Source organism: Novosphingobium sp. BL-S-21 (assembly GCF_055521655.1).
This window is the reverse complement of record NZ_CM145496.1, coordinates 284254-398250: the sequence shown is the minus strand read 5'-3', so window position 1 is coordinate 398250 and position 113997 is coordinate 284254. Positions and strand designations below refer to the sequence as shown.

Here is a 113997-nt window from a genome sequence, read left to right as displayed (position 1 = left end):
CGGCAATGCCCATCCGATCCGCGCGCCCGACCTGGCTGGCCGGATCGACGACAATCTCGATGCCGAGCCCGTTCGAGCGGTAGAGGCGTCCCGCCTGTGTCACGCCCACATATTGGCCGGGGTCGGCAAGCGGGGCGCCGAGACTGTCGAGATCGCTCCAACTTCCGGTAGCGAGCGGCAGGGCCTTGTCGAGGAAACGGCGGCCCTGTGCGATCACCGCGGCGCCGCGAACCGGGTCGTAGTCCTTTCCCTGGGCCTGCGCAGCGTCGAGCGCGTCCGTCCCATAGAGCGCGTCATAGAGGCTGCCCCAGCGCGCATTGGCAGCATTGAGCAGGAAGCGCGCGTTGAGCACCGGGACGACAAGCTGCGGTCCGGCCATCGTCGCGATTTCAGGATCGACGCCGCGCGTGCCAATGGAAAACGCGTCCGGTTCCGGCACCAGGTAGCCGATTTCCCGCAGGAAATCCTGGTACTCGGCCTGATCGATGGGCTTTCCCGCGCGCTGGAGATGCCAGGCGTCGATGCTCGCCTGCAAGGCGTCGCGCTGCCTGAGCAGAGCCTTGTTGCGCGGTGCCAGGTCTGCGAGCAGCGCGGCAAATCCGGGCCAGAAGGCGGCGGCGTCCTGCCCGATCGGTGGCAGCACCCGGTCCTCCACGAAACGCGCCAGTGCGGCGTCGACCCGAAGGCCCGAGCGATCAACTCTGTCCGTCATTTTTCCTCGCATTCCCTGCACGCAGACCCATTCGGGCGGGCGGCGACCGTGACATCTGTTCAAGACTGTCCTGGGGAGGATCGGCCATTCTATGCCTCATCGCAAATGCCTTGGCAATCGCGAACGCGGTTTCGCAAGGAAGCTCCGTTACGGTCCCAAAGTGGTACCACGTCGGATCAGCTTACACCTTGCGTCGGAAAGACTTACATAGAAGATTGCTGTCGACGCCGCCCATCGCGGGAACCTCGGGTTGGCCCGGATGTTGCTTCGAATGCGCTGAAGTTCCTGCCGATCGGCACAGGGCAGGACTGGAAGGACTGGAATGCTTCGCAAGATCAGCCGCCTCTTCGTGATCAAGACCCGCTGGGAAGCGTTCATGATCATCTATGCCCTCGCGCTGGGCGCGGTGGAGCGTGGAAGCGTCTACCTCACGCGATTTCCGGGATGGGGCGGCAAGTTGCTGTTCCTGGCCTGCACGGGCGCCGTCTTCATGGCCGGCGCCAAGATACTCGACTGCCTGAAGTTCGAACAGGCGCAGGAACGCGCCGCCGAAAAGACCGAAATCGCATCCGAAACCGATCAGAATTCCATGGCGAGAATCGACGCCGCCTGAGCGCTGTCGTTGTTCGAACAGCCATCCGACCGAAGCCGCGCAGCAGGCGGTTTCGCGGCGATTCTCTTTGATGGGTGAAGGTGGGGTGTTTCTGTTGCAAGGTACACCCCGAACCCCTGGAATCCCTTCTGTTGCCCGGTGGGTCCAACCGCGCTTTAGCTTTGTAACGTCAGGCCGTTAGGCCCTAGAATTACGCGGCGAGAGCGAGTGCTTCGTTGTCGTTGGCACTTGTGAGTTTTGAGCCTTGAACGGGTTACTCAGCCCGAATGAAAACACCGCTTTTCAACACACGTCGATCCTAGTTCGGCCCCGTCATCACCCCTGCGACAACAGGGTTGCCCTGCCGAAAGGCAGGACGGGTGATGGTGGAGCCGCCGGGTACCGCCCCCGGGTCCGCTGTGCCTATTGTACGGCGCAGTTTATCATCATAGCCAACCGAAGCTGGCGAGACCCCATATAGGGCGCCGTACGAAAATGAAAAGGGGGCGGGTTCACCCCTCCCCCTCTTCGTGGAACGTCGCTGTGGAACACGCTCTTTCGCGAATTTCCCCAGCCAATCAGCCTTTCTTCAAGGCGTCGCGGATTTCCGCAAGCAGCTGAACTTCGGTCGGGCCGGTCGGCGCGGCCGGTTCTTCCTTCTTGGGCAGAAGGCGATTGGCCTGCCGCACGATCAGGAAAATCACGAAGGCGAGAATCAGGAAGTTGATGATCGCCGTGAGGAAGGCACCGTAGCCGAACATGGCCACGCCTGCCGCTTTGAGGCCGGCGTACGTCATCGGGCCGGTATAGTCTGCCGGGACGGTGCCCAGCACGACGAACTTGTTGCTGAAGTCGATACCGCCGGTGATGAGGCCGATGAATGGCATGATCACGTCGTCAGTCAGCGAGGCAACGATCTTGCCGAATGCGGCGCCGATGATGACACCGACGGCAAGGTCGAGCACGTTGCCGCGCGCAATGAAAGTCTTGAATTCCTGAAGCATGGGTCGGTTTCCCCTCGATCCTGTGCAGGCCATGGCTGGCCCTGGAGACCTGCCACATCGAAGTTTAGCTAACAATCGGTTGCGGTAAGAAGTTGCATGACGCGACTGTCCTTGAACCGGAACCGCCGCCTGCTATCTATCTGAGCAAGAGACCGTCCATTCAGAACGAGGCGGGGCCGAACGGTCCCGTCGATCAGGAGGATCACGCATGACCCTGTCGAACCTGGCCCGCAAGAGCCGCGCCGTGCTTGCCCTTGCGGCGGCTCTGTCGCTGGCCGCCTGCGGCTTCAACTCGGTTCCGACCAAGCAGGAAGCCGCCAAGGCGAAGTGGGCCGATGTGCAGGCCGCCTTCCAGGAACGCGCCAACCTCGTGCCGAACCTCGCCGCCGTCGCCAAGGGCGCCGCGACGCAGGAAAAGGAGATCCTCACGGGCGTGGTCGAGGCGCGTGCCAAGGCAACCAGCGTGCAGGTCAATGCCGAGGATCTGAATGATCCCGCGAAGATGCAGCAGTTCCAGGCTGCCCAGTCGCAGTTCGGCCAGAGCCTGTCGCGCCTGCTGGTCAGCGTCGAGCAGTATCCCGATCTCAAGTCGATCGTGAACTACCAGATGCTCCAGACCCAGATCGAAGGTCAGGAAAACCGCATTCGCATCTCGGTGCGCGACTACAATGCCGCGGTCCAGGACTACAACACCGAAGTCCGCACGTTCCCGACCATGATCGGCGCCAAGCTGCGCGGTGCAGATCCGCTCGTGCCCTACCAGGCCGCAACGCCGGGCGCGGACGTCGCGCCGAGCCTCGAAGGCAAGATCTGATATCGTGATCCGCGTGAAGGCCGTCCTTGCGGCCATCCTTCTGGCGTTCGGCGCGCTGCTTGCCCAGCAGGTGGCCGCCGCGCCCAGTTTCCCCAAGCTGACCGGGCGCGTGGTCGATGACGCCAAGGTCATCCCGGACGATGTCAAAGCCCGGCTCACGCAAAAGCTGGAGGCGCTGGAGAAGAATTCAGGCCGCCAGCTGGTGGTCGTCACCCTTCCCAGCCTTCAGGGCTACGAGATCTCGGACTACGGCTATCAGCTCGGCCGCGCCTGGGGCATCGGCCAAAAGGGCAAGGACAGCGGCGCGCTGCTGATCGTCGCGCCCAATGAGCGCAAGGTGCGGATCGAGGTCGGCTATGGCCTGGAACCGATCGTTACCGACGGCCTTTCCTTCCTCATCATCAACAACGACATCATCCCGCATTTCAAGCAGGACGATTATCCCGGCGGCATCGAAGCCGGCGCCGACGCTCTGGTCAAGCAGCTGACGCTGCCGCCCGAGGAAGCGCAGAAAGTCGCGGCCGAGGCCGATGCCGCGCGCAAGGATAGCGGCGGCGGATTCCCGATCGGCACGATCGTGTTCATCGTCATCATCGTCTTCTTCGTCGTCCTGCCGATGGTCAACGAGGCGCGCGGCGGCGGTCGGCGCCGGGGCGGCTTCGGCGGCCCGATCATCTGGATGCCCGGCGGTTTCGGCAACGACGATGACGACGATCGCTGGGGCGGCGGTGGCGGATGGGGCGGCGGCGGCGGCTTCGGAGGTGGCGGAGGTTTCTCGGGCGGCGGCGGCAGCTTCGGCGGCGGCGGCGCGAGCGGCAGCTGGTAGGGGGACGAGACAATGGCATTACCCATCTACCTCTCCGACGAGGACCATGCGCGGATCAGCGCCGCCGTGGGCGAAGCGGAAATGCACAGCGCCGGCGAAATCGTCACCGTCCTGGCAGACCGTTCGGACGGCTATACTGACGTGGCCCTTGCATGGTCGGCGATCGTGGCGTTTCTCGCCCTGGCCGCGCTGGTAATCGCTCCGGAATTCTACATGGGCCTCTACGAGCGGCTGCTGGCCGACTGGGGGCACGAATGGACCCCGCGCATGATCGTCGGCCTGGCTGCCGGTGTGGCTGCGATCAAGTTCGGCGCCATGCTGCTGCTGCAGCTCTGGCCGCCGCTCAAGTTCTGGCTAGTGCCTCCGCAGATCAAGACCATGCGCGTCCATGCCCATGCGGTTCGCGCTTTCCGCATCGGCGCGGAGCAGCGGACGACGGGGCGAACCGGCGTCCTCATCTACCTCTCCATGCGCGAGCACCGGGCCGAAATCGTGGCCGACCGCGCCATTGCCGCGAAAGTGGATCCCGAGGTCTGGGGCCAGGCCATGGCGGCCATGCTCGCCCATGTCGGCGATGGGCGGATCTGCGACGGCATGATCGTCGCCGTCGGCAAAGTCGGCGCGATTCTTTCCGAACATTTCCCTCGCGCCGATGACGACGTGAACGAACTTCCCGACAGGCTAATCGAAATATGACTGATATCTCCACGCTGCCCCTGCCCCCGGACGCCGATGCGGCGGATGAGATCATGTGGCAGGGCAGGTTCATCACCGCCCGCAAGCGCGGCCGCTGGGAATATGTCAGCCGCGCCAGGGGCATCCGCGCCGCGGTGATCCTGGCCGTCGATCCGCATGACCATGTCATCCTGGTGGATCAATACCGCGTGCCGCTGGGCAAGCGCTGCATTGAATTGCCGGCGGGGCTGGTCGGCGATCACGACGAGAGCGCCGATGAAGATGCCAGCGTAGCTGCTGCCCGCGAGCTGGAAGAAGAAACCGGCTATCACGCAGGCCGCATGGAAAATCTGGGCGAGTTCTTTTCCTCCCCCGGCATGGTCAGCGAAAGCTTCACGCTGTTCCGCGCGCACGATCTGGTGAAAGTAGGCGAAGGCGGCGGCGTCGATAGCGAAGACATCGTGGTCCGCCGCGTGCCGCTCGCCGGGATCGAGCAGGCCATCGCAGACTGGCGCGCGCAAGGCTACGCCATGGACGTGAAGCTCCTCATGCTGCTGGGCGCGCGGCTGTTGGGCTGATCGTGAAAACACGGTTCGGCGTCTGTCAACGCAAGGCGCGCTACGCCAGCGAGGCGGCGGCGCTGGAAGTGGCGCAAAAGGCCGATGTCGTTCTGCGGCCCTATCGCTGCCCGCTCTGCCGGCAATATCACCTGACCAGCCGAACCAAGGGAATGCGGGTTCCGCGTTTCCTGCTGGAGCGGGCGGAAGGGGGCAAGGGGGCCTAGCAACCCGCCCCCGATTGGCGGCCCCGCCCTTCTCGCCTCCCGATCCTCGCCCTCATGACCGGAAAAGTTCCGTCACGGCAAGCGATGGGATCAAGGTGAAAGTTCAGGCCGGGGCCGCTTTGGGCATAACGGAATTCAGAGCGTGGTGAAGATCGCTCCAAAGTCCTTGCCGCCGTTTCCGGCCTCGACGAACGCCTCGTAGATCCTGGTGGCGTGCTCACCCATCGGCACGGCGGCGCCGGAGGTTTCGGCTCCCGCCATCGCCAGACGCAGGTCCTTGAGCATGAGCGCCGAGGCGAAACCGCCCGCGTAGCCGTTGTCCGCAGGGCTCGTCGCGCCAACGCCGGGCATTGGCGTATAGTCGTTAAGCGACCAGCAGTAGCCGGTGGCCTTGGAGCTGATCTCGTAGAATGTCTGGGGATCGAGCCCCGCTTTTTCGGCCAGGGCCAGCGCCTCGCAGGTGCCGATCATATGGATCGCCAGCAGCATGTTGTTGCACATCTTGGCGACCTGGCCTGCGCCCGTTTCACCGGCATGGATAACCGCCTTGGCCATCGGTTCCAGCACGGCGCGGGCGCGCTCGAAGGCTGTTTCGCTGCCGCCGACCATGAACGTGAGAGTGCCGCCATTGGCCGCCGCGATCCCTCCCGAGACCGGCGCATCGACCATTTCATACCCGGCCGCCTGCGCCAGTTCCACGACTTCGCGCGCAGTGGCGAGGTCGATGGTCGAGCAGTCGAGGAAAAGCGCGCCCTTGGGAGCGTTTCCGAACACTTCGGCGGTGTAGACCGATCGGACGATCGCACCGTTGGGGAGCATGGTCACGACCGCTTCCGCGTCCGCGACGGCTTCGGAAACCGTCGCTGAAATCGAACAGCCCTGTTCCGCCGCCTTGCCGGTGGCTTCCGGCGAAAGGTCGAAGGCGGTCACGGCATGCCCAGCCTTCACGAGGTTCGCGGCCATGCCGCCGCCCATGTTGCCCAGACCGATGAAGGCGATTTTCATGACGTTCTCTCCCAAGTTTGAGACCGCTGGCCATCCGTTACCATCGGCCGGGCACCCAAGCGCCTCGCTGCATTCTTGCGCGGCTGGGCCAGCGGTCCCCGGTCACGCCGGGACGACATCCGACCCGCCACGGCGGCCTTAGCGGCCTTTCCAGACGCCGGGGCGCTTCTCGACGAAAGCGGCCATGCCCTCGGCCTTGTCCTCGGTGGCGGTGAGCACCTGGAACAGGCGGCGCTCCATGATGAGGCCGGTGTCGAGCGTGGTCTCGAAAGCGAGGTTGACCATTTCCTTGTTCATCATGGCGGCCAGCGGCGGCATCCCGGCAATCGCTTCGGCGGCCTTCAGCGCTTCGCCGAGGAGTTGGTCCTGCGGCACCACGCGGCTGACCAACCCCGAACGCTCGGCCTCCGCGGCATCCATCATGCGGCCGGTCAGGCACATGTCCATGGCCTTGGACTTGCCGACCGCACGGGCCAGACGCTGCGAACCGCCCATGCCGGGCGCCACGCCCAGCTTGATCTCTGGCTGGCCGAATTTCGCGTTTTCAGAGGCGATGATGAAGTCCGCCATCATGGCCAGTTCACAGCCGCCGCCAAGTGCGAAGCCGTTGACAGCAGCGATCCACGGCTTGCGGGTGGTCTTGACGATCTGCGCGGTCCAACCGGCGAAGAAGTCTTCCGAGTAGAACTCGGCGCCGGGCTTTTCGACCATCTCCTTGATGTCAGCGCCTGCAGCGAAGGCCTTTTCACCCGAGCCGGTGATGACGGCGCAGCCCTGGCTCTTGTCCGCCTCGAAGGCGGCGAAGGCCGTTATCAACTCGCCCAGTACCGATGAATTCAGGGCATTGAGCGCCTGCGGACGGTTGAGCGTGATGAGAGTGACGTTGCCCCTCGTTTCGACCAGGATCGTTTCGTAGCTCATCGGAAGTCCCTTCAGGTATTCGCTTCGATATCGGCGATCAGCGCGGCAAGATGGGCCGGGCTGGCATGTTCGTGCGCCTCGTCACGCGAGGTCGGCGTGTTGTCGTAAGGGATCGGCTCGTCGAACTGGTCCGCAGCCAGATCCCAGAACCGGCCGTCCACCCGGTTGTAGAAGTGAGTGCCGCCCTTGGTCGCGGTCTTGAAGATGTCCCCGCCGAAGTAGTGCTGCACGGCCAGCGCCGTCACCGCGCACTGATTGCGCGCGGGGTTAGCGGGATCGAATGGATCGGGGATGGAAGCGGCGGACCAGGATTTCTTGACGACGTGGTAGAGTTCAATCGGCGTCGGGAACGTCAAATCGGCCTCCACTCGTCTTCGGGGGCGAGCGGCGCGAAAATCGCGTCCAGCATATCCTCGGTCACGTCTTCGGGCGTCGACGGGTTCCACTTCGGCGCGTGGTCCTTGTCCACGATCACGGCGCGCACCCCTTCGGCGAAGTCGGGCAGGACCAGCACGTGACTGCCGATGCGGTACTCCATCGCCATGTTCTGCGCGAAATTGTCGAGGGTCAGCGAGGTGGCGAGCTGGCGCAGCGCGATCTTGCAGGCCTGCGGGCTCTTGGTGCGCAGCGTGGCGAGTTCCCGTGCGGCCCATTCGCTGTCGTCGCTTTCCAGCGAAGCGAGCACCTGCTCCAGCGTGTCGAAGGCGAAATGCTTGCGGATCTGCGCGGCGTGGGCGGCGATCCTGGGCTCGGGCGCCTTGTCGGAAAGCGCGCCGAGCACACCACCGATCTCATGGCCCGCGGCGATGCGGCGCTTGGCTTCGGGAAGCGCCTCGCTGGGCAGGTAGTGCGTCGCAAGGCCCGCCCAGAGGCATTCCGCGCCATCCAGCCGCGCGCCGGTCAGCGCCAGGAACTGGCCGAGCCTGCCGTCCAGCCGCGAGAGGTACCAGCCGCCGCCGACATCGGGGAAAAGGCCGATCCCGGTCTCGGGCATGGCGAAACGGGTGTGCTCCGTCGCCACCCGGAAGGGCGCGGGCTGCGAAATGCCGACGCCGCCGCCCATGGTCACGCCGTCCATGAATGCGACGACCGGCTTGTCGTAAATGAAGAGCTGGTGGTTGAGCTGGTATTCGGCACGGAAGAAGCGACGCCCCTCTATCCCGTGGTCTTCAAGGGCCGACCGGCGCAGCAGGTTGATGTCTCCGCCCGAGCAGAAGCCTCGACCCTCGCTGTGCTCGATCATGATCGCCTTCACCTCGGCATCGTCCGCCCAGGCCGCTAGCGCGTGGCTCATCAATTCGCTCATGCCCAGAGTGAGCGCGTGAATCGCCTTGGGCCGGTTGAGCGAGATGATCCCGGCCACACCATCGCGCCGGGTGAGGATTTCGGCGTCCAAACCACCAGCAGGCACGGCATCGGCAGGGAGGGTATCTCCAGACAGCGAATCGGTAGTCATGTCCTCGTGCCCCTTACTTGAGCAGGTCGCGGCCGATGATCATCCGCATGACCTCGTTGGTGCCTTCGAGGATACGATGGACGCGAAGGTCGCGCCAGAACCGCTCGATGGGATAGTCGCGAAGATAACCGTATCCACCGAAGAGTTGCAGGGCGCGGTCGACGACCGAGGAGCCGGTGTCGCTGGCCATCATCTTGGCCATGGCGGCAAAGCGGGTCTTGTCGGGCGCGCCGGCGGTGACCTTGGCGGCGGCAAGATAGAGCAGCGCGCGGGCTGCCTCCAGTTCGGCGGCCATGTCGGCAAGCCGGAACTGGGTGTTCTGGAATTCGGCAATGGGCTGGTCGAACTGCTTGCGGTCCTTCACATATTGAACCGCCTCATCGAGGCAGCGCTGCGCGCCGCCCAGCGAACAGGCACCGATGTTGAGGCGCCCGCCATCGAGACCGGCCATGGCGAACTTGAAGCCGTCCCCCTCGGCGCCGACGCGGTTTTCGGCCGGGATGCGGGCATCTTCGAAGATCACCTGCGCAGTGGGCGAGGCATTCCAGCCGAGCTTCTTCTCCGGCGCGCCGAAGGAGACACCGGGCGTGTCCTTGTCCACGACGAAGCACGAAATCCCGCGCGACTTGTGATCGCCCGTACGTGCCATCACGACGTAGACGTCGTTGTAGCCCCCGCCGGAAATGAACTGCTTGGTGCCGTTGAGAACGTAGTGATCGCCTCCGGCATCCTGGACCAGCCGCGCGGTCGTCTTCAACGCGGCCGCGTCGGAGCCGGAGCCCGGTTCTGTCAGGCAGTAAGAGCCGATCTTCTCCATGGAGCAGAGGTCAGGAAGATAGCGATCCTTGAGCTGCTGGTCGCCGAACCTGTCGATCATCCAGGCGACCATGTTGTGGATCGAGATATAGGCGCTGGTTGCCGGGCAGCCGTAGGACATGGCCTCCATGATGAGCGCCGCGTCCAAGCGGCCGAGGCCGATGCCGCCGCTTTCCTCGGACACGTAGATCGCCCCGAAGCCAAGCTCGCCCGCCGCTTTCCAGACATCGACCGGATAGTGGTGCTTCTCGTCCCACTCGGCAGCATAGGGCGTGATGCGGTCGGCAGTGAACTTGCGTGCGGTCTCCTGGATCGCAAGCTGGTCCTCGGTCAGCCCAAACTGTTCGGTCATCTCTGTTCTGTTCCTGGCAGGTGCGGTGGGGTGCTTCTAGGGGCACTTTGCATAAGTGAGCGTACCGGGCATCGCGTCCGGTCCGGTGTCCTTGCGGACAAGAGTCTTGCCGCCGTCGGGCGAGCGCAGGGCCACGTCAAGGTTCCAGCTCTGCCCTTCGCCGGTGAAGGCGAATTCGCCCTCCAGAGCCGTCGCGGAGCCGGACTTGATAGTGCCGAGCTTGGCCACTGATTCGTAGAACTTCAACGTATCGGCGTCGACCGTCAGCAGGCCTTTGGCATCACCCCTGGTGCTGGTGCAATCGGCATCGACGAGACCCCAGCGGCCCTGCAGGGCGGCGGGTATCGCCGAAGGCACCGCAGCCGGCTCCGATGAGGCAGAGCCGCCACCCGAGGATGGCGCCGTGGCACCGGGCGCCGGCTCCGGAAGCGTGGTCGCGGTTTCCTCGGCCGTGGGCTTGGCCGGCTCTTTCGAGCAGGCGGCGAGACCGAGGGCAAGCAGCGAGACGGTCAGGGCCGGGGCCAGTGCATTGCCGATCTTCATCATCGAGCGACCTTCCTTTTCTGCGGACGTTCCCGAGGAAACACCTGCAGTCCCTACCCTGTTCCGCGCTCCGGTCCCTGCCAATCGTCAGGCCATGGTCGGGATGATGAAGGCGCTGTCGCCCGCACCGCCATCCGGCCAGCGCTGGGTCACCGTCTTCACCTTGGTCCAGAAGCGGACGCCTTCCATGCCGTACTGGTTGTGATCGCCGAAGGCCGAGCGCTTCCAGCCGCCGAAGCTGTGGTAGCTGACCGGCACCGGGATCGGCACGTTCACGCCGACCATGCCCACTTGCACGCGCTGGACGAATTCACGCGCGGCGTGGCCGTTGCGGGTGAAGATGGCGACGCCGTTGCCGTACTGGTGCCTGGAGGGCAGCTCCACCGCTTCCTCGAAGCTCTTGGCGCGGACGATCTGCAGCACCGGGCCGAAGATCTCTTCCTTGTAGGCGCTCATCTCGGTGGTGACATGGTCGAACAGCGACGGGCCGACGAAGAAGCCTTCCTCATAGCCCTGCAGCGAGAAGCCGCGACCGTCCACCACCAGTTCGGCGCCTTCGTCGACCCCGGTCTGGATCCAGTTCTCGATCTTCTGCTTGTGGACGGCGGTGACGACCGGGCCGTACTGCGCTTCGGGATCGTTGGACACGCCGACCTTGAGCTTGTCGATCGCGGCGACCAACTTCTCGCGGAGCAGATCTGCGGTTTCGTCACCCACCGGAACGGCCACCGGCAGCGCCATGCAGCGTTCGCCCGCCGAACCATAGGCGGCGCCCATGATGTCGTTCACGGCCTGGTCCATGTCCGCGTCGGGCATGACGATGGCGTGGTTCTTCGCGCCGCCCATCGCCTGCACGCGCTTGCCGGCGGCAACGCCGCGCTCATAGACATAGTGAGCGATGTCGGACGAGCCGACGAAGCTGACAGCGGCAATGCCGGGATGATCGAGGATCGCGTCGACCATTTCCTTGTCGCCATGGACCACCTGCAGAACGCCCTCGGGCGCGCCGGCTTCCAGGAACAGTTCGGCAAGGCGGTTGGGAACCGAGGGATCGCGCTCGGAGGGCTTGAGGATGAAGGTATTGCCCACCGCGACGGCCGGAGCGAACATCCACATCGGGATCATCGCCGGGAAGTTGAACGGGGTGATGCCCGCCCCGACGCCGAGCGGCTGGCGCATCGAATAGACGTCGATCCCCGGGCCGGCGCCCTGGGTATATTCGCCCTTCAGCATATGCGGGATGCCGCAGCAGAACTCGACGACCTCAAGCCCGCGCTGGATGTCGCCCTTGGCGTCGTCCACGACCTTGCCATGCTCGGAGGCCAGCATTTCTGCCAGCGCCTGCATATTCTGTTCGATCAGTTCCTTGAACTTGAACAGCACGCGGGCGCGGCGCTGCGGGTTGGTGGCGGCCCACTTGACCTGCGCTTCCTGCGCGGTGGCCACGGCACGGTCGAGCAGGGCCTTGTCGCCAAGCGGGACCTGGGCCTGAACCTGGCCGGTGCTGGGGTTGAAGACGTCACCCATGCGGGCGGCCGATCCGCCGCTTCCGCCGACAACGACGTGGTCAATCAGGCGCATTCCTCATCCTTTCGCATTGTCTTCGACGGCACTCACGGTGCGCTTTCCACGTTAGGTGGTCCCGGTCCGATTTGCAGGCAAGCTGAAAATACGCCATCGATAACTGCACATTTGCAGCCCCGAGGACCATTTCCCGCAGTGACGATACCTTGACGATACCTTTTGGGACGATGCCCTCGATCGACTGGAGCGACTACCAGGCCTTTCTCGCCATCGCCCGGGCGGGACAGCTCGCGGGTGCCGCCCGCACGCTGGGCGTGGATCCCACGACGGTCGGCCGCCGGTTGCGCCGGCTCGAAGCCTCGCTGGGCACTGCCCTGTTCGAACAGACCCGCAGCGGCCAGGAACTGACCGAGGCGGGAGAAGCGCTGCTGTCCTCGGTGGAAGCCATGGCCAGCGCCGCCGGACGCATCGCGGAACAGGCCGGCGGGAACGACGGGCTTTACGGCACCTTGCGGATCAGCACGTCCGAGGGCTTCGGGTGCTGGTTCCTGGCCCGCCACTTGCCACGCTTCCAGGCCGCGCATCCGCGGCTCGCCATCGACCTCGTCGCCTCCAGCGGCTTTCTCAGTCCCACCCGGCGCGAGGCGGATGTCGCTATCATGCTGTCGCGCCCGCGCACCGGGCCGCTGGTGGCGCACAAGCTGTCGGACTACACGCTCGCGCTTTACGGCACGCACGATTACCTCGCGGCCCACGGTACGCCCTCGCGGCCGGCTGACCTGCTGGATGGCCATGCGCTGGTCGGTTATATCCCGGACCTCATCTACTCCCCCGAACTGCGCTATCTCGACGAAATCCAGCCCGGCCTGAAGGCGGCGATCCGCTCCCCCAGCATCACCGCGCAGCAAAGCTTGGTGGCCAGCGGTGCCGGACTGGGCGTGCTGCCCTGCTTCATGGCCGAATCCGATCCCCGCCTGGTGGCCGTGCTGCCGGAAAAGCGCATCCTGCGCAGCTTCTGGTTCGTCACGCATCAGGACATCCGCAAGTTGCCGCGGGTCGTGGCATTTCGCCAGTGGCTTGACGAAACCGCCCTGCGCATGGAGGGGATACTGAAGCCCTGACTTGCCCAAGGCTCCAACCGACAGGATGAACGACCCAGTGACGACAACGACCATCGATCCGGCCGAATTCCGCAAGGTGCTGGGCAGCTATCCCACCGGCGTCTGTGTGATCACCGCGCTCGACGAGGACCGGCCCACCGGCATGGTGGTCGGCTCCTTCACTTCGGTTTCGCTCGATCCGCCGCTGGTGGGCTTCTTCCCCGATCGGAAGAGCACTTCCTGGCCGCTGATCGAGAAGGCCGGGCACTTCTGCGTCAATGTCCTGGCCAGCGACCAGGCCGACGTGTGCCGCGCCGTCACGGCCAAGGGCGACCAGAAGTTCGTGGGCGTGGACTACATCGTTTCCGACCACAACCTGCCGATCATCGCCGATTCGATCGCCGCCATCGAATGCCGGCTCTATTCGGTGACCGAGGCGGGCGACCATTGGTTCGTGCTGGGCGAAGTCCTGCGCATGGAAGCCGTGCGGGAAGACGATCCCATGCTGTTCCACAAGGGCCGCTACGGCGGTTTCGCGGAGCGGATGTAAACGCACCCGAATCCGCCGAGGCGAATTCGGCGCGCTCGGCTTGACTTGACCCGCCCCTGTTGTTCACCCGTTCAGCACAGCAGGATGCTTGCGGGAGAGAATGCATGACACGTTCGCTTGAAGGCAAAGTCGCCGTCGTCACCGGCGGCGGCTCGGGGATCGGACGCGGCATTGCCCGGCGGCTGGCCGAAGACAAGGCGGCCATCGCGGTATGGGACCTCAATCCCGAAGGCGCGGCGGAAACCGTGCGGATGATCGAGGACGAAGGCGGCAAGGCACTGGCCCTCACCGCCGACTGCGCCGACAAGGCGGCGATCCAGGCTGCGGCGCAGGAAACCCGCAGCAAGCTGGGTCCGATCACCATTCTCGTCAACAATGCCGGCATCGCGCCTTTCACCCCGTTCATGGACATCGGCGAGGACGAGTTCGACAAGGTGATCCGCATCAATCTCAAGGGCCCGTGGCTGGTCACCAAGGAGATCGTGCCGGACATGCTGGCAGCCCAGTGGGGGCGGATCATCAACATCACTTCCTCGTCCACGCAGTCCGGCTCCTTTGCGCAAAGCCACTACGTTTCCTCGAAAGGTGGCCTGCTCGGCATGACCAAGGCCCTTGCCATGGAGCTTGGCGGCACGGGCATCACGGCCAACATGATCCCGCCCGGATCGATCGACACACCCATGCTGCGCCAGGCGCCTATCGATGCCGAGACTTACGGCAAGACCCTGCCGGTGAAGCGCCTGGGGCAAGTGGCGGACATTGCCGCCGCCGCCGCGTTCCTCGCCTCCGAAGAAGCGAGCTACATGACCGGGCAGACCATCAGCACCAATGGCGGGCGCTACATGGGTTCCGCCTGATAAGGATCGTGCGGGGCGATTGGAGCAGTGCAGGACGGCGGCGAAGACGCTAGCTTCCGTGTCATGACACAGGACTTCAGCATCGAGATCGGTACGACGACCCCTTGCCAGGCCACCCTGGCAGGGGGTCAACGCAGCGGCACGGGCACGCCGCTCGTCCTGGTGCATGGCTTCGGCGGCTCCCGGCACGACTGGGAGCCCGTCACGGCCGCCCTCCCCGATGACCTGCCGCTGATCGCCTACGACCAGCGCGGTTTCGGTGATTCCCATGGTGAAGCCGGAGCGCCCTTTTCGCACTCGGACGATCTGCTTGCCCTGCTGGATGCGCTCGAACTGGAACGGGCCGATCTGTGCGGCCTGTCGCTGGGGGGCGGCACCGTGCTCAACTTTGCCCTGAACCATCCCGAGCGGGTGCGCCGACTGGTGCTGGTGAGCCCGCTCATGGTCGGCTGGTCGTGGAGCGCCGACTGGATCGAACGCTGGAAGGCCATCGGGCGCGCCGCGCGAGGGGGCGAAATGGCAGCGGCGCGCGACCTCTGGTTGCAGCATCCGCTGTTCGACACGGCCCGCGACGGCCCGAACGCCGCGCGGCTGCGCGCGGGGATCGCCGCGTTCCACGGGCGCCAGTGGGTGCAGGACGACCAGAAACCCGAAATGCCCGATGTAGACCGGCTTTCCGCGCTGGCCCTGCCCACGCTCCTCCTGACCGGCAGCCGCGACACCGAGGATTTCCGCCTGATGGCCGAGTTGATCGATGCCGCCGGGAGGGACGTGACCCGGATCGAGCACCCCGGCGCCGGCCATTTGCTCAATCTCGAATTGCCGCAGCAGATCGCCCGTGAAATCGCGGGCTTCATCGGGAGAGGCTAGCCGCCCTCCCGCTTCCCCCAATCGCCATTGGTCCGGTTACCAGGAGACCCCGCATGAAGCTCGCTTTCGCCATGCCGCATATGCTGGAACTGAAGGCGACGATGCAGCCCTGGGAGACGGCCGTGACCGGCGCCGACCAGACGGCGCTGGCCAAATGGGCGGAAAAGCTGGGGTTCGAGATGATCGCCGTGCCCGAGCATCACGCGATTCCGCGGGATCATGTCGCCCTGTCCGGCGCTTTCTATTTCAGTGCCTTCACCGCGATGAGCCACTTCGCCGGCGCGACCGAGCGGCTGAGGGTCAATTCCTGCATCGCCATCCTGCCCGCCCAGCACCCGATCGTGACGGCCAAGGCGCTCGCGACCATGGACTGGCTTTCCTCCGGGAGGGTCACGGTTACTTTTGCAGTCGGCTGGCTGGAGGAGGAGTTCGCGCTGCTCGGAATTCCGTTCCACGAGCGCGGAGCGATGGCGGACGAATATATCCAGGCCATCATCGCCCTCTGGACTCAGGAAAACCCTGAATTCGAGGGCAAGTACGTGTCCTTCCGCGATCTGGCCTTCGAGCCCAAGCCGGTGCAGAAACCGCATATCCCGGTGTGGTTCGGCGGCGATGCCGATGCCGTATTGCGGCGTACCGCGCGCCATGCGCAAGGCTGGTGGCCCTTCCTCACCAAGCCGGAGACGATCCCCGAGCGACTGGATTTCATCCGCTCCCAGCCGGACTACAACGGCCGCCTGGAAGACGTATTCTACGGTATCTCCACCGCCCGCGTGGGCGAGGGTCACAAGGTCCTGGACGATCCCCGCGCCCGGCCCGGCCAGTCGAAGGACGAGCTGATCGCGCGGCTGGGCGAACTCTCCCGGCTGGGCGTGACCTGGAGTTCGGTTCCGATCCCTCCGCTCTCCGGTATCGAAGCCTACCGTGACTACACCCAGTGGATCGCCGAGGAGATCATGCCCGCGGTGCGATAGGAGTTCCGATGGTTTCGGGTGGTGCGGCCTGACGACCGCACCACCCGTTTACCGGATCCGACTGGACCGATCGGAACGTCCCGATCAGAACTTGCCGGAGAACGAAGCGCCGATCACGCGGGGTTCGTTGAACACGGCGGCCATGTAGTTCTCGATCACACCCTTGAGGTTCTTCTCATTGGTGATGTTGCGCGCGAAGGCCGCGATTTCGTACTGGCCGCCTGCGGCCGAGTAACCGATCTTGAGGCCGCCTTCGAAATCGCCCTTCGAGTAGAACTCCTTGGTCTTGTAGAGCACAAAGTTGGTGTAGCCCTGCCACATCCAGTCGGTGGCCGCGAACAGCGAGCCGCCATTGCCCAACGGCACGTCATAGCGCGCGGTGACATTGGCGGTGTACTTCGGCGCATTCGGCAGCGGATTGCCGTCGATCTGCGCAAAAGTGCCGCGCGCATTGGTGATCGTCGGGTCCTCGACCGTGCAGACGACGACGCCGTTGAGCGCGCAGACCTGGGCGTAGACGTTCTTGTCCTTGATCTCGGTGTGGAGCAGGCTGAGCCCGGCCGTCAGCGAGAGGTTGGGGATCGGACGTGCCTCCAGTTCCGCTTCCATGCCGTAGGCCTCGGCCTTGTCGGCATTGAACAGGACGCCGTTGCCGTCGCTGTCGTTACCGTTCAGCTGGATGTCCTTCACCCGGTAGGCAAAGCCCGAAAGGTTGAAGCGCACCCGGTTGTTCAGCAGGCTGGTCTTGATGCCGGCCTCGCCCGAAAGGATCGTTTCCGAATCCGCCGTGGTGAAGTCCGAGTTGAACACCGCCGAACGGCCCTGGATGGTCGGACCGCGGAAACCACGCGCGACGCGCGCGTAGACGTTGACGTCCGGGTTGACCTGGTAGTTCACGCTGACATCCCAGCTCGGCTCCTCGCCCGAGAGACGCACGTAGCGACGCCCCCGGTAAGTCACCGCGCCGGCCGCCGTGTCCGCGGTCTTGAGCAGACGCGTCTTCTTCGTGTCCTTGGTATAGCGCCCGCCGGCGGTGACCGTCAGACCCTCGGCCAGCTCGTAGCTCGCCTGGCCGAACACGGCCCAGCTGGTGTTCTGGTTGCGCAGGCGCACCCAGTTGTTGGGGTTGTTGGCCGGCGGCGTCAGGAAGTAGGCGCGCTGATAGAACTCGGTGATGTCGCGCTGGTCGAACCACATGCCGCCCACCTGCCACTTGAAGCGGGTGTCGCCATTGCTGGACAAGCGCAGTTCCTGGCTCAGCTGGTCGAGATCGCGCACGTTGCCCTGCGACTGGCCATAGCCGTTGGCCACGCCGTTCACCGGATAGTCCGCCGCCGCGCCGCCGTCGGTATCGCCGCGGCTATAGCCCGAAGTCGATTCCCAGGCGCTGATGGAGGTCAGCGTGACCGGGCCGAAGTCCATGGCGATGCGGCTGGAGGCGCCATAGGTATCGTAGGCCTGCGGATTGTTGTGCGCCTCGTCCAGGGCGATCTTGTCGCGCGGTTCCTGGCTTACGTCGTTCGAACCCTTGGTAAACGCGGCGCGGTGGAAGATCGTGGACGTGCCCTCGTATTTGCGGGCATGGAAGCTCGTCAGCATCGAGAAGCCCGAGCCGGTGGGCGCCAGCAGCAACTGGATGCGGGCGTCGCGCTCCTCGAAGCCGCCCATCGCATCCTTCTTGGGCGAGACGGTGCCATCGGCGCTGGGGCCGCTGTAGGTGTTGTCGATCCAGTCGTCACGGCGCTGGTAGAGCCCGGAAACGCGGACGGCCAGGACGTCCTGGATGATCGGTCCGCCAACGCCGGCGTCCACGTTCACCGAGTTGTATTCGCCGTAGCTGGCGCTGGCGCGGCCGGTCCAGCGGTCGGTCGTGGGCTTGATCGTGTCGATCTTGATGATGCCGGCCGTCGTGTTGCGGCCGAACAGCGAGCCTTGCGGGCCGCGCAGAACTTCCACCTGGTCCATGTCGTAGACCGGGTTGGACTTCAGCACGACGTGCTCCAGCACGACATCGTCCTGGATGATCGACACCGGCTGCGATGCGCCGAGATAGAAGTCGATATTGCCGAGACCGCGAATGTAGAAACGGGGGAAGATGCGGCCCGTGGTCGTTTCCGCGTAGAGGCCGGGTACGCGGCCCGACAGCGCAAGAATATCGTCGCCCGCAGCCTGGAAGCTGCGCAGCTGGTCACCGCCGACAACGCCCACCGAGATCGGCACCTGCTGGAGGTTCTCGGTGCGTCGCTCCGCCGTGACGACGATATCGCCAAGCCCTTCGCTGGGGGGCGCCGCGTCCTGGGCGAAAGCATGGGCGGAAATACAAATGGCACCCAGACCACAGGTCAGATGCAGAGCCTTTTTGGCGATGACTTTCGTGGACACGTCGCATTCCCTATTGGTTGAAAAACCGGCCGGGCGAGTACTTGTCCGCAATGACAGTCTTGTTACCGATTTTTGGGGGATATGTTGGCGGCAACGCAAATCCGCTCCAAATCAACTTTTTCCACATCGGATTTTCAACGGTTTGCGACATTTGCGCAACGCCCGCGCCCCCGCGATCAATCCCCTCCCCTGCTTGACGCAGACCCATGCGGCGCGGAATTTCGGCGCCTAAAAGGGAGAGGCTCCGGACATGAATTTACCCAGGCCCCGGCCCCGGCTGGATCAGGAAAACACCGCGTTCTGGACCGGCGGCGGCGAAGGCAGGCTCAACATCGTCCATTGCGGGGACTGCGGAAAATTCACCCATCCCCCGCGCCTGCTGTGCCGCCACTGCCAGTCGGAAAACGTCGCCCCGCAGGCCGTGCCCGGCACCGGCACGATCGACAGTTTCACGATCAATCACCAGCCCTGGGCCAAGGGGCTGGAAGTGCCCTACGTGATCGCCCGCGTGAAGCTGGACGGGGCGCCGGGGGTCTATCTGACCACCAATATCGTCGGCTGCCCGGTGGAAGCCGTGGACTTCGAGGACCGCGTCCGCGTCGTTTTCGAGGAACAGGACGGCGTCTTCTATCCCCTCTTCGAGAAAGCGGACTGATGCCCAGCAAGGAAGCCTATATTACCGGCGTCGGCCAGTCCGAAGTCGGGGTGCGCTTGCCGCGCCATCCGCTATTGCTGACCGTGGACGCCGTGCGCGAGGCGCTCGACGATGCCGGCCTCACGCTCGACCAGATCGACGGGGTCTTCACGTATCCCGGCAAGATGGCCGGCTATACCGCCTTTTCCCCGATCGCCAGCGAGGACCTGATCGAGGTTCTGGGCATCAAGTCGAAATGGCACATGGGTGCGATGGAGCAGCCGGCCCAACTCTCGGCCATCGGCGTGGCGGCCATGGCGGTGAAGCAGGGTCTGTGCCGCCATGTCATCTGTTTCCGCACGGTCTACGAAGCGGGCGGCATGGCCGATCCGGCCCAGTACATGGCGGGCGCGAAGCAGGACACCGTCAGCGGCAGTTCCCAGTGGACCAGCCCCTTTTGGGCCACTTCGGCCGCCTGCTGGACGGCGCAATATGCGGCACGGCACATGCACCGCTACGGCCTGACGCGCGAACAGCTTGGCCAGATCGCCATCAACGGATCGAGAAACGCCATGGCGAACCCGCGCGCGCGCGCGATCACCAAGGAAGAACTGACGCTCGAAAAGTACATGGCCGCGCGCATGGTGACCACGCCGCTCTGCCTTTACGATTGCGACCGGTTTTCCGACGCCTCGACCGTGGTGATCGTTTCGGCCGAAGACGCGCTGGACGAAGTCTCCGCCAAGCCGATCCGCATCGCCGCCATGTCAGGCTCTGTCGATCGCTATTCCTGGGATCAGGTGGAGGAGTTCGCCGCTTACGAGACCGGCGCCGACCTCTGGAAGCGGACGGACTACACCACTGCCGACGTCGACACGGTGCAGTTCTACGACGGCTTCGCCTTCCTGCCGATCACCTGGCTCGAAGGCCTAGGCTTCTGCGAAAAGGGCGAAGGCGGCCGCTTCATCGAGGGCGGGACGCGGATCGCGCGCGACGGGGAATTACCGCTGAACACGTTCGGAGGCCAGCTCGGCGCCGGACGCCTGCATGGCTTCGGTTTCGCGCATGAGGCCGTGACCCAGCTGCGCGGCAAAGGCGGCGAGAGACAGATCGCCGGCGACCCGAAAGTGGCCGTCGCCACCTCCGGCGGCGGTCCGATGGCTGCGGCGCTGCTGCTGACGCGGGAATGATCGGCGGTTCCGGCCTCGCGAGAGGTCGGAACCGTTTGCTCGTGGGAGTCAGCCTGCCGAAGCGAGGGCAGGCTTCTGCTCTTCGGCCGTGCCCCGCCGGCGCTGCCGCTTGAGCCCGATCAGCGGACGCAGCGGCCCTATCTCGCGCCCGATCAGGTAGAACAGCCAGGAACCCCCGGCCACTGCCGCACAGAGCGTGAGGAATTCCGCCAGGGCGCCAAGGCCCATGTCGCGAATGCCATAGCTGACGAAAACCATCACGGTCTGATGGGCGATGTAGATCGGGAAGACCGCCTCCACCAAAGTCGCACGCCAGCGGTTATCGAAGTTCCAGAAGCGATCGGCGATACCGAAGAGCGCGATCACCGTTCCCCAGCACTGGACGGACTTGGCGAAGGACAACGGCTCCTGCCAGGCCGCGGGCGTCGGCACATTGCCGGGATAGAGCAGCGTGTCGCCGATCACCCAGGCATAGCCGGCGATGCCGAGCGCAAGGGCGAGCTTCCACTGGCGGGCAATGGCCTCGCGGATGGGGTCCGAACCGCGCAGCAGGAATCCAAACAGGAACATGCCGAAATAGTGCAGGTGCGCGCCGCGGTCCTGGAGGAAATTATGGATGTCGGTCCAGCCGTAAGGAAGCATGCGGATCGCGAAGATCAGCCCGATTCCCAGCGGCAGCAAGGCCGGTCCCGAGAGCAGACGCTCGGCACCCCGGCGCAGTGCCGCGCGCCAGCTTCCGGGCAGGAGCATCAGTCCGGCGCAGAGCACCAGCGTGTAAGCCAGCAGATAGATCACGAACCACATGTGCATCGTGGCCGGGAGGATCTCGTATCCCACTTTATGGAACCGGAAGGCATCGTAAAGCAGGAAGTAACCATATCCATGGTCGTACCCGCTATTGACCAGCCCCATGTAGGGCTGGGGCGGCACCACCACGGTCAGGCCGAAAAGCAGAGGGATTCCAAGGCGCAGGATGCGGCTCTTGAGGAAGGCCCGATTGTCGCCGTCTTTCTTGAGAAGCGCGGCGCTGGCATAGCCGGAAATCGCAAAGAGCAGCGCCAGACGCCAGGCGCTGAGGCCGAGCAGCGGAATTTCCGCCCAGCTCACCACACCGCGCGTGGGCGTCTGATAACCCCACGGCGTGAACGAAAAACCGACATGGTAGAAGATCAGCAGAACGAACGCGCCGATGCGCAGCCAATCCATTCCATAGTGGCGTTGCGACGGGGCGAGCTTCATCTTTCTCCGGTGGGGTGGGCGGTTCCGCCAGCTGCGGAAGCACGGCCCACTTAGGGATTTCGCGCCTTTTCTGCAATGACACGGTTGTAACAGGTCGTCGCAGGCACATCTCCGGATCGGATCGGACTGTGCTTGGAAGCGCATGCGCGGGGCGACATGATGTTGAAATGCCACCGCCGCGCCTTACCATGGACGATGTCGCCCGCCTTGCCGGCGTATCCCGAAAAACCGTCAGCCGCCTCGTCAATGGCAGCGCATCCGTAGGCCCTGCTACCCGCGCGCGCATCCTGGCCGCGATGAAGGAGCTGGGCTTCGACCACCGCCTGTTTCCGCTACCCGGTAACGCCGCCGACCCTGCCATGGCCACACTCGCGCTGTTCCACGACGGCAGCGACCCCGCCCTCGCCGCTATCGTGGAAACGGCGATAATGGAGTTTCTGGGCGACGATGACCCGGTCATGACGCCCTGGCTCCTGCGCGAACAGCCGCTTGCGGGCCTGAAGGCCTTTCTTGAACGCCGCCGCCCCCAGGGCGCCATCTTCCTTCCTCCGCTCTCGGCTCGGGAGGATCTTGCCCACGCATGTGCCGATGCAGGGGCAGGCTGTGCGCGCCTCGGCCATCCCGGTCTTGCCTGCGACGATCGCACCGCCATGGCGCAGCTCGTCCACTGGCTCTCAGCCGAAGGACACCGCCGGATCGGTCTCGTTTCGAACAGCGACAATTCGCTATCCGGGCGCCTGCGCGAACAGGGGTTTCTCGAGGCTATCGCGGATCGCCGCCTGACCGGACCCCTGCTGGTGGTGGCGGGAGACGGCTCGTGCGAATCCGGCCGTGCCGCGGCGCACCTCCTGTTCGACGTCAGCCCCCGGCCCAGCGCGATCATCGCCGCCACTGACGAAATGGCTGCCGGCGTCCTTCAGGCCGCGGTGCAAGCCGGTCTGGCAGTGCCGCAGGACCTTTCCGTCGCCGGTTTCGAGGACATGCCCATCGCCGCCAGAACCGCACCTGCCCTCACCTCGATGCGCATTCCCTGGGACGAAATCGCGCGGGAGGCCGTAAGCAGGCTGACCGGCAATGACACGGATCGCCATACCTTCGCGGCCGATCTGGTCGTGCGCGAATCGGTTCGCGGCGTCGATGCAGACCATGCTCTCACCCTTGCCCGTCCTCTCGCCTGACCCCGTCCCGCCTCACGGGAGGCGCCAAGCCGTTCGGCATGGTTAGCAATGCTTTTACACTAAGGGATTAAACGGGTTACGGGCTCCCGTCCGGGACATGCCTTCCGCCGAGGATCGGTTCTCTTGAAGCACGCGATCGTTTCATCCCTGTTGGACCCTGTCCAGCCGCAGACCCGGCCCTCCACGCCTGTCGCGAACCAGGAGGCACAGCTCTATGCCCAGGCTGCCGCGCTCACCGAAATGGGCGCCTGGTCCTGCGACCTCTCGACGCAGGCCCTGACCTGGACCGAAGGCGTGTTCAACATCTTCGGCGCCCCGGCCGACCGACCGATGGACCGGCGCGAGACTCTGGATTTCTACACCGAGGAATCGCGTGCCTTGCTCGCGCAGCTTCGCGCCAAGGCGATCGAGGAAGGTTCGGGCTTCACCATGGACGCCCAGATCCTGCGCGGTGACGGCGAAGTCCGCTGGATGCGAATAACCGCTGCCACGCGCGTCGAACGCGGCCGGGCGACCACCCTCTACGGCATGAAGCAGGACATAACCGAAGAGCGCCTGCGCTGGGAACGCCTGCGCCATCTGGCCGAGAACGATGCCCTCACCGGCCTTTCCAACCGCGCCTGCTTTCACGCCGAATTTCTCGATCGGCCTGCGGGAAGCGAAGGTCTTTGCGAGATCGGCGCGCTTGTGCTGTTCGACCTCAACGGCTTCAAGACGGTCAACGACGCCTGGGGCCATGCAGCCGGCGACGCCTGCCTGAGCGACTTTGCGCGCCGCCTTCGCCGCACATTCCCCGAAGCGCGCCTGATTGCCCGGATCGGCGGCGACGAGTTCGCCATGATCCTCGACCGCAGCGCTTCGTCCGCCGCGCTGGAAAGCTCCGTGCGCCACCGATTGCCAGCACTGATGTCGCCGGTGGTCTGGCAGGGCCATTCCCTGCCGCTCGGCGCGAGTGCGGGAATGGCCGCGCCCGCCCTCGCAGGCGTGGTCGATCCGGAGGCGCTGTTCCACCAGGCCGATGCCGCGCTCTATGCCGCGAAACGGCGCGGCGGCAACCAGCTCTGCACAGCCGGAACCTGACCGCCTCCGCGCGAAAGGCCGAGCGGAGCCACCTGCCCTATTGCCCTTCCGGTTCCACCCATGTCGTGCGGGTGACGCGCGGCGAGAGATATTTCGTCGCCGTCCAGCCGCCATCGACGACGATCGACTGGCCATTGATCATCTCGCTCCCCGGCAGGCAGAGAAACGCGATCACCGAAGCGATATCCTCGGGCTGGGCGAGCCGCGGATAAGGCGTGGTCTCCACATTGCTGCGCTTGAACGTCTCGTCCTCGAAACGGTGGCGGACCATGTCGGTCATCGTCACGCCCGGCGCCACGCAGTTGGAGCGGATGCCGCGCGGCCCATATTCACAGGCCATGTGCTCGGTGAGCGACTTCAGGCCGCCCTTCGCCGCGGAATAGGCGCCCCCGCGCCTTCCGCCGATATGGGCGAACGTACTGGTGACATTGACCACGCTGGCCCCTTCGGAAAGGTGCGGCATGACATCGCGGCAGAGCCGGAACGGGGCAACCAACATGATATCGAGGAAACCGTCGAGCGCTTCGTCGTCAGTCTCGTCGAGCGGCTTGGGACTGCCCACGCCCGCGTTGTTGACCAGGGCATCGATCCGCCCGAACCGCTCCAGCGCGGCAGCAACCACGGCTTTCGGCGCGGCCGGATCGGTCAGATCGGCGCTGATCGCCAGGACGTGATCGGGATTGCCGATCTCCGCCTCCAAGGTCGCCAGCTTGTCCCTGCTTCGCCCGACGCCGACCACGGCAAAGCCCTCGCGGTGGAGAATTTTCGCGGTCTCCAGCCCGATGCCACTGCCTGCCCCGGTGATGATCGCCGTCTTCATCGCATGCTCCCGTCCATCGTCTTCCGCTTTCGGCTAGGCGTTTTCGGCGGGCCGGATAAGCCCGGCCGGGCGAAGGCGATGCTTGATCGTCGCTGCGATAAGCGGGGCTGCTCGTCTTGGCCGGTTCCGGGGCAGGGTCTAGCGTCAGCGCCATCATGAGCACGAACCAGAACGATAAAGCAGCCCTGGCCGGCATCCGCGTCATCGACATGAGCCGCGTCTTTGCCGCCCCCATCGGCGCCCAGATCCTGGGCGACCTTGGCGCCGACGTCATCAAGATCGAGCGCCCGGGCGTCGGTGACGATGGCCGGGGCTACGGTTTCTCGTGGGTGCCCGGCAAGGACGGGATCGAAACGCGTCACTCCAGCTTCTTCACCGTGTCCAACCGCAACAAGCGCTCGATCACGCTCAATCATTCCAAAGCGGAAGGCCAGGTGATCCTGCGCGAGTTGGTCAAGACCGCCGACGTGCTGATCGAAAACTATAAAGTCGGCGATCTCAAGCGCTTCGGCCTCGATTACGAGACTTTGCGAGAGATCAACCCCGGCCTGATCTACTGCTCCGTCACCGGCTTCGGCCAGACCGGACCCATGGCCGCGCGGCCGGGATATGACGGCTTGTTCCAGGCAACCGGCGGCATGATGGCCGTCACCGGCATTCCCGAAGGCCAGCCCGGCAGCGGACCGCTCAAGACCGGCCCCAGCCTTGTCGACTTCGTGACCGGGCACAATACCGCCCTCGCCGTCCTCGGCGCGCTGCAATATCGCAATCGCACCGGAGAGGGGCAATTCATCGACATCGCCCTGCTCGACAGTTCGGTCGCGATGGTCAGCCACATCATGCAGGACTACCTGATCAGCGGGCAGGCTCCGCCCCGCCTGGGCAATGGCGGCAATGGCGGCGGCCCCGCAGACCTGATGCGCTGCGCGGACGGCATCATCTACCTCACCGCCGGCACCGACGAGCACTACCGCCGCCTGACCGTGCTGATGGAGCAGCCCGAACTGTTCACCGATCCACGCTTCGACAGCAACCTCAAGCGCGGCAAGACCAACCGGGCGGAACTGATGGACATCATCAACACCTGGGCCAAGGCTTTCACCGTCACCGAAATGCAGGACATGCTCGACGGCGTGGGCATCCCGGCGGCTCGCTACAACGAGCTGGCCGATGTCTGGGAGGACGAGCAGGTCAAGCACCGGAACCTGCGTGCCACGACGCCGCACGCCCATGCCGAAAGCGGCACGGTGGACCTTATCGCCAGTCCGCTGGCGATGATGTCCGCCAGCCCGGCGACCATCCGCCTCGCCCCGCCGATGCTGGGCGAGCACAATGCCGAAGTGCTCGCCGAACTGGGCTATAGCGAACAACGAATAGCCGAGTTGGAGACCAGCGGGATCATCTGACCTGGCCGCACTGGCTGCCCTTCCCTGGCAGCCTTTGTCGATTCCCCCACCGCCTTTCAGCCGCCGGTTCCACTTCGGGGTCCGGCGGCCTTCGAGACTGCTAGCGCCCCTGGAAGGACGGTTGGCGCTTTTCGGAAAACGCCGTCACCCCTTCCACGAAGTCTTCGGTGCGCGAGGCATCGCGCTGGCCGAGGCGCTCGTTGGTGAGTGCCTGCTCCAGCGTGCAATCGGTGGCGGCCCAGGCCACCTGCTTGATCCGTCGCAGTGACCAGGGCCCGCGCGCCAGTTCCCCGGCCAGCGCCATGGCGGCTTCATCGAGGTCTTCGTCCGGCACCACGCGGTTGACGAGGCCCCATTCCAGCGCCTTCTCCGCAGGGAGCCGCTCTCCCAGCAGCATCATCTCCATGGCGCGCACCCGGCCGACCGCGCGGGCCAGCAACCAGGACGATCCCCCGTCCGGCACCAGCCCGACATGACGGAATGCCTGGAGGAAGAACCCGCTCATTCCGCAGAGGATGAGGTCGCCCGCCATCGCCAGCCCCGCGCCGACGCCCGCCGCCGCGCCGCGCACGGCGGTGACGACCGGCTGCTCCATGTCGCGCATGGCGATGATGACGGGGTTGAAGTGCCGGTCCAGCAAAGTACCCACGTCGCGGCGCGGGTTATCCAGCATATCTTGCGCATCGCCCAGGTTCGCGCCCGAGCAGAAGGCCTTGCCTTCGCCCGTCAGCAGCACGGCCCGCGCCTCGAACGCCGCACGCGAAACGGCATCGAAAAGCTCCTCGCCCATTTGCGCCGATCCGGCATTGCGCGTGGCGGGATCGTTCATCGATATCCGCGCCACGCCGTTTTCCAGGCTGTAGAGGATTTTCTCGTAAGTCATGTCAGGCATCGCTCCGTGCGTCGCGCCGGCTCAGGCCAGCATCTTTCCGAGGCGGGCATTCACGATTTCCTCGGCTTCGGCAACGATCCTATCGATCAGGTCCTTGCACGTCGGCAGGTCGTGGATGAGCCCCTGCACCATTCCCGCCCAGAAGATGCCCTTGGTGAGATCGCCGGACTGGAGCAGTTCCCGGCCCACGGCCCCTGCCACCAGGTGCTTGATGTCGTCGAAGGTCGATTCGGGGCGGGCGGAGATATCGACCACCTCGTCGGAAACGCCATTCTTGCCGACGCGGGCCGTGTTCTTGAACTTGCGGAAGATCAGGTTCGTCCCCCGCTCGTCGTTCTCGATATATTTAGCCTTCACGTTGTCATGGATCGGCGCTTCCTGCGTCGCGCAGAAGCGCGTGCCCATGTTGATGCCCTCGGCGCCCAGCGCCAGAGCGGCAACCAGCCCGCGCCCGTCACCGAAGCCGCCGCTGGCCAGCATCGGGATCTTCACTTTGTCGGCCGCTGAAGGAATCAGGATCAGCCCCGGAATGTCGTCCTCTCCGGGGTGGCCGGCGCATTCGAAACCGTCGATCGATATGATGTCGCAGCCGTGCCGCTCGGCGGACAGGGCATGGCGCACGGCCGTGCACTTGTGGAGCACGGTGATGCCATGCGGCTTCACCATTTCCCAGATCTCGCGCACCTGCTGAGTGCCGGCCGTCTCGACGATCTTGACCCCGCCGTCGATCGCGGCCTGCGCATAGGCCTTGTAATCGGGCGGGAGCAGGGTCGGAAACACCGTGATGTTCACGGCGAACGGCTTGTCGGTCATCGAACGGCAGCGCTCTATCTCTTCCCGCAGCGCCTTGGGGCTGGGCTGGGTCAGCGCGGTGAGCGTGCCCAGGCCGCCGGCGTTGGACACGGCGCTGGCCAGCTCGGCCAGGCCCACGCCCTGCATGCCGCCTTGCACGATCGGATGTTCGATGCCGAGCATCTCGGTGACGCGGGTCTTGAACGCCATTGCTTGCAAACTCCCAGAAACTTCCCTTGCAGTGGTCCTAGGGGGGATCGGCGCGCTTGAGGACACCGAACGCGCCGCCCGCCCCGCAATTCGCGCGGGCGATGCAAAGGCCGTTCCGGATATTGAAAGCCGCCGCGTGATACCCAGATTCCAAAGGCAAACATTTCAAGGAGTTTGGACAAGTGAACGGTTTCAAGACGGCCATGCTGCTGGCGGCGCTCACGGCGCTGTTCATGGGGCTGGGCTACATCTTCGGCGGCAGCGGCGGTGCGATGATCGCGCTGGTCGTCGCGGCGGGGATGAACCTGTTCACGTTCTGGAACGCCGACAGCATCGTCCTGCGCATGCACAATGCCCGCGAAGTGGACGAGCGCAGCGCGCCGGAATTCTACACCCTCGTGGCCGAACTCGCCCGCCGCGCGCGCCTTCCCATGCCGCGCGTCTACCTGGTCGAAAGTTCCAACCCCAATGCCTTCGCCACCGGCCGCGACCCGGAGCACGCCGCCGTCGCGGCGACGACCGGCCTTCTGAACATGCTGGACCGCGAGGAAGTGGCGGCAGTCATGGCGCATGAGCTGGGCCATGTCAGGAACCGCGACACCCTGATCATGACGATGGTGGCGACGATTGCCGGCGCGATCTCGATGATCGCCAACTTCGGCCTGTTCTTCGGGGGCCATCTTGGCGGGGGCGAAAACCGACCTAATCCCATTGCCGCCATCGCGGCCGTGTTCATGGCCCCCTTCGCCGCGATGATCGTGCAGATGGCGATCAGCCGCACCCGCGAATTCGGCGCGGACAAGGCCGGCGCCGAGATCAGCGGCAACCCGCGCGCGCTCGCATCCGCCCTCGCCAAGATCGCGGGCCCGGCGCAGGCGGTTCCCAGCGTGGCTTCGGAGCGCAATCCGGCGGCGGCGCAGCTCTACATCGTGCCCACTTCGGTTTCGGACCTGTTCTCTACCCATCCCGCCACTGAAAAGCGCATCGCGGCGCTGATGGCCATGGAAAGCGCGCCGGCCCGCCGCGCGGCATCCGCGCTCGACCCGGCCCGAAGGTAAGCGACCGACGCGGAGGCCCCTGCCCGCGCCGTTCAAATAGCGCGCCCACGATAGAGCGCGCCATTGCCTGCCCCGCCGACGGTTGTACATTCGTTCAACACGAATGAAGAACAAGCCGAGAGGTGTCGGAGTGCTGAAATCTGTCGACGGCGGACTGCGGTCCGTCCCCTATCCGATCGAGGATCCGGAACGGATTCCGGTCAAGCGCTACTACGATGCCGAATTCTACCAGGCCGAGCTGGACCACCTCTGGCCGCATGTCTGGCAGATGGCCTGCCGGGAAGAGCAGATCCCCGAAATCGGCGACTGGATCGAGTACGAGAACGTCGGCAAGTCCGTCGTCATCGTGCGGACCGCCAGCGGCGTGAAAGCCTTCCACAACGCCTGCCGCCACCGCGGCGTGCCCTTTGCCGGCGGCACCGGCCATGCGCACGGCAATTGCAAGAAGTCGGGCTTCGTCTGCCCGTTCCACGGCTGGCGCTGGAACATGGATGGCGAATCCACCCAGGTCTACGGCAAGCACATGTTCTCGGAGCGGCAGCTTCAGGAGGACGACATCAACCTGGTCCCCTGCCGTGCGGAGACTTTCATCGGCTGCGTCTGGATCAACCATGACGACGACGCGCCTTCCGTGCGCGACTCTTTCGGCCCCCTGGCACCCAATCTGGAAGCCCGCGGCCTGGACAAGATGCGCGCGGAATGGTGCTACGGAGCGGAGCTGCCGGCGAACTGGAAGGTGGCGATGGAAGCCTTCATGGAAGGCTACCATGTGATGCAGACGCATCCGCAGCTCCAGCATGCGGCGCCGATGATGTACGATTCGATGTATCGCAGCCCGCGCGGCCCGGTGCCGATCATGGCCGAACCGCACTTGTCCTATCGCGAGAACCAGGAACTTCAGGTCAAGTCCATGGCTCTGCTCAGCGAAGGCATGGCGGGGATGGTCCACGAAAAGGAAGTGGAAATTGCGCGCGGTCTCATCGGCATCGAAGAAGGCCTGCCGGAAGACCAGAACATGGCGATGTTCCACTGGCTGGGCATCGTCATGCACCAGATTTCCGCGCAGTTGCAGGCCCGTGGAGAGCCGGTGCCCGACCTTTGCACGGTGGCACAGACCCATCCGGTCAAAGCGGTGGAGTTCCTCTTCCCGCATTACTTCCTGCTGCCCTATTTCACCTCGATGTCCGCCTATCGGATCCGCCCAACGGGGCCGGAAAGCTGCTTCTTCGAGATATGGTCGCTGACATATGTCTCCGAGGACGACGACATGGAAACGGTGATGGAGCCCACGGTGCTGCCTTACAACAGCCCCGATTTCCCACCGATTCCGCGGCAGGACTATTCGAACATCCCGATCCAGCAGAAGGGGCTTCATGCCAGCGGCTTCGAGTTCATGCGCCTGTCGCACGAAGTCGAAGGGCTGATCAGCAACTACGAACGGATCATCGACGGCTACCTCAAGGGCGTGCCGCAGGAGCAGCTTGCCAAGGCCATCCACAAGCTGGGCGGCAATTTCGACGGCCCGATCGAAGACCTCGGGTTCTGATCCAGGACCCGCCTTGCCGGACCATCCGGCACGGCGGGCTTTCGGACGTCACTTTGCCGTCTTGGTGCGAAGGCCCGAAGGAATAGGCAGGACTTCCACTTTGCCCGTGGCGACATCGTAGAGGGCGGGCACCACCTTCAGTTCGCCGGACTGGACTTTCGCCTCGATCACGGGCGAGGAATTGATCAGGGTTGCAGCCTGGATCACGGCGTTCTGACGGGTGACGACGCCGGGATCCTGGCTTTGGCTGAGATAGAGCGCGGGCAGGATCGCCGGGAACAGCGCGCTGATCTGGCCGGGGACCTCGGGGTTCTCCATGGCAGCTTTCACCGCCCCGCAGTTCGAATGGCCCATGACCACCACGGCCTTGATGCCGAGCACCGCCACGCCGTATTCCAGGCTGGCGATGATTTCCGGCGTGGTGATATTGCCGGCGATGCGGGTGACGAACAGGCGGCCAATCGGCTCATCGAACACCATCTCCACTGGCACGCGCGAATCGGCACAGGACAGGACGCCGACGATCGGCCACTGCCCTTCCGCCGCGCGGGCCTTGATGATGGCCAGATCCCTGGTGTGGGCCGTGGGCGCTCCCGCAATGAAGCGGGCATTGCCGTCCATGATTTCCTTGAGAGCCTGGTCCGGCGTGACTTGCTCGCCGCCGCCCCCAGGTGCGGCGGACGAGGCGGCCATGGCCGGCGGCGCGGCGGCCAGGCTCAGGGTTCCGACTGCGCTGGCGGCGGCCAGGGCTCCCAGCATCTCCCGGCGCGAGGTCTTGCAGCAGGCGGCTTCGGCGTCAGGCACGGGAAGGCTAGAGGACATCGCGGTCTCCAGTGTGATCCGACTGGAACCTAACATGGCCGCCCCGCCGCGGTGCTTGTTGAAATCGAACGAATTCGGTTCGTTCGGTTTCCGCCTGCTCAGTCTGCCGCAGTTTGGCCGGCCGGGATCTGGTCCAGGCTCTGATCGGCCGGTGTCTGACCCGTAAGCGCCTGCTCAGTCAGGGCGCCGACCAGGGCCTTGACCTTCTTCTGGCGCCACTGCGGCAATGGTGCCACCAACCAGTACCCCCTGCGGCACGGGGTCGTCGTCTGGATCACGTCCCGGTCGTTCTCGCTGATGAGACCGCGCGCGAGCAAGCCGGGAACCCGCGCCCGGCCGAGGCCCGATCGCGCGGCGGCAATGGCCTGACCCGCATCGCTCACCGCAATCGGCGGCTTGGCCTCCTCATTGTCCTGATCGTCCTCGGTGCCCGGTGCAGGGTCGCCCGGCCAGCCGATCCAGTCGCCCTGGCCCACTTCGACCCATTCCGCCGCGCCCAGTGCCGCGCCTTCCAACTCGCCCGGCCCATCGGTCCAGCGCACCGCCAGGTCGAGATTGGCTTCGGTGAAATCGGTCAGTTCGCCGTCGACGATGACATAGCGGACCTGCGGATTATCGGCCCGGAACGCGGCAAGGCGGGGGGCCAGCCAGGCGGCGAAAAATTCGCGCGGTGCGGCGATGGTGTAGACGTGGCTAGACTGGCCCGCCTGCATGGCCTGCACGGCATCCTCGAAATGAAGGAACCCGGTGCGCAGCGCGGCAAGCCCTGCGCCGGCTTCGTCGGTCAGTTCCAGTCCCTTGCTGGTGCGGCGAAACAGCACCACGCCCAGCAGGTCTTCGAGTGCGCGGATCTGCTGGCCGACCGCGGCCGGCGTCACGGCCAGCTCGTCGGCGGCGCGGGTGAACGAAAGGTGGCGTGCCGCTGCATCGAAGACGCGCAGGGCATTGAGGGGCAGGTGCGTGCGCTTCATGGGAGTTCCCTATGCGCTGGTTTTCGCACGGGCAATGAAGAACTGCCGCAACGCCCCCGGCGCTGCGCATCGCCCCCCCGAAAGCCCGTTCCGTCAGCGCGCCGTGGCGGGCGCGGCCAGCGGGAAAAAGGGGATCGCCGCCTCTATCTCAGTGCCGTCGTCGCGCAGGAAGGTGTAGTTGCCTTCCATCGAGCCCTGTGGCGTTGGCAGAGGACAACCGGAGACGTAATCGTGGCTTCGGCCCGGCGCGATGACGGGCTGTTCGCCCACCACGCCTTCGCCATCGACCATGCTGACATCGCCATGACCGTCCGTGATGCGCCAGTGCCGGGTCATGAGCTGGAGCGTCTCATCCGAATCGTTCTCGATGCGAATGTGATAGACCCAGAACCACTTACCCGCCTCGATGCGCGACTGCTCGGGCAGGAAGTTGACGGCGACCCGCACGGTCACCCCATCGGTCATCGCCGTATGTTGGAAGAATTCCTTCATAACATCCGCCAGCCTAACGATGATTTGACGGAACGACAACTGCGCAGCGCGAACCTTGCGCGAGGCATTCGGCTGATGACATGGCGGACAGCCAGATGAAGCGCCGCCCCGGCGGGCAGCGGCGCTTCACGACGAATCAGAGACCGGCCTTGGTCAGCGCCTGGTCGAGATCCTCGATCAGGTCGTCGGCATCCTCCAGCCCGACATTGATGCGCAGCATGCCTTCAGTGACACCCATGGCCTCGCGTCCTTCGGGACCGACGCCGTGGTGCGTGGTCGAGGCCGGGTGGCACATCAGCGAGCGCGAGTCGCCGATATTGTTGGAAATGTCGATCAGTTCGAGCGCGTCCAGCAAGGTATGCGCCTGTTCGCGGCCGCCATCGAGGACGAAGCTGAAGATCGGCCCGCAGGCATCCATCTGCTTCTGCGCAAGAGCCTGCTGCGGGTGGCTGTCGAGCCAGGGATGCAGGATCTTCGGCACGCGGCCGGCGACGAACTGGCCGACCTTGAGGGCGTTCTCGCTCTGCTTCTTGGCGCGCAGATCCAGCGTCTCCAGGCCCTTCAGCACGACCCAGGCGTTGAAGGGCGAAAGGTTCGGCCCGGTGTTGCGCTGGAACGGCAGGAGCTTGTCGTTGATGAATTCTTCGGTGCCGCAGACGGCGCCGGCCAGGACGCGCCCCTGCCCGTCCATCAGCTTGGTCGCCGAATAGGCCACCACGTCGACGCCGAACTCCATCGGCCGCTGCAGGACCGGCGAGCAGAAGGCGTTGTCGACCACGGTGGTGATCCCGTGTGCCTTGGCGATGGCGCAGATGCCTTCGATGTCGGCGATGTCCATGGTCGGATTCGCAGGCGATTCGAAGAAGAACACCTTGGTATTGGGCCGAATCGCCGCTTCCCAGGCCGCCGTGTCGGTGGCGTCAATCACCGTCACCTCGATACCGAAGCGCGGCAGCAGGCTGTCGCCCAGCCAGCGGCACGAACCGAAGGCGGCGCGGGCGGACACCATGTGGTCGCCGGCCGAAAGCTGACAGAGCAGCGCCGTGGTCATGGCCGCCATGCCCGAGGCCTGGGTACGGCAGGCTTCCGCCCCCTCCAGCAGAGCGATGCGCTCTTCCAGCATCTGCACCGTCGGGTTCTGGAGCCGCGAATACGTCATGCCGTCGTCTTCGCCCATGAAGCGGGCGGCCACGGTGGCGGCATCGTCGTAGCTGTAGCCGGAAGTGAGGAACAGCGCTTCGCTGGTCTCCCCCATTTCCGAGCGCCAGGTGCCTCCGCGAATCGCGCGGGTGGCCGGGCGCCAATTGCGGGTCTTCGAGCGGTCCTGTCCGGTAGTGCGTTTCATGGGCCAAGCCTCTAGGATCGCCAAAGGGCCAGCGCAAGCGGCCAGTGCAACCTTAGGCGCGCCGCGGCTTCGGTGGAGCAAGTTTCAGTCAGCCTTGCAGTCCCCTTACTTCGCCCTTATTCCGCCGGTCCGATGCCGAACGCTTCGCGCAATGAGAGAGATCCGATCGGCTGGAGCCTGATCGTGACGGGCCTGTTCCTGGCCCTCGCCCTGTTCCGGCTTGCGGAACCGAACCGCTATTACTTCGACGAGATCCACTACGTCCCGGCTGCGCTCAAGCTGCTGGAACTGATCCCGGCCAATGGCGAGCATCCCATGTTCGCCAAGGAAGTGATCGCCGGCTTCATCTCGATCATCGGCGACCGGCCGATCGCCTGGCGCATCGGCCCGCTGCTGTTCGGCGTGTTCGGCCTGTTCGCCTTCGCGCGCTTCGTCTGGCACTTGTCCGGACGCCGCCGGGCCACGATCACCGCGGCCGTGCTGCTGGCCACCAATTTCATGTGGTTCGTCCAGAGCCGTATCTCCATGCTCGACATGGTCGAGGCCTCGCTGTGCATGATCGCCCTCTGGCAGTTCGCGGCCGCCCTTCATGCGCCGACGAGCGGCGCGGCGCGGGGACGACTGGCAGCGGCAGGCGTAGCGCTCGGGCTTTCGCTCGGGGCCAAGTGGAGCAGCGCTCCGGCGCTGATGGTGCCCGGGCTGTGGTTCCTGGCGCTGCGCGTGCGGGAGAGCGGCTGGAAATTCGTCGGCCGCAAGGGCGCGGGACCCATCCCGGGCATCTCGCTGGCGGAAGCCGCGTTCTGGCTCGGGCTGCTGCCCCTGATGGTCTATTGGGCGACGTACCTTCCGGCGATGTTCTATAGCAGCCGCCCGCTCTCGCCCTGGGGCTTCATCGAGCAGCACCGCCATATGATCGCGCTGCAGGACAGCGTGAAGAAGCTGCACCCCTACCGCAGCCTCTGGTACCAGTGGATGGTCGACTGGCGGCCGATCTGGTACCAGTTCGAGAACATCGACGGCCACCAGCATGGCATCGTGATGCTGGGCAATCCCTTCTCGATGATCTCCGGGCTCTTCGCGCTGGTTTGGGGCGCCTGGGTCTCGCTGTTCCGCGGGCGCCGGGACGTCCTGACGCTGGTGCTGCTCTATGCGGGCACGCTGGGCATCTGGGTGGTCAACGGCAAGCCGATCCAGTTCTACTACCACTATCTGCTCCCCGGAGCCTTCCTCATGGGCATCCTGGCCTTCGCCCTGGACGCCCTGTGGAACCGGCGCAACCGCTGGCGCCACCTGGCCACTGCGACCATGGCGATCTCGGCAGCGATGTTCGTGGGCTTCTACCCCATCATCTCTGGCGCCCCGCTGCCGACCAAGGAATTCTACAACGTCTGGATGTGGTTTCCGAACTGGCGTTGACGGAACGCCGGGCGCCTGTCCCTAGCCAGACGCGGCCAGCTTGCCCAAGTGATCCGCCTGCATGTCGGGCGTAACGACCTCGATCGCGCGTGCGCTCTCCAGCATCAGCTCGATCACGTCCAGGCCGCTCGCACGCCGCCGGTAGCGGGCCGGCCAGCCTTCGCGCCCGGCGATGGCATAGACTTCCGCGATGTCGAGCGATGTCGCCAGGGTCACGCTGCAATGGCCCGCATCCGTGCAGGGATCCTCGCAAGGCACCACAAGCATCTGCGGCGCCGCCTGCGATGCCTCCACGCGCCAACCCGCGCCGCAGCGCACCGACCGGCCGCCGACAAGTTCGGCCAGCACCGCGGCGACCCGGCAGGGGTCGCGGGCGTCTATCGAAACGCGAAAGATCATGCATTGTCCCTCAAGCCGGCTCGGCCCCGGTGCTGGACATGATTGCACGAGTGAACACAAAGCGAATCCGGCGAACGCCCTACAACGACCGACGTAGGGCAAACAAAAACGCGCGCCGGAACCCCGGCGCGCGCTTTTGTCTGTTCGCCGCCGCCATCAGGGCGGCGGGCCAGCTATCGCAGCTGGCTTAGTACTTGCCCCAGACGAACTTCGAGGACAGCGCGAAGTTCCAGACCGCGGCCAGCACGATGCCGGTGACGACCGCCACCACGTCATGAATGCCGATGGTCCTGAGCACAGCAGCCGAACCGACGTTGGTCAGCAGGCCCAGCGAGCAGGCGACGGCGAACTGCGCCCATCCACGCATCAGCGGGCCGAAACCGCGCAGGCGCTTGTCCGAGTACGTCAGTTCGTTGTTCAGCACGAAGTTGAACGTCATGGCCACGATCGCCGCGATCGAGTTCGCGATGTTGAACGTCGCGCTTTCCGACCAGTTGCCGTAGACGAAGCGCTCGGCGAACACGAGGTGGAGCATGATCCACAGCGCGCTGAACTGCACCACCACGCCCAGGGCGCCAACGGTTCCGAACAGGGCGAAACGGGTGGGGATGATGCGCCCCAGCCACTTGTCGTAAAGGCCTACGAGGAATTCGAACACGACGGTCTGGTCCAGCTTGCTTTCGCCTTCCGCACGCGCCGCGAAATGGAGCGGGAACTCCTTCACGCGAAGCGGACGGTCGACAGTTGCGAGAATGTCGAGAAGGATCTTGAAGCCCACGCCCGAGAGACGATGCGCATCGGCGCGCAAGGTCTCGGTGCGAAGCATGAAGAACCCGCTCATCGGATCGGTCAGTTCCACCCCGGTCACCTTGTTGGCGATCCGGTTGGCAAGGCCCGAGGCCTTCACACGGTCGGGACGGCCCCAAGCTTCGGTGCTGGCCCCTTCCGCGAAGCGCGAGGCATAGGCCAGGTCGTACTCGCCCGAGGTCACCGCCTTGAGCATGCCCGGCAGCAGCGCAGGATCGTGCTGGTGGTCGGCATCCATCACGGCAACCACCGGCGCGGCGGTGGAGCACATGCCCTCGATCGCCGCGCTGGCAAGGCCGCGGCGGCCGATGCGCTGGATGCAGCGCACGCGCGGATCCTCCAGCGACAGGCGGCGCGCCTCGTCCGAGGTGCCATCCGGGCTGTTGTCGTCAACGAAGACGGCCTCCCACACCACGCCCTTCAGCGCGGCATCGAGTCGCTCGATCATCGTCGCGATGTTCTTGCGCTCGTTATAGGTAGGCAGGACGATCGCCAGCTCAAGCGGCTTGGCTGCGACGTCGAGCGCCTCTGCGAGATCAGAACGAGTTATGTTCATGCGCCCCGTAATAGGTGGTAATCCTGAATAAACCTTTTTGGTCCGAACGGTAGGCGATCTTACAGCCGTTCGACGACCGCGTCACCGATTTCTCGCGTGCCGGCCGTACCGCCCAGATCGCCGCCCTTGATGCCATCGGCCAGTGTCCTGGCGACGGCAGCCTCGATCCGCGCAGCTTCGGCTTCGAGACCGAAGGAGTGACGCAGCAGCATCGCCGCCGAAAGGATCGTCGCCATCGGATTCGCAAGGCCCTTGCCCGCGATGTCCGGCGCCGAACCGTGGATCGGCTCATAGAGGCCGTACGTGCCCTCGGCAAGGCTGGCCGAAGCCAGCAGGCCGATCGAGCCCACGCACATCGAGGCCTGGTCGGAAAGGATGTCGCCGAAGAGATTGCCGGTGACGATCACGTCGAACTGGCCCGGGTTCTTCACCAGCTGCATCGCCGCATTGTCGACGTACATGTGGGTGAGTTCGACCTCGGGATATTCCTTGGCCACTTCGATCACCACGTCGCGCCAGAGCTGCGAGGTTTCGAGCACATTGGCCTTGTCGACCGAGCAGAGCTTCTTGCCGCGGCCCATCGCCGCTTTGAAGCCGACATGCGCGATGCGGCGCACTTCGTCCTCGGCATAGGACATCATGTCCCAGCCCTGGCGGCGGCCGTCTTCCAGCGTGCGCAGGCCCTTTTCGCCGAAATAGACGTCGCCGTTGAGTTCGCGCACGATCAGCAGGTCGATCTTGCTGGCGACTTCGGGACGCAGCGTGGTCAGGTCCTCAAGGCCTGCGAAAACCTGCGCCGGGCGCAAGTTTGCGAAGAGGCCGAGTTCCTTGCGCAGGCCGAGGATGGCCTGCTCCGGGCGGAGATGGCGTTCGAGATGGTCGCAGGAGAAATCGCCCACGGCCCCGAACAGGATCGCCTTGGCCGAACGCGCGATCTCCAGCGTTTCGGCAGGAAGCGGGTGGCCATGCTTGTAATAGGCCGCGCCGCCGACATCGCCTTCGACAAGCTCAAGACCCGGAAGTTCAAGCTTTTCGAGAACGCGCACTGCCTGCTCGGTGACCTCGGGACCGATCCCGTCTCCTGCAAATACTGCGATGCGCATGTCGTTCTCCGCTTGCTTCTCAGCCATGAATCCGTGCCAGCCGCTCACGCAGCAGGACGCGCGCCCCCATAGCGTCTCCACGCCGATCGGCAAGCGGATAGCGCGAAAGCTCACGGCCGAGGCGGTCGAAAGTGGTGAGTATCGCGCCCCAGTCGTCGTCCTGGGGACGGGCGACAGGTACGCCGTAACCGAGTTCGCGCAGCAGCAGGACCTCGTAGGAAAGCAGCGGCAGCGCCCAGCCCCTGGCCGAGGGCGCCACGCAGATCGCCTCCAGAAGCGCGCAGAGCGCGTCGTAAAGCGCGGGGTAGGGTTGGCGCTCCGGCAGCGCCATGGCGGTCAGCGCCGTCACCCAGGAGATCGCGGCGGCGGGAAGCGGCTCGCTGAGCCAGGGCCCGCGGCTGGTGACGAGTTCGATGCGGGCGAAGGGAAGCTGGCTATCGCTTTTCGCGCGCAGATCCGCCTCCACGGCATTGCCGGGGATCAGCACCGGCCGCAGCTCGCGCCCCCGGCCTCCTGCCACATAGGCAGCGACGATCCCGGCTTCGGACGTCAGCATCCGGGCGATGACCGCCGTCTCGCCGTGAGGGCGGGCAGCGCAGACGATGGCGGGTGCTCGAAGCTGCATGGCTCGCCGCTAGCGGCAGCGCGGTGCGGACACCACAAGCGCCGCACGCCCAATGCAAAACGCGGAGGAAATTCCCCCGCGCTTCATGCCTGTTTCCAGGCCCGTTTCCAGAATGGCGTCACCCAGGCCTTTTACTGGCCCGACTTGCCTTCGAGCGCGTCGATGCGCGCCTTGAGCGTTTCCACTTCGCCGCGCGCGGTGGCGGCGAGTTCCTTCACGGCCTCGAACTCCTCACGCGTGACATAGTCCATGTCGCCCATGAGTTCCTTGAAGCGCTCGCGCGCGCTGTCGCGGGCTTCGCGGCCGACGCCTGCGAGCGTGCCGGCAGCACTGTTCATCATCTTGACGAAATCGGCGACGAAGGGGTTTTCGCTTTGCATGGCGCCTATTTGGTATTTTGCGCGGAGGCGCGCAAGAGCTTCCGGCGAATTTCCAGACCGTTCAGATCTCGAAACGCTCGACTGCGCGTGGCCCTTCCGCACCGTCGAGCGCGGGATTGGCCTGGAGGAAGGCGTAGTTGAGATAAGTCGCGAAGCAGATCCAGGCGAGGTAAGGCACGAGCAGCAGTGCCGCGCCTGGCCGGATTCGCGCGAAAAGGACGATCGTCACCAGGACGGCCAGGTCGAGCAGGCCGATCACGATCAGGCCGGCCGTCATTCGGTGCGCGCCGAAGAAAACGGGGCTCCAGGCGAGATTGAGCGCGAACTGCACGGCGAAGGCGACCACCGCCAGTCCCCGCCCATGCGCCCCGCGCGCCGCGCAGATCATCGCAAGGGCCAAGCCCATCAGCACGTAGAGCACGGTCCAGACGATCGGGAACGTGATCGGGGGCGGGTAGATGCCGGGCTTCACCAGGGCGTCGAACCAGGGATTGCCCGGCCCGCTCTGCGCCACGCGGCCGGAAACGAAGCCCAGCAGCACGACCAGAGGAACGAGCACGAGCGCCCAGCGCAGCAGGCTGGCGCGCAACTGGCCGGACGAGGCAATCAGGTTCATTCCCTTAACAACTCCCGAATCAGGATAAACCACGAAGATGCGCGGGTTGTGTAACGAGCTTGCCGCCGGTGCAATCGCTCGCCGCCGGGAAAATCATCCCCGCAGTGCCGAAACGAGAAACTCGACGTTGCCTTCCGGCCCCTTGATCGGGCTTTCGACGATGCCCTGGATCACCCAGTCATCGGCCTCCAGCCATTCGCGGACTTCGGCGCAGACCCGCTCATGAAGCGCCGGTTCGCGCACCACGCCGCCCTTCCCCACTTCGCCGCGGCCCACTTCGAACTGCGGCTTGATAAGGGCGACCAGACGGCATTCGCGCGCCGCCAGGCGAAGCGGGACTTCCAGCACTTTGGACAGACCGATGAAGCTGGCGTCGCAGACCACCCAGTTGCACGGCGCGTCGATCTGCTCGGGGGTCAGGATTCGCGCGCTGGTCTGCTCCAGTACGGTGACGCGCGGATCCTGACGCAGCTTCCAGGCGAGCTGGTTAGTGCCCGAATCCACGGCAAACACGCGTTCGGCGCCGTGAGTCAGCAGCACATCGGTGAAGCCGCCGGTCGAACTGCCGATGTCCATGGCAACCGCGCCGGTGGGGTCGAGATCGAAATGCTCGATGGCATGCGCCAGCTTGATTCCGCCGCGCGAAACCCAGGGATGGTCGCGCCCGCGCACTTCCAGCGGGGCGTCGGCCTTCAAGCTCTGGCCCGGCTTGGCCACCTTGGTTTCGCCGGTGAAGACCAGCCCTGCCAGCACCAGCGCCTGCGCCCGGGTGCGGCTCTCCGCCAGGCCGCGATCCACCAGCATCTGATCGACGCGGGACTTGGCTATGCGGGGCGCTGGGCGAGTCGCTTGGCGCGGCGCGGCGCCTGCTTTCTTATCGACGGGGCGGGGTTCGGACGGGTCAGTCATGGCTTTGCACACTTGAGATGAGCCGCGCCTCATTCCATACCGGGGGAATGAAGGCAAATCCGCGCCGGCGCACCGACGCCCTTTCGTTCTCCCGCAAGTTGCCCCGCAAGGTGCTGACAGCCGCTTCGCTGACCGCGCTGGTGCTTGTCGCAGCTTGCGTTCCGGCAGCCAAGCCCCCCGTTCAGGCCCCGCGCCCGGCACCGACGCCGGCCGCCCCGCCGCCACCGGCCCCGCCGCCGCCACCCGCCGACTGGCGCGATTCTCCCGCAACGCCGGGCGACTGGCGCATCACCAGCCCGGGAATAGCCAGCTTTGCCGACGGCATTTTCGGCATCCGCTGCAATCGCGCCTCCTCCACCATATCCCTGTTCCGCAGCGGCACTTCGGCCGGCCCCGTTTCCCTTTCGATCACCACATCCGACACGACTCGCGCCGTTGCCGCCCATCCCGTCAGTGGCGGGGTCCAGGTCGACTTGCCCGCGCGCGACCGGCTGCTCGATTCGATGGCCTTCAGCCGCGGCCGTTTCGCGGTCCAGGCGCAGGGCATGCAGCCGCTCTACATTCCAAGCTGGACGGAAATTTCCAGGGTCATCGAAGACTGCCGCTGACCGCCGGATTCGGCCATCCCGTGTCGAAGCGCGTCCTTCGGCACGGTACGGCCGCGCGGCTTGCCGCGCAGGAACCAGACTTGTGCGCACAAGTGACCGGGAATCATCCGACCACTGAGGCAGGAATTTCTCGCGATTCGACGAGGTTTTGCGGCGATTTCAGAAGGTTGCAGGCCGCAGTTTTCAGCCCCCAGAAACGGCCCTTCGGCAGGGCATCCAGGCTGGGGAAAACTAGCCCGAAGCCTCGATAATGACCGCAAAAAAGATGATTGCAAGGCTTGTTGTGCGCTGCGGAATCGGACACAAATTTCACAGGACGGCGGGACCTGGGAAACGCGCCCGGGAGTTACTGAAGTCCAGCTGCCTCGGTGCAAGATCCAAGGTGGCAACCCTGGCTTAACAGCGCGAAAGGAGGTGATCCGATGTCTCATGGTTCAGCAGAGAGGTCGGCAATTTCCGTCGCGAGGCATTATCGCTAAATCTTGATGAAGCGATAAAGGCTTTCGCTGGCGGCACTTCCCGGCCGCTGACCATGCGAAGGGCCGCACCGGGCAACCGGGGCGGCCCTTCTCATTTGAACGTCTGCCAGCCACACGACTGCCAGCAACATCCCGCCGCGGATCGTAAGCTCGGCATCGCTCTCCTGGCTCAGACTTGACTGGCCTGAATGCCAAAAAGCGAATTTCCCGCTGGCCCTCCAGCGTTTCCCGAAGCTAAGGCAGAGACACGGTAAGTCTGGACGTCCATCGGACACCCGGACTTTCGCGCTTTACCGCTTTCCCCGGGCAGTAAAGCGCCTTGCACGCGTATCAAAATTACTTTTCGGTTGCCTTGAGCGTAATTTTCGTTCAACGCGCTCCGGAAACGCACACAAGAGGACTAGTTCGATGGCGACCCTCGCCGATGCCGGCCTGACTTTCACCACCCTGCCCCACCCTTCGCCCGCCAGCGCGGAGCAACGTGAGGCCGTGCTTGCCAACCCCGGATTCGGCACGAACTTCTCCGACCACATGGTGACCGTGGAGTGGACCGAAGGCCAGGGCTGGCACGATGCCGTCGTCGGACCGCGCCAGCCGATCGCGCTCGATCCGGCCGCTTCGGTGCTGCACTACGCCCAGGAAATCTTCGAGGGCCTCAAGGCCTACGTCCAGGCCGACGGATCAGTCGCGCTGTTCCGCCCCGAAGCGAACGCCGCCCGCTTCAATCAGTCGGCCCAGCGACTCGCGATGCCGGAACTTCCCGAAGCGCTGTTCGTCGAGGCGATCGAACGCCTCGTGAAGATCGACCGCGCGTGGATCCCGGCCGGCGAAGGCGCCTCGCTCTACTTGCGTCCGTTCATGATCGCTACCGAGGCCTTCCTCGGCGTGCGCCCGGCCAAGCAGTACAAGTTCATCGTGATCGCCAGCCCGGCGGGCAACTACTTCAAGTCCGGCGCTCCGGCCGTCTCGATCTGGGTTTCCGACTACACCCGCGCGGCCCCCGGCGGCACGGGCGCGGCCAAGTGCGGCGGCAACTACGCCGCCAGCCTGGTGCCCCAGGCCGAAGCCATCTCGCGCGGCCACGACCAGGTCGTTTTCCTTGACGCCGCCGAGCACAAGTGGATCGAAGAGCTGGGCGGCATGAACCTCTATTTCGTGTTCGAGGACGGCACGCTGCTCACCCCGGCTCTCACCGGCACGATCCTCCCCGGGATCACCCGCGACAGCCTGCTCCAGCTTGCGCGCGAGGAAGGCCTCAAGGTCGAGGAAGGCAAGTACAGCCTCGACCAGTGGCGCGATGATGCCAATTCCGGCAAGCTGATCGAAACCTTCGCCTGCGGCACGGCAGCCGTGGTCACCTCGGTCGGCAAGGTTTCGGGCCGCGACGGTGAATTCACCATCGGCTCGGGCGGCCCCGGCCAGCTCACGGCCAAGCTGAAGTACCGCCTCGTGTCGATCCAGCGCGGCGAAGCTGCCGATACTCACGGCTGGATCCGCAAGGTTTCCTGATCGCCGCCATCTGACGGCCGATAATTCGGGAGTCCGGGGGTTAGCCTCCGGACTCCGCTTTCCACACCCCGCCGATTTCGCCTGCCCTCAGCGGCCCGGCGTCACCCCGATACGCCGCAGCATGGCGATCTGCGTCCGGGTCAGCCGCTCGATCGTTTCGTCCAGCGAGAGATCGGGCCGCACGCTGTTGCGATAGACCCGCGGTCCGATCATCGCCCAGGTCAGCAGGAACGTGGCGAAAGCCTCGGCATCCAGGTCCTCATCGTCGCTGAACTCGCCGCGCAAGCCTTCGACAAGCGCCTCCCAATGCGGATAGCGTTCCCCCGCCCGCCCGGGCGCCAGGAATTCCTCGGTCCAGAGCGCGATCACTTCCGGTTTTTCGATCACGAAGCGGGTGATGAAGCGCGTGCGGTTTTCCATGGTGTCCGAAGGCGCGAAAGCCGCGGCCAACTGGTTGGCCGACCACGCCCGCACCGCCGTGAGCAGAGCCTCGCGGCTTTCGAAATGATAATAGACGGTCGTGCGGTTCACACCCGCCTCGCGCGCCACTTCCGACAGCGACAGCGCCTCCGTGCCCTTTTCCGACATGAGACGGATCGCCGTATCGATCAGCAGCGCGTGGGTTTCCTCGAAGCCCTTGTTGCGGCGACGCGTGGGCTGACGCCTGCCCAATGGAGCTGCCGGCGCGTCGATCGTCTTGCTCATTCGCTTCCTGCCTGTCTTCCCGGCGCGACCGGATAAGGCCGCAATATCACTCTAGGCAATTGATTTAAAATGACATTCGCGAAAAGTCGAGGTCTCTTCCGGTGAATATGTCGCCTGCTGCCCATTACCGAAGCGAATTGACCGGCGGCCTTGTCGTGCCTTGGGGCGCTTCCTAGATGTGCGCCCGACACATCAAGGAGTTGCTCATGGCCGACCTTACCTACACGCCGCCCGCTGTCTGGACCTGGGACAAGGGCAATGGCGGGGAATGGGCCAGCATCAACCGGCCCATCTCCGGCGCCACGCATGAGAAGGACCTGCCACGCGGTGAGCATCCGCTGCAACTCTACTCGCTGGGTACTCCCAATGGGCAGAAGGTCACGATCATGCTGGAAGAATTGCTGGCAGCAGGCGTGGCCGAGGCGGAGTACGACGCCTGGCTGATCGACATCGGCGAAGGCGACCAGTTCGGTTCGGGCTTCGTGTCGGTCAATCCGAACTCGAAGATTCCCGCTCTTCTGGATTGCTCGGGCGCATCGCCGGTCCGCGTGTTCGAATCGGGTGCGATCCTGCTCTACCTCGCGGAAAAGTTCGGGAAGTTCGTGCCGGCCGCTTATCCCGAGCGCGCAGAGTGTCTGTCCTGGCTGATGTGGCAGATGTCCACGGCTCCGCTGATCGGCGGCGGCTTCGGGCACTTCTATGCCTATGCCCCGGAGAAATACGAATATCCGATCAATCGCTATGCCATGGAAACCAAGCGCCTGTTCGACGTGGCCGACAAGCGCCTCGGCGAAACGCGATACCTGGCGGGCGATAGCTACACCATCGCCGATATCGCCGCTTATGGCTGGTTCGGCAGCTTCGTGCGAGGCGATGCCTATGGCGATGCGGCGCGCTTCCTGGACGTTCCGAGCTATACCAACCTGGTGCGCTGGGGCGAGGAAGTGGGCGCCCGCGAGGCGGTCCAGCGCGGCCGCATCGTCAATCGCAAGGGCGACGGCTTCGTCCGCGAACGCCACAGTGCCGCGGATATCGACACCGTGCTGAAGGGCTGATCGCTTCCCCATAAAGCCGGCGCGGGAAAAGTGCTCGATAAGGGCTTTTCAGCGCCGGCTTTAGCCGCTAAGCGCGCAATCCCTGCTGGGGCGTCGCCAAGTGGTAAGGCACCGGTTTTTGGTACCGGCATTCGCAGGTTCGAATCCTGCCGCCCCAGCCAGTATTTTGACCCATTTCGACCAACAAGGTCTCAGAGGATCTCAGAAGCAGCAAACTGGACCAGGCAGGTTTTGGATCCGCGACGGCAAGGCCGGAGTGTCGATCATGCTGCCCTATCAATTGCTCACCGCCCTGGCCCCTCGGTCGAAGCCTATCCATCAATCTCCCTCGTAGCATTCCGTTTGGGACAGCCTCCGGTCACACAGTGGCCGGAGGCTCGACGGGGTCACTTTTGCACGGGCAGCTTCGCGAGTTCTGCGTCGATCTTTCCTAGGACTTCATCCGTGACGGTGTCGGATGAGTACGATTGAATCTGCTTCAGCGTCATACCCCGCGCCATCTCGATTTGTGGGTTACTCACAAGATCCGGGAGATACTTCGTGACAATGGCCTTGGTCGTGGGATTGTCTAGCAAGGTCCCGATAGAGGTCGTTGAAGTCGACAAGGCTGCTGCCGGAGCGGAGGCAGCTGCGGGCTCCGCCGCGTTGACCGATAGCGGCGCCGTGATGGCAGCCGCAAACGTTGCGGCGAGTAGAAATTTACGAAGCATATTGGCAGTCCTCTCTTCAGTGATTTTGCACTTTGCTGCTTCGAACGTCCCTTTGACCCTTTGAGGGCTGCCAGGGTCGGCCGGCAGTGCTTGCGTTGACCAGCGATCTTGCGTCACACACGACGGGATGGCCGAGAACAGCAAACCGAATCGCAAGTTGAGCGACACAGCATCGCATAAAGCCGGGCCGCTGGCATCATCAAGATCCACGCATGCCCGCGCCGTGCGATCGGGCAAGGCGCTGCAGGAAGCCATGCTGGCATTGCTCCAGCGCAAGCCCTTCGATCAGATCACCGTTCGCGACATCTGCGCTGAAGCCAAGGTCCATTACGCCACGTTCTTTCGCCATCATGAGACCAAGGAAGCACTGCTCAGCGCCATTGCGAAAGACGAGATCGCGCATCTCAACCGATTGACGCTCTCCATCCGCGATGCCGAAAGCTACGAGGCCGGGTTTCAAGCCTTGTGCGGCTACGTTGCCGACCACCGCGCGCTCTGGGCCATCCTCCTCAACGGCGGAGCCGGCGGTGCCATGCGCGAGGAATGGCTTCGCGTATCCATGGTCGTGGCAAAAGAGGAACAGCCCATCAACGCCTGGCTCCCTACCGAGCTTGGAACGATCTGCGCTGCCTCGCTTATCGCCGAAACGCTTGCCTGGTGGGTTGGCCAACCCGAAGATGCCTACAGCGTCTCTGAAATCGCCAAGATCCTCTACAGGCTCCTTTCGACTTCGATCATGGCGCCCGATTGAGGCATACATCGATCCCAGGATCGGTGCTCGGTTCCCAGGCTTGTTGCTCAAGGTGACGGTGCTTTTCAGAGACCAAATCTCGAAGATCGATCGCGGATCCTCCCTGCCCGGCATCGTTTCTAGTCGGAGGCGTCACTCCCAAGCGAGAGCGACACAATCCGAAGTCGAAAGGGCCGGGGCCAGAAACCCAAAGCCCTTCCGCTCGGAAATCATTTAACGCGAGCCGATTGCTGCGCGGAAAGTCACCCCGAATTCGCGAGGAGCGGTAACCGAAACACCCGCATAGCGGCTGGAGTAAACCGTCGATCCGATACCCGATACGCTGAAGGTCGGCGGCCTTAGAAAGACGTCGGTGACGGAGGTGAACTGGGCGCGGTCATCCTGACTGATGAGCTTCGTCGTATCGAATATGTTCTTGGCGTAGACAGACACTTCCCAGGCCCCGTCCTGCGATCGCAGACCGCCGAACAGGTTCAACAGGCCGTAAGCCTTGACGTCGTCGAACGCGTTGTTCGGGTCCGTCTTGGATTTACCCTTCCAACTGAACAGTCCTCGCAAATAACCATCCATCTTGTTGGCGACCGGCAAAGTATACTCGGCCCTTAATACACCCGACCACTCGGGCTGGAAGGTTGCCGACTGACCGCCACCCGGGCACTGCGCCACGCGTTCGCCGCTGTAAGCCTGCTGCATTTGCGCCAGGGTAGGCGTAACAGTATCGGGAATGCCGTCAGAGCCTACAGCGCCGGTCTGGTTGTCGAGCGCATCCGTGCAGGCCAGCAGAGCATTGCCGATCCGGCTGCGAGCGAAGTTGAGAGTTGCACCAAGATTCCAGCGCGGCGTTGGCGTGAATGCCAGTTCGGCCTCGATCCCGTTCACCTTGATCGGAACCGCGCTAACGAAATTGAAGTTGCCGATCGTCGGGGCGCCCGCCGAGTTGATGTCGATATAGGCAATACCGGCACCGCCCGCTCGATAGGGGTAATTCTTGTAGTCCTGGTGATAGGCGGTCAGGTTGAACTGCAACCGGCGGTCGAACCAGTCCGATTTCAAGCCGACCTCGTAGGACTTCGAGCTTTCCGAAGGCAGCGAGATATGCGCGACTTCGTTCGCCGTGTATTCGGCATGCGTGAAGTCGCCGATGGCCACAACCGGTGGGCGCCACGAGCTGCCGGTCGAGGCATAGACCATGAGCCCCGGCGTGAAACGATGCTTGATGCTTGCGCTGTAGATCGTGGTGTTCTCGCTGACGTCCGATTCCGTACCGTTCTGGCGCGTGCAACCGCCGGCGGCATACATGTCGGGCGTGCAGCTGATGAACAGGCCGTCTCGGTTATCCGTGAAATGGATCCGCCGCAGTCCGCCTGAAAGCTCGGTGGATTCGGTGAGATGGAATGTCAGGTTACCGAAGAACGAGTCTTCCTTGGGCGTCCCCTTTGCAATGTAGATCGGCGTGTCGGTCACGCTTGGGGCGGCGATGGGAATACCGAGGCCGGCCAGTCGAAGCTGAGTGATACTGAGATCGTGGAGGTTGGTCTGCGAAGGTACCTGATAGTGGAAGTATCCGACGACGTAGTCGAACAGCCCGGCTACCCGGTCGGGGTTCTGCAAGCGCACCTCATGGCTGCTTGTCGTTCCCTTGGTGTCCGCAATCTGCGCAATTTCGAGATCCGGGAAGAAATTCGCAAGATCACGGACGCCATAGCTGTAATACTTCTGGGAAGTAGCCGAGCCGACGTAAATGAGACGCTGCCCCAATACGTCGACTTCCGCATTCCAGTTGTAGAACTGGAACTTCTGCTGGGTTGTACTCGGGCGGGACTGAACCGACAGCCTGTCGCTCAAGCCGATATTGCCATAGTCGGGTGCACCGGTCGTCGGCACATAGTCGGGATCGTACGCGCTGACGGATCGCACCTGGTCAAAGCGCGTGCCGTCAGTCTGCATCGCTTCGTACAGGAAGCCCAGGCGAAGCCACTGCGTCGGTTCGAAGCGGACAGCCGCCCGAATTGCATTGGTCTCGCTGCGAGGCTTCTCATCACTATTCAGGCTGGTCACGCGGTTGCCGCGATCCTTGCTGTGAATGCCTGCCACGCGCACGCCCAGCACATCCGAGATGACAGGAATGTTCAGGGCGCCATTGAAATTAGCCGCCCCAGCCGAACCGAGCGTTCCGGCAAGATAGCCACCCGCTTCGACCAGGTCGGGCGCACGCGTGGTTACGGTGACTGAACCGGATGGCGTCGACCGGCCGCGCAACGTGCCCTGCGGCCCCCGCAGCACTTCGATCTGCCCTACATCGTACATCGTCTGCATGACGAAATTCGACGGTACCGGCGCATCGTTGCGATAATACTGAATCGTGCCGTTTTCGGCGCTCACATTCACGTCGTGATTGACGCCGCGAAGTGATGAGGAAGTCCCGATGCCGTTGGCGTTGGGCGTCAGTTGAAGACCCGGAACGACCGAACTGATCTCGGTGAAATTGCGGATGTTCAACTTGGAAATCGCCTCCGAGGTGACGGCATTCACAACCAGTGGCACATCCTGCAGGCTTTCATCACGGCGACGGGCTTGAACGATGATTTCGTTTGCCACTGATGCGTCGGTGGCGTCAGGCGGTGCGGCCGCTTGGTCCTGCCGAGCGATCGCCGGCACGGCCATAGCCAGCGTGCTCGCTCCCACGAGCGTCAGCGCCATTTTCCTACGCATCGAATCCCCTTCCCTATCGATTTTTTTATTCTGATTTTTGTGCGCCACACTATCGCATTGGTCAATCCATTTGCTGGATTCGGATCATCCGTTCGCTCTGGCGAAGTGGGCGCGTCGGGCCATTGGAAACGAGCCGGCGGAAACCCCGTGAGATTCCCCCGGCCCGCTTCTGAATGGCAGGGTCAATCTACCGGCAGCAGGGCCAGATCCCGATCGACGGCATCAAGCGCTTCGTCGGTAAACTGGCCGGGCGCGAACTTCTGAATCGCGCGCAGGGTCATCGACTTCGCCATGCCGATCCGCTTGTCCGCCGTTATCCCGGGAAAGTGCTGATCGAGCACCGCCTTGGCCCCGGGATCGGACAATAGCTTTGCCAGTTTTGTTGAGGCGGTGGAGTACCCGGCGACCGGCACCGAGACTGGCCCCGAAACTGGCGCTGGCGGCACCGCCTGCGGGCTGGATGCCGGTACCGACTTCTGGATCATGGGCGAGCCGCCAGGCGAAAGGTCGACCCCCGCCGCCGGTGTCAGCTTGAGGTGAAGTTCCGAAAGCCCGCGAATGATGAAACTCGGCTCGAAGTCCAGCTTGCGCGCCCCGCGCGGACCATGCACTTCGGCATCGAGATCGATGTCGGCAGTGTACTGGAGCAATTTCTCCAGAATGATCCGCACTTCCACCCGCGCAAGCGGCGCGCCTGCGCAAGTATGGGCGCTGCGCCCGAAGGCAACGTGCTCGCGGATTTTCGGCCGATCGAGCTTGAAGGCCTGGGGATCTTCCCAGCGCGCAGGGTCGCGGTTCGCAGCAGCGATCGACAGCATGATCTTGGTCCCCGCCGGTACCGGAATATCGCCGATCTTCGTGTCACGGCGCGCAAGACGGGCCGTCTGCTTGGTCGAACCCTCAAGCCGCAGAACTTCCTCGATCAGCGCCGGAACAAGCTTGGGATCGGCACGCAGCTTGTCCTGCAGGCCCGGCTGATCCACGATGTAGCGCATCGCATTGCCGAGAAGCTTCGCGCTCGTATCCTGGCCCGCGCCGAACATGAACATGCCAAGCTTGACGATGGCCATCTCGTCGGGAAGCGTGCCATCGGGATAGACGGCATTCGCCAGCTCGGAGAGAATATCCTGCTTCGGGTCGGCACGCCGTTCGGCGACGTATTGAGCGAAATAGCCGCCCATGATCATGAACGGATGATCTTCGGCATTGAGGTCAAGTTCGCCGTCGAGATTGCCGGGAGGCGGCGCATCCTGAATGATGTCCATGAACTTCTGCCGGTCCTCGGCCGGGATGCCCAGAAGGTCGGCAATCACCAGCGTGACGAAAGGCGTCGCGATCGTCCTGACCAGTTCGACGCCGCCATTTGCCACCGCGTCACGCACCAGCTCGTCCGAGAAGGCCTGGATAAACTCCTCGTTCGCCTTGAGCCGCGAGGGTGTGAACAGCCGGTTGACGAGCGCGCGCAACTGCACATGCGCATTGTCGTCCAGATTGACCAGCAAGTCGCCACCGTGGAATTCGCCGCGATGCGCCTCGATCTGTGCCGTGATGTCGGGCCCATGCGGCGTGAACGGCAGCGGGGCCGAGGCGCCCTGCAAACCGATGATCGCCGAAAAATCCTCCGAATTGCGCATGATTTCCAGGGTTTCTTCAAAACCCATGACCATCAGATAGTCCTTGCCCTTGGGCTGATAGACTCTGCCCTTGCCCCTCACCGCTTCGAAATATGCGTAAGGATCGACGAGGATTTCGTGGTCGGTGAAGTAATCCCGATCTGCCAGTTCAGTCATGTGTCCCACTCCTGTTTCGTGCCCGCACTTTTCGCCGGCGAATATTGTATGTCTGGTCAATCTTCAGGGGCGATCTTCACGCGAAGTCCGTCGAGAGCGTCAGTAATCTGGAGCTGACATGAAAGGCGTGACTGGCTGCCGCGATGACTGGACGAATCCAGGAGGTCGTTCTCGTCCTCACTCATCGCCGCAAGAGCATCGGTGGGGCCAGCTTCGATGTGCACATGGCAGGTCGCGCACGAGCAACACCCGCCGCATAGCGCCAGCAGTTCGTCGAAGCCGGCGTCGCGGATGACTTCCATGACGGTCTGTCCGGGATTGGCACGGAGAACTCGTTCCTCTCCGGATGCCCCTATGACGGTGATTGATGCCATTTCTCAGCACTCTCCAGGTTTGGCTTGTTGTGCGCTCTTGGATGAGACTTCCGCCGTCGGCGGCTTGATGCTGCCCGACCGGACAGTGGACGCCCAAAAGCGGCGCTTCGTTTTATGCGATACAGTGGCGCATACATCCAGCAGCCGGAGAGCGTCAACCCGGATTCCGGGACAGGGCTGGCGGTGAGATCGCGTTCGCGGTCCGCTTCACGAGTTTGATCGCCGCAGCGTTATTCCGGCCGCGCGCCGGGCCAACCAGGACATCTGGATAACGAAACCCGGTCATATGAAATAACGCGGTAGTACGGGCGCTTCGCATCGGTCTGACCGGCTTGACAGTCTGCACCCGCAATTTATACGCGACACATTGTCGCACAAAAGTGCGGCTTTGGGAGAGTTGAGCAGATGCGCTTCAGGCAAGCATGTCTGCTTCTGCGAACGTCAGGCGAAAACATCTATGGCGAAGAGAACGCGATTTCGATCCGAAGCGGCAGCGCTGAAGCTACTGCTGCTTTCGATCTCTGCGTGCTCATCCTTGGCATGTGCGCAAGACGGCTCAGTTGTCCCGCCGAGCGCACCGGATGAACTCGAAACGGATTTCTCCGATCCGCCCATGGATGCCCGCCCGCGCGTGTGGTGGCACTGGATCAACGGCAACATCACCGAGGAAGGACTCCTCAAGGATCTTGCCTGGATGAAACGCGTGGGGATTGGCGGCGCGCAGTCGTTCGACGTCAACCTCCAGAGTCCGCAAATCGTGGATCAGCGCCTGGTCTACATGACACCCGCCTGGCAAAAAGCCTTCAAGGCCGCCACCCGCGAAGCGGATCGCCTGGGTCTCGAACTGGCCATCGCCTCTTCGCCGGGCTGGTCGGAAACCGGCGGACCTTGGGTTTCCCCCGCCGACGGCATGAAAAAGCTGGTATGGAGCGAGGTTACACTTGGCGGCGGAACGGGCGGCGGAAAGCGCGTCACCCTTGCGCTCCCCGCCCCGCCCACCGTGACCGGACCGTATCAATCAATAGCCGCAGCATCGGGAACGAACTCGACGATCAACGAGAAAGCGCCCGATGTCCCGGCGCCATTCTACCGCGACGTCAGGGTGCTCGCGGTGCCGGCACTGGCAAGCACGGGCTCAGCCCTTCCGGCATTTGCCGATAGTTCAGGGAAGCCTCTCGACGCGAAAACATTGACGGACGGCGATTTCGAGACCGGGATCGATCTTGCGAAAGCAGCGAAGGGGCCAACGCTCCTCGCCGTTCGCTATCCGACTGCCCGTACAATCCGCGCCATGACCCTGTTCGTGCCCGGAGGATCGGGCAAGTTCATCGGCGCCAACCTCAAGGCAAGCCTCGAAGCGGAAGTCTCGGCGGGGAAATGGACCACCGTGACCGATGTGCCGCTGGCCCGTGTCCCCACCACGCTGGCATTCGCGCCCGTGACTGCCCGGAACTTTCGCGTTTCCTTTCAGGAAGTCAGCAGCCTTCCCGACATCGCCGCGCCGCCTGCCGGTGTCGATCTGTCAGCGCTGGCTGCGGGGTTTTCAGGCGGAAAGCCAAGCACGTCGATCCGCATCACCGAGATCGAACTGTCCGGCCAGGAGCGGGTCAATCGCGTCGAAGCCAAGGCAGGTTTCGACATCGTTCCCGATTATTATCCACTCGACGCAGGCCTCGCCGATTCCGCCGGCATACCTCCGGACAAGATCCTCGACCTGACCGATCGCCTGAGGCCAGACGGCACGCTGGAATGGACGCCGCCCGCGGGGCGATGGCGCATCATTCGCTTCGGTTACTCGCTTGTCGGCACGATGAACCATCCGGCTCCGTTCGAGGCAACCGGCCTTGAAGTGGACAAGTACGATGCCGAGGCAGTCCGGCGCTACATGGATCACTATCTCGCGACTTACCGCCAGACGGTCGGTCCCGATCTGATGGGGCGCAGAGGTATCCGGGCAATCCTTAACGACAGCATCGAGGTTGGCGCCGCGAACTGGACGCCGCAGATGATCGCCCAGTTCAAGCGGCTGCGCGGGTATGATCCCGTCCCGTGGATGCCCGCACTGACCGGGACGATCGTGGGATCGCGCCAGGAGAGCGAACGCTTCCTCTACGATTTTCGGCGAACCCTGGCCGACCTTCTTGCCAGCGAGCATTATGGGACCATAGCCGAGGCAGCGCATGACCATGAGCTGATCGTCTACGGCGAAGCGCTGGAAGATCATCGCCCTCTGCTCGGTGATGACATGGCGATGCGCAGATGGGCCGACGTGCCGATGTCCGCGATGTGGTCGTTCCAGCGCGACCGTGGCCCCAAGCCGAGCTATCTTGCCGACATGAAGGGCGCGGCCTCGGTCGCGCATGTCTATGGCCGCAAATACGTCGCCGCGGAATCGCTGACATCCATGCTGTCGCCTTGGGCTTTTGGCCCAGGCGACCTCAAGCGGATGATCGATCTCGAATTCGCGACCGGCATCAATCGCCCCATCATCCACACCTCGGTCCATGTTCCGGTGGAGGGCAAAAAACCTGGCCTGCGCCTCTCCATTTTCGGACAGGACTTCAACCGCAACGAGGCCTGGGCCGAACTCGCGCGGCCATGGATGGACTATATCGCGCGCAATTCCCACTTGCTTCAGCAAGGTACCAATGTCGCCGACATCGCCTATTTCTACGGCGAAGAGGCCCCGCTGACGTCCCTGTTCGGGGACAAGCCGGTCGCCGAGGTTCCTGCCGGCAACGCATTCGATTTCGTGAACGCCGATGCACTTCTCGGCGCATTCTCCAACGACGGCGGCGATCTGGTGAGCACGGGAGGCGCCCGGTACCGCGTACTCTATCTGGGAGGTTCTGCCAGCAGGATGAGCCTTGCCGTTCTCGTCCGGATTGCCGAACTGGTGGAGGCCGGCGCGACGGTGATCGGCCCGCGCCCAACAAGCGATCCGGGCCTCACCGCAGACCCTGCGCGCTACCAGGCGCTGCTCGAAAAACTCTGGCCGGGATCCCCTGTTACCGAAATCGGGCGAGGCCGGGTGATCGCCGCGGCCGACCTTGGCGGAGCCTTGTCCCAAGCCGGCATCGCGCCGGATTTTGCATTCGAAGGCGGAAAGCAGGGCGCAGCGCTCCCCTTCGTCCATCGCCGGCTGCCCGGAGGCGATATCTATTTCGTCGCCAACCAGAAGGACCGCACCGAAACGATCACCGCGCGCTTCCGGGTCACGGGGAAGGTACCGGAACTGTGGCACGCCGACACGGGCAAGTCGGAACCGGTCAGCTTTACTGTTCAAGGCGGCGTGACAGCCATTCCCATGTCCCTCGCTTCGGACGAATCCGTGCATGTGGTTTTCCGCAAGGACACCGCCGAGACCAGCCGCAAGGTCGCGCCCGTCGAACTCACGAAGGCCGCACTCCTTGCAGGTCCATGGAACGTGGCATTCGAACAGGATCGCGGCGCGCCGCCTGAGACCCGGCTTGCCGAACTGTCCCCGCTCAATGAGAACACGCAGGCGTCGATCCGCTACTTCTCGGGGATCGCGACATACACGAAGGAATTCGTGGCCCCGCGCGGATGGAAGAAAGGCAAGCCACTACTGCTCGATCTCGGCGAGGCGCGCGAGATCGCAGAGGTAAGAGTGAACGGCCAATTCGCCGGCTATGCCTGGCACAAGCCTTATCGCATCGACATCGGCGCGCAGATGCATGCCGACAAGAACCGGCTCTCGATCCGCGTTGCCAACCTTTGGGTCAATCGCCTCATCGGCGACGCGCAGCCTGGGAATGGGGAGGCCGGCGCGAAGAAAGTGACCTGGACCGCAACTCCGACATACCGGAAGGACGCTCCCCTGCGTCCGTCGGGGCTGCTCGGTCCGGTGCAGTTGCTGCTGCAACGGTGAATCTCGAAAAACAAAATCGGCCGAAACAAGCAGGAGAGCGGCGAGTGGGCAAAATCGAACGAATGCTGACGGCGATGATGCTGGGTGCGGCCATAACAGTCACCGCATTCGCCGCGCCTGCTTTCGCGTCATCCGATCGCGCCAGCGCCCAATCGGATGACTCACAGGCGGGTGACGCACAAGCGGGTGACGCAAGGCCGGCGATCGCATTGTCCCAGGGCTGGCGGTTTCATTTCGGGGACGCGCCCAGTTCCGTCACCGACGCCCGCTTCGACGACCGCGGCTGGGAGAAGGTCTCGGTCCCGCATAGCTGGAACCACATCGGCGCCTATGCGCTGACGCGCGGCACCGAAACCGACAACCGGCAAGGCGTGGGCTGGTACCGCCTCTGGGTCGACGCACCCGCGGCGAAATCGGGAGAACGCCAATATCTGGACTTTGCCGCGGTCGGCAAGCTGGCCGAGGTCTGGGTGAACGGCCGGCATGTCGGCACACACAAGGGCGCATTCGCCCGCTTCCGCCTCGACGTCACCGAGGCCTGGAAGCCGGGGCAGCGTAACCTCGTGGTTGTCAGTGCCGATAACAGCAAGGTAGAACCCGGCAGTTCGACATCCGAAGTGATCCCCCTGTCCGGCGATTTCTTCGTGCATGGCGGCATTTACCGCGAGGTTTCGCTGCTCCAGCTTCCAGCGGCCTCTATCGATCCGCTCGATTTCGGCGGGCCAGGCGTTTACGCATACGCCGCGAAGATAACCCCGGAAAGCGCGGCCATCGAAATTCGCACGAAGCTGCGCAATGCAGGCGCGGCCCCGCGTAACCTGACGCTCTCGACCGAGATCCGCGATGCGCGCGGCAAGATCGTCGCCCGCGCAGTTCAGCCCGTGACCTTGGCGTCCGGGGCCAGCGAGCAGCGCGCGAACGTGAACATCGCGCGGCCCCATCGCTGGAACGGCAGGGCCGATCCCTACCTCTACTCGGTCACCTCCACGCTTTCGGACGGAAAGGCCCGGCTCGACCGGGTGTCCCAGCCGTTGGGCCTTCGCACATTCCGCTTCGATGCCGATGCCGGCTTCTTCCTGAACGAGCAGCATGTGAAGCTGCACGGCGTCTCACGCCATCAGGACGCGCTGGGCTCAGGCTGGGCACTCACGCCCGAACAGCATGCCGAGGACATGGCCCTGATCGAGGAGCTTGGCGCGAACACCATTCGCCAGGCCCACTACCAGCACGCCGATGCGTGGTCCGATCTGGCGGACAAGGCGGGAATGGTCGTGTGGGCGGAGCTGCCATACGTCACCACGCCCAGCGTCTCCGGCGGGCAGGGTTCTGAAGCGCTCTGGACCAATGCCGAACAGCAACTTCGCGAGCAGATCCGTCAGAACTACAACCATCCCTCGATCCTGATGTGGTCTGTCGGCAACGAAGTGGATTCGGCCAAGGGCTTCGGTGTCAAAGGCAGCCCGCCCAAGCCATTGGCGTTGCTCCAGCACCTCGATGCGATCGCCAAGGAGGAAGACCCGCACCGCCCGACGACATTTGCGGACTGCTGCGAAGGGCTGACGCTGGTCCAGACCGCAGGCGAAAAACTTGCAGGGACGGCCGACCTCATCGGCTACAACCGCTATTACGGCTGGTACTATCCCAACCCGCTGCAGGCGCGGACCGATCTTGGCGACACGCTCGACAAGTTCCACCGGGATCACCCTGCCCTGCCTTTGTCGCTGAGCGAATATGGCGCGGGCGGCGCGATCAGCCAGCACAGTGACGATGTGCGGAACGGCTTCGTCAATTTCGTCGGGCGCCCCCATCCCGAGGAATATCAGGCCTGGGTTCACGAGCAGACCTGGCCCAGCATCGCCAAGCGCGATTTCGTCTTTGCCAGCTGGGTCTGGGCCATGTTCGACTTCTCCAGCGACCTGCGTGACGAAGGCGAGGCCGTAGACCTCAACGACAAGGGGCTGGTCACCGCGGACCGCAAGGAGCGCAAGGACGCGTTCTGGTTTTACAAGGTCGCATGGAGCGATACCCCTGCCCTGCATCTCGCGGGGAAGCGGTATGTCGATCGCGCCTATCCCGTCATGGACGTTAAAGCCTATTCGACCGCCTCATCCGCGACGCTGGCGATCGACGGCAAGCCGATCGGCACGGCGCCTTGCGCCGAATTCGTATGCGAATGGAAGAACGTCTCCCTTCGCCCCGGCGCCAATACCGCGGTGGTGACGGCCACGGAAGGCGGCAAGACGCTGCGCGATACCGCCCGGTGGAACGGGCCGGACGTCGAGCGCAACGGCCTGCGCATCAACGCTGGCAGCCTTGCCGGGCTCGATCTTGGCACGCGGCAATTCGGCTCCGACACTTTCGTGACGGGCGGCAAGCCCGTCGTGCTTAACCTTGTCGGCTTTGGCGGACGCTCGATGGCCCCCATCCGTCAGGTGGATGCTGCCGATCCCGCGCTGTTCGACTACTGGCGCGATGGCGCCGCCTTTTCCTACGACATCCCGCTGCCCAACGGCCAGTGGACAGTGACCCTGCACTTGTTCGAACCGCGCAAGACCTCCTCGCCCGACCAGTCTCTTGCCGTGAAGGCCAATGGCCATTCGGTCATCGAAGGGCTCAATCTCCTGAAGGAGGCCGGAGCGCCTCTCAAGGAACTGGTTCGCACCTTTCCTGTGACCGTCCTCCACGGCCGCCTGATCCTCGATTTTTCGAGCGTCTCCGGCAACGCGGCCCTGGCCGGGATCGAGATCACGCGGTGAGCGCCGGACGCCGCCACAATTTCCATGGAGAGAGACATGTTTGATCGACGCACGTTTCTGGCATCGAGCGCGGCAGCGGCCGCGCTTTCGGCAAGCGGGGCGAGAGCTGCCGATATTCCGGGCGAAACGGTCCGGGTCGATACCCGCGCGATTGCCGGCCCGCTGCCTCACGTATGGGAAGAGTGCGTAGGTTCGGACCGCGCCGCGATCACGATGCGCGAAGAATGGCGCCAGGACATGCGCCTCGGGCTGGCAGAGGCCGGTTTCAAGCGCGCCCGGTTCCACGGCATCTTCAACGACGAACTCGGCGTGTTCGGAAAGAGCATTCTTGAGATGCGAAGGAACGGCGGGCCGAACTGGCTCAACGTCCACCGCGTCTACGACGGTCTGCTCGACTTGGGCGTATCTCCCTATGTCGAACTCAGCTTCATGCCGGGCAAGCTCGCCTCAGGGAAAACCCAGTTCGGCTTTTACGGCGGCAACATCACGCCGCCCACTTCGGACGCCGAGTTCGCCGGTTTCATCACATCATTCACGACCGCCATGATAGAGCGCTACGGGCTGGAAACCGTGCGCAGCTGGCCGTTCGAGGTGTGGAACGAGCCCAACCTCTCCTTCTTCTGGACCGGTGACAAGCAGCGCTATTTCGAAATGTACAAGGCTGTGGCGACTGCGATCAAATCGGTCGATCCGCGTATCCAGGTCGGCGGGCCGGCAACCTCGAAGACAGCGTGGATCGGGGATTTCGCGCAGTGGTGCGCGGCGAACAATGCCCCCGTCGATTTCTTCGCCACACATGCCTATGCCGGCGACGATCAGGACGACGTCTTCGGAAAGGGCGGTCCGCGCCGCAGCGTCAATGACGTCATTCCCGAGGCCCTTGCCAACGCCCGCCGCACGATCGACGCCGGTCCCTTAGCCGGCAAGCCGATGTGGCTGTCCGAATGGTCGTCAGACAGCCCGGCCATGATTGCCCATGTGATCGCCAATGGCATGGCGCACTGCGCCGGCATGTCACAATGGACGCTGAGCGGCATGTACGAGGAACTCGGCGTCGACGACTACATGCTGAAGGAAGGCTCGATGGGCTGGAGCATGATGATCGACGGCATCGCCAAGCCCTCGTTCAATACCTACCGGCTGCTCCATCGCCTGGGGACGCAGCGCCTCGCCGCACAAGGGCCTGCTTTGGCATCGCGCGACAGGACCGGGCGGACTTCCGTGCTCCTGTGGAATCTGGCCGAAGTGGATCAGCCCGGAGGAATTCCCGGCATGACTGCGGAGCGCAAGATCACCGGAGGTGCCAAGCGGATGACGTTGCAGTTCGACGGGCTCAAGGGACGGAAGACCGCCGAAGTCCGGTTCGTCGATTGGGAACGGGGATCGCCCATGCCGGCCTGGCGCGCCATGGGGTCTCCCCGCTATCCTTCGCGCGCCCAGATCGCGCATCTGCGCCAGGTCTCGCGTCCGGTGGTGGAAACGCACCGTCTGAATGCGGATGGCACCCTGGTCCTGAACCTGCCCGCCGAGGGTCTCGCGCTTGTCGAGCTCGCCTGACCCAGGCCGCGATGACAGTGGGTCCCGGGGCTGTTTATGTCCCGGGACCAGCCACGACTTACGCGGCCATTCCGCCATCGAGCATTAATGTGCTGCCGGTCATGAACATCGCCATGTCCGATGCGCAGAACAGGATGGCCCGGGCAATATCGTCGGCCACACCGACCCGGCCCAGTCGGCTGGTGCCGATCCCGGGGATCGGGCAATTTTTGATGGTCTCTTCGTCCCAGTCGGCAATGAACATGGTCTTTTCAGTGAGCGAAAAGCCAGGCGCGACGCCCAGCACCCGGATGCCTTGCGCGCCCAGTTCGATCGCGAGTTGCCTGGTCAGACCGACCACCCCGTGCTTGGAGCTGCAATAGGCAGCCTGCCCTTCGGAAATCCCCCTGACCCCGGCCAGCGAGGCGACGTTGACGATCACGCCGCCCTGCCCCCTAACTATCATCCGTCTTGCAGCCTCCTTGGCGCCGACGAAGGTACCGCGCAAATTGATCGCGAGGACGTTATCGAACTCCTCCACATCCAGATCGAGCAACGGTGAAAACGAGGGTATGCCCGCGTTGTTGACCCAGATGTCCAGCTTGCCGAAACGGTTTTCCGCCAGGTCCGCAGCGGCGATAATCGAAGCTGCATTGCCGGCATCGAGACGGGTCGAAGTCACATCCGCAGAGAACCGCTCGGCCAGTTCCCTTGCGGTCACGGCCGCCGCTTCCTCATCGATATCGGCAATGAGAACGGCAGCTCCCGCCTCTGCAAGCCGCCGCGCCGCGGCTTTTCCCAGACCCCAGGCCGCACCGGTAACGACGGCGCTTCTGCCCTTGAGAGAGATCAGTTGATCGATCGAATGGTCCGAAACATCTGGCACTGGCATCCCCATTTCTCCTTATCCATCGAGCCTGTCCCGACTGGGTCATTTCCGTAGAAATTGCGGCTCCTGGATGTCCGCCCGGGCCAGTCGCGACTGCACCGCGAAATCGAATCGCGGCGCTGGCGTGCCTATCTGCAGGCTGGACAGGTTTCAAGTTGTGCGCCACAATATCGCATAAACTGGCAGGGTCGAAGATCGCTGCCGGACAGGAAAAGGCACGGTGAACAGTCGCCGCGCGCCGCAAATGGGAGAGAGCGAATGGTTGCCGATCGTGTCGTCGTCGTCACGGGTGGAGCATCGGGTATCGGGCTTGGTGTTGCACGGCTTTTCGCGGACAAGGGCCATCCGGTCGCGATCCTCGACGTTCAGGAAGACGCCCTGAAGCGCGAGAGCGAAGCTCTCCGCGCGCAAGGCGCACGAATCGTCGCGCGCAAGGTCGATGTTTCCGATCGGGCCAGCATCGACGCCGCTTACGAAGCCGTTCGCGAAGAACTCGGCCCGATCGCGATCGTGGTCGCCAATGCCGGTATTTCCGAGGGCATTCCCTTTCAGGACGTGACCGTCGAAACCTGGCAGCGCATGATCGACATCAACCTTACCGGCGTCTTCCACACGGTTCAGGCCGCCTTGCCGGACATGGTCGATGCCAGGTGGGGCCGGATAATCACGATCTCGTCGCAGGCCGCGCAGTCCGGCGCCGGAGACCGCGCGCACTATTCCGCCGCCAAGGCCGGTGTGATCGGGTTGACCCGGTCTCTCGCCCGCGAATTTGCCGGGCAAGGCATTACCGTCAACACCATCCCGCCCTCGGTCGTTGCCACCCCCATGGCCGAGGCCGGTATTGCTGCCGGGACTTTCCCGCCGCTGGAAGTCATCTCCCAGCATATTCCCATCCCGCGTCCCGGTACCCCCGGCGATATCGCAGCAGCCTGCGAATACCTCGCCTCCGACGGTGCAAGCTACGTCACCGGCCAGGTCCTTGCCGTCAACGGCGGCATGTTCATCGGATAACGGGACATCGGCGGCGCACCATCAGCAAGTCGCCGATGTCCGCCGCCGGGACTGCGTCACCTGGAAACACCTGGGAGCGAACACAATGACCAAGCCATCGGAAGCTCGAAAGCTGCGCATCGTGCAATGGGCCACCGGCACGGTAGGCGCGGCAGCCATGCGCGCCGTGCTCACGCACCCCGAGATGGAGCTTGTCGGCGTCAAGGTCTATTCGCCCGCCAAGGAAGGCAAGGATGCCGGCGCGCTATGCGGAATGCCGCCAACCGGCATCAAGGCGGTACGGGACCTGGCATCGGTGCTGGCGCTCAAGCCGGACTGCGTGCTCTACATGCCCGAACTGACCGACTACGATGACGTCTGCGCCCTTCTGGAAAACGGCATCAACATCTCTTCCACGCGGGCGGAGTTCTTCCATCCGGGAAGCATGGAGCCCATGATCCGCGCGCGGATCGAAGCGGCATGCCGCAACGGGGGCGCCACGCTGCACAGTTCCGGCAGCAGCCCCGGCTTCATCACCGAAGCCCTGCCTCTCGTCCTGTTGTCGCTCGCACGGCGTCTGGACCTTCTTACCATCGATGAATTTGCCAACTGCATCGACGGCTGCTCGGAAGAGATGCTGGTCGGAATCATGGGCTTCGGCGAGACGCCCGAGGCCTTCGCCCAGCGCCCGTTCTACGAGCGGGACGAAGTGTTCAACCACTCCCTGCGCGCGCTGGCCGAGGCGGTCGGCATCGACATCGAGCGTTTCGAAGTCTCCAGCGAAGTCGCGCTCGCCAAACGTCCCGTTAAACTGCATGAAAGCACCATTCCAGCAGGCTCGGTTGCCGGACAGCGGATGGTGACGACCGGCTACCGCGGCGGAACGCCCGTCATGCGTTTTCGCTGCAACTGGTTCGTCACCGAAGAACTCGATCCCCCGTGGGACCTGCGCGGAGACGGGTGGCGAGTCACCGTCGAGGGGGACACGCCGCTCGATATCAGCATCGGCTTTCCCATTCCCCACGCCGATCGCCAGACAACGCTACCTAACCTGACGGCGCATCGTCCCGTCAACGCAGTATCCAGCATCTGCGCCGCTCCGCCTGGTATCCTGACGACCGGATCGTTGCCCTCGGTCGTGGCCCGTTTGGGTTAGCCCCAGCGCTTTCCCATCAGTGGGAAGCAAACGCACCGCACCTACCCCCGCTCAACCAGAAACTACCTCGCAAACGGCGAGGGCTAAATCCGGGGCCGGCAAGAGGAGCCGCCTTGTTGCACAATGGTGCAAGCTGACGGCACTCGATTAAAAGTGGGTGTTAACCGCTCAGACTAGGTCAGTGGCTGACACTGGGCCAACGCAGACTGAGCCGCAGGATGTCGGCGGCTTCGTTGTCGGGATCGTCTTCGGCCACGACCGCATAGCGCCAAAGCTCATGAGCGGGATCCGCAACTGCCTCCTGCACGAGTTCTCCCAAGGGCCCGTCCTTGACCAGCCCAGCAGCGAGCGAGCCAGCTTTGTCCAACTGGCCGTCGTAGCGGATCAGCCGCGCGGGTGTGTGGTATGAAACGTGCATTTGCAGACCCTTTCCCTTTTCTTCTGGCGACAATCGCGCCGCGCCATGAAACGCGGCACGGTTTCGAGAACAGGGAACGGCACGTCCGAGTGCCCGCATTTCAGGTTTTTGCGACAGTTCGGGCTATAGGCGCGCCAGACCTTTTGGCCAGATTGCCGGTTGCAACCTCCCGCGCCCCGTCGGAGCAGCGATAGATCTGTTCCAGCACCATGGCGGCTGCACCGCGCGCGTAGGCGCCTTTGTCGCCAAGCTTGAAGTGCAGCCTCGTGCGGCGGCGCAGCGCTGGAAACGTGTTTCGCTCCAGGGCATCGAAGAAGATGCTGCGCAGTTCCTCGATCATGGCGAATTTCGGGCCGAGAATGACCACGGCCTCCGGGTCCTGCATCGTGATGTGATTGGCAACGGCCACGCCGAGATAGTGGCTGGCCTGTTCCAGTATCGGCCCGATGTCGATCCTGCCCGCGGCCTGTTCGGCCATCAGGCCGTCGAAGGCGGCGTTCATCCTGTCAAAGTCGGGCAAGGGCCTGCCCAGTTGCGCGCAGGACTGCTCCATGATCGATTGCACGGAGCAATAGGCCTGAAGGCAGCCGATGCCGCCGCAGTAACAGGCTCTGCCCGTGTCGGGCACGACCTTGGCATGCCCGAATTCGGCGGCCATGCCGTGGACGCCGGTGACGAGTTGGCCGCCGCGGTACAAGGCGGCACCGATCCCCAGATCGATGTTGATCAGGGTGAAATCGTCCGCATGGGCAGCGGCGCCGTACCAATGCTCCGCGCGGGCCAGCAGATTGGTGCTGTTGTCGATGAGAGTGGCAACCCCCAGCGCCTCGCCGACGATGCCGCCGAAGTCCACCGGCCCGGATTCCAGCGAGATGATATGCTCGACGATGCCCGTCCGATTGTTGACGATGCCGGGAATGCCGATGCCGATACGGTAGATCTCTTCCCGGGGGACGTCCCACTCGGCAAGGGCCTGTTCCAGCGCCGTGATGAATTGCCGTGCGAGACCTTCGATGGTCGTGTCCCGCGTCAGCGCTGCCTTGGCGAAGCCGAGGCTTTCGCCCCTGAGATTGACGATCTCCGTCAGCAGTTCGCCCTCGTTGGTGGGCGTGGTGCCGACGACGTAGCGTCCTTGCGGATTTATCCGAAGGTTCACGCGCGGGCGGCCCGGGCCCGAGGTGGCGACCTTTTCCTCGATCACGATCCCGCGCCGGACCAGATCGGCAGTGATGGCCGTGATGGTTCCGCCGGTCAGGCCGGTCAGGCCGACCAGATCCGTCCGGGCCACGGGCTCGCTGGCGCGCAGCTTCTTCAGCACGAGCACTCGGTTGAATTCCTGATCGGTGAGCCGCATCGCGCTGTCATCGGCCAAACGCCATGCGCATGCAACCGCGCCGCCCGGGCGATTATTTTAATCTCTAAAATTTCCTCGCGACAGCCCATCTCGGTTATGCCACCCAAGGCCGCGAACGAACGATCATTTCCGAAAGACCAACACTGGCTGGAATGCGGGCAAGGCGCCCTCACCGGATCATGGCAGCACGGAGCACAGGAATGCCTTCTGCAAATCCCTCTCGCTTGAAACTGGCTGGATTGCTCACTGTAACGGCCGCCATGGCCATGGCGGCGATCGACCACTCCGCTGCCAATGCCCAGAGCGTAGCGGCCAAACAGGAGCCTGCCGCCGTGCCCGATGCGACTTTCGCAGAGCCCTATATCGACATCGACGAATGGCGCGATGCGCCGGTGCGCCATCGCTATGTCCATGGCGGCTTCAAGGGCACGGACACGCGCTTCTCGTTCTATTTCCCGCCCAAGGATCAGTACCAGGGCCGGTTCTTCCAGCACTTCACCCCCGCCCCTGACAACGAGAACCTGGCCCAGCGGGCGACGACGCCCACCAACGACAAGCTGTCCTTCGCAATCGCGAGCGGGGCCTATTTCGTCGAGACCAATGGCGGCGGTCCGGCCGTCGCCGGATATGGATCGAGCGATCCCACGATCGGCGCCTACCGCGCCAATGCCGCGGCCGCGCAGTATTCGCGCGTGGTTGCGGTGAAGATGTACGGCGGCAAGCGGCCCTACGGCTATGCCTATGGCGGCAGCGGCGGCGGCTACCGAACGGTCGGTTCGATGGAAAACACGCGCGGCGTGTGGGATGGCGCGGTGCCCTACGTGCTGGGTTCGAGCATGGCGATCCCCAACTCGTTCACGGTGCGCATGCATGCGATGCGCCTGCTTCAGGACAAGTTCCCGCAGATCGTCGACGCCATGGAGCCGGGCGGCAGCGGCGATCCTTATGCAGGGCTCAGCGCGGAACAGGCCTCGGCCTTGCGCGAAGTGACGCGCATGGGCTTCCCGCCGAAATCGTGGTTCGGCTGGAAGACGATGGGGATCCACGGCTTCGCCGCGCTCTACGGCGGCGTGCTGATGGCCGATCCCGGCTATTTCACCGATTTCTGGACGAAGCCCGGATATCTTGGCTTCGACCATCCCGAGAGTTTCGCCGGCTATCGCTTGCAGCATGAAACGGCGATCTCGGCGCCGATCACGGCGGCCGAAGCAGCGCGCCTCAAGATCCACACCGGCGTCACCGACGGCAAGGTCCAGGGCAACGTCGACGACAGTTTCGCCGCCCTGCAGGGCAAGGAAGCGAAGAACGTGGTCGCTGTCCGCCTCGCCAAGGCGCCGCCAAGAGTTCAGTTCCTGGGCGGCGACCTGATGGTCAAGTCCGGCGCCGCCAAGGGCGCGCGCCTCACGGTCAGCCGCATCGAAGGCGACGTGGCGGTGCTGGGCATCGTCGATCCCGCCGTGGCCGCCAAGCTGGCAGCGGGCGACGAGGTCAGTCTCGACAATTCGAACTTCCTGGCCGCGCAGACCTACCATCGCCACCAGGTCCCCGGCCCCGAATTCAAGGTCTGGAACCAGTTCCGCGGGGCAGACGGCAAGCCGCTCTACCCGCAGCGGCCCATGCTGCTGGGGCCTGTCTTCACGCAGGCAACCGCCGGTTCGGTGCCGAAAGGCAATTTCGATGGGAAGATGATCCTGGTGGAATCCCTCTGGGACCGCGAGGCCTTCCCCTGGTCGGCCGACTGGTATCGCGGCCTCGTCACCGCTCACTTCGGTGCTGCGACGGACGATCATTTCCGCCTCTGGTACACCGACCATGCGCTCCACGGCGATTCAGACCCCGAAGACCCGACGCATACCATCACTTATGTGCCGGTGCTCAACCAGGCCCTGCGCGACCTTGCGCTCTGGGTGGAGAAAGGCATCGCTCCGCCCGCTTCCACCAGCTACCGCTTCGACGATGGCCAGATCGTCGTCCCGGCCGGGGCGGCGGATCGTCACGGCGTGCAGCCGGTCATCGACCTCAAGGTCGCTGGGGGAGTTCGGGCCGAGGTCAAGGCGGGCCAGAAGGTCACTTTCGTCGGCAAGATCGATGTTCCGCCCGGCGCCGGCGCAATCGTCGCGGCGCAATGGGATTTCGACGGCGCGGGCACTTTCCCTGTCGAATCCGAAATCCGCTCCGGAGCCCGTTCGGCGACCGTCACGGCGACTCACACCTTCGCCCGGCCCGGCACCTATTTCCCCACATTGCGCGGCACGTCGCAGCGAGAGGGCGACAAGAACACGCCCTTTGCCCGCATCCAGAACCTCGGGCGCGTCAGGGTCGTCGTGAAATAGCGGCCCGGTCCTTGGAGACGCGGCCCGTCTTGGCGGTCAGATTTCCTTGAGTTCCGTGACGAACTCGTAGCGATCACCGCGGTAGACCGAACGGGTGAACTCGACGATCCGGCCGTCGGGAATGCGGGTCTTGCGCTCTATGCGCAGCACTTCGGAATTCTGCTTCACGCAGAGGATGCCGGCCTCGGTCGGGGTCGCGAGCGAGGCGCGGACGCGCTGCGTGCCGGAAGTCGGGCGGAATCCGTGAATGTCGAGCGCCTGGTAGAGCGAATCTCCGAGCGCGGTCAGGTCCGGCATGAACTGCGCCGGGATCACGGCATGTTCGATCGCCAGCGGCTCCCCGCCGGCCAGGCGGACGCGGCCCAGCCGCGCGACGGAAGCGTTGGCGGGGATCTCCAGCGCCGCCGCCTCTTCCTCGGTCGGCTGCGCATAGGCCTTGTTGATCCACACCACGCCGGGGTTCTCCCCGCGCGAGCGGGTATCGTCGCTGAAGCTGCTGAGCCTGGCGCCGGGTGCCTCGATCCGCTTGGCCACGAAAGTGCCCGAACCCTGCTTGCGGAACAGCACGCCTTCCTCGATCAGCTGCTCGATACCCTTGCGCACGGTAACGCGCGACAGCCCCGCCATCTCGCTGAGGTCCCGTTCGGATGGGAGCGCGCTGCCCGGATCGATCGCACCGCTGCTGATGTGCTCGCGCAGGCTGCGGGCAAGCTGCAGATAGAGCGGCGTGCCCTCTTCGCTGCGGGTCCAGGCAATGTCGCGCATCGTCGATCAGTCTCGCTTTTCCAGCAGTTGCAGGACCTGGCGCAGATTGCCGCCATTGTCTTCGAGCAGCGTGTTCGCCTCTGCGAGAGGAACGCCCAGCGCGACGATCACGCCGAGCCGGATTTCGTTTCCTGCCGTTTCCAGCGCGCGGGCCGCGACTTCGGCGTCGACCCCGGCGATATCCTGAACCATGGTCCGCCCCCGTTGCAAGAGCTTCGCATTCGAAATGCGCATGGCCACCATGCGGCCCTGATAGACCAGGCCGCGGCGCAGCATGATCGCGGTCGACAGCAGGTTCAGCACGGCCTTCTGCGCAGTACCCGCCTTCATGCGGGTGGAACCGGCAACCACTTCGCTGCCGGTGACGGCCAGGATGGCATGTTCGGACGTGTCGAGCAGGACCGAGCCGGCATTGTTGGCGATGCCGATGGTGAGCGCACCCGCGGCGCGGGCTTCCTCGATCGCAGCGACGGTGTAGGGCGTGCGGCCGCTGGCAGCGACGCCGATCACCACGTCCGAGGGGCCGATGCCCCGTTCGCGCACTTCGGCGCGGCCGGCCTCGACATCGTCCTCGGCGCCTTCATAAGCCTCGGTCAGGGCGCCGATGCCCCCGGCCATGAGGAAGACCATGCGGTCCATCGTCCAGCCGAACGTCGGATAAAGCTCCGTGCCGTCCTGCACGGCAAGGCGGCCCGAGGTGCCCGCCCCCACGAAGACCAGCCGGCCGGTATCGCCCAGCCGCAGCGCCGCCGCTTCGGCCGCGCGGGCAATCGCCCGGGTCTGCGACTGGATCGAGGCGATGGCCGCCATCTGCCCTTCAAGCATGGCCTCCACGGCCAGTTCGGTCGGCCAGAGGTCGAGATCGAGGTATCGGGCGTCGAGCGCTTCAGTATTCATGGTATCCTTTGTCCCTTGCGGGGATCAACGTTCAACAGGCGCCATCGTCTTGCCCGATCCGGCCGGCGCGGCGCAGATCGCGAAAGCGATGACCGTGCCGATGCAAAGCTGGAACGGGAACGACAGGCTGCTCAGAGCGGCCGGAAGGCCGATGGCATGGGCGATAGAAGGCTGGAGCAACAGGATCGTGACGAAGCCGACGAGAAGCGCGGCGATGACCGATCCGGTGGTGCCCCGTCCGGTGAACAGCGCGGTGAAGTAGACACCCAGCAGGCCGGCGTACGTGAAGACCATCACTTGCAGGGCGAATTCCAGCAGCCCCATGTCGGTGTAGCGCTGCCAGTAGAACGAGACCACGGCCATGACGAACATGGCAAAGCCGATCACGCCCATGCCCACGCGCCCCGCCGAAACGAAGTGATGCTCTGGCGGGGTGCCGCGCTTCTCGCGCCAGGGGCGGTAGAAGTCCTGGACCAGCACCGAGGACATGGCGTTGAGCGCCGAGTTCGTGGTGGCGACGGCCGCCGCGCAGATGCCCACGGTCACCAGTCCGCGCAGGCCGCCGGGAAGCTGGGTGAGGATGTAGTGCATGAAGATGCTGATCTTCTCGCCGCCGAACTGGTTGCCGGCAGCCGCCGTGGCGCCGCCCATCAGGTCGGGCCGGTCGTAGAAGACATAAAGCAGCAGGCCGATGACGATGAACATGCCCACCACCGGCAGCGTCGCGAAGACCGAGAGGTAAAGGCTGCGCGCGCCGGTCTTGGCGTCCTTGCAGGCCAGCAGGCGCTGCGTCGTGTCCTGGTCCATGCCGGCATTCGCGATGTAGAGCAGCGACAGGCCGAGCACGATGGCCAGCATCGAGAAGGGACGCGAAAGGTCCATCGAGAAATCGAAGAACTTCAGCTTGTTCACGCCTTCGGGCGTATGGGAAAGGCCCTGGATGATCTCGCCGGTGGACGCGGGGATCGAGAGGCGCAGGAAGACGAGCACCGCGATCGCCGATCCCAGGTAGACCACGAACTGGATGAGGTCGTTCCAGAGCACCGACTTGAGGCCGCCCACGAACGTGAAGAGCACGCTGGCCACGATGAGCACGGCGGCGGCGATCATGATGCCCTGGGCCTCGACCGTGCCGGTGATGACCATGGCCAGCGCGATGGCGGCCAGATAGACGCGCGCGCCGCCTGCGAAGACGCGGCCGACCAGGAACATGCCCCCTGCCCAGCGCGTCGCCTTCTCGTTGAAGCGCAAGGTCAGCAGCTCATAGGCCGTCGTCGCCTTGATGGCGTAGAAGCGCGGGATCATGACATGGGCGACGAAGATCGCGCCGATCAGTCCGCCGATATTGCCGCTGAGGTAGGTAAGGTCGCCGTGATAGCCATAATCCGGCCCGCCCAGGAAAGTGGCTGCGGACTGGGTGGCGGACAGCACCGAGATGGCCGCGAGCCAGGCCGGAACGCTGCCGCCCGCCAGGAAGTAGTCATGCGCGGATTCGGTCTTGCGCGGCGTGAAGATCCAGCCTCCCGCGACCAGCAGCAGCAGGTAGGCGGCGATCACCAGCCAGTCCGCCATCGAGAAAGGCAGCGTCATCGAATTCGTCTCCGGACCCGGCCCTGAAATCGGTCTTCAGGGCCTGACAAAAAAGCGGGCGCCCGGTCGGAGGAGGAGGAGGTTGACCGGGCGCCGCGCAGGGTGGGTTATCCTCAGAGGTGCGCGGTCAGCGAGAAGCCGATCGTGCGTCCGAGAATGTCATAAGTGTCGGGGAAGGTGTTGAAGACACCGCCCGTCGACACATAGGGGGGATTCTTGTCGAAGAGGTTGTAGATGCCGGCGCTGAAGGTGATCGCGTCGGTGAACTCGTAGGAGGCCGATAGGTCGAAGGTGTTCTGGGCCGAGATCGTCTCGGTCGAACCGACCGTGCTCGACTTCACCTTGCCGATGCGCTGCCAGTCGAACTGGATCACGCCCTTGTCGAACAGCCACGAGAGACCGACCGTGTGGCGATAGTCAGGCTGTACCAGAGTGGTGCCGTCGCTGGAGCAGGTGGCGCCGAAAGTGCCCTTGCACTGCACGGCCGAAACCGTGGAGTTCGCCTGGATCAGGTAGGACGTGACGATATTGCCCTGGTAGCTCAGGCGCACGCCCGTGCCCGGCACGAAGTCCGGATGCAGCGTGTAGCTGGCCGAGATGTCGAAACCGCGCTGGAGCAGTCGGCCCAGGTTCTGGTTGTTGACGAAGGCATCCTTGAACGTGCCGTCGGCATTACGGGTCACCAGCGAGCACAGCGGATTGGTGGCGGTGGGGTTGGTGACATAGCAGCTGGTGATCGCCGCGATCGGCTGGATCACGCCCACGGCGCCGCGCAGGTCAAGCTCGTACCAGTCGACGGTCAGGTTCAGGCCGGGCAGGAACGTCGGCGTGAACACGGCGCCGAGCGTCGTGGTATAGCCGGTCTCCGGCTTGATGTCCGGGTTGCCGCCGTAATAGTAATTGCCGGTGAGGTAGCTGGCCGCGTTGGAGTTCGCCGAACCCACTGCAGGCGCGCCGAAGCGGGCGCACTGGGCGGCATCGCCGGTGCCGAGCACGCACGGATCGCCGCCGTAGCGCGGCTTCAGACGATCGACCGTGACGAGGTTGCTGAACGGCAGCGAGGACATGCCGGCCGCGAACTCGCCGAAGTTCGGGGTGCGCAGGACGCGCTGGTATGTGCCGCGCAGACGCAGGTTGCGATCGACTTCCCAGTTGCCCTCCACCTTCCAGGTGCCGTGCGTGCCGAACATGTTGTAGTCGGACAGGCGGTAGGCACCGCCCACGTCGAACTTGCGGATCAGGGGCAGGTCGCGCAGGACCGGCACCAGGATTTCGCCGTAGAGTTCCTTGACGTCGAACGAACCGCTGTAGGCAGCCTGCACGCCCTGCCGGTAGGTGTTGCCCGTAAGAAGCGCGGTGTCCTGATCGATGCTGGCGGTTTCGCGGCGATACTCGGCGCCGATGGCGAAACCGATCGGGCCGGCCGGCAGCGAGAACAGCTCTTCCAGCGTGCCGCTCAGGGTCGCCGCGGTCACGAACTGGTCGCGCTTGCGGTTGAAGCCGTTGATCGTGCTGCCCAGCGCATCGGCCAGTTCGGTCTGGTTCGGACCGAAGATGTTCACGCTGTTGACGATGGAATCGAAGTTGTTCGCGCCGGTCGGGCTGGTGACCAGGCCATCGCCGGTGATGAGCGTGTTCTCGGTCGAACGGCCGTACTGGGCATAGACGTTCCAATTGACCGCATTGGTCAGCGGGCCGCGCAGGCCGGTCTGGAACTGCAGCGTGTTGCGCTCGGTCTCGTAGTTGATGAGGCCGAGTTCGGCCAGCGAGCGCGAGACGTTCACGCGCGCGGTGCCGTTCACGAACGTCAGCTGGTTGCGGATATCGTCCGTGAGGTAGGGATTGCTCTCGCTGATCGAGACGGTGCGGTTGACCGAGGCCGGCGTCGCGCCGGGGGTACCGGTCTCCTGCGTGCGCGAATTGGTATACATCGCGCGGCCGTAGATCTCGACCTGCGGCGTGATCTCGTACTTGAACAGCGCCGCGACATTGATGCGCTTCAGCGGCGAGACCAGCGGATAAGTATCCGAGATGTTCGAAGTGGCCGAAGGGTTCGTGGTGAAGTCACCGCTGTCGGTGAAGCCGAACTTGCGGCCGCTTGCCACGTCGGTGAAGACGCCGCCGATGCTCGGGATCGTCTGGTTCGGCGTTTCCGCCCAGTCGCGCTGGCCCGCGCGAATGCGGTCGCGCTGGGTATAGTCGGCCGCGATGACGATGTGGCCGCGGTCGCCCAGGCCGGTACCGACCATCAGCGAGCCGCCGTACTGCGCGCCGCCATGCTCGGACAGACGGCTGGTGGCGGTGCCGCGAATGCCTTCGAATTCATCGTTGAGGATGAAGTTGACCACGCCGGCCACGGCGTCCGCGCCATAGACCGCGGCGGCGCCGCCGGTCAGCACGTCGACGCGCTTGATCAGCGAGGCGGGAATGGCGTTGACGTCAGCCGAGTTGCGGAAGCTGAACGGCGTTGCGCGGGTACCGTCGATCAGGACCAGCGAACGGCTCTGGCCGAAGTTGCGCAGTTCCAGAACCTGGGCGCCGAAAGCGTCGCTGCCCTGCGAGCCTTGGCGAACGCCGCCCGAAAGCTGCGGGATCTTGGTGGAGAAGTCCTCGACCGTCAGCGCCGACTGGAGCTTGATCTGCTCCTCGCCGGTGGAGGCGACCGGGCTGCTGGACGTCAGTCCCGGAACCGCGATGCGGGTGCCGGTGACGACGATGTCGGCGCCAGTTGCGGCTTCGCCTGCATCGGCGCTGCCTGCCGACTGCGCGAAGGCAGCAACCGGCACTTGCGAAAGGGCGATGGCAAGCGCCGCCACGGCCACGGTATGTCGTTGTGACTTAACCATTAGACTTCCTCACTACTTCCCTGAACCCTGTTCCGTCGTGTGTTGGTGCGACCCGAAGACTCGACGGCATGCCCTTTCCGGACTCATTCACCATGCATACCTGTCATGGATATGTAAAGGTGTGGTATCTAAGTGGTGATGTAATAATTCGCCGCGATCAGACCACTTCGGCTAACGTGTTTTCCGGCCGCCAGATCGTTCCCCCCGTCAGCGGCTGTGACACCCCGGTAGTGCCGGGGAACGTCAACGGCATGCCGCGCAGGCTGCGCGCGGCGAGGAAGGCCATGGCTTCCGCCTCCACGAAGTCGCTCCGCAGGCCGACTTCGTCCGCGGTCCGGCAGTCGCCCAGCCGTGCGCGGAGAGCCGCCATCAGCGTGGGATTGTGGCTACCACCCCCGCAGACTACCCAGATTTCCGGCACTTGCGGCAGGATGCGGGCTGTCACGGCGACGGCCTCGGCCGTGAAGGCGGTCAGCGTTGCCGCCGCATCCTCCAACGAACAGGCGTCGGCCCATTCGAGCGGGAAGTCGTAACGGTCAAGCGACTTCGGACCCTCGCCGTGGAAATGCGGGTGAGACAGCAGCGCCGCCAGGGCCGCCTCATCCACCGTGCCTGCCGCCGCGATGCGTCCGCCATCGTCGTAGCGGCCCGCGCCATGCGCCTGGACGACCTGATCGATAAGACCATTTCCAGGCCCCGTATCGCAGGCGAGCAGAGAACCGTCCGCGCCGATCCATGTCAGGTTCGCAACGCCGCCGATATTGAGGAAGGCCAGCGGGCGGGGCAGCCCGATTTTCTTCGCCAGAGCAAGGTGATAGGCCGGTACCAGGGGAGCGCCCTGCCCGCCGGCCAGGAGATCGTCCAGACGCATCTGCGCCACCACCGAAGCACCCAGCCCGTCGGCGATCACTTGCGGATCGCCGATCTGCACGGAGAGTTTCCGTTCCGGGCGGTGCAGCAAGGTCTGGCCATGGAAGCCGACGAGGTCAGGAAGCCGTCCCAGCCTCTCGATCACATGATGCCCCGCGCGCAGATGCGCCGCTTCGATCACTTCGCCCGCCAGCCCGAACGACAGCGGCTGTTCGCCGAAACCGTCCCAGAGCAGCGCATCGCGCGTCGCCTTTTCCAACGCCGCGCGCTCGGCGGCCGAAAACGCGATCATGGCCGAAGGCCCGAAACCCTCGATCCGCTCGCCATCGGTCTCCACGACCGCCACGTCGACGCCGTCGAGCGACGTCCCACTCATGAACCCCATGACCAGCATCAGCGTGCACTCCCCCAACTACAGACAATCAGACTGGCATCGTCATGCGGCTTCACCCGGGGATGACGGTGCAGAGAACCCGGCGCTTTTTCGAGGTCGCGCAGGCGGCCGAGCCAGCGCGACCAGTCTTCCCGATCGGAAATGGACAGGAGATCGGCAGGCGTGGCGACCGCGAAAAGCTCGTTCAGCCGCAGGAAACCGTCACTGGCGATCGCAAAGCGCTGCCCCGGCCGCACCGGCATGCGGCATTGCCAAAGGTGGTCGGCCGCCGCCGGCTCGGTGCCGAGCACCCAGTAGCCGCCTTCCCGGTTCATCAGCTTACGGTTCGCCCGGAGACCCGGCAGCAACCGGGCCTTGAGCGCGTCGAACCCGATGTCGCCCTCCGCCGTCAGGATCGCCTTCATGGCCTCGACCGTACGGCCTTCGAGAGCATCGAGCGCATAGCTGCCGAACAGCCGCGCCTCGCCTTCACCGTCGCCGTCGCCGTCGCCGTCGCCCTCACCCTCGACCGTCACGATTCGGCAGTCCGCCAGCGCCGTGAATTCCGCCACGCCGTCGATGACACGCACCATCGCGAAGGCGGCCGAGGGATGTTCATGCGGCCCTTCCGCTTCGCGCACCTGCTCGCGCGCCAAGGCGTCACGGCAGCGCCCCATCACCTCCCGCAGGAGCGCCACGGTCGAAATTTCCGAATTGCCGGCAAGCAATTGCGTCAGGGCCGCGTTGGCGGTCCGGGCAAGCCAGGAGGCATCGCTAGGTGCGTCAAGCAGCGCCGGACCAATCCCTGTCGCGCCATCGACGACCCACGCCGCATCACCATGATGACCGACGCAGTCCTCATTGACTTCACTCTGCCCATCGGAAGCGGCAATCTCGATCCTGAGCATCGTCTTCTCCCACATCCGGCCCTCGCCGAACCGAACCGGTATCATGAACGCGGCGAATTATAAAACCACTTTAATGCCACTTGTACCAAAAAGCTAAACTGGTATCTGTCAGATCATGACCCAAGCGACACCGAACGCGCCGGCAGCGGCGCCCGCCAGCACCACGCAGATGTCCCGCGAAGCGCGCGAGGCGCCCGCGCGCTGCGTCGAGCAGCTTCGCCGCAATGCAGATATCGTGCGCGAGGCCGGCCGCCAGCTCCGCGAGCTTGCCCCGCCCTTCGCCGCGACTCTGGCGCGCGGCAGTTCGGACCAGGCCGCCGCGTTCGCGAAGTTCCTGCTGGAAACCCATGCTCGCATCCCGACGTTGAGCCACGCCCCTTCGGTGGGTTCGCTCTATCACGCCACGTCTGCCCAGTTCCTGGACGTACCGATGATCGCGATCTCGCAGTCCGGTCGCAGTCCCGACCTGCTGGCTGCGGCGCAGGACGCCCGCAACAAGGGCGCGGTCGTCATCGCCGTGGTCAACGATGCCGAATCGCCGCTGGCCGAGCTTGCGCAGATCGTGATCCCCGTCCACGCCGGCCCGGAAACGAGCGTCGCGGCGACCAAGAGCTTCGTCTGCACCCTTGTCGCGCTTACCCATCTCGTCGCCGAGTGGAGCCAGGACGAAGCGCTGCTCGCGGCTCTCGAAACCACGGGCGAGGTTCTGGAAACGGCCGCCAATGCCGACTGGACGACGGCGGTGGACCTGCTCAAGGATGCCAGCGAAATGCTGGTGCTGGGGCGCGGCCCGACACTGCCGATCGCCGGTGAAGCCGCGCTCAAGCTCAAGGAAACCTCCAGCCTCCATGCCGAGGCCTTCAGCAGCGCCGAAGTCGCCCATGGCCCGATGACGCTGGTGGGGGACGGGGATCCGGTGCTGGTGCTTGCCCCGCTCGACGTGGCGCGCACCGGCCTTCGCGAGCGCCTGGACGACTTTGCGGCGCGCGGCGCCCGGGTCATCGCCGCCGGCCTGCCCGAGGATGTTGCTCCCGCCGCGCTGGTACTGCCGCTGGCCACGGAAGTGCATCCGGTCCTTGGAGCCATTGCCGAGATCCAGAGTTTCTACGGCCTCGCCAACGAACTCTCGCTGGCGCGCGGACGGAACCCGGATAATCCTCCGCACCTCAACAAGGTGACGCGCACGCTATGACCCGGATCGCCCTTATCGGTGCGCGTATCGTCCTTGCCGACCGCGTGGTCGAAGACCAGGCGCTGGTCCTCGACGGCGATCGCATCGTCGACCTTGCGGCGCCCGACGCCCTGCCCGGCGACTGCGTGCTGGAGCGGCTCGACGGCGGCTACCTGCTACCCGGCTTCATCGACACGCAAGTGAACGGCGGCGGTGACGTGCTGTTCAACGACATGCCCTGCATCGAAGGCATTCGCGCCATCGCCCAGGCGCATCGCCGCTACGGCACGACCGGCATCCTGCCCACGCTCATCAGCGACTTCCCGCAAGTGGTGGAAGCTGCCATCGCCGCCGGCGAAGCTGCGATGGCCCAGGGCGTTCCGGGCGTGCTGGGCGTGCATATCGAAGGCCCCCACCTCAACGTCGCCAAGAAGGGTATCCACGACCAGACCCGCTTTGCGCCGGTGGACACCGAAGTCATCGCCCGGCTTTCGGCACCGACCACGGGCCGCCGCGTGGTGACGCTGGCGCCCGAACTGGCGCCCGAAGGGACCGTGCGCGCCCTCACCGAAGCGGGCGTGCTCGTCTGCGCCGGCCATAGCCTCGCGAACTACGACCAGACCCGCGCCGCGCTTGCCGAGGGGCTGGTTGGCTTCACCCACCTGTTCAATGCGATGACGCAGTTCCTCAGCCGCGACCCCGGCATGGTCGGCGCGGCGCTGGAAGACCGCGCCAGCCACTTCGGCCTCATCGCCGATGGCTTCCACGTCCATCCCGCCTCGATGCGCGTGGCCCTTGCGGCCAGGGGTGAGGAAGGCATCATGCTGGTGACGGACGCCATGCCGCCGGTCGGCGGGACGCTGGGCCGCTTCACGCTCATGGACCAGGACATCAAGGTGGAGAACGGCACCTGCACCGGGCCCGACGGCACGCTGGCCGGCTCCGCGCTGACCATGGCGCAGGCCCTGCGCAACGCGATGGACATGATCGGCTGCGACATCGTCGCCGCCTCGCGCATGGCCAGCGGCAACCCCGCCCGCTTCCTGCTCCTCGACCATGAGACCGGCGCCATCGCGCCGGGGCTGCGGGCGGACCTCGTCCATCTGGGCAACGATCGCCTGGTCCGCGCTACCTGGATCGGCGGCGCACGCGAGGACCACCGCGAATGACGAGGCAAGGAAGCCAGCCGGAACTGGGCCTGATCGAGGGCCGCTTCGGTCGCATCTGGAACGAGGCCGAGCGCAGCCATGTGGTGAAGACGCTCGCCGAGGCCGGCTACGGCTTCTACCACTATGGCCCCAAGGCCGATCGCGCGCTGCGCCGCGAATGGCGGGTGTCGCATGACATGGCCCGGACCGAAGCGCTGGCCCGCCTTTCCGCCGAGTGCCGCGCCGCGGGCATGCGCTTCGGCATGGCGATCACCCCGGTCGGCTCCACGCATCCCTTCGACGACGAGGCCCGCGCGGACCTCACGCGGCGGGTAGCCGAACTCGACGCCATCGGCATCGACGACCTTGCCGTGCTGTTCGACGATCTTCGCGGCGACATGCCCGAACTCGCAGAACGCCAGGCGGATGTCGTCAACTTCTGCGCCCAGCTCACCGGTGCCGCGCGTGTCTACACCTGCCCCACCTATTATTCCGACGATCCCGTGCTCGACCTCGTCTTCGCGGATCGCCCGGCGGACTATCTCGGCAAGCTCGGGCGGCTGCTCGATCCCGCCGTGCAGGTCTACTGGACCGGCGAGGAAGTCTGCTCGAAGGAAATCGGCCCGGCCCATCTGGAACGCGTCGCAGGCGAACTGGGCCGCAAGGTCTGCCTCTGGGACAACTGGCCCGTGAATGACGGCGCCCGCATGTCGCGCTTTCTCCATCTGCGGGCATTCACCGGCCGTCCGGCAGCGATCGCCGGGCACATCTCCGGCCATGCCATCAACCCGGCGATCCAGGCGCACCTCGGCTGCATTCCCGCCATCACCTTGCCGATGGTCTACCGGCAGGGAGAGACTTACGCCTATGGCGAAGCCTTCGGCGCAGCGGCGCGGCACCTGCTCGGCGATGATTTCGCGCAGATGCTGCAGCAGGATATCCCGGCCCTGCAGGACGTGGGCCACGAGCGCCTCGGCGCGCGCGCCGATCGCCTGCGGGACCGCTACGAAGGGATCGATCATCCCGCGGCGCGTGAAATCCTGAACTGGCTGGACGGCAAGGACCTGATGACCGACGACGAGGTCCAGACCCAGTAAGCGGGGATACAACCATGGCAGCAAGCACCAAGACCCGGGATATCGCGCTACTGACCGCACTGCGCGCCGCCGTGGGCAAGCGCCATGTGCTGACTTCCGCGCGCGAGACGGCCCGCTTCCGCAAGGGCTACCGCACCGGCGAAGGCCCGGCCATCGCGGTGGTCCGCCCCGGCAGCCTGGTGGAAATGTGGCGCGCGGTGCAGGCCTGCGTGGCGGCAGACGTCTCGATCATCATGCAGGCTTCGAACACCGGGCTGACGGGCGGCTCCACCCCCGATGGCGAAGACTATCCCGGCGGCCTGGTGATCGTCAGCACCACCCGGCTTTCCGCACTCAAGGTGATCTGCCGCGGAGAACAAGTGCTGTGCCTGCCGGGGACCACGCTCTACAAGCTGGAGCAGGCACTGCGGCCGTTCGGGCGCGAACCCCATTCGGTGATCGGTTCTTCCTGCCTTGGCGCCTCGGTGGTCGGCGGGGTCTGCAACAACTCGGGCGGCTCGCTGATCCGGCGTGGTCCGGCCTATACCCAGCTTGCGCTTTATGCCCAGGTCCAGGGCGACGGCTCGCTGCGCCTCTTCAACCATCTCGGCATGGACCTTGGCGACGACCCGGAGACCATGCTGTCCCGGCTGGACCTCGAACAGTTCACCGAAGCCGACATCGATCCCGCCAGCGACAAGTGGGCGCACGACCACAGCTATGCCGACCATGTCCGCGACATCGACAGCGAAGTGCCGGCCCGCTTCAATGCCGACCCCCGGTGCCTGTTCGAGGCGGCGGGAAGCGCGGGCAAGCTGATCGTCTTCGCCGTGCGCCTCGATACGTTCGCGCGCGAAGACGAGACCACCACGTTCTACATCGGCACTAACGAGGCAGACCGCCTGACCGCGCTGCGCCGCACGATGCTGCGCGATTTCGACACGCTGCCGATCGCCGGCGAATATATGCACGCCGAAGCCTTCGACGTGGCCGATCGCTACGGCAAGGACATGTTCTTCGCCATCGAGCGCCTCGGCACCGACCGGCTCCCGGCGCTGTTCGCGGCCAAGTCCCGCTTCGACGGCGTAATGGGCAGCGGGCTCAGCGACCGCCTGATGCAGTGGTCCAGCCGGTTCATCCCCGACCATCTCCCGGCCCGCATGCGCGACTATCGCGCGCGCTTCGAGCATCACCTGATCCTCAAGGTGCCGCGGGACCAGGTGGAAGCCGCGCGCACGCTGCTGCACGACCTCTTCCCCGGCGACGCGGAGGATACAGGCACTGACGGCGGGCACTTCGAATGCACGGCGCAGGAAAGCGCCAAGGCCTTCCTCCACCGCTTCGTGGCGGCGGGCGCTGCGGTGCGATACCGCGCCGTCCACCCGGACACGGTCGAGGACATCGTCGCGCTCGACGTCGCCCTGCCCCGCAACACCCGCGAATGGGTGGAACGCCTGCCGGCCGAACTTGCGGCGCGCACGGTCCACACCCTCTACTACGGGCACTTCTTCTGCCAGGTATTCCACCAGGACTACATCGTGAAGAAGGGCACCGATCCGCTTGCATTCGAGCACGCGCTCTGGGCCCTGCTCGACGCGCGCGGCGCGCAGTATCCGGCCGAGCACAATGTCGGCCACCTTTATGTCGCCCGGCCCGAACTCGCGCAGTTCTACCGCGAGATCGACCCGCGCAACCAGCTCAACCCCGGAATCGGCCATACCCCCCGTGGCCGCGACTGGGGAGATCACCCAGGCATCGGGGCTACCGGAGAACATCCATGACCTATTTCCTCGGCATCGACGCAGGCGGCAGCAATTGCCGCGCCCGGCTTGTCGACGCGCAGGGCCAGGAGATCGGCCACGGCAAGTCCGGCACCGCCAATGCGCGCATCGGGATGGAGGCACTCTACGAAACGCTGAAGGACACGGTCGACCAGGCCGTGGCCGAAGGGGGCCTTACAACGGCCGAGCGCGCCACCATCCAGGCCGGCATGGGCATTGCCGGGATCACCCGCCCCGGCGTGCGTGAGGCGCTGGCGGAACTCGACTTCGGCTTCGCCGCGGTGCGCTATGCCACCGATGCCCAGATCGCCAACCTCGGCGCCCATGCCGGGCAGGACGGCGCGATCCTCATCATCGGCACCGGCAGCGCCGCGCAAGTACGATTGGACGGCCGGGACTTCACCATCGGCGGTTACGGTTTCCCGATCTCCGACGAAGGCAGCGGTGCCGCGCTCGGCCTCAGCGCGATGCGCCACGCCTTGCGCGCGCTCGACGGGCGCACCCGCAAAACCCCGCTGAGCGCGGCCGTGACCGAGCGTTTCGAACACGACACGGCGCAGGCCATCGCCTGGATGGACCACGCCACCCCGCGCGACTACGGCACTTTCGCGCCGCTGGTCATGGACTATGCCGAAGCGGACGACGCCATCGCCCGCTCCATCGTCGAACATGCCGCGGGCCATATCGAGCGTTTCATCGAGACGATCTTCGAGCGCGGCGCCACCCGCTGCACGCTCGTCGGCGGCCTGGCCCCGCGCATGCAGCCCTGGCTGCGTTCGCGCACGGTCGAGCGACTGAGCCCGGCCCTCGGCGATTCCCTTGACGGCGCGCTGCGTCTGGCGGGCTTCCAACCCGCCTGACGCCTGCTGTCCCTGCTGGGCATCTTTGCCGCTGCCGGCATCGGCCGAACGGCGCAAAAATCCCGGCCCTCCCGCGCCGAAAGCCGCCCGCATCGTTCTATAATAGGTCAGGAAAAACGATTTCATTCGGCCGGACAAGATCCGCCGGGCAGGAGTTGAACTTGACAGTCAAGACCGTCGAGGAACGTCTGGAGTTCCTCGAATTCGATGCCGCGCAGCGCCGTATTCTCACCGCTGCGCAACCATTTCTCCGCACCTGCATCCAGCCAGCGCTCGATCACTTCTACCGGCGGGTCCGCGCGACCCCCGAGATGGCGCGCATGTTCCGCAGCGATGCGCACATCAACGCCGCCAAAGGCGCGCAAGTCGGCCACTGGCTGGGCATCGCCACCGGCCGGTTCGACGCCGAATACTACGCCGCCGTCAGCCGGATCGGCAAAGTCCACGCCAAGATCGGCCTCGAACCGCGCTGGTACATCGGCGGCTATGCGCTGATCCTGGAAGAGATCATGGCCGCCGTCGAACGCAGCGCCAGCCCCTGGCGGCTGTTCACGCGCCGCGTCAGCCCAAGCAAGCTCAACCGCGCGCTGATGAAGGCGGCCATGCTCGACATGGACTTGTCGATCTCGATCTATTTCGAGGAAGCCGAAGCGGAGCGCAACCAGGCCATCGCCGCCCTCGATCGCGCCATGTCGCGGCTGGCGGGCGGCGATCTTCTCCACGACATCGACGACCTGCCCGCCGGGTTCCTCTCGCTGAAGACCTCCTACAACCGCAGCCTCGCCAACTTGCGCGAGACGATCGGGTCGGTGGTGACGGCCTCCCATGCGATCTACGGCGAATCCGGCGCCATCGCGCGGGCCTCCGAAGACCTTGCGCAGCGCACGGAAAGCAGCGCCGCGAACCTGGAGGAGACGGCCGCGACGCTGCTGCGCGTCGAGGAACGCGTGAAGGCCACGGCATCGGGCGCGCAGGAAACCCTGGGCATTGCCGGGGAAGCGCTCGATTCCGTCGAGCAGGGACGCGAAGTGGCCGGCGACGCGGTGCAGGCGATGCATGTCGTGCACGAAAGCGCGCGCGGCATCGATGCCGTGATCGAGGGGGTCGACAAGATCGCCTTCCAGACGCGCGTCCTGGCCATGAACGCGGCCGTGGAGGCCGGTCGGGCCGGAAGCGCCGGGCGCGGCTTCGCGGTCGTTGCCGATCTCGTGAGTTCCCTGGCCATGCGCGCCGAGGAAGAAGCCCGCAAGGCGCGCGACGGCCTTTCCGCCACCCGTTCCGAGATCGACCAGGCGGTCGCCACCGTCTCGCGCGTCGATCGTTCGCTGGAGACCATCGCGGGCGAAGTCGGCCGGGTCCACGCCCTTGTCGAGACGATGGCGCGGGACAACGATGCCCAGGCCACGGCCATTTCGGAAGTCAGTTCCACGGTCGGCATGATGGACCGCACGACGCAGCAGAACGCGGCCATGGTCGAGCAGACCTCCGCCGCCGCCCGCACCCTCATCTCGGACGCGACGACGCTTGCCAACCAGGCCGGGCGATTCCAGATCGGCGAGGAGCCACCCGTCAGGACCTGCGCGGCCTGATCGCCCGCGCCTGATCTTCGCGCGCCGCCCTGCTGCGAGGGGGCGGCGCGTGCTCGCCGGGCGTTGACCGCGCCAGAGCGATACTTGGCCGCGCGCTGCATTCCGGCCGCGCGGCACTGGCGGGAAGTGCGCTAGCCCATGGCCAAACACGAATCGCGGGAGACACCTTCGCCATGAAGATCGACAACACGCTGGCCGCCGTCGTCACGGGCGGTGCATCGGGCCTTGGCCGCGCCAGCGCGAAGGCGCTGGCCGATGCAGGCGTGAAAGTCGCCATCTTCGACATCAGCGAGGAGGCAGGCGAAGCTTTCGCGGCCGAAATCGGCGGCGTGTTCTGCAAGGTCAACATTCTCGACGAGGAGAGCGTGGAGGCAGGCTTCGCCCGCGCCCGCGCCGCCCATGGCCAGGAACGCGTCGTCGTCCACTGCGCCGTCGTGGCCGGCGGCGGCAAGACCGTCTCGTTCGACAAGGCCACGGGCGGCTTCAAGCGCATGGCCACCGAACAGATCGCCAAGACGGCCGAGGGCGTGTTCACCGCGTCCTACCGCGTGGCCGCGATCGCCGCGCTGGGCATGGCGACGGCCGAGCCGCTCAATGCCGACGGCGAACGCGGCTGCATCGTCTTCACTTCTTCTGCCGCTTCGCAGGACGGACAGATCGGCCAGGTCGCTTATGGCGGCGGCAAGGGCGCGGTCAATGCCATGGTGCTGCCGATGGCGCGCGACCTGATGGACCTCGGCATTCGCGTCAACGCCATCCTGCCCGGCACATTCGCCACCCCGCCGATGCTGCGCGTCAAGGAGATGAACGAGGCGGTCTATGAAGGCCTCGGGCGGGCCGTCCCCTTCCCCAAGCGCCTGGGCAATCCCGAAGAGTTCGCCAGCTTCGTGCTCGAACTGGTGCGCAACACGTACTTCAACGGCCAGTGCATCCGCCTCGACGGCGGCATCCGCATGCCTCCGAAGTGAGGTAGCCGCAGAACTCGGGCGCAAGCCGGTGCGGCATGCCGCGCGCCCGCAAGAACGGGCGCGCGGACACGGATTCCGTCCGCAGGACGGCCCCGTGACCGCCGCTCTGCACGCTCGCTTTTCTTGCCCCTCCTCCCGATACCCGCCTTGACAGCCGCGCATGCGCAGGCCCAATCGACAATCGATGCGACGTCCCGCCGTTAACGCCCTGAAAGCCCTGGTCATCCGCCAGCGGCAACGCATGCGCGAGAGCGAGCTGGCGTTCATCGTGCTGGCCGTCATGGCAGGAATAGCCGCCGGATGGCTCACCAACCTCCAGGGCTTTCTCGCCCACACGCTGCAACAGCTGTTCTACGCGATCGACGGCAACCGGCTGAGCGCACTGGGTGAAATCCGCCATCCCTGGCGGTTGCTCGCCCTGCCCTTCGGCGGCCTGGTCCTGATCGGCATCGCCTATCTGCTTCGCAGACGCCGGCGCGCACCGATCGACGTCGTCGAAGCCAACGCGCTGCACAGCGGGCGGATCCCCTTCATCGACAATCTCATCATCTCCGCCCAGACCATCATTTCCAACGGCGCGGGAGCCTCGGTGGGGCTGGAGGCGGCTTATGCCCAGATGGGCGGCGGCGTCGCCTCGGTGCTGGGCCAATGGTTCAAGCTGCGCCGCGCCGACATGCGCACACTGGTCGGCGCCGGAGCCGGAGCCGCGGTTGGCGCCGCTTTCGGCGCGCCCCTGGCCGGTGCCTTCTACGCCTTCGAGATCGTGATCGGCGCCTATACGCCCTCCGCCATCGCCCCGGTCATCGCCGCCGCCCTCGGCGCGGCGTTCATCACCCGCGAACTCGGCGTCGAACCGTACCTGATCGCCGCGTCCAGCGCGCGCGACCTCACCACGGGCGACTATTTCATCTACGCCGTGCTCGGCCTGGTCTGTGCCCTCGTGGGCATACTCATCATGCGGCTGGTGACCTTCACCGAATTGCACGTCCAGCGCCTGACCCGCTTCGCGCGCTGGAAGCCGCTGGTGGGCGGGCTGCTGCTGATGCCGCTGGCCTGGGTCTCGCCGCAGTCGCTTTCGGCGGGCCACGGCGCGATGCACCTCAACCTCGCCATGCAGCCGGCGATCCATTTCCTGCTCATGGTGCTGGCGCTCAAGATCGCCGCTTCGGTCATCTCGCTGAGCTTCGGCTTTCGCGGCGGGCTGTTCTTCGCCTCGCTCTTCCTGGGGTCGCTGGTCGGCCTGATCTTCGCCGCCGCCGTGCAATTGCTGCCTTTGGGCATCGAACTCGATCCCACCCAATCCGCCCTCGTCGGCATGAGCGCGCTGGCGGTCTCCATCGTCGGCGGCCCGATGACTCTGGCCATGCTCATGCTGGAGACGACTCACGACTTCGCGCTGATGGGCGTGGTGCTGACCGCCTCGCTCGTCTCCAGCGCCTTCACCCGCGAAATGTTCGGCTATTCGTTCTCGACCTGGCGCCTGCACATCCGCGGCTCGATCATCCGCTCCCCGCGGGACATCGGCTGGATGCTCAGCCTTACGGCCGGACGCATCATGCGCAAGGACTGGATCTCGGCACCGGCCACGCTGTCCGTGGCCGACTTCCGGGCGCGCGTTCCGCTGGGCTCGGCAAGCAAGGCGATCCTGCTGGACGAGGACGAGCATTACGCCGGCATCGTCGCCACGTCCTCTGCCTATAATCCCGAACTGCCGCAGGACAGCGCGATCGGCTCCCTCGCCTCGCTGAAGGGCACCACCCTTTCCCCGACCACCGACATCCGCGCGATGATAAAGGCTTTCGACGTGGCCGTGGCCGACGAACTGGCGGTGGTGGACGGCGTCGGCCGGGTGGTCGGCGTCGTCACCGAGCGCCATGCACGTCGGCGCTACTTCGAGGAAATCGAAGCCTCGCAGCGCGAACTCTTCGGGGAAAGCTGACCGCGTGACCTCGTCCCGGATCGGGTCCGGAACGAGGCCGTTTGCTTAGTCACCAGCAACCGGAAGCCACACGGCACTCGCCGCATCGCCGCCGTACGTCACGGTTTCCGTCGCCTTCACATAGTCGCTGGGCCTGGCTTCCATGATGGAGGATACCCAGGACTGCGGGTTGCGGTCGTAAAGCGGGAACAGGCTGGACTGCACCTGCACCATGATCTTGTGTCCCGGCAGGAACACATGATCGACGTTGGGCAGCGACCACTGGAACGTGTAGCTCTTGCCCGGCTCAAGGGGTTGCGGCTTGTTGAAACCGTGGACGTAGCGGCCCCGGAAGATCTCGATACCGATGCCGAGCTGATAGCCGGCCAGGGCAGGGTTGGCCGAGTTCTCCTGCGGATAGACGTCGATCAGCTTGACCACGTAATCGCTGTCCTGCCCGCTGGTGGCAGCATGAAGCTCGACCTTGGGTGCGCCCTTGATATGGACGGGCTTGTCCAGCACGCCGGTGCTGTAGCTCAGCACATCGGTGCGGCCGTCAACGAAGCGCTGGTCGTGAACGAGCCAGGTCTTCCACTCCTCGCCCTGCATGTGGACGGGGCGCGGCAGCAGCGGCACGGGCTTGGCCGGGTCGGAAACGTAGCTGTCGCTGCCCGCCGCCGGCTTGCTCCACGAAAGGCCGTAGTTCGCCGCGAGGTAGAGCGGCGTGTAGCTGCCTGCGGGCCAACTTTGCGATACTTCCCAGCGGTTCTCGCCCGTGGCGTAAGTCACGACCGGCGGGGTATCGCACTTCGGGGCATCGGTCTTCAGGTGGCAGTCGAAGAACGGCTTCATGTAGCGCTGGCGGAACTGTGCGCCGGTATCGCCTTCCCACTTGAGCGGGCCCAGTTCGCGCGCCTCGTAATTGACCTGGGAATGGCGCCAGGGGCCGATGGCGAGGCTGACCATGTCGCTGGGCGTGCCGTTGGCCTTGAGCGCCTGATAGACGGCCGGGGCGCCGTAGCTGTCTTCCTGGTCCCACTGACCGACGACCAGCATGGTCGGCACCGTCAGCTTGCGCGCGCCCAGCAGCTTGTCCACGGCCTGACCCTGCCACCAGGCGTCGTAGCTGGGATGCTCCAGCACCTTGCGGACCACCGGAAGGTCCAGCAGGCCGTACGCCTTGGCATAATCCATGGCCGAACCGGCTTCCAGATAGGCCTGATATTCGTCGCCGGTGCCCTTGGGCACCGCGCCCCCGCCCTTCTTGACGGTCTGGCCCAGGTCATAGTCGAAACCGAACATGCGGAAGGCGCCGTTATGGAACCAGTCGTCGCCCATCCAGCCATCGACCATCGGGCTCTGGGGCACGGCAGCCTTGAGCGCCGGGTGCGGATCGATCAGCGCCATCAGGGAGGTGAACCCGAGGTAGGACGAGCCGGTGATGCCGACTTTCCCGTTGCTCTCCTTCACGTTCTTCACCAGCCAGTCGATGGTATCGTAGGCGTCGGTGGCATGGTCGACCTTGGTCTTGTTGAGCGGCCCGCGCAGCGGCCGGTTCATCACGTAGTCGCCTTCGGACCCGTCCAGCCCGCGCACGTCCTGGTAGACGCGGATATAACCGTCGTTGACGAAGTCCGCGTCCATGATCGAAAGGATTTCCTCGATCTTCTGGCTGCGGTTGCGGCTGGTCATGCCGCCGGCATTGTAGGGCGTGCGGCCGAGCAGGATCGGCCCGTCCTTCGTGCCCTTGCGCATGACGATGACCGTGAACAGCTTCTTGCCGTCGCGCATCGGGATCATCACTTCGCGGCGGATATAATCCGCCTGCGGGCGCACCCAGTCATACGAGCCGACCTGCTCGTTCATCATCGTATCGGTGGGCGGGGCCGCCGAGAGTTGCGAAGCGGCGGCAAGAGCGAACGGCGCAACTGCGAGGCCCGCGGCGATCCGGAAATGTTTTGTCATGGACCCGTTTGGTGGCCCGTGCATTTCGAGCGGTCAAGCGGGTTCTCGACCGATCTCCACCGGATAGAGCATCCCACTTGCGCGGCAGGATTCAGGTGGGACCAAGTCCCCGCGCCACTTGCGAACGCTCTATGTTCATCCGGTCTTCGCGCGCCTGGGCCGCCCACTCACTGCGGGACATGCAGACCCGCTTGATCTTAAGGCGCGACCCGATTTCCTGGAACTTGCGGCATTCGATCGGATCGGCCTGGTCCATCCCCGGCTTCTTCTCGGCCGCCTTTTCGGACGCCGCAGGGCCCTTTGCCAAGGCCGGATTTCCGGCGGCGAAGACCACGACCAGCGCAAGCAACGCGAACTTCTTCATGACGCCCCCTCCCCACCGAAACATCCCGCCAATCCGTTGCCCCCGGCATTCCAGACAGGCTGCTCAAAAGGCATCAGGACGGACGACGCTCGTCCAAGCCTATCGGCTTTTCGTAGAATTCGCATCGATTTTGCGAAGCTGAAAGAAGAGTCCCGCCCCGTTACAATCAATTTTGCACGGCGGCCCGTCTGGGCGCCGGGGATGAGGGCGGTGGACGAAGCCGAAGTCAAGGCATTGGCGCAGACGCTCGAAATGTGGGCGGCGCTGGGCGGTTCCGTGAAGGAATGGTCCACAGCGGAGGCGACCATGCTTCAGGCCGCCGCGGTGATGCGTCGTCAGGCGGCCCAGATCGAAGCACTGCGCGCGCAAGTGCGGGAAAGCCGATCCGCCGCCTGCCAACCCTGCACCTGAGCTTCGGTCCCACCGCTCAGGCTTCCGGCAAGAAAACGGGCAGGAAAGCCAAGACTTTCCTGCCCGCGCAACTTTATCGAAAGCAGTGGTTTCAGGCCGCCTGCTTCTGCCGCTCCGTCGCTTCCAGGTTGAGCAGGTCGGCGATCTCGAACGCGAGTTCGATCGACTGCGCACCGTTGAGGCGGGGATCGCAGTGCGTGTGATAGCGGTCCTTCAGCGCCTCGTCAGTGATGGCGATGGCGCCGCCGGTGCATTCGGTCACGTCCTGGCCGGTCATCTCGATATGGATACCGCCAGCATGCGTGCCCTCGGCGCGGTGGACGGCGAAGAAGCCGCGCACTTCGGCCAGGATGCGGTCGAAGGGACGAGTCTTGAAGCCGCTCTCGGCCTTGATGACATTGCCGTGCATCGGGTCGCACGACCATACCACGGGATGACCTTCGGCCTTTACCGCGCGCACCAGCTTGGGCAGGCCGGCCTCGACCTTGTCATAGCCATAACGGCTGATGAGCGTCATGCGGCCCGGCTCGCGTGCCGGGTTCAGCGTATCGAGCATGCGCAGCAGAGCGTCGGGCTCGAGGCTGGGTCCGCACTTCATGCCGATCGGATTGCCGACGCCGCGCAAGTACTCGACATGGGCCGAGCCTTCGAAGCGCGTGCGGTCGCCGATCCACAGCATGTGGGCCGAACAGTCGTACCAGTCGCCGGTCAGCGAATCGCGGCGGGTCAGCGCCTGCTCATAGGGCAGCAGCAGCGCTTCGTGGCTGGTGTAGAACTCGGTGCCCTGAAGCTGCGGAACCGAAGTCGGGTCCACGCCGCAGGCCGCCATGAAGTCCAGCGCCTCGCCGATGCGGTCGGCCATCTGTTCGAACTTCTGGCCCCAGGGGCTGCGGTTGATGTGCTCCATCGTCCACTGGTGAACCTGGCGCAGGTTCGCATAACCGCCATGCGCGAATGCGCGCAGCAGGTTCAGCGTGGCCGAGGACTGGCCATAGGCCTTCAGCATCCGCTCCGGATCGTTGCGGCGCGTTTCCGGCTCGAACTCGATGCCGTTGATGATGTCGCCGAAGTAGCTGGGCAGTTCCATGCCGCCGATCGTCTCGGTCTGGGCCGAGCGCGGCTTGGCGAACTGGCCCGCCATGCGGCCCAGCTTCACCACCGGCTGCTTGCTGGCGAAAGTCAGCACGACCGCCATCTGCAGCAGCACGCGGAAGGAATCGCGAATATTGTCTGCGCTGAATTCGGCGAAGCTTTCCGCGCAGTCCCCGCCCTGGAGCAGGAAACCGCGACCGGCGGCGACTTCGGCGAGATCCGCCTTCAGAGCACGCGCCTCGCCCGCAAAGACCAGCGGCGGAAACTTCGCAAGCGTGGCCTCAACCTCGCCCAGCTTCTCCGCATCGCCGTATACCGGAAGATGGCGGGCTTCCTGAGCCTTCCAGCTTTCCGGGGTCCAATTGCTAGCCACGTTACGTACTCCCGGCGGTTCCTTCGCCCTCTCTCCCCGCGCCGAATGCATGGGGCCAAACCGGCAAGAACCGCAAACAAGGGGCGGGCCATAGCCTCCCCGGGCAATTTTTGCAAAGCCGGTTTAGACGATCAGGGTGATCGATTGCGCCTTCAACGCCCCGGCGCGGCGAAACAAGGTGTCGCAGGCAGGATTGCGCGCGTAACTTGCGAACAATCCTGCCCCGCGTTCAACCTGATCCTACTTTACGGCGACCGCGCCGACCGCCTTGCCTTCCGGCATGACCTCCAGCTGCCACGAATTGTTCTTGCCGAGATAGCGGGCGGCAAGCGCCTGCATCTGCTGCGGCGTCGTGGCGGTATAATCGTAGAGGATCGTGCGAACGGTGCCGATGCGCGAGGGATCGTAAGTCGCACCTTCCAGCTGGCCCATGAAGAACGAGGTGCTGGAGGCGGCGCGCGTCACCTGCTGACGCATCGGCTCGGTCACAAGCGCCAGTTCCTGCGCCGTCGGCGGATTGTTGATGAGATCCTGCGCGATCTCGTCCGCGGTCTGGAAGAACACCTTGGTCGACTTGGGGTCGAGCTGCGCCATGGCGGTGATCGAACCGCCGGCCGCCATGTCCACGGGCCACTGCGAATAGACGTAAGGCGCATAGGCCACGCCCAGCTTCTCACGCACTGCATCGAGCAGGCGGTTGGTGAAGAGCTGCGTCAGGATTTCAAGCTGACGCGATTCGCGGATGCCCATAGAGCCGCCGCCGGTCGGCCAGGAGATAACCGCCGCCGCCTGGTCGGGATCGCCATGGTGCTGCAGCACGATGGGGGTGTCCGAAGGCTTGGGCACGGTCACGTCCGCCAGGTTGGCGGTGGAAGGCGCCGGCGTGCGCGGCTTGAGCGCGCCGAAGGTCTTCTCCAGCGCGGCGATGGTGGAAGCCTTGTCGAAATCGCCATAGATCTGGACTTCGACCGGGCCGCTGGCCAGCGCCTTGCTCCAGACTTTCTTGAACCCGGCCGCCGTGGTCTTCTCGATCGCTTCGGGCTTCGGCGTTGCAAAGCGCGGATCCTGGCCGCGCTGGTAGAATTCCAGGTCGCGGTTCAGCACGCCCTGCGGCGAGGTGGAGTAAGTGGCATACTGGATCTTCGCCGCGGCCTTGGCGCGGACCAGCGGCTGCGGATCCCAGCGTGGGAGATCGAGCTTGGCCGCGAAGAGGTAGAGCTGGTCCGCCAGGTCCTGCGGGCGCGTTTCCGCCTGGAACTGGAAGCTGGCGTCCTGCACTTCGAAGTCGAAGCCCATCTTGCGCCCGGTCGAAATACGGTCGAGATCTTCCTGGCCGAGCGTGGCTAGGCCCGAGCCGACGAGCGCGAACTCGCCCAGCGCGATATAGGGCGCGTCCTTCGGGTCGATCGAACGCTTGCCGCCGCCGAACCGCACTTTCACGGTGACGCGGCCGGGCTCTTCCTGAACCGGCCAGAGCAGCGCCTTCACGCCATTGGCAAAAGTCAGCTGCTCGATATCGAGCAGTCCCGTCGAGGTCTGGGCGGTCGCCTTGTGAGGCGCGCCGATGGCGGGCAGCTTCTCGAAGGACACCGGCTTTTCATTGCCGGCGGTGCGGATCGAGGCATCGGGCTTGATGGGCTGGAGCAAGGCGGAGCGGAGGGACTGGTCGGTAGCGCCGCCTTCCTTCTGCGTGGTGAACAGCGCCCGCGTCACCGTTCCGTTGAACAGCTGCTGCGTGTGCTTGAGCACGTCCGCTGGCGTGAACAAGTGCTTCGATTCGCGGAAGATGCGCAGCACGTCGTTCGGCGCGGCCACCGTTTCGCGGATGTCGAGCGCATTGACCATGTCGTCGGCCAGCTTCGAGCCCGGCAGGATGCGCTGCTGCTCGACCGGAACCTGGAATGCGACATCCAGTTCGGCCACTTCGCGGTCGATCTCGGCCTGCGTAGGCGGCTTGGTGGTGGCATCCGCGATCACGGCGCGCACATCGCGCAAGGCCGCCTCCCAGTCGTCGCCGAGCGGCGTCACCGACACGAAAGTGGCGTCGGCCGAGCGCGAGACATCGTCCTGGTTCACCGAAGCCGAGAGGAAGCTGCCACCGGCCCGCGCTTTCGATTCGAGACGGCGGTTGATTACGGCCTGGGCAATGGAATCGACCATAAGTCCCTGGTTATAGACGATATTATCCGTAACCTGACGCCACGGGCGCAAGATGGCATACATCAGCGAAGGCGGCAGGTCGGGCTCGACCAGCACTTTCGTCTCGCCGACGGGATTGCTGCGATCGGCATCCTTGGGCGCGACCGGATCGCCGAAGCTGGGCGCCTGGCTCAGCTTGCCATTGGCCTTCCAGTCCGCGAACCACTTCTTCACGTAGCTTTCCAGCGTGGCCGGATCGGCATCGCCCGCGACGATCACCGCCACGTTGTCAGGGCGATACCAGCGCGAATAGAAGGCGCGCACCGAGGTCGGCGTTGCCGAAGTCAGCGATTCCACCGTGCCGATCGGCTCGCGCACGGAGAGCGGCTGCCCGGCATAGAGCGTCTTCTGCATGGCATCCTGCACACGCTTGGCGGCGCCGCCCCGCTCGCGCATTTCGGCCAGCACGATCGGCAAGTCGGACTTGAGGTTGGAGGCCGACAGCGTCGGCGCCGTCACCATGCCGCTCATCAGCTTGAACGTCTCGTCCAGCGAAGTGGGCGTCGCGTTGGGCAGGTCGAGCTTGAACACGGTCTGCGTGGTCGAGGTCACGGCATTGGTATCGCTGCCGAAGGTCGCGCCCAGACGCTGGAAGGCGGCAATGGCCGTGCCTTCCGGAATGTACTTCGACTGGCGGAACAGCATGTGTTCCAGCAAGTGCGCATAGCCGCGCTCCGAATCGGTTTCGTAGAGCGAACCGGCATCGACACGGATGCGGATCGAAACCTGCCCCGGCGGCACGCCGTTACGGCGCACGGCATACTTGAGGCCGTTCGGCAGCTCACCGAAATGCCATTCGGGATCGCGCGGAATGTCGCTGCCGCGATAAAGCCACGGATTGCTGTCTCCGGGCAGCGTGTCTGCCGCCGGAGCCGGGGCGTTCGGCACTTGCGCCAGAACGGACTGAACCGGGAGGGGAGCCAGCAGGAGCAGGCAAGCGAGCGAGCGGGCGGCGCGCGAAGATTTCGTCATCGGGAGGGGTATAGGTTCCGGTTCGATTAAGGGCCAGTGAATAGCGCCGGTGATTAGGAAGCGCCGGTCGTCAGGGGATTCAAGCGTGTGAAGTCGCGGCTTAGAAAGAGGCAAATCGCAGCCTTGTTCCCGCGCCGCGCAAAGTCAATTGCGGCTTGTGGACTTGACCCTATCCGCGCAGCACCTAAATCGCGTGGATCATGTATATCGAAACCGAAGCCACGCCCAATCCCGCCACGCTCAAGTTCCTGCCCGGACGGCAGGTCATGGCGTCCGGCACCCGCGAATTCACTTCGCCCGAAGACGCGGAAGTCTCGCCGCTGGCGCAGGCGCTGTTCGACCTGGGCGACGTGACCGGCGTGTTCTTCGGCCAGGGCTTCGTTTCGGTGACCGCCGCGCCCGGCGCGGAGTGGTCCGACCTCAAGCCGCAGGTCGTCTCCATCCTGCTCGACCATTTCGTATCGGAAGCCCCACTGTTTTCCGGCGGCGATGCCAGCGGCTTCTCGGTACCGGCCGAAGAGGACGCCGACTATGGTGACGATCCGGCCGATGCCGACATCGTCGAGCAGATCAAGGACCTGATCGAAACCCGCGTCCGCCCCGCCGTGGCCAACGACGGGGGCGACATCGTCTATCGCGGGTACCGCGACGGCGTGGTCTACCTCGCCATGCAGGGCGCCTGCTCGGGCTGCCCCTCCTCCAGTGCGACGCTCAAGCACGGCATCGAAAGCCTGCTGAAGCATTACGTCCCCGAAGTCACCGAAGTCCGCGCCGCCTGATCCCGGGAACGACTGACCAGACATGACGGAAGCGACAGATGCGCCTTTCAGCGGCCCGACACTGGTGATCGATAGCGCGACCGAGGCCTGCTCGGTCGCGCTTTTCGATGGCGACAGGCTGGTGGCGGGCGAGTTTCGCATGCTGGGCCGCGGCCACGCCGAAGCCCTCGTACCGATGATCGCCGCCCTTCCCGATCGTGGCCGCGCGCCGCGCATCGTGGCGGCACTCGGCCCCGGCAGCTTCACCGGCGTGCGCGTGGGCCTGGCTGCGGCGCGCGCGCTCGCCCTGGCCTGGGGCTCCGAGATAGCCGGCTATTCGACGCTGGCCATGGTTGCCGCGATCGCGCGCGACCAGGCGGGCAACGTGCCCGTGGGCGTGGCCATGACCGGCGGACACGGAGAATGGTTCATCGAAGGCTTCGCGGGAGACGGCAACGTGGCCCGTCCGCTCGTGTCGCTCCGGCCCGAAGCTGCCGCAGCAAGCGCAATCGAAACCGTGATCGCCGGCACCCAGGCCGAAGCCCTCGTCACGGCGCGCGGAAGCGGCACGGCCCTGCCCGTCTGGCCCGATGCGCGCGCGTTCCCGCTGCTGCCGGCCGCGGCGCTGACATCCGACACCCGCCCTCTGTACGGCCGCGCACCCGATGCGCGCCTGCCGGGCGGCCTTCCCGCTCCCGGAAACTGAGGCGCCGATGATCGACGATCTCGACAGGATCATGGCCGTCATGGCGCAGGCTTTCGAACCCGCCTGGGGTGAAGCCTGGAACCGGCGCCAGGTCGAAGATGCCCTGGCCTTCGGGAATTGCCACTATTTCCTCATTTCTGCACAAGGAACGCCTGTCGCGGAAGACGAAGCGGCGGCGGGTTTTTCGCTTTCCCGTACCGGCTACGAGGAAGAGGAACTGCTGCTTCTGGCCGTGAACCCCGAATATCGGCGCCTAGGACTTGGACGCTCCATATTGGACTCGCTTCGACTTGCCGCAGCGACAAGAGGGGCTAAACGACTTTTACTTGAAATGAGAAAAGGAAACCCTGCGGAACTGCTCTATTCCGCTTTCGGTTTCTACCAGATCGGCGAACGCAGGGAGTACTACCGTACACCTAGTGGTGACAGAATCGACGCACTAACCTTTGCTTGCGACATTGGTTGCCCGCCTTCTGAATAAAGATGTCGATACCTAATGTTACAACTGTCACAATTAGGGACGACTTCTAATAGACCTTGAATTCCTGAACAAAATGGTTCAGAAGACAAGTGCAGGCCTTAAATGGCCGCCGATTCCAAAATGGTCGCAAAAAAGAGGTCGTAAAATAATGGAAACCATCCAGGCTGATGCCAACGAGACGTTGATCACGCTCACGTCGGACATCGTAGCTGCTCATGTCAGCAACAACAGTGTCGGCGTAGAGGATCTCCCCGCCCTCATCACCAATGTCTACGGCGCCCTCGCCGGACTTGGCGGTGCCCCCGTGGTCGAAGAAGAAAAGCCTGAACCCGCCGTTTCGGTGCGCGCTTCGGTCAAGCCCGACTACATCGTCTGCCTGGAAGACGGCAAGAAGCTCAAGATGCTGAAGCGTCACCTCATGACGCACTACAACATGACCCCGGAAGAGTATCGCGCGCGCTGGAACCTTCCCGCCGACTATCCGATGGTCGCCCCCAACTACGCCGAGAAGCGCCGCGAACTGGCGAAGAAGATCGGCCTGGGTCGCAAGCCCAACGCGCGTCGCGGCCGCAAGCCGAAGACCGTCGCCGCCTGATCGGCTGCGAACAGAACCGTCACGAGCATCGTCGATTTTCGTAATCGACGTTCTCCGGTTGTGATTGAAGGCACGGCCGCCTATCTAGGTTGCCGTGCCTTTTCATTGATACAGGTCAAACGTGCATCAACCTATCGACCTCGAAGCCCTCTGCGCAGAACGCGGCCTTCGGATTACCGAACAACGCCGCATCATCGCCCGTGTGCTGTCTGAGAGTACCGACCACCCCGACGTCGAGAAGCTCCATGAACGCGCCACCGCGCTGGATCCGGGCATCTCGATCGCAACGGTCTATCGTACCGTGCGCCTTTTCGAAGAAGCCGGCATCCTGGATCGCCATGACTTCGGCGACGGCCGCGCGCGCTACGAAGCCGCCCCCGAAGCGCATCACGACCACATGATCGACGTCGAATCCGGCCAGGTCATCGAATTCGTCGATCCCGAACTGGAATCGCTGCAGCGCCAGATTGCGGAAAAGCTCGGCTTCCGTCTCGTCGATCACCGCATGGAGCTTTTCGGCGTGCGGATCGGCCGCGAGGAAGGCGAAGCGCGCAAGTGAAGCCAGAGGCTTCGGCCAGGGCTTCCGAACCGATCAGGCGGATCGCGATCTGGGGCTGGCCCCTGATCGCGATCCGCCTTTTCGCTTTATTGGCGCTGCTGCTGGTCTGCGTTCCAGTCTATTATGCGGCATCGCCCTTCACGGCGCGCAATCCGGTGCCGCCGTTTTTCCTGCGTCTGGTGGGCACCATCTCCGGCCTGCGCGTGACCGTTCGGGGCCGCCGGCCAGCACCCGGCAGCTTCTTTCTGGCAAACCATGTCAGCTGGCTGGACATCCCCGCGCTCTCCGGCGCGAGCGGGACAGCCTTCATCGCCCATGACGGCCTCGCCGATTTCGGCCCGCTGCGCTGGCTCTGCACGCTCAACGACACCGTCTTCGTGGCGCGCAATCGCCGCAGCACCGTCGCTGCGCAAGTGGAGCAAATTCGCACGGCGCTGAAGGAAACCGGCGCGCTGACGATCTTTCCCGAAGGCACCACCTCCAACGGCACGGATCTGCTGCCGTTCAAATCGTCGCTGCTTTCCGCCATCGGCACGGAAGACGCGGGCCTGACCGTGCAGCCCGTCTGGCTCGATTACGGCAACGAAGCGGAAGAAATCGCATGGGTGGGCGACGAACCCGGCCTCGACAACGCCCTGCGCATTCTCGCACGCGTGCGGCCCGTTCGGGTGACGCTGCACTTCCTCCAACCCCTGGAGGGCGAGGAACGCCGGGATCGCAAGGCCATGGCGCGCAGCGCAGAGGCCGCGATCGAAACCGCCAGAAACGAGTTGGGCCAGGCCAGGCGCTGACCCTTAGGAAGAAGCTACGGCTCCTGCCGCATCAACCCCGGTCCCCATGATTGCGAGGGCGCCGGAGCGCCCTCGTCTCACACTTAACGCGTGGCGTTGTAGGCGAGCTGCGCCTCGTCGAGCTGGAAGCCCACGAGGACTTCGAAGCTCGACCGGGCAACGGCGGCCTTCACGGCCGGATCCGAAAGCGGATCGACGGCGGCATCGGCGTCGCCGGCCTTGCGCTTGCGGGTGATCTTCTCGCGTATGTCGGCCGGCAGCGTGGCGGCGGCGCGATCGATATAGGCCGAGCCGTTGGCGTGGAACTGCGCGCGATCCTGGCCGTCTGCGAAGTTCAGCGTGACATGGCCGACGCGCTTGGAAACGACGGCGGTGCCGCCCTGAAGCACCGAGACGAAGAACGGCAGCGTCACCTGGCGCGCGCCCTGCTTGTCGTTGCGGCGCGCAAGAACGTCGAACTCCACTTTCGCGAAGACCTTGTCAGTGCCCTGGTCGTTGCAGCTCGTCCGCACATTCGTCATCGCCGCTTCGAGGTCGATATTGTTGGCGGTGCGATCGTTCGCCGCGCGGAACAGCGTCATGTCGCCGGTATAGTCGGGAATACCCACGGCCGGACAGGCCGAACGCACGGCAGTGATGCCAACCCCCGAATCGACCACGATCTCTCCCTTCTTGGCGCAGCCGCTCAGCGCGGTCACCGCGGCGGCGGAGCAGAGAACAGTGGCAGTCAGGCGGCGTGCATTCATCGTGAGGTTCCTCGAAGACGTCGGCTTGCCCTAGCGGCGCAAGCGGCAAAGCGCTAGAGGCCCATTCATGAACGCGCCCTTTCCGTCTCCCAACCCGTCCCGCGCCGGCAAGCCCCTGCGCCTTCTGATCGCGGCCCCGCGCGGCTTCTGCGCCGGCGTCGATCGCGCCATCGAGATCGTGGAGCGCGCGCTCGATATCTACGGCGCCCCGGTCTACGTGCGGCACGAGATCGTGCACAACAAGTTCGTGGTCGACAGTCTCAAGGCCAAGGGCGCGGTCTTCGTGGAAAGCGTGGACCAGGTGCCAGACGGCGTACCCGTGATCTTCTCCGCCCACGGCGTGCCCAAGTCGGTGCCGGCCAAGGCCACGGCGCGTGGTCTCGAATGGCTGGACGCCACATGCCCGCTGGTCAGCAAAGTGCACCGCCAGGCGGAGCGCCAGATCGCGGACGGGCGCCACATCCTCTTCATCGGCCATGCCGGACATCCCGAGGTGATCGGCACCTTCGGGCAGGTCCCGGAAGGCAACATGACCCTGATCGAGACGGTCGGCGACGTGGCGACGGTGGACGTGCCGGAAGGCAGCGAACTCGCCTATCTTTCGCAGACCACGCTGTCGGTGGACGATACGGCCGCGATCATCGCCGCGATCGAGGCGCGCTTCCCGCAAGTCGTGGCGCCGAAGCAGGAAGACATCTGCTACGCCACGTCCAACCGCCAGGGCGCCGTCAAGCAGATCGCCCCGGACTGCGATCTGGTGCTGGTGATCGGCTCACCCAAAAGCTCCAACTCGATGCGCCTGGTCGAAGTGGCCGAGCGCGCCGGTTCGCGCGGCGTGATGATCCAGCGCGCGACCGACATCGAGCCGGAATGGCTGCAGGACATCGACACCCTCGGCCTGACCGCCGGTGCCTCGGCACCCGAGGAGCTGGTGAACGAGGTGGTCGCGCGCATCAAGGAAGTGCGCGAAGTCGAATCCGAAGAGCGTGTGACCGCCGAGGAAACCATCACGTTCAAGCTGCCGCGCCAGCTCGCCCGCTGAAGGAATCCAGTTCGTCATGGCAGTTTATACCCGACTCGGCGCGGAAGAGATGTCCGCGATCATCGAGACGTTCGGCGTCGGTACGCTCATTTCGGCCAAGGGCATCGCGGAAGGCGTGTCCAACAGCAACTGGCTGATCGAAACCCGGCAGGGCGAAGACGCGCGCCGCTTCATCCTCACCGTCTACGAAAGCCGGACGGATGTGGCCGACCTCCCCTTCTTCCTCGACCTGCTCGACCATCTGGCCGCGCGCGACTGCCCGGTGCCGCGCACCATGCATGACCGCGACGGGGCGAGCCACCGCTTCATTGGCGAAGGCGAAAACCGCAAGGCGCTGGCGCTGATCGAGTTCCTGCCCGGGGTTTCGGTTTCCGAGCCTTCGGCGGCGCAGGTTCGCGCGGTCGGTTCGGCCCTGGCGCAGATCCACCTTGCCGCCGCCGACTTCGGACATGGCCGTGTCAACGCGCTGGACCTGCCCGCCTGGCAGCAACTGCTGGGCGACTGCGGCCGCGAAGGGCTGGAATCGATCGACCCCGCGCTCGGCGCCCTGGTCGAACGCGAACTGGCCGAGCTGGCCGGAAAATGGCCGTCGGACCTGCCCAGCGGCGTGATCCATGCCGATCTGTTCACGGACAACGTGCTGATGCTGGGCAGCCAGGTCACCGGCCTGATCGACTTCTACTTCGCCTGCACCGACATCCTGGCCTACGACGTCGCCGTCACCCATTCGGCCTGGTGCTTCAGCAACGACGGCACGCAGTTCGATGCCGAACTCTCGCGCGCGCTGATCGAGGGTTACGAAGCCGTGCGACCGCTTTCCGAGGCCGAGCGCACCGCCCTGCCGCTGTTGGCGCGCGGCGCGGCCATCCGCTTCCTGGCGACCCGCGCTTATGACTGGCTGAACACGCCGGAAGACGCGCTCGTCACCCCCAAGGACCCGATGGCCTTTGCCCGGCGCCTCGAATTCTATGCCGATCCGGCCAATTCTGGCATCTTCGGCGCATGAAACAGGTTCAGATCTTCACCGACGGCGCCTGCAAGGGCAATCCGGGGCCGGGCGGCTGGGGCGTGCTTCTGCGCATGGGCGTCCACGAGAAGGAGATGTCGGGCGGCGAGCCGGACACCACGAACAACCGCATGGAGATGACGGCCGTGATCAAGGGCCTCAACGCCCTTACCGAGCCTTGCGAGATCACGCTCCAGACCGACAGCAAGTACGTGATCGACGGGATCACCAAGTGGGTTCACGGCTGGAAGAAGAAGGGCTGGATCAATGCCAGCAAGCAGCCGGTGCGCAATGCCGATCTCTGGCATGACCTGATCGAGGCGGTTGCACGTCACAAGGTCCACTGGGAATGGGTGCGCGGCCATTCCGGCCATGCCGAGAACGAGCGCGTGGACAAGCTGGCCAGCGACGCGGCGGTGGCGGCAGGCAAATAGGGAGGCGCGACCTGCCTGCTTCCGAACCGCCCCGGTTTCCGCCGCTCCCCGTCCTTCGCGAACGCCTTCGCGAGGAAGCCCGTGCCCTGGTGACGCCCGGCCCGCGCATGGCCGACGAATGGGCCTGCGTCGCCTCGGTCATGCTGGCGATCCTGATCGCTCACCTGATCGGCGCGCAGATGGTCGCCTGGGCAGCCTTCACCGCCTTCGTCCTGCTCAAGAGCGAGACCGCCGAGACTTTACTGCGCGGCGTGCTTCGCATCGTCGGCACGGCCATCGGCTCGCTGCTGGCCCTGGCGATCGTGCCTTATGCCGCTCACGCCCTTCCGCTCGCCATGGCCAGCGCGGCGCTGGTGGGTGCCGTGGGCCTCTACGGCATGATCACGGCGCGGCGCGCTTATGCCTGGCTGCTGTTCGGCCTGACCTTCGAGATGATCCTGCTCGACAAGCTGGAGCATCCCGACCTCGACACCATACATTTCGCGCAGACCCGCCTGCTGGAAGTGATCGCCGGCACCCTGGCCTGCGTGATCGTCAGCCTATCGGCGGCGACCCTGACGGGAAGGAAGTGGCTAGCCGGACGCAAGCCCGCGCCGGACCGGATGAAATGGCACCCTCACGCCGCACGCCACGCGGCGCAGGCCGGTATCGCCATCGCCGTGCTCCCCGTGCTGCACGCGGTGTTCCAGTTGCCGCAGATGGCGCAGGCCGCCGTCACCGTCATGGCCGTGATGATCGTGCCGGTCAGCGGCATCGGCGCGAGCGGCTTCGTGCCCGTGACGCGCCGCCTGTTCCAGCGCACGCTCGGCTGCCTTGCGGGCGGCGGCCTGTCGCTGGCGATCCTGCTGGTCGCGCAGGGCAATACCGCGGTGCTCGTGGCGGGCACCTGCCTCGGCATCGTCATCGGGCGCCATATCGAAAACGGCCTGCCGAACGTGACCTATCTGGGGCTCCAGTTCACGCTCGCCGTGCTGGTGGTGCTGGTGCCGGACTCTTATGCCGACGCGCAGATCATGCCCGCCGTGCACCGCCTCGTCAGCATCTTCGTGGGCATGGCCGTGCTGGAACCGGTGCTGCTGGCATGGCACTTCGTCGCGCCCGGCCGCAAGGCATCGGCACGGGTCGGCGATGCGGAAAACAACGAGTGATGCCCGCCGGAACGAAGCCTGCGGCGGGCGCCCTGGCCTAGCGTCCGAACCGATCCGGCGCGAAGGGGGCGGGATCCACTTCGCCCCCCGTCGTCCGGCCCAGCAGGAGCCCGGCGCCCAGTTCCGCCGCGGCCGGGGCGGTCTGGATGCCGAAGCCGCCCTGCCCCGCAAACCAGAAGAAGGCCGGATCTGCCGGATCGAAACCGTAGACCGGCAGCCGGTCCGGGGCGAAGGAGCGCAGCCCGGCCCAGCGGTGCTCGACGCGGCGAACCGGGCGATCGACCACTTGCTCGAACCTGTCCACCGCAAGCGCCACGTCGATTTCCTCCGGCGCAGCATCGCAGGGCGCGCTGGGCGTCTCGTCATGCGGGCTCAACCAGAGGCGGCCGTTTTCGGGCTTGAAATAGAACTGGCCGGCCACGTCGAGGACCAGTGGCAGCGTGTCCGGCGCGGCCGGCTCGATCGCCACCTGGGCAATGGTGCGCCGATAAGGCGCGATGCCGAGCGGCCGGGCGCCCGCCCGGCTCGCCACCGTATCCGCCCAGGCGCCCGCAGCGTTGACCAGCACGTCGCAGCCAAGGCGGCGGCCATCGGCAAGGGTGAGTGACCAGCCTTGCGGCCCACGTTCGGCGGCAGCGAGCCCGGCGCGGCTCCACAAGGCGACGCCCGCCTTGCGCGCTTCGACCAGGTAGTGCTGGTGGAGCGCGGCGACGTCTATGTCGCAAGTGCTCGGCTCCAGCACGCCGCACGTCCATTCGGGACGGAGATCGGGGATGCGCGCGGCGACCTCGGGAGCTTTCAGAATGGAAACGTCGATGCCGACGGCACTGTAAGTCTCGGCGAAAGCGGCGATGTCGCGCACCTGCCCGGTTCGGCCGATGGTCAGCGCGCCCCGCGGAGTCAGCACGCCCAGCCGCTGCAGTTCCGGTCCCGATGCCGTCGTCAGCGGCTTGACGCGCGGGCCGCCATAGCTCTCGGTCCAGAACGCGGCCGAACGGCCGGTGGCGTGATAGCCGGGGCGCTCCTCGGCCTCGATCACCAGAACCCGCGCATGGTCCGCCAGTCTGGCGGCCAGCGAGGCACCGGCCATGCCGGCGCCCACTATGACGATATCGAACCTCGCATCCATAAGGGTTTCAGCCCCTAACGCGCGCAGTCCGGTTCAGGAAGTCCCGTATGGCCGCGAGTGCCCGATCGCGTGCCGGATCGGCTTCGCGCAGGATTTCGTGGCGCGCCTCGTAGCCGAAAGCCAGGAGTTCCGCCTGCGGCAGACGGCGGGAAGCACGCCGGATCGCCGGCCAGGAGACCAGCCCGTCATACCGGGTGGCCAACAGCAGCACCGGCAGGTCGACCGCTTCCAGCACCCCCCGCGCCTCAAGCAGGCGAATCGAGGCGAGCGCCCGCTCGATCCAGCCCCAGCTTGCCGGTCCCATGGCGATGCCGGGCCGGCGCTGGCGCCACCAGTCCTCATCGGAATAGCGACCCTTGTCATGCGTGAGCAGATGCGATCGGGCCTGCGGCAGGAGTTCCGGTTTCTCGCTGTGCTTCCAGGCAGGGCGCCGCGAATCGCCGAGCCCGGCGATCCCACGCGCCACCGCGTGAAGCAGCCCGGCAGGCAGCCAGGCGGGGTGAATGCCCAGCATCGGCGCCGAGAGCACCAGGCTATCGGGCCGGACTTTGCCTTGCGCCACGGCGCGAAGGGCAAGATGCCCGCCCATCGAATGACCGATCAGCACATGCGGCCCCGGCTTGTCCGCCGCCCAGCCGCGCCAGAAAGCGGCGAGATCCTCGATCCACACATCGAAGTCGGGGACATGGCCGGTCGCGGCGTCGAAGCCGAAGCGTCCGCTCAGCGCCTGGCCGCGCCAGTCGATCGAGCTGACTTCCCAGCCTTCCAGATGCCACTGCTCAAGCGTCTCCAGCCACTTTTCATAGCTGTCACCGCGTCCCGGCAGGAACAGGATCGATCCGCGCGCCTGCGGCAGACCCGCAGCATGGGCGGGCCAGTCGATCCGGCGCAGCGGCTCCGGTCCGCTCGGCCCGGTCCAGAAGCTCTCGACGACGCCTTCGGGTATCGCCCGCCGCGCCTTCGCCGCCAGCCGCGCGATCTCGGCGGGGGACGGCATGCCTTCGCCGGGCACAGGCTCGCTCTCGGTTGCCTGAATGGTCACGATTTTGCAGTCATGGGGCTAAGCTCGGCCTCGATACTGTGGTTACTGTTTGGTAAGCGATGTCCGATAGATCGTGCCCCGGGCCAAGGGGGAACTCACGAATGCCGGGCGGAGCCTTTTCGTATGCATTGCTGCTGGCATTGGCAATCGCCCTGCTTGTCGCAGCCTTCACCGATCTCAAGCGCCGGGAGATCGACAATACGCTCAATCTCGCGATTGCCTTGGCCGCGCCGTTCTGGTGGTGGTCGATCGGGCTGGGCTGGGCCGACATGGCCTGGCAGCTTGGCCTGGCGCTGATCACTTTTGTCGTCGCATGCCTGCTGTTTGCACTGCGCCAGATGGGCGGCGGCGACGTCAAGCTGCTGACCGCGCTGGCGCTGTGGTTTGCGCCTGCCGGTTTCGGCCAGGTCATCGTCCTCATGGCCATGATCGGCGGCGGAGCCTCGATCGCCATGGCCGCCTTCAACATGGAACGGCGGCCCGGCGAGGCGATGCGCGACGCGCTCGGCTGGATCGTCGCCCTGGGCTGGGTCTTCGCTGCGGGCGCGGTGGTTCTTGCGCTGGCCATGCACCGCCCGGTGATCTCACCCGACCAGCTCGGCGCCGTGCACGCTGCCATTCCCCAGGCGTGGCTGCTGGCACTCATCGCGCTGGCCGTGGTCGCGCTGTTCCTGTTCGGCTTCCGCCACATCATGCGCCGCCAGAAGTCGCGCCTGCCCATTCCCTACGGCGTGGCCATCTCGGCGGCGGCGCTCTGGGTGATGGGCGAGCAGGTGCTTTCCAGCGCGCTTGTTCGATGAACTCGATTTTAACCATTTTACGCGATTCTACTGACACTTGCCCAGTCACGAACGCAGTGACTTCGGGCGCAGGGGTTTCGCACAGGGCGTTTCTGACGCCGCATTTCGGCCTTCGGGGCGGCGCCTGCCGCTCCAGGGCTTTCAGGGGGTCGCTTAGACATGGATAGGAAGAAGCTGGTGCTGCTGGTTGCCGCGCTGCTGATAGCAGTGGTGACGGCAATGGGCGCCCGCTCGATGTTCGCCGGTTCGGCAGCGCCCCAGGCGCAGGCCGTGGCGACCGCCCAGCCGACCGGACCCAAGGTCCTCGTCGCCCAGCGCGCCCTGCCCGTGGGCACGATCATCACCGCCGACGCCGTCTCCTATCAGGACTGGCCGAAGGAGCTGGTGAAGGATGCCTACTTCATCGACGGTCAGGCCGACATGCAGAAGCTGCTCGGCACCGTGGTCCGCTTCCAGATCACCGCCGGACAGCCGGTAACCCAGGGCGCCCTCGTCGCGCCGGGCGACCGCGGCTTCCTGGCCGCCGCCCTCGGGCCGGGCATGCGCGCGGTGACCATTCCCGTCTCCGCCAAGACCGGCGTCGGCGGCTTCGTCTTCCCCGGCGACCACGTTGACCTCGTGCTCACCCAGCAGGTCACCGGCAACGACGGCGGTCAGGCCCTGCGCGCATCGGAAACGATCCTGCGCAACTTGCGCGTACTCGCCACCGACCAGGCCACCGACAACGAAGTGGTGGACGGCAAGACGGTGGTCCACGCCTTCAGCACGGTCACGCTCGAAGTGACGCCGCGCATTGCCGAAAAGGTGGCCGTGGCGCAGGAAATCGGCACGCTCAGCCTCTCGCTGCGCGCCATCGCCGACAACCAGGGCGAATTCGAGCGCATCCTCGCCAGCGGCGACGTCAAGGTGCCGGAAGGCGCCACCCGCGAACAGGAGGAGCAGCTCATGCGCAATGCCATGAACCGCCCCATCGAAGGCACCTCTACTTATATGACCGGCGGTGACGTCTCGCGCTTCCAGCGCTCCAGCCGCCCGGCCACCGGCCCCGAAGTGGCGGCCCGCACCGTTCCGGTCGTCGGCGCCCCCCAGACCGCTTCCGCAGCGCCCGTTCGTACCGGCCCCGTCGTGCGCGTCACGCGCGGCAAGGACACGACCGAAGAACCCGTCGGCAGCCACTGATGACCCGCCCGCAGAACGCATTCTCCGCAAAGCGCATCCATCCGACGAAGGGTCTCACGATGCAACCGCGCCTTCTCAAGTCCCTGCTGATCGCGGCCTGCGCGCTGGCGCCGATCGCGGCCGCCGCGCCCGCCTGCGCGCAGTCGATCGTCCATCCCGCGCAGGACCTCTCGCTGTCGATCGGCAACGGCCAGCTCATCAACGTGCCTGGCGCCATGGCCGACGTCTTCGTTGCCAATGACGCGGTGGCCGACGTGCAGGTCAAGTCCGCGCGCCAGCTCTACGTCTTCGGCAAGGCCGGCGGCACCACCACGGTCTATGCCAGCAACGCGGCAGGCGCCGTGATCTGGTCTGCCACCATCCGCGTCGGTTCGAACCTCGACAGCGTGGACGCCATGCTGCGCCTGGCCATGCCGGAAGCGAAGATCGGCGTCTCGACGATGGGTTCCAGCACTTTCCTGCTGACCGGCACCGTCAAGACCCCGGAAGACGCCGCGGAAGCAGAGCGCCTCGTCCAGGCCTATGTCGGCAAGGATGCCAATGTCATCAGCCGCCTGCGCATGGCGACCCCGCTGCAGGTCAACCTCCAGGTCCGCATCGCGGAAGTGAGCCGCTCGCTGGTCAAGTCTCTGGCCGTGAACATGGCCACCATCGACGGCACCGGCGGCTTCAAGTTCGGCATCGGGCAGGGAACCGTCAACGAATTCCATCCCGGCCGCGCCATGGGTGTCGGCGGAGACGTCTCCATCACCTTGCCCGATGGAACGACGGTTCCCGGCAGCAGCGTCACCACCAACACGGCCGGCAGCACGCTGGCTGCGGCAGGCAAGCTGTTCGGCGTGAACATCCTCGGTTCGCTCGACGCCGGCGAGACCATCGGCCTCGTCACCACCCTCGCCCAGCCGAACCTGACCGCGCTGTCGGGCGAAACGGCTGAATTCCTGGCGGGCGGCGAATATCCGATCCCCATCAGCCAGGCGCTCGGCACCACGTCGATCGAATACAAGAAATACGGCGTCAGCCTTAGCTATTCGCCGGTCGTCCTCGCCAATGGCCGCATCTCGATGCGCGTCCGCCCGGAAGTCTCCGAACTGTCGAGTCAGGGCGCCGTCAATTTCAATGGCTACGAGGTTCCCGCCCTCACCGTGCGGCGTACCGAGACCACCGTGGAACTCGGCTCCGGCCAGAGCTTCATGATCGCCGGCCTGCTGAGCAACAATTCCTCCAATACCATCCAGAAGCTGCCGGGCGCCGGCGACCTGCCGATCCTGGGTTCGCTGTTCCGCTCCACCAGCTACAAGCGCGGCGAGACCGAACTGGTGATCGTGGTGACGCCCTACCTCGTCAATCCGGTCGACGCCTCCCAGATCGCGCTGCCGACCGACGGCTTCAACGCCCCGAACGACTTGCAGCGCCTGCTCGGCAACATGGAAAACGACGGCACCAGCGGCAAGAAGCGCTCGGAAGCCGTGAGCGGCGCCGCTGCCGCCCCGGGAGCGAGCGATGCCTCCACCGCGCCCGCCACGTCCGGCAAGCGCTCGGCCGCCGATACCGCCGTTCGCCCCGGCTTCAGCCTGAACTGAGAAAGATGAACCCGATGTCCAACCAGATCGCGCGTCGTCCCGGCCTCGGCCGTCTCGCTGCCGGCTCGCTCGTCCTCTCGTTCGGCCTCCTCCTTACCGGTTGCGGCGGCATGCCCACCAACCGTTCGATGAACAGCGTGCATCAGCCCGTGATCGAGCGCGTCAACTACACGCTGGACGTGCGCACCGACGGCTCGGGCCTCGGGTCCGGGGAGCAGGGACGGCTGGCCGGCTGGTTCGAGGCCATGGGCCTCAAATACGGCGACCGCATCTTCGTGGACGATCCCTCGGGCAATCCCGGCGTCCGCAGCGCCGTGGAAGCCGTGGCCGGACGCTATGGCCTGATCCTCACCGAGGGCGCGCCGGTCACTGAAGGCTATGTCGATGCCGGCAATGCGCGGATCGTCGTCGCCCGCACCAAGGCTTCGGTGCCGGGTTGCCCGGACTGGTCCGCCCATAACGACTTCAATCCCAACAACGGCCTCACCAGCAACTACGGCTGCGCCACCAATGCCAATATCGCGGCCATGGTCGCCAATCCCGAAGACCTGGTGCACGGCGCCCAGTCGACCGGCGAAACCACCGTCATGAGCGCGTCCAAGGCGATCGAGGCTTATCGCAGCGCCACTCCCACGGGCGGCAACACCGTCGCCGCCACCTCCAGCAAGGCGAACTGAGCCATGAACGCACCCTGGAAATCCGGCGGCCCCGGCGGCCGCGACCAGTTCGCCGCCTATATGTGCGACGAGGCATCGCTCGACGTGCTGCGCCCCATTGCGCTCGAAATGGGCTGGCAGCCGGAGAAGTGCAACAAGGGCGGCCTGCGCAACGCGGTCCAGTCGCTGTCGATCACCGCAAGCCCGAACATCCTCCTGGTGGACCTGTCGGAAAGCGGCGACCCGCTGAACGACATCAATGCTCTGGCCGAAGTCTGCGAGCCCGGCACCGTCGTCATCGCGGTGGGCCAGGTGAACGACGTGCGCCTCTACCGCGACCTGCTGGCCAGCGGCATTCAGGACTATCTGCTCAAGCCCCTCTCCCCCGGCACCGTGCGCGATACGCTGGCGCAGGCGCAGGCCGTGTTCTCGGCCCCGCGCGGCCATGAGCCCGGCGCGGCCAAGTCCCACCTTTCCACGGCCGTGATCGGCACGCGCGGCGGTGTCGGTGCCTCCACCTTGGCGACATCGCTTGCCTGGCTGTTCAGCGCGGACGAAAAGCTGCCGACCGCCCTGCTCGATCTCGACATCCATTTCGGCACCGGCGCGCTCTGCCTCGACCTTGAGCCCGGCCGCGGCCTGACCGACGCGATCGAGAACCCCAGCCGCATCGACGGCCTGTTCATCGAACGCGCGATGATCCGCGCCAACGACAACCTGGCGATCCTCTCGGCCGAAGCCCCCATCGGCACGCCGCTGATGACCGACGGCGCGGCCTTCGTGCAGCTTGAGGAAGAATTCCGCCAGGCCTTCGAGATGACGGTCATCGATCTGCCGCGCAACATGCTGATCAACTTCCCGCAGCTTCTGGCCAATGTGAACGTGGTCGTGCTGGTCGTGGAACTGACGCTGGCCTCGGCCCGCGATACGATCCGCATGCTCTCCTGGCTCAAGGCCCATGCCCCGCATGCCCGCGTGCTCGTGGTCGCCAACAAGATCCAGCCCAGCCTGGCCGAGATCACCAAGGCCGATTTCGAAGCCTCGATCGAAACCCCGGTGCAGATTGCCATCCCCTACGACCTCAAGGCCGCATCGATGGCCGCGAAGCTGGGCCAGACATTCGCCGACACCAACCGCACCAACCGGGCCGGTGCCGCAATCCGCGACCTGTCGCGCCTGATCCTCGAAGAGACCGGAGAGGCCCGCTCGGCACCGGGTGGTCCTGCCGCCAAGCCTTCGCTGCTCGGCAAGCTCGACCTCAAGGCTTTCATGGGCAAGGCCGCGGCGAAGAAGGAAACGGCCCCCCGCTGAGGGGCCACGTAAGGGGCGAAAAGCAGCCATGAACATGATGCAGTTGCTGCTGCTGGCGATCGGCCTGACGAGCGCGGTGGCGCTTGTCTGGGTCGCCTTCTCCGGCCCTTCGCCAGCCAAGGAATCGACGCGCCGGCTGAAGTCGGTGCGCTACCGCCATTCGCAGAGCACGACCGACCGCGTCGAGGCGCAGATGCGCAAGGCCGTGGCTGCGCGCCGCCCGAAAATGCACAAGACCGCGGGTTCGGGCTCGCGGATCGACGCCCTGGCCCTGCGCCTGCACCGCTCGGGCGTGAGCTGGTCGCTGAACCAGTACCTCTACGTTTCCGGCGGCGTCGGCCTCTTCGTCACGCTGCTGGTACTGCTCAAGACCAAGGCGCTCATCCTGGCGCTGGCCTTCGGGCTGTTCATGGGCGCGGGCATTCCGCATTTCGTGCTCAACAAGCTCATCTCGCGGCGCACCAACGCGTTCAACGCCAAGTTCCCCGATGCCATCGAACTGCTTGTACGCGGCCTGCGCTCGGGCCTGCCGGTCACCGAGACGCTCGGCGTCGTCGCCAAGGAAGTGCCCGGCCCGGTGGGCGAGGAGTTCAAGCTCGTCACCGAACGCATCAAGATCGGCAAGACCATGGAGGATGCCCTCCAGGACACTTCCGACCGTCTCGACATCCCGGAATTCGCCTTCTTCTGCATCACGCTGGCCATCCAGCGCGAGACCGGCGGCAACCTGGCCGAAACCCTGGCGAACTTGTCCGACGTGCTGCGCAAGCGCTCGCAGATGAAGCTCAAGATCCGCGCCATGAGCTCGGAATCCAAGGCCTCGGCCTATATCGTGGGCTCCCTGCCCTTCATCGTCTTCGGCATGATCTGGTGGATCAACCCCGGCTACATCGGCAAGTTCTTCACGGACGACCGCCTGATCGTGGCGGGCATGGGAGGCGCGGTCTGGATGGGCATCGGCGCCTTCATCATGGCCAAGATGGTCAGTTTCGAGATCTGAGCGAAAGATAGACGGTCCGATGCCAAACCAACCTGCCGGTCCCACCCTTCTCGGTTTCGACGTCATCATGGTCGGCACGCTGCTCGCGGCCGTCGCGGCGGCGGCCGTGCTGCTGGCGATCTATGCCGCGGTCACCGTGCGCGATCCCATGGCCAAGCGCGTCAAGGCGCTCAACCAGCGCCGCGAAGCGCTCAAGGCCGGGATCGCCACCGCCCCGCGCAAGCGCCAGAGCGTCGTGCGCAGGAACGAGACGACCGATCGCATGGGCGCCTTCCTCGGCAAGCTGAAGATGCTGCAGGACAGCCAGCTTCGCACCATCGAGCAGAAGCTGGCCCAGGCCGGCATCCGCAACAAGGAATGGGCGGTCGCGGTGGTCTTCGCGCGCCTCGTCGCGCCAATCCTGATGGGCGGCACCGCTGCTCTGGTGATCTACGGGATCGACTACTTCCCGCAATGGAGCAGCTTCAAGAAGTTCATGGGCTTCGCGGGGATGCTGATCGCCGGCTACAAGGGGCCGGATATTTTCATCAAGAACATGGTCACCAAGCGCACTGACGCCATCCGCAAGGGCCTTCCGGACGCGCTCGACCTGCTGGTGATCTGTGCCGAGGCCGGCCTGACGGTCGACGCAGCGTTCGACCGTGTCGCCCGCGAACTCGGCCGCGCCTATCCCGAACTGGGCGAGGAATTCTCGCTCGCCTCGATCGAACTGTCGTTCCTCACCGAACGCCGGCAGGCATTCGAAAACCTTGCCTACCGCGTCAATCTCGACGCCATGCGCGGCGTCGTCACCACCATGATCCAGACCGAGCGCTACGGCACGCCGCTGGCTTCGGCCTTGCGCGTCCTATCCGCCGAATTCCGCAACGAACGGATGATGCGCGCCGAGGAAAAGGCAGCCCGACTGCCCGCGATCATGACCGTGCCGCTGATCCTGTTCATCCTGCCGACGCTGTTCATCGTCATTCTCGGCCCAGCCGCCTGCTCGATCGCCGATGCCTTCTCGGGCGGCGAGCCCCACGCGCCGAAGTAGAGCTAGCGGCGCTGCGACGGGCGGCGGGGGACATAGACGACCACGCCGTCCGGCCCGCGATAGACCCGCTGCCAGCGCCGCGACCGGGCGAGTTCCCCCGCCAGCGGCGCATTGTGCTCCTCCTGGATGAGGAACGCGGCCGGATGCCACTTGGCGATCACGTCGACGAGGGGAACGTAGCCGTTCTCGATCCCGCCGTTGTACTGCCACTCCTCGCGCGCGTAGCGATAGTAGCGACCGTCATAAGCGACGTGCCAGGCCGGCCAGCCCGCGTCGATGACAGGGCCGCCATAAGGGAAATCGGCGTAGATGGTGCCGTGTACGTCAAGCGTCTTCAGATAAGCGATGGCGCCGAGCGGCAGAGTAGGCGCAAAGCGCGTCGGTGCCACGATCGGCGTGATCGCCGCCACGAACAGCACGGCGGCTGCGGCCAGACCCCGCGGCGCGGCGCGTTGGGTGCTCCCGCACTCTTCGCTCCCTGTCACGGCCCGCGTCATGGCCCGCGCGATCACCGGAACGAGCGCAAGGGCCCAGAACAGCACGAAGCGATAGGCAGTCGCCGTCAGGATGAAGAGAGCCAGCGCCAGCAACAGTTCGCGCAGCTCATGGCGCTCCTGCTGGCGCAGGACAAGGAACAGGGCAACGATGGCCACGGCCAGGACCGGCACGGCGTTGGTCCAGTTGCCCTCGATCCAGAGCGGGCGCCATTCGCTGGCGCCGATCGCAAGGCTCATCTCGGCATTCTTCGCCGAAATGGCCAGGATCGAGACGCCGTCAGGCGTGGCGAAGACCGCGCCGATCGCGGCCAGGCTCAGGATCGCCGGGCCGATTGGCAAGGGACGGCTGCGGTCGCGCAGCCAGGCAAGGAGGCCAAGGGCCGTCTGGATGCCCAATGCGAGCGCGCCGACGCTGACCGAGGGATGCAGGTTCTGCCAGAGCAGGAGCAAGGGCACGCCCAGCGCGATGGCCGGGAGCGGTCGCAATTCGAGGCGCTGCAGCGCCAGGAGCAGACCGAAACAGAGCGAGGCGTAGCTCTGCGGCCGAATGCTGGCCGTCTCGACTGCAGCGATGAACGGCAGCACGAGCGCGGCGGCGACCGCCAGCCTGGAGGCGCCCCGCAGGCGGCAGGCAGCCGCGACCGCCCAGAACCCGCCGAGCCAGCATAGCGAATCGTAGATCCGCAGCCCGTCCCAGCCGCCGATGGCGCGAACGAAGGCCATGCTGGCCTGCGCCAGCCAGCCGATGGCCGGCAGAGGCTCGCCCAGATGCAGCGCGGCGAAGGGCTCGCGCGAGATCGGGCCGCCATGGGCAAGGATGATCTCGCCCAGCTTGAGCTGCCAGAAAATGTCGACATCCCAGACCCGGCGGAGCAGCAGCACGGCGAGCATTGCCGCCGGCACGAGCGCCGCGGCCCAATGCGCCCAGGACACTTGCGCTGTCGTCCTGGCTTCGGCCGTGGGGGCCGCGGCGGCGACCGGCCGTCCTTCGCTCGTCTCGATCCGTCCGCTCACCTTGTCCCCCGGCTCATGCCCCGCGCATGCCCATCACCTGCATGGCACGCGCTTTCCTTCACCGCAGCGCGAGAGGCTGTTCAAGCCCCCTGCGCTGCGGAAGCGGGGATAATCGGGTTCGGACGGCTATCCCGAACGTTGGCACCGGACAAGGCCGCGCTCAGCGTGGCCGAAATGCCCGGCTCAGTAGCCCATCAGGCTGAGCACTTCCTTGCGGCTGCGTTCGTCGTCGAGGAAAGTCCCCATCATGCGGCTGGTGATCATGCTGACGCCCGGCGTACGCACGCCGCGCGCGGTCATGCAGGCATGGCTGGCCTCGATCACCACCGCCACGCCCTGCGGCTGGAGATGGTCCCAGATGCACTGCGCCACTTCGGCGGTCAGTCGCTCCTGGATCTGGAGGCGGCGCGCGAAACCGTGCAGCACGCGGGCCAGCTTGGAAATGCCCACGACGTGGTCCTTGGGCAGATAGGCGATCGCCGCCTTGCCGATGATCGGCGCCATGTGGTGTTCGCAGTGCGACTGGAAGGGAATGTCCTTCAGCAGCACCACTTCGTCATAGCCGCCCACTTCCTCGAACACGCGGCTGAGGTGGATCGCCGGATCCTCGCCATAGCCCTGGCAATATTCCTTCCAGGCGCGGGCCACGCGCTTGGGCGTATCGATCAGCCCTTCGCGCGCGGGATCGTCTCCGGCCCACTCGATCAGCGTGCGGATGGCCTGCTGCACATGGTCGGGGACGGCCGGCTTGCCCAGCGGGTTGTCCTCGTCGGGACCGTCAAGGCTGCTCATCCCTTCTTACTCCTTCGCAATCTGTCCATGAGGCGCAGCCGCATGAGCTGCCCCTTGCGGCGGAAGAGACCGCGCCGCTCGATCGGCTCGAACATCTCTCCGGGTCGTTCCGGGTCGAGCAGAGCACTTTCACCCAGCGCTCTTTCAGCTTCGGAGAGATGTTTCAAGGGCAAGGGTTCCAGATGTTTGCCCGTGGGCACAAGGCTTTCGACCGCCGCCAGCATCGAGCCATGGCGATCCAGCGCCTCGGCGATGGTCTCTTCGGTCACGCCGCAATGCTCGGCGAGCAGGCGATGGCG

The 113997-nt window shown here is 65.1% G+C and carries 104 protein-coding genes, 1 tRNA gene and 1 other RNA gene (2 of these 106 cut by a window edge); 56 read left to right on the top strand and 50 right to left on the bottom strand.

Annotation, left to right across the window (positions count from 1 at the left end; genetic code table 11):
- On the bottom strand, positions 1 to 712 hold the 5' portion of the coding sequence (locus tag ACZ1J6_RS10250; RefSeq protein ID WP_431566569.1) for a malate synthase G. Its footprint begins 1418 nt before the window's first position; the window shows 712 of its 2130 coding nt (coding positions 1-712); the start codon lies at positions 710 to 712; its stop codon lies beyond the left edge, outside the window.
- A 322-nt stretch (positions 713 to 1034) separates the two neighbouring features.
- Here ACZ1J6_RS10250 and ACZ1J6_RS10245 point away from each other — a divergent pair, with 322 nt between their 5' ends.
- Entirely contained in the window at positions 1035 to 1325 is a 291-nt protein-coding gene (locus tag ACZ1J6_RS10245) for a hypothetical protein (RefSeq protein WP_134092780.1), read from the top strand.
- A 117-nt stretch (positions 1326 to 1442) separates the two neighbouring features.
- Here ACZ1J6_RS10245 and ssrA read toward each other — a convergent pair.
- Positions 1443 to 1810, bottom strand: a transfer-messenger RNA (tmRNA) gene (gene ssrA / locus ACZ1J6_RS10240).
- A gap of 72 nt (positions 1811 to 1882) precedes the next feature.
- Positions 1883 to 2308 carry a large conductance mechanosensitive channel protein MscL gene (gene mscL / locus ACZ1J6_RS10235; RefSeq protein WP_132262421.1) on the bottom strand — a complete coding sequence of 142 codons (426 nt, stop codon included), beginning with the start codon at positions 2306 to 2308 and terminating at the stop codon, positions 1883 to 1885.
- 208 nt (positions 2309 to 2516) lie between these two features.
- Here mscL and ACZ1J6_RS10230 point away from each other — a divergent pair, with 208 nt between their 5' ends.
- The 5 genes from ACZ1J6_RS10230 to ACZ1J6_RS10210 are packed head-to-tail and all read left to right on the top strand — an operon-like array spanning position 2517 to position 5407.
- Positions 2517 to 3122 carry a LemA family protein gene (locus tag ACZ1J6_RS10230; protein WP_132262419.1) on the top strand — a complete coding sequence of 202 codons (606 nt, stop codon included), beginning with the start codon at positions 2517 to 2519 and terminating at the stop codon, positions 3120 to 3122.
- A gap of 13 nt (positions 3123 to 3135) precedes the next feature.
- Positions 3136 to 3948: a TPM domain-containing protein gene (locus tag ACZ1J6_RS10225; RefSeq protein ID WP_314468191.1), complete on the top strand. Its 813-nt coding sequence runs from the start codon at positions 3136 to 3138 to the stop codon at positions 3946 to 3948.
- A 12-nt stretch (positions 3949 to 3960) separates the two neighbouring features.
- Positions 3961 to 4644, top strand: coding sequence for a TPM domain-containing protein (locus ACZ1J6_RS10220; RefSeq protein WP_132262415.1), 684 nt, complete (start codon positions 3961 to 3963; stop codon positions 4642 to 4644).
- Positions 4641 to 5201, top strand: coding sequence for an NUDIX hydrolase (locus ACZ1J6_RS10215; RefSeq protein ID WP_132262413.1), 561 nt, complete (start codon positions 4641 to 4643; stop codon positions 5199 to 5201). Before ACZ1J6_RS10220 ends, ACZ1J6_RS10215 begins: the two co-directional genes overlap by 4 nt.
- A 2-nt stretch (positions 5202 to 5203) precedes the next feature.
- Complete coding sequence (locus ACZ1J6_RS10210; protein WP_431566568.1) at positions 5204 to 5407, top strand: hypothetical protein; 204 nt, start codon at positions 5204 to 5206, stop codon at positions 5405 to 5407.
- 135 nt (positions 5408 to 5542) lie between these two features.
- Here the strand turns inward: ACZ1J6_RS10210 and mmsB are convergent, their stop codons facing one another.
- The 7 genes from mmsB to ACZ1J6_RS10175 form a co-directional block, all read right to left on the bottom strand.
- Positions 5543 to 6412, bottom strand: coding sequence for a 3-hydroxyisobutyrate dehydrogenase (mmsB, locus tag ACZ1J6_RS10205; protein WP_134092776.1), 870 nt, complete (start codon positions 6410 to 6412; stop codon positions 5543 to 5545).
- Between the two features lie 138 nt (positions 6413 to 6550).
- Complete coding sequence (locus tag ACZ1J6_RS10200) at positions 6551 to 7333, bottom strand: enoyl-CoA hydratase-related protein (RefSeq protein WP_431566567.1); 783 nt, start codon at positions 7331 to 7333, stop codon at positions 6551 to 6553.
- 11 nt (positions 7334 to 7344) lie between these two features.
- Positions 7345 to 7689: a YunG family protein gene (locus tag ACZ1J6_RS10195; RefSeq protein WP_314468059.1), complete on the bottom strand. Its 345-nt coding sequence runs from the start codon at positions 7687 to 7689 to the stop codon at positions 7345 to 7347.
- On the bottom strand, positions 7686 to 8789 hold the full coding sequence (locus ACZ1J6_RS10190; protein ID WP_465128078.1) for an enoyl-CoA hydratase/isomerase family protein: 1104 nt from the start codon (positions 8787 to 8789) through the stop codon (positions 7686 to 7688). The genes ACZ1J6_RS10195 and ACZ1J6_RS10190 overlap by 4 nt, the downstream gene beginning before the upstream one ends.
- Positions 8790 to 8802: 13 nt before the next feature.
- Entirely contained in the window at positions 8803 to 9957 is a 1155-nt protein-coding gene (locus ACZ1J6_RS10185) for an acyl-CoA dehydrogenase family protein (protein WP_132262405.1), read from the bottom strand.
- A gap of 36 nt (positions 9958 to 9993) precedes the next feature.
- Positions 9994 to 10503: a hypothetical protein gene (locus ACZ1J6_RS10180; protein ID WP_431566565.1), complete on the bottom strand. Its 510-nt coding sequence runs from the start codon at positions 10501 to 10503 to the stop codon at positions 9994 to 9996.
- Between the two features lie 84 nt (positions 10504 to 10587).
- On the bottom strand, positions 10588 to 12081 hold the full coding sequence (locus ACZ1J6_RS10175; RefSeq protein WP_431566564.1) for a CoA-acylating methylmalonate-semialdehyde dehydrogenase: 1494 nt from the start codon (positions 12079 to 12081) through the stop codon (positions 10588 to 10590).
- Positions 12082 to 12251: 170 nt separating this feature from the next.
- Between ACZ1J6_RS10175 and ACZ1J6_RS10170 the strand changes: the two genes are divergently transcribed.
- From ACZ1J6_RS10170 to ACZ1J6_RS10150, 5 genes are all read left to right on the top strand, one after another.
- On the top strand, positions 12252 to 13145 hold the full coding sequence (locus ACZ1J6_RS10170) for a LysR family transcriptional regulator (RefSeq protein WP_132262399.1): 894 nt from the start codon (positions 12252 to 12254) through the stop codon (positions 13143 to 13145).
- A gap of 37 nt (positions 13146 to 13182) precedes the next feature.
- A complete protein-coding gene (locus ACZ1J6_RS10165; protein WP_132262398.1) occupies positions 13183 to 13674 on the top strand; it encodes a flavin reductase family protein in 492 nt (163 codons plus the stop codon).
- A gap of 104 nt (positions 13675 to 13778) precedes the next feature.
- Positions 13779 to 14531 carry an SDR family NAD(P)-dependent oxidoreductase gene (locus tag ACZ1J6_RS10160; RefSeq protein WP_431566563.1) on the top strand — a complete coding sequence of 251 codons (753 nt, stop codon included), beginning with the start codon at positions 13779 to 13781 and terminating at the stop codon, positions 14529 to 14531.
- 63 nt (positions 14532 to 14594) lie between these two features.
- Positions 14595 to 15401 (top strand): alpha/beta fold hydrolase, encoded by an 807-nt coding sequence (locus ACZ1J6_RS10155; protein WP_431566562.1) that lies wholly within the window; start codon positions 14595 to 14597, stop codon positions 15399 to 15401.
- 53 nt (positions 15402 to 15454) lie between these two features.
- Complete coding sequence (locus ACZ1J6_RS10150) at positions 15455 to 16375, top strand: TIGR03619 family F420-dependent LLM class oxidoreductase (RefSeq protein WP_431566561.1); 921 nt, start codon at positions 15455 to 15457, stop codon at positions 16373 to 16375.
- 84 nt (positions 16376 to 16459) lie between these two features.
- Here the strand turns inward: ACZ1J6_RS10150 and ACZ1J6_RS10145 are convergent, their stop codons facing one another.
- Entirely contained in the window at positions 16460 to 18757 is a 2298-nt protein-coding gene (locus tag ACZ1J6_RS10145; protein ID WP_431566560.1) for a TonB-dependent receptor, read from the bottom strand.
- A gap of 250 nt (positions 18758 to 19007) precedes the next feature.
- Between ACZ1J6_RS10145 and ACZ1J6_RS10140 the strand changes: the two genes are divergently transcribed.
- A complete protein-coding gene (locus ACZ1J6_RS10140) occupies positions 19008 to 19412 on the top strand; it encodes a Zn-ribbon domain-containing OB-fold protein (protein WP_431566559.1) in 405 nt (134 codons plus the stop codon).
- Positions 19412 to 20581 carry a thiolase family protein gene (locus ACZ1J6_RS10135; protein WP_431566558.1) on the top strand — a complete coding sequence of 390 codons (1170 nt, stop codon included), beginning with the start codon at positions 19412 to 19414 and terminating at the stop codon, positions 20579 to 20581. The genes ACZ1J6_RS10140 and ACZ1J6_RS10135 overlap by 1 nt, the downstream gene beginning before the upstream one ends.
- Positions 20582 to 20629: 48 nt before the next feature.
- On the opposite strand, the gene ACZ1J6_RS10130 is transcribed toward ACZ1J6_RS10135, so the two are convergent.
- Positions 20630 to 21820: an acyltransferase family protein gene (locus ACZ1J6_RS10130; protein WP_132262387.1), complete on the bottom strand. Its 1191-nt coding sequence runs from the start codon at positions 21818 to 21820 to the stop codon at positions 20630 to 20632.
- A 167-nt stretch (positions 21821 to 21987) separates the two neighbouring features.
- Between ACZ1J6_RS10130 and ACZ1J6_RS10125 the strand changes: the two genes are divergently transcribed.
- Both ACZ1J6_RS10125 and ACZ1J6_RS10120 read left to right on the top strand, forming a co-directional pair.
- Positions 21988 to 22998: a LacI family DNA-binding transcriptional regulator gene (locus ACZ1J6_RS10125; protein WP_431566557.1), complete on the top strand. Its 1011-nt coding sequence runs from the start codon at positions 21988 to 21990 to the stop codon at positions 22996 to 22998.
- A gap of 123 nt (positions 22999 to 23121) precedes the next feature.
- Positions 23122 to 24078, top strand: a complete 957-nt coding sequence (locus ACZ1J6_RS10120) for a GGDEF domain-containing protein (protein WP_465128077.1) — start codon at positions 23122 to 23124, stop codon at positions 24076 to 24078.
- Positions 24079 to 24115: 37 nt separating this feature from the next.
- On the opposite strand, the gene ACZ1J6_RS10115 is transcribed toward ACZ1J6_RS10120, so the two are convergent.
- On the bottom strand, positions 24116 to 24898 hold the full coding sequence (locus ACZ1J6_RS10115; RefSeq protein ID WP_134092768.1) for an SDR family NAD(P)-dependent oxidoreductase: 783 nt from the start codon (positions 24896 to 24898) through the stop codon (positions 24116 to 24118).
- A gap of 155 nt (positions 24899 to 25053) precedes the next feature.
- Here ACZ1J6_RS10115 and ACZ1J6_RS10110 point away from each other — a divergent pair, with 155 nt between their 5' ends.
- The gene (locus tag ACZ1J6_RS10110) at positions 25054 to 26304 is read left to right on the top strand and encodes a CaiB/BaiF CoA transferase family protein (RefSeq protein WP_431566554.1); all 1251 of its coding nucleotides are present in this window, start codon (positions 25054 to 25056) and stop codon (positions 26302 to 26304) included.
- Positions 26305 to 26404: 100 nt separating this feature from the next.
- Here the strand turns inward: ACZ1J6_RS10110 and ACZ1J6_RS10105 are convergent, their stop codons facing one another.
- Together ACZ1J6_RS10105 and ACZ1J6_RS10100 are read right to left on the bottom strand one after the other, a co-directional pair.
- Positions 26405 to 27187: an enoyl-CoA hydratase-related protein gene (locus ACZ1J6_RS10105; protein ID WP_431566553.1), complete on the bottom strand. Its 783-nt coding sequence runs from the start codon at positions 27185 to 27187 to the stop codon at positions 26405 to 26407.
- Positions 27188 to 27217: 30 nt separating this feature from the next.
- Positions 27218 to 28198: an NAD(P)H-dependent flavin oxidoreductase gene (locus ACZ1J6_RS10100; protein ID WP_132262379.1), complete on the bottom strand. Its 981-nt coding sequence runs from the start codon at positions 28196 to 28198 to the stop codon at positions 27218 to 27220.
- Between the two features lie 182 nt (positions 28199 to 28380).
- On the opposite strand from ACZ1J6_RS10100, the gene htpX reads away from it, so the two are divergent.
- The gene (htpX, locus tag ACZ1J6_RS10095; RefSeq protein ID WP_431566552.1) at positions 28381 to 29256 is read left to right on the top strand and encodes a zinc metalloprotease HtpX; all 876 of its coding nucleotides are present in this window, start codon (positions 28381 to 28383) and stop codon (positions 29254 to 29256) included.
- Between the two features lie 130 nt (positions 29257 to 29386).
- A complete protein-coding gene (locus ACZ1J6_RS10090; protein WP_243654048.1) occupies positions 29387 to 30802 on the top strand; it encodes an aromatic ring-hydroxylating oxygenase subunit alpha in 1416 nt (471 codons plus the stop codon).
- Positions 30803 to 30850: 48 nt separating this feature from the next.
- On the opposite strand, the gene ACZ1J6_RS10085 is transcribed toward ACZ1J6_RS10090, so the two are convergent.
- The 4 genes from ACZ1J6_RS10085 to ACZ1J6_RS10070 all read right to left on the bottom strand — a co-directional run bounded on the left by ACZ1J6_RS10085 (position 30851) and on the right by ACZ1J6_RS10070 (position 34432).
- Complete coding sequence (locus ACZ1J6_RS10085; protein ID WP_431566551.1) at positions 30851 to 31624, bottom strand: carbonic anhydrase; 774 nt, start codon at positions 31622 to 31624, stop codon at positions 30851 to 30853.
- 98 nt (positions 31625 to 31722) lie between these two features.
- A complete protein-coding gene (locus tag ACZ1J6_RS10080; protein ID WP_431566550.1) occupies positions 31723 to 32595 on the bottom strand; it encodes a LysR family transcriptional regulator in 873 nt (290 codons plus the stop codon).
- Positions 32596 to 32688: 93 nt separating this feature from the next.
- Positions 32689 to 33087: a Co2+/Mg2+ efflux protein ApaG gene (apaG, locus tag ACZ1J6_RS10075; RefSeq protein WP_132262370.1), complete on the bottom strand. Its 399-nt coding sequence runs from the start codon at positions 33085 to 33087 to the stop codon at positions 32689 to 32691.
- 136 nt (positions 33088 to 33223) lie between these two features.
- Positions 33224 to 34432, bottom strand: coding sequence for a trans-sulfuration enzyme family protein (locus ACZ1J6_RS10070; RefSeq protein WP_314468095.1), 1209 nt, complete (start codon positions 34430 to 34432; stop codon positions 33224 to 33226).
- 183 nt (positions 34433 to 34615) lie between these two features.
- On the opposite strand from ACZ1J6_RS10070, the gene ACZ1J6_RS10065 reads away from it, so the two are divergent.
- Positions 34616 to 35848, top strand: a complete 1233-nt coding sequence (locus ACZ1J6_RS10065) for a phospholipid carrier-dependent glycosyltransferase (RefSeq protein WP_465128076.1) — start codon at positions 34616 to 34618, stop codon at positions 35846 to 35848.
- A gap of 21 nt (positions 35849 to 35869) precedes the next feature.
- On the opposite strand, the gene ACZ1J6_RS10060 is transcribed toward ACZ1J6_RS10065, so the two are convergent.
- From ACZ1J6_RS10060 to ACZ1J6_RS10030, 7 genes are all read right to left on the bottom strand, one after another.
- Positions 35870 to 36247, bottom strand: coding sequence for a hypothetical protein (locus ACZ1J6_RS10060; protein WP_431566548.1), 378 nt, complete (start codon positions 36245 to 36247; stop codon positions 35870 to 35872).
- A 187-nt stretch (positions 36248 to 36434) separates the two neighbouring features.
- Entirely contained in the window at positions 36435 to 37610 is a 1176-nt protein-coding gene (locus tag ACZ1J6_RS10055; RefSeq protein WP_132262362.1) for a glycosyltransferase, read from the bottom strand.
- 59 nt (positions 37611 to 37669) lie between these two features.
- Positions 37670 to 38713, bottom strand: a complete 1044-nt coding sequence (leuB, locus tag ACZ1J6_RS10050) for a 3-isopropylmalate dehydrogenase (protein WP_132264056.1) — start codon at positions 38711 to 38713, stop codon at positions 37670 to 37672.
- 19 nt (positions 38714 to 38732) lie between these two features.
- Complete coding sequence (gene recO, locus ACZ1J6_RS10045) at positions 38733 to 39338, bottom strand: DNA repair protein RecO (RefSeq protein WP_132262360.1); 606 nt, start codon at positions 39336 to 39338, stop codon at positions 38733 to 38735.
- A 131-nt stretch (positions 39339 to 39469) separates the two neighbouring features.
- Positions 39470 to 39718, bottom strand: coding sequence for an accessory factor UbiK family protein (locus tag ACZ1J6_RS10040; protein WP_134092760.1), 249 nt, complete (start codon positions 39716 to 39718; stop codon positions 39470 to 39472).
- A 61-nt stretch (positions 39719 to 39779) separates the two neighbouring features.
- The gene (locus ACZ1J6_RS10035) at positions 39780 to 40334 is read right to left on the bottom strand and encodes a TspO/MBR family protein (protein WP_431566547.1); all 555 of its coding nucleotides are present in this window, start codon (positions 40332 to 40334) and stop codon (positions 39780 to 39782) included.
- Between the two features lie 93 nt (positions 40335 to 40427).
- Entirely contained in the window at positions 40428 to 41243 is an 816-nt protein-coding gene (locus ACZ1J6_RS10030) for a TlyA family RNA methyltransferase (RefSeq protein WP_132262354.1), read from the bottom strand.
- A 47-nt stretch (positions 41244 to 41290) separates the two neighbouring features.
- On the opposite strand from ACZ1J6_RS10030, the gene ACZ1J6_RS10025 reads away from it, so the two are divergent.
- Positions 41291 to 41851, top strand: coding sequence for a hypothetical protein (locus ACZ1J6_RS10025; RefSeq protein ID WP_134092759.1), 561 nt, complete (start codon positions 41291 to 41293; stop codon positions 41849 to 41851).
- Between the two features lie 887 nt (positions 41852 to 42738).
- Positions 42739 to 43839, top strand: coding sequence for a branched-chain amino acid aminotransferase (locus tag ACZ1J6_RS10020; protein ID WP_431566546.1), 1101 nt, complete (start codon positions 42739 to 42741; stop codon positions 43837 to 43839).
- Positions 43840 to 43926: 87 nt separating this feature from the next.
- Here ACZ1J6_RS10020 and ACZ1J6_RS10015 read toward each other — a convergent pair whose 3' ends face one another.
- Positions 43927 to 44544: a TetR/AcrR family transcriptional regulator gene (locus ACZ1J6_RS10015; RefSeq protein ID WP_431566545.1), complete on the bottom strand. Its 618-nt coding sequence runs from the start codon at positions 44542 to 44544 to the stop codon at positions 43927 to 43929.
- Positions 44545 to 44750: 206 nt separating this feature from the next.
- On the opposite strand from ACZ1J6_RS10015, the gene yghU reads away from it, so the two are divergent.
- Together yghU and ACZ1J6_RS10005 are read left to right on the top strand one after the other, a co-directional pair.
- Positions 44751 to 45599, top strand: a complete 849-nt coding sequence (gene yghU / locus ACZ1J6_RS10010) for a glutathione-dependent disulfide-bond oxidoreductase (RefSeq protein WP_314468108.1) — start codon at positions 44751 to 44753, stop codon at positions 45597 to 45599.
- Positions 45600 to 45685: 86 nt separating this feature from the next.
- A tRNA-Gln gene (locus ACZ1J6_RS10005) sits at positions 45686 to 45760 on the top strand.
- 225 nt (positions 45761 to 45985) lie between these two features.
- Here ACZ1J6_RS10005 and ACZ1J6_RS10000 read toward each other — a convergent pair.
- Entirely contained in the window at positions 45986 to 46519 is a 534-nt protein-coding gene (locus ACZ1J6_RS10000) for a hypothetical protein (protein ID WP_431566544.1), read from the bottom strand.
- 13 nt (positions 46520 to 46532) lie between these two features.
- Between ACZ1J6_RS10000 and ACZ1J6_RS09995 the strand changes: the two genes are divergently transcribed.
- Entirely contained in the window at positions 46533 to 47060 is a 528-nt protein-coding gene (locus ACZ1J6_RS09995; RefSeq protein ID WP_465128075.1) for a TetR/AcrR family transcriptional regulator, read from the top strand.
- A gap of 213 nt (positions 47061 to 47273) precedes the next feature.
- On the opposite strand, the gene ACZ1J6_RS09990 is transcribed toward ACZ1J6_RS09995, so the two are convergent.
- The 3 genes from ACZ1J6_RS09990 to ACZ1J6_RS09980 form a co-directional block, all read right to left on the bottom strand.
- On the bottom strand, positions 47274 to 49760 hold the full coding sequence (locus tag ACZ1J6_RS09990) for a TonB-dependent receptor (RefSeq protein WP_431566542.1): 2487 nt from the start codon (positions 49758 to 49760) through the stop codon (positions 47274 to 47276).
- Between the two features lie 194 nt (positions 49761 to 49954).
- Positions 49955 to 51562, bottom strand: coding sequence for a cytochrome P450 (locus ACZ1J6_RS09985; RefSeq protein WP_431566541.1), 1608 nt, complete (start codon positions 51560 to 51562; stop codon positions 49955 to 49957).
- Between the two features lie 56 nt (positions 51563 to 51618).
- Complete coding sequence (locus ACZ1J6_RS09980) at positions 51619 to 51936, bottom strand: 2Fe-2S iron-sulfur cluster-binding protein (RefSeq protein WP_314468116.1); 318 nt, start codon at positions 51934 to 51936, stop codon at positions 51619 to 51621.
- 613 nt (positions 51937 to 52549) lie between these two features.
- Between ACZ1J6_RS09980 and ACZ1J6_RS09975 the strand changes: the two genes are divergently transcribed.
- From ACZ1J6_RS09975 to ACZ1J6_RS09965, 3 genes are read left to right on the top strand one after another with little or no spacing between them, the layout of a single operon-like run.
- The gene (locus tag ACZ1J6_RS09975; protein ID WP_431566540.1) at positions 52550 to 55828 is read left to right on the top strand and encodes a glycosyl hydrolase; all 3279 of its coding nucleotides are present in this window, start codon (positions 52550 to 52552) and stop codon (positions 55826 to 55828) included.
- Positions 55829 to 55872: 44 nt separating this feature from the next.
- Complete coding sequence (locus ACZ1J6_RS09970; protein WP_431566539.1) at positions 55873 to 58584, top strand: glycoside hydrolase family 2 TIM barrel-domain containing protein; 2712 nt, start codon at positions 55873 to 55875, stop codon at positions 58582 to 58584.
- Positions 58585 to 58620: 36 nt separating this feature from the next.
- The gene (locus ACZ1J6_RS09965; protein WP_431566538.1) at positions 58621 to 60141 is read left to right on the top strand and encodes a GH39 family glycosyl hydrolase; all 1521 of its coding nucleotides are present in this window, start codon (positions 58621 to 58623) and stop codon (positions 60139 to 60141) included.
- A gap of 58 nt (positions 60142 to 60199) precedes the next feature.
- Here ACZ1J6_RS09965 and ACZ1J6_RS09960 read toward each other — a convergent pair whose 3' ends face one another.
- Positions 60200 to 61012 (bottom strand): SDR family NAD(P)-dependent oxidoreductase, encoded by an 813-nt coding sequence (locus tag ACZ1J6_RS09960; protein ID WP_465128074.1) that lies wholly within the window; start codon positions 61010 to 61012, stop codon positions 60200 to 60202.
- A 255-nt stretch (positions 61013 to 61267) separates the two neighbouring features.
- Between ACZ1J6_RS09960 and ACZ1J6_RS09955 the strand changes: the two genes are divergently transcribed.
- On the top strand, positions 61268 to 62020 hold the full coding sequence (locus ACZ1J6_RS09955) for an SDR family NAD(P)-dependent oxidoreductase (protein WP_134092749.1): 753 nt from the start codon (positions 61268 to 61270) through the stop codon (positions 62018 to 62020).
- A gap of 85 nt (positions 62021 to 62105) precedes the next feature.
- Positions 62106 to 63155 (top strand): NAD(P)H-dependent amine dehydrogenase family protein, encoded by a 1050-nt coding sequence (locus ACZ1J6_RS09950; RefSeq protein WP_431566536.1) that lies wholly within the window; start codon positions 62106 to 62108, stop codon positions 63153 to 63155.
- Between the two features lie 178 nt (positions 63156 to 63333).
- On the opposite strand, the gene ACZ1J6_RS09945 is transcribed toward ACZ1J6_RS09950, so the two are convergent.
- Both ACZ1J6_RS09945 and ACZ1J6_RS09940 read right to left on the bottom strand, forming a co-directional pair.
- A complete protein-coding gene (locus ACZ1J6_RS09945) occupies positions 63334 to 63573 on the bottom strand; it encodes a hypothetical protein (RefSeq protein WP_132262330.1) in 240 nt (79 codons plus the stop codon).
- Positions 63574 to 63673: 100 nt separating this feature from the next.
- Complete coding sequence (locus tag ACZ1J6_RS09940; RefSeq protein ID WP_431566535.1) at positions 63674 to 64927, bottom strand: ROK family protein; 1254 nt, start codon at positions 64925 to 64927, stop codon at positions 63674 to 63676.
- Positions 64928 to 65151: 224 nt separating this feature from the next.
- Between ACZ1J6_RS09940 and ACZ1J6_RS09935 the strand changes: the two genes are divergently transcribed.
- Positions 65152 to 67260, top strand: coding sequence for a PKD domain-containing protein (locus ACZ1J6_RS09935; RefSeq protein WP_465128073.1), 2109 nt, complete (start codon positions 65152 to 65154; stop codon positions 67258 to 67260).
- 36 nt (positions 67261 to 67296) lie between these two features.
- On the opposite strand, the gene ACZ1J6_RS09930 is transcribed toward ACZ1J6_RS09935, so the two are convergent.
- From ACZ1J6_RS09930 to ACZ1J6_RS09905, 6 genes are all read right to left on the bottom strand, one after another.
- Complete coding sequence (locus ACZ1J6_RS09930; protein WP_132262327.1) at positions 67297 to 68025, bottom strand: GntR family transcriptional regulator; 729 nt, start codon at positions 68023 to 68025, stop codon at positions 67297 to 67299.
- A 6-nt stretch (positions 68026 to 68031) separates the two neighbouring features.
- On the bottom strand, positions 68032 to 68922 hold the full coding sequence (locus ACZ1J6_RS09925; RefSeq protein WP_134092745.1) for an N-acetylmuramic acid 6-phosphate etherase: 891 nt from the start codon (positions 68920 to 68922) through the stop codon (positions 68032 to 68034).
- 24 nt (positions 68923 to 68946) lie between these two features.
- Positions 68947 to 70512, bottom strand: a complete 1566-nt coding sequence (locus ACZ1J6_RS09920; RefSeq protein ID WP_431566533.1) for a sodium:solute symporter — start codon at positions 70510 to 70512, stop codon at positions 68947 to 68949.
- A gap of 113 nt (positions 70513 to 70625) precedes the next feature.
- Positions 70626 to 73358, bottom strand: coding sequence for a TonB-dependent receptor domain-containing protein (locus ACZ1J6_RS09915; RefSeq protein WP_465128072.1), 2733 nt, complete (start codon positions 73356 to 73358; stop codon positions 70626 to 70628).
- A gap of 157 nt (positions 73359 to 73515) precedes the next feature.
- Positions 73516 to 74622, bottom strand: a complete 1107-nt coding sequence (locus tag ACZ1J6_RS09910; protein ID WP_431566532.1) for an anhydro-N-acetylmuramic acid kinase — start codon at positions 74620 to 74622, stop codon at positions 73516 to 73518.
- Positions 74622 to 75509: a protein phosphatase 2C domain-containing protein gene (locus ACZ1J6_RS09905; protein WP_431566531.1), complete on the bottom strand. Its 888-nt coding sequence runs from the start codon at positions 75507 to 75509 to the stop codon at positions 74622 to 74624. The genes ACZ1J6_RS09910 and ACZ1J6_RS09905 overlap by 1 nt, the downstream gene beginning before the upstream one ends.
- A gap of 115 nt (positions 75510 to 75624) precedes the next feature.
- Between ACZ1J6_RS09905 and ACZ1J6_RS09900 the strand changes: the two genes are divergently transcribed.
- The 8 genes from ACZ1J6_RS09900 (at position 75625) to ACZ1J6_RS09865 (ending at position 86041) form a co-directional block, all read left to right on the top strand.
- Positions 75625 to 76701, top strand: a complete 1077-nt coding sequence (locus tag ACZ1J6_RS09900; RefSeq protein ID WP_132262316.1) for an SIS domain-containing protein — start codon at positions 75625 to 75627, stop codon at positions 76699 to 76701.
- Positions 76698 to 77849: an N-acetylglucosamine-6-phosphate deacetylase gene (gene nagA / locus ACZ1J6_RS09895; protein WP_431566530.1), complete on the top strand. Its 1152-nt coding sequence runs from the start codon at positions 76698 to 76700 to the stop codon at positions 77847 to 77849. The genes ACZ1J6_RS09900 and nagA overlap by 4 nt, the downstream gene beginning before the upstream one ends.
- Positions 77846 to 78925 carry a beta-N-acetylglucosaminidase domain-containing protein gene (locus ACZ1J6_RS09890; RefSeq protein WP_431566529.1) on the top strand — a complete coding sequence of 360 codons (1080 nt, stop codon included), beginning with the start codon at positions 77846 to 77848 and terminating at the stop codon, positions 78923 to 78925. The genes nagA and ACZ1J6_RS09890 overlap by 4 nt, the downstream gene beginning before the upstream one ends.
- Before the next feature lie 14 nt (positions 78926 to 78939).
- Positions 78940 to 80685 (top strand): D-lactate dehydrogenase, encoded by a 1746-nt coding sequence (gene dld / locus ACZ1J6_RS09885; protein WP_431566528.1) that lies wholly within the window; start codon positions 78940 to 78942, stop codon positions 80683 to 80685.
- A complete protein-coding gene (locus ACZ1J6_RS09880; protein ID WP_431566527.1) occupies positions 80682 to 81545 on the top strand; it encodes a glucosamine kinase nucleotide-binding domain-containing protein in 864 nt (287 codons plus the stop codon). The genes dld and ACZ1J6_RS09880 overlap by 4 nt, the downstream gene beginning before the upstream one ends.
- 161 nt (positions 81546 to 81706) lie before the next feature.
- Positions 81707 to 83134: a protoglobin domain-containing protein gene (locus tag ACZ1J6_RS09875; RefSeq protein WP_431566526.1), complete on the top strand. Its 1428-nt coding sequence runs from the start codon at positions 81707 to 81709 to the stop codon at positions 83132 to 83134.
- A gap of 173 nt (positions 83135 to 83307) precedes the next feature.
- Complete coding sequence (locus ACZ1J6_RS09870) at positions 83308 to 84102, top strand: SDR family oxidoreductase (protein WP_134092736.1); 795 nt, start codon at positions 83308 to 83310, stop codon at positions 84100 to 84102.
- A gap of 184 nt (positions 84103 to 84286) precedes the next feature.
- Positions 84287 to 86041: a chloride channel protein gene (locus ACZ1J6_RS09865; RefSeq protein ID WP_132262303.1), complete on the top strand. Its 1755-nt coding sequence runs from the start codon at positions 84287 to 84289 to the stop codon at positions 86039 to 86041.
- A gap of 45 nt (positions 86042 to 86086) precedes the next feature.
- On the opposite strand, the gene ACZ1J6_RS09860 is transcribed toward ACZ1J6_RS09865, so the two are convergent.
- Both ACZ1J6_RS09860 and ACZ1J6_RS09855 read right to left on the bottom strand, forming a co-directional pair.
- Positions 86087 to 87985 carry a CocE/NonD family hydrolase gene (locus ACZ1J6_RS09860; RefSeq protein WP_431566525.1) on the bottom strand — a complete coding sequence of 633 codons (1899 nt, stop codon included), beginning with the start codon at positions 87983 to 87985 and terminating at the stop codon, positions 86087 to 86089.
- A gap of 91 nt (positions 87986 to 88076) precedes the next feature.
- Positions 88077 to 88349, bottom strand: a complete 273-nt coding sequence (locus ACZ1J6_RS09855) for a hypothetical protein (protein WP_431566524.1) — start codon at positions 88347 to 88349, stop codon at positions 88077 to 88079.
- Positions 88350 to 88559: 210 nt separating this feature from the next.
- Between ACZ1J6_RS09855 and ACZ1J6_RS09850 the strand changes: the two genes are divergently transcribed.
- Positions 88560 to 88760, top strand: a complete 201-nt coding sequence (locus ACZ1J6_RS09850) for an SUI1 family translation initiation factor (protein ID WP_132262298.1) — start codon at positions 88560 to 88562, stop codon at positions 88758 to 88760.
- Positions 88761 to 88851: 91 nt separating this feature from the next.
- Here ACZ1J6_RS09850 and ACZ1J6_RS09845 read toward each other — a convergent pair whose 3' ends face one another.
- The gene (locus ACZ1J6_RS09845) at positions 88852 to 90225 is read right to left on the bottom strand and encodes a class II 3-deoxy-7-phosphoheptulonate synthase (protein WP_132262297.1); all 1374 of its coding nucleotides are present in this window, start codon (positions 90223 to 90225) and stop codon (positions 88852 to 88854) included.
- Positions 90226 to 90465: 240 nt separating this feature from the next.
- A complete protein-coding gene (locus ACZ1J6_RS09840) occupies positions 90466 to 93396 on the bottom strand; it encodes a M16 family metallopeptidase (protein WP_132262295.1) in 2931 nt (976 codons plus the stop codon).
- A gap of 200 nt (positions 93397 to 93596) precedes the next feature.
- Between ACZ1J6_RS09840 and ACZ1J6_RS09835 the strand changes: the two genes are divergently transcribed.
- The 6 genes from ACZ1J6_RS09835 to ACZ1J6_RS09810 all read left to right on the top strand — a co-directional run bounded on the left by ACZ1J6_RS09835 (position 93597) and on the right by ACZ1J6_RS09810 (position 97286).
- Positions 93597 to 94175, top strand: coding sequence for a NifU family protein (locus ACZ1J6_RS09835; protein WP_132262293.1), 579 nt, complete (start codon positions 93597 to 93599; stop codon positions 94173 to 94175).
- Between the two features lie 22 nt (positions 94176 to 94197).
- Entirely contained in the window at positions 94198 to 94860 is a 663-nt protein-coding gene (gene tsaB / locus ACZ1J6_RS09830; RefSeq protein WP_431566522.1) for a tRNA (adenosine(37)-N6)-threonylcarbamoyltransferase complex dimerization subunit type 1 TsaB, read from the top strand.
- Between the two features lie 7 nt (positions 94861 to 94867).
- Positions 94868 to 95341, top strand: coding sequence for a GNAT family N-acetyltransferase (locus ACZ1J6_RS09825; protein ID WP_431566521.1), 474 nt, complete (start codon positions 94868 to 94870; stop codon positions 95339 to 95341).
- A 148-nt stretch (positions 95342 to 95489) separates the two neighbouring features.
- Complete coding sequence (locus ACZ1J6_RS09820; RefSeq protein WP_132262288.1) at positions 95490 to 95936, top strand: Ros/MucR family transcriptional regulator; 447 nt, start codon at positions 95490 to 95492, stop codon at positions 95934 to 95936.
- A gap of 121 nt (positions 95937 to 96057) precedes the next feature.
- On the top strand, positions 96058 to 96495 hold the full coding sequence (locus ACZ1J6_RS09815) for a Fur family transcriptional regulator (RefSeq protein WP_132262286.1): 438 nt from the start codon (positions 96058 to 96060) through the stop codon (positions 96493 to 96495).
- Positions 96492 to 97286 (top strand): lysophospholipid acyltransferase family protein, encoded by a 795-nt coding sequence (locus ACZ1J6_RS09810; protein WP_465128071.1) that lies wholly within the window; start codon positions 96492 to 96494, stop codon positions 97284 to 97286. The genes ACZ1J6_RS09815 and ACZ1J6_RS09810 overlap by 4 nt, the downstream gene beginning before the upstream one ends.
- Before the next feature lie 83 nt (positions 97287 to 97369).
- Here ACZ1J6_RS09810 and ACZ1J6_RS09805 read toward each other — a convergent pair whose 3' ends face one another.
- Positions 97370 to 98032 (bottom strand): hypothetical protein, encoded by a 663-nt coding sequence (locus tag ACZ1J6_RS09805; RefSeq protein ID WP_132262283.1) that lies wholly within the window; start codon positions 98030 to 98032, stop codon positions 97370 to 97372.
- A 67-nt stretch (positions 98033 to 98099) separates the two neighbouring features.
- On the opposite strand from ACZ1J6_RS09805, the gene ispH reads away from it, so the two are divergent.
- The 4 genes from ispH to ACZ1J6_RS09785 all read left to right on the top strand — a co-directional run bounded on the left by ispH (position 98100) and on the right by ACZ1J6_RS09785 (position 101662).
- Positions 98100 to 99074, top strand: coding sequence for a 4-hydroxy-3-methylbut-2-enyl diphosphate reductase (gene ispH / locus ACZ1J6_RS09800; RefSeq protein ID WP_431568019.1), 975 nt, complete (start codon positions 98100 to 98102; stop codon positions 99072 to 99074).
- Between the two features lie 16 nt (positions 99075 to 99090).
- On the top strand, positions 99091 to 100080 hold the full coding sequence (gene thrB / locus ACZ1J6_RS09795; protein WP_431568018.1) for a homoserine kinase: 990 nt from the start codon (positions 99091 to 99093) through the stop codon (positions 100078 to 100080).
- Positions 100077 to 100514 carry a ribonuclease HI gene (gene rnhA / locus ACZ1J6_RS09790; protein ID WP_132262277.1) on the top strand — a complete coding sequence of 146 codons (438 nt, stop codon included), beginning with the start codon at positions 100077 to 100079 and terminating at the stop codon, positions 100512 to 100514. Before thrB ends, rnhA begins: the two co-directional genes overlap by 4 nt.
- Before the next feature lie 89 nt (positions 100515 to 100603).
- Complete coding sequence (locus tag ACZ1J6_RS09785) at positions 100604 to 101662, top strand: FUSC family protein (RefSeq protein ID WP_431568017.1); 1059 nt, start codon at positions 100604 to 100606, stop codon at positions 101660 to 101662.
- A 37-nt stretch (positions 101663 to 101699) separates the two neighbouring features.
- Here the strand turns inward: ACZ1J6_RS09785 and ACZ1J6_RS09780 are convergent, their stop codons facing one another.
- Positions 101700 to 102791 carry an NAD(P)/FAD-dependent oxidoreductase gene (locus tag ACZ1J6_RS09780; RefSeq protein ID WP_431568016.1) on the bottom strand — a complete coding sequence of 364 codons (1092 nt, stop codon included), beginning with the start codon at positions 102789 to 102791 and terminating at the stop codon, positions 101700 to 101702.
- A gap of 7 nt (positions 102792 to 102798) precedes the next feature.
- Complete coding sequence (locus ACZ1J6_RS09775; RefSeq protein WP_431568022.1) at positions 102799 to 103788, bottom strand: alpha/beta fold hydrolase; 990 nt, start codon at positions 103786 to 103788, stop codon at positions 102799 to 102801.
- A gap of 146 nt (positions 103789 to 103934) precedes the next feature.
- Between ACZ1J6_RS09775 and ACZ1J6_RS09770 the strand changes: the two genes are divergently transcribed.
- The 7 genes from ACZ1J6_RS09770 (at position 103935) to ACZ1J6_RS09740 (ending at position 111395) form a co-directional block, all read left to right on the top strand.
- Positions 103935 to 104633 carry an A24 family peptidase gene (locus ACZ1J6_RS09770; RefSeq protein ID WP_465128070.1) on the top strand — a complete coding sequence of 233 codons (699 nt, stop codon included), beginning with the start codon at positions 103935 to 103937 and terminating at the stop codon, positions 104631 to 104633.
- Between the two features lie 159 nt (positions 104634 to 104792).
- The gene (gene cpaB, locus ACZ1J6_RS09765) at positions 104793 to 105812 is read left to right on the top strand and encodes a Flp pilus assembly protein CpaB (RefSeq protein ID WP_314468177.1); all 1020 of its coding nucleotides are present in this window, start codon (positions 104793 to 104795) and stop codon (positions 105810 to 105812) included.
- Between the two features lie 59 nt (positions 105813 to 105871).
- Positions 105872 to 107395, top strand: coding sequence for a type II and III secretion system protein family protein (locus tag ACZ1J6_RS09760; protein WP_431568014.1), 1524 nt, complete (start codon positions 105872 to 105874; stop codon positions 107393 to 107395).
- 14 nt (positions 107396 to 107409) lie between these two features.
- Positions 107410 to 108072 (top strand): CpaD family pilus assembly protein, encoded by a 663-nt coding sequence (locus tag ACZ1J6_RS09755; RefSeq protein ID WP_431568013.1) that lies wholly within the window; start codon positions 107410 to 107412, stop codon positions 108070 to 108072.
- A gap of 3 nt (positions 108073 to 108075) precedes the next feature.
- Positions 108076 to 109362: a pilus assembly protein CpaE gene (locus ACZ1J6_RS09750; protein ID WP_132262263.1), complete on the top strand. Its 1287-nt coding sequence runs from the start codon at positions 108076 to 108078 to the stop codon at positions 109360 to 109362.
- 28 nt (positions 109363 to 109390) lie between these two features.
- Complete coding sequence (locus ACZ1J6_RS09745) at positions 109391 to 110362, top strand: type II secretion system F family protein (protein ID WP_134092722.1); 972 nt, start codon at positions 109391 to 109393, stop codon at positions 110360 to 110362.
- Between the two features lie 19 nt (positions 110363 to 110381).
- A complete protein-coding gene (locus tag ACZ1J6_RS09740; RefSeq protein ID WP_132262259.1) occupies positions 110382 to 111395 on the top strand; it encodes a type II secretion system F family protein in 1014 nt (337 codons plus the stop codon).
- Positions 111396 to 111397: 2 nt separating this feature from the next.
- On the opposite strand, the gene ACZ1J6_RS09735 is transcribed toward ACZ1J6_RS09740, so the two are convergent.
- From ACZ1J6_RS09735 to ACZ1J6_RS09725, 3 genes are all read right to left on the bottom strand, one after another.
- Positions 111398 to 112906: a hypothetical protein gene (locus ACZ1J6_RS09735; protein ID WP_431568012.1), complete on the bottom strand. Its 1509-nt coding sequence runs from the start codon at positions 112904 to 112906 to the stop codon at positions 111398 to 111400.
- A 183-nt stretch (positions 112907 to 113089) separates the two neighbouring features.
- Entirely contained in the window at positions 113090 to 113698 is a 609-nt protein-coding gene (gene folE / locus ACZ1J6_RS09730; protein ID WP_132262257.1) for a GTP cyclohydrolase I FolE, read from the bottom strand.
- On the bottom strand, positions 113695 to 113997 hold the final stretch of the coding sequence (locus tag ACZ1J6_RS09725; protein WP_431568011.1) for a phospholipase D-like domain-containing protein. Its footprint extends 1233 nt past the window's final position; 303 of the gene's 1536 nt are visible here — the last part of the coding sequence; the start codon falls outside the window, past its right edge; its stop codon occupies positions 113695 to 113697. The genes folE and ACZ1J6_RS09725 overlap by 4 nt, the downstream gene beginning before the upstream one ends.

Bases quoted from the DNA above. Each gene is read 5' to 3' on its own strand.
- ACZ1J6_RS10245 (WP_134092780.1), top strand. From the start codon at position 1,035: ATGCTTCGCAAGATCAGCCGCCTCTTCGTGATCAAGACCCGCTGGGAA.
- mscL (WP_132262421.1), bottom strand. From the start codon at position 2,308: ATGCTTCAGGAATTCAAGACTTTCATTGCGCGCGGCAACGTGCTCGAC.
- ACZ1J6_RS10230 (WP_132262419.1), top strand. From the start codon at position 2,517: ATGACCCTGTCGAACCTGGCCCGCAAGAGCCGCGCCGTGCTTGCCCTT.
- ACZ1J6_RS10220 (WP_132262415.1), top strand. From the start codon at position 3,961: ATGGCATTACCCATCTACCTCTCCGACGAGGACCATGCGCGGATCAGC.
- ACZ1J6_RS10215 (WP_132262413.1), top strand. From the start codon at position 4,641: ATGACTGATATCTCCACGCTGCCCCTGCCCCCGGACGCCGATGCGGCG.
- mmsB (WP_134092776.1), bottom strand. From the start codon at position 6,412: ATGAAAATCGCCTTCATCGGTCTGGGCAACATGGGCGGCGGCATGGCC.
- ACZ1J6_RS10200 (WP_431566567.1), bottom strand. From the start codon at position 7,333: ATGAGCTACGAAACGATCCTGGTCGAAACGAGGGGCAACGTCACTCTC.
- ACZ1J6_RS10190 (WP_465128078.1), bottom strand. From the start codon at position 8,789: ATGACTACCGATTCGCTGTCTGGAGATACCCTCCCTGCCGATGCCGTG.
- ACZ1J6_RS10185 (WP_132262405.1), bottom strand. From the start codon at position 9,957: ATGACCGAACAGTTTGGGCTGACCGAGGACCAGCTTGCGATCCAGGAG.
- ACZ1J6_RS10180 (WP_431566565.1), bottom strand. From the start codon at position 10,503: ATGATGAAGATCGGCAATGCACTGGCCCCGGCCCTGACCGTCTCGCTG.
- ACZ1J6_RS10175 (WP_431566564.1), bottom strand. From the start codon at position 12,081: ATGCGCCTGATTGACCACGTCGTTGTCGGCGGAAGCGGCGGATCGGCC.
- ACZ1J6_RS10170 (WP_132262399.1), top strand. From the start codon at position 12,252: ATGCCCTCGATCGACTGGAGCGACTACCAGGCCTTTCTCGCCATCGCC.
- ACZ1J6_RS10160 (WP_431566563.1), top strand. From the start codon at position 13,779: ATGACACGTTCGCTTGAAGGCAAAGTCGCCGTCGTCACCGGCGGCGGC.
- ACZ1J6_RS10155 (WP_431566562.1), top strand. From the start codon at position 14,595: ATGACACAGGACTTCAGCATCGAGATCGGTACGACGACCCCTTGCCAG.
- ACZ1J6_RS10150 (WP_431566561.1), top strand. From the start codon at position 15,455: ATGAAGCTCGCTTTCGCCATGCCGCATATGCTGGAACTGAAGGCGACG.
- ACZ1J6_RS10140 (WP_431566559.1), top strand. From the start codon at position 19,008: ATGAATTTACCCAGGCCCCGGCCCCGGCTGGATCAGGAAAACACCGCG.
- ACZ1J6_RS10135 (WP_431566558.1), top strand. From the start codon at position 19,412: ATGCCCAGCAAGGAAGCCTATATTACCGGCGTCGGCCAGTCCGAAGTC.
- ACZ1J6_RS10130 (WP_132262387.1), bottom strand. From the start codon at position 21,820: ATGAAGCTCGCCCCGTCGCAACGCCACTATGGAATGGATTGGCTGCGC.
- ACZ1J6_RS10125 (WP_431566557.1), top strand. From the start codon at position 21,988: ATGCCACCGCCGCGCCTTACCATGGACGATGTCGCCCGCCTTGCCGGC.
- ACZ1J6_RS10115 (WP_134092768.1), bottom strand. From the start codon at position 24,898: ATGAAGACGGCGATCATCACCGGGGCAGGCAGTGGCATCGGGCTGGAG.
- ACZ1J6_RS10110 (WP_431566554.1), top strand. From the start codon at position 25,054: ATGAGCACGAACCAGAACGATAAAGCAGCCCTGGCCGGCATCCGCGTC.
- ACZ1J6_RS10105 (WP_431566553.1), bottom strand. From the start codon at position 27,187: ATGACTTACGAGAAAATCCTCTACAGCCTGGAAAACGGCGTGGCGCGG.
- ACZ1J6_RS10100 (WP_132262379.1), bottom strand. From the start codon at position 28,198: ATGGCGTTCAAGACCCGCGTCACCGAGATGCTCGGCATCGAACATCCG.
- ACZ1J6_RS10085 (WP_431566551.1), bottom strand. From the start codon at position 31,624: ATGTCCTCTAGCCTTCCCGTGCCTGACGCCGAAGCCGCCTGCTGCAAG.
- ACZ1J6_RS10080 (WP_431566550.1), bottom strand. From the start codon at position 32,595: ATGAAGCGCACGCACCTGCCCCTCAATGCCCTGCGCGTCTTCGATGCA.
- apaG (WP_132262370.1), bottom strand. From the start codon at position 33,087: ATGAAGGAATTCTTCCAACATACGGCGATGACCGATGGGGTGACCGTG.
- ACZ1J6_RS10070 (WP_314468095.1), bottom strand. From the start codon at position 34,432: ATGAAACGCACTACCGGACAGGACCGCTCGAAGACCCGCAATTGGCGC.
- ACZ1J6_RS10060 (WP_431566548.1), bottom strand. From the start codon at position 36,247: ATGATCTTTCGCGTTTCGATAGACGCCCGCGACCCCTGCCGGGTCGCC.
- ACZ1J6_RS10055 (WP_132262362.1), bottom strand. From the start codon at position 37,610: ATGAACATAACTCGTTCTGATCTCGCAGAGGCGCTCGACGTCGCAGCC.
- leuB (WP_132264056.1), bottom strand. From the start codon at position 38,713: ATGCGCATCGCAGTATTTGCAGGAGACGGGATCGGTCCCGAGGTCACC.
- recO (WP_132262360.1), bottom strand. From the start codon at position 39,338: ATGCAGCTTCGAGCACCCGCCATCGTCTGCGCTGCCCGCCCTCACGGC.
- ACZ1J6_RS10040 (WP_134092760.1), bottom strand. From the start codon at position 39,718: ATGCAAAGCGAAAACCCCTTCGTCGCCGATTTCGTCAAGATGATGAAC.
- ACZ1J6_RS10035 (WP_431566547.1), bottom strand. From the start codon at position 40,334: ATGAACCTGATTGCCTCGTCCGGCCAGTTGCGCGCCAGCCTGCTGCGC.
- ACZ1J6_RS10030 (WP_132262354.1), bottom strand. From the start codon at position 41,243: ATGACTGACCCGTCCGAACCCCGCCCCGTCGATAAGAAAGCAGGCGCC.
- ACZ1J6_RS10025 (WP_134092759.1), top strand. From the start codon at position 41,291: ATGAAGGCAAATCCGCGCCGGCGCACCGACGCCCTTTCGTTCTCCCGC.
- ACZ1J6_RS10020 (WP_431566546.1), top strand. From the start codon at position 42,739: ATGGCGACCCTCGCCGATGCCGGCCTGACTTTCACCACCCTGCCCCAC.
- ACZ1J6_RS10015 (WP_431566545.1), bottom strand. From the start codon at position 44,544: ATGAGCAAGACGATCGACGCGCCGGCAGCTCCATTGGGCAGGCGTCAG.
- yghU (WP_314468108.1), top strand. From the start codon at position 44,751: ATGGCCGACCTTACCTACACGCCGCCCGCTGTCTGGACCTGGGACAAG.
- ACZ1J6_RS09990 (WP_431566542.1), bottom strand. From the start codon at position 49,760: ATGGCGCTGACGCTCGTGGGAGCGAGCACGCTGGCTATGGCCGTGCCG.
- ACZ1J6_RS09985 (WP_431566541.1), bottom strand. From the start codon at position 51,562: ATGACTGAACTGGCAGATCGGGATTACTTCACCGACCACGAAATCCTC.
- ACZ1J6_RS09980 (WP_314468116.1), bottom strand. From the start codon at position 51,936: ATGGCATCAATCACCGTCATAGGGGCATCCGGAGAGGAACGAGTTCTC.
- ACZ1J6_RS09975 (WP_431566540.1), top strand. From the start codon at position 52,550: ATGGATGCCCGCCCGCGCGTGTGGTGGCACTGGATCAACGGCAACATC.
- ACZ1J6_RS09965 (WP_431566538.1), top strand. From the start codon at position 58,621: ATGTTTGATCGACGCACGTTTCTGGCATCGAGCGCGGCAGCGGCCGCG.
- ACZ1J6_RS09960 (WP_465128074.1), bottom strand. From the start codon at position 61,012: ATGCCAGTGCCAGATGTTTCGGACCATTCGATCGATCAACTGATCTCT.
- ACZ1J6_RS09955 (WP_134092749.1), top strand. From the start codon at position 61,268: ATGGTTGCCGATCGTGTCGTCGTCGTCACGGGTGGAGCATCGGGTATC.
- ACZ1J6_RS09950 (WP_431566536.1), top strand. From the start codon at position 62,106: ATGACCAAGCCATCGGAAGCTCGAAAGCTGCGCATCGTGCAATGGGCC.
- ACZ1J6_RS09945 (WP_132262330.1), bottom strand. From the start codon at position 63,573: ATGCACGTTTCATACCACACACCCGCGCGGCTGATCCGCTACGACGGC.
- ACZ1J6_RS09940 (WP_431566535.1), bottom strand. From the start codon at position 64,927: ATGCGGCTCACCGATCAGGAATTCAACCGAGTGCTCGTGCTGAAGAAG.
- ACZ1J6_RS09930 (WP_132262327.1), bottom strand. From the start codon at position 68,025: ATGCGCGACATTGCCTGGACCCGCAGCGAAGAGGGCACGCCGCTCTAT.
- ACZ1J6_RS09925 (WP_134092745.1), bottom strand. From the start codon at position 68,922: ATGAATACTGAAGCGCTCGACGCCCGATACCTCGATCTCGACCTCTGG.
- ACZ1J6_RS09920 (WP_431566533.1), bottom strand. From the start codon at position 70,512: ATGACGCTGCCTTTCTCGATGGCGGACTGGCTGGTGATCGCCGCCTAC.
- ACZ1J6_RS09915 (WP_465128072.1), bottom strand. From the start codon at position 73,358: ATGGTTAAGTCACAACGACATACCGTGGCCGTGGCGGCGCTTGCCATC.
- ACZ1J6_RS09910 (WP_431566532.1), bottom strand. From the start codon at position 74,622: ATGCTGGTCATGGGGTTCATGAGTGGGACGTCGCTCGACGGCGTCGAC.
- ACZ1J6_RS09905 (WP_431566531.1), bottom strand. From the start codon at position 75,509: ATGCTCAGGATCGAGATTGCCGCTTCCGATGGGCAGAGTGAAGTCAAT.
- ACZ1J6_RS09900 (WP_132262316.1), top strand. From the start codon at position 75,625: ATGACCCAAGCGACACCGAACGCGCCGGCAGCGGCGCCCGCCAGCACC.
- nagA (WP_431566530.1), top strand. From the start codon at position 76,698: ATGACCCGGATCGCCCTTATCGGTGCGCGTATCGTCCTTGCCGACCGC.
- ACZ1J6_RS09890 (WP_431566529.1), top strand. From the start codon at position 77,846: ATGACGAGGCAAGGAAGCCAGCCGGAACTGGGCCTGATCGAGGGCCGC.
- dld (WP_431566528.1), top strand. From the start codon at position 78,940: ATGGCAGCAAGCACCAAGACCCGGGATATCGCGCTACTGACCGCACTG.
- ACZ1J6_RS09880 (WP_431566527.1), top strand. From the start codon at position 80,682: ATGACCTATTTCCTCGGCATCGACGCAGGCGGCAGCAATTGCCGCGCC.
- ACZ1J6_RS09870 (WP_134092736.1), top strand. From the start codon at position 83,308: ATGAAGATCGACAACACGCTGGCCGCCGTCGTCACGGGCGGTGCATCG.
- ACZ1J6_RS09865 (WP_132262303.1), top strand. From the start codon at position 84,287: ATGCGACGTCCCGCCGTTAACGCCCTGAAAGCCCTGGTCATCCGCCAG.
- ACZ1J6_RS09860 (WP_431566525.1), bottom strand. From the start codon at position 87,985: ATGACAAAACATTTCCGGATCGCCGCGGGCCTCGCAGTTGCGCCGTTC.
- ACZ1J6_RS09855 (WP_431566524.1), bottom strand. From the start codon at position 88,349: ATGAAGAAGTTCGCGTTGCTTGCGCTGGTCGTGGTCTTCGCCGCCGGA.
- ACZ1J6_RS09840 (WP_132262295.1), bottom strand. From the start codon at position 93,396: ATGACGAAATCTTCGCGCGCCGCCCGCTCGCTCGCTTGCCTGCTCCTG.
- ACZ1J6_RS09835 (WP_132262293.1), top strand. From the start codon at position 93,597: ATGTATATCGAAACCGAAGCCACGCCCAATCCCGCCACGCTCAAGTTC.
- tsaB (WP_431566522.1), top strand. From the start codon at position 94,198: ATGACGGAAGCGACAGATGCGCCTTTCAGCGGCCCGACACTGGTGATC.
- ACZ1J6_RS09825 (WP_431566521.1), top strand. From the start codon at position 94,868: ATGATCGACGATCTCGACAGGATCATGGCCGTCATGGCGCAGGCTTTC.
- ACZ1J6_RS09820 (WP_132262288.1), top strand. From the start codon at position 95,490: ATGGAAACCATCCAGGCTGATGCCAACGAGACGTTGATCACGCTCACG.
- ACZ1J6_RS09805 (WP_132262283.1), bottom strand. From the start codon at position 98,032: ATGAATGCACGCCGCCTGACTGCCACTGTTCTCTGCTCCGCCGCCGCG.
- ispH (WP_431568019.1), top strand. From the start codon at position 98,100: ATGAACGCGCCCTTTCCGTCTCCCAACCCGTCCCGCGCCGGCAAGCCC.
- thrB (WP_431568018.1), top strand. From the start codon at position 99,091: ATGGCAGTTTATACCCGACTCGGCGCGGAAGAGATGTCCGCGATCATC.
- rnhA (WP_132262277.1), top strand. From the start codon at position 100,077: ATGAAACAGGTTCAGATCTTCACCGACGGCGCCTGCAAGGGCAATCCG.
- ACZ1J6_RS09780 (WP_431568016.1), bottom strand. From the start codon at position 102,791: ATGGATGCGAGGTTCGATATCGTCATAGTGGGCGCCGGCATGGCCGGT.
- ACZ1J6_RS09775 (WP_431568022.1), bottom strand. From the start codon at position 103,788: ATGCCGTCCCCCGCCGAGATCGCGCGGCTGGCGGCGAAGGCGCGGCGG.
- ACZ1J6_RS09770 (WP_465128070.1), top strand. From the start codon at position 103,935: ATGCCGGGCGGAGCCTTTTCGTATGCATTGCTGCTGGCATTGGCAATC.
- cpaB (WP_314468177.1), top strand. From the start codon at position 104,793: ATGGATAGGAAGAAGCTGGTGCTGCTGGTTGCCGCGCTGCTGATAGCA.
- ACZ1J6_RS09760 (WP_431568014.1), top strand. From the start codon at position 105,872: ATGCAACCGCGCCTTCTCAAGTCCCTGCTGATCGCGGCCTGCGCGCTG.
- ACZ1J6_RS09755 (WP_431568013.1), top strand. From the start codon at position 107,410: ATGTCCAACCAGATCGCGCGTCGTCCCGGCCTCGGCCGTCTCGCTGCC.
- ACZ1J6_RS09750 (WP_132262263.1), top strand. From the start codon at position 108,076: ATGAACGCACCCTGGAAATCCGGCGGCCCCGGCGGCCGCGACCAGTTC.
- ACZ1J6_RS09745 (WP_134092722.1), top strand. From the start codon at position 109,391: ATGAACATGATGCAGTTGCTGCTGCTGGCGATCGGCCTGACGAGCGCG.
- ACZ1J6_RS09740 (WP_132262259.1), top strand. From the start codon at position 110,382: ATGCCAAACCAACCTGCCGGTCCCACCCTTCTCGGTTTCGACGTCATC.
- folE (WP_132262257.1), bottom strand. From the start codon at position 113,698: ATGAGCAGCCTTGACGGTCCCGACGAGGACAACCCGCTGGGCAAGCCG.